107 protein-coding genes and 1 pseudogene (2 of these 108 only partly in view) are annotated in these 112,542 nt (G+C 63.0%); 36 read left to right on the forward strand and 72 right to left on the reverse strand.

Annotation, left to right across the window (positions count from 1 at the left end):
• The 4 genes from AB3X94_RS13515 to AB3X94_RS13530 all read right to left on the reverse strand — a co-directional run.
• Window positions 1-446, reverse strand: partial view of a lytic transglycosylase domain-containing protein gene (locus tag AB3X94_RS13515; RefSeq protein ID WP_368611797.1) — the 5' portion only. It extends 46 nt beyond the left edge of the window; the window shows 446 of its 492 coding nt (coding positions 1-446); the start codon lies at window positions 444-446; its stop codon lies beyond the left edge, outside the window.
• Between the two features lie 23 nt (window positions 447-469).
• Window positions 470-808, reverse strand: a complete 339-nt coding sequence (locus AB3X94_RS13520) for a hypothetical protein (RefSeq protein ID WP_368593535.1) — start codon at window positions 806-808, stop codon at window positions 470-472.
• Window positions 809-812: 4 nt separating this feature from the next.
• Complete coding sequence (locus tag AB3X94_RS13525; RefSeq protein ID WP_026228832.1) at window positions 813-1,187, reverse strand: hypothetical protein; 375 nt, start codon at window positions 1,185-1,187, stop codon at window positions 813-815.
• 208 nt (window positions 1,188-1,395) lie between these two features.
• A complete protein-coding gene (locus AB3X94_RS13530) occupies window positions 1,396-2,010 on the reverse strand; it encodes a TetR/AcrR family transcriptional regulator (protein ID WP_176111285.1) in 615 nt (204 codons plus the stop codon).
• Window positions 2,011-2,094: 84 nt separating this feature from the next.
• Between AB3X94_RS13530 and AB3X94_RS13535 the strand changes: the two genes are divergently transcribed.
• Complete coding sequence (locus tag AB3X94_RS13535; protein ID WP_368611798.1) at window positions 2,095-3,225, forward strand: MBL fold metallo-hydrolase; 1,131 nt, start codon at window positions 2,095-2,097, stop codon at window positions 3,223-3,225.
• An 11-nt stretch (window positions 3,226-3,236) separates the two neighbouring features.
• Here AB3X94_RS13535 and AB3X94_RS13540 read toward each other — a convergent pair whose 3' ends face one another.
• A complete protein-coding gene (locus tag AB3X94_RS13540) occupies window positions 3,237-4,088 on the reverse strand; it encodes a LysR substrate-binding domain-containing protein (RefSeq protein ID WP_176111970.1) in 852 nt (283 codons plus the stop codon).
• A 108-nt stretch (window positions 4,089-4,196) separates the two neighbouring features.
• Here AB3X94_RS13540 and AB3X94_RS13545 point away from each other — a divergent pair.
• Window positions 4,197-5,060 (forward strand): annotated as a pseudogene (locus tag AB3X94_RS13545) (alpha/beta fold hydrolase).
• Window positions 5,061-5,083: 23 nt separating this feature from the next.
• Here the strand turns inward: AB3X94_RS13545 and AB3X94_RS13550 are convergent.
• The 6 genes from AB3X94_RS13550 to AB3X94_RS13575 form a co-directional block, all read right to left on the reverse strand.
• On the reverse strand, window positions 5,084-5,791 hold the full coding sequence (locus tag AB3X94_RS13550) for an ABC transporter ATP-binding protein (RefSeq protein ID WP_368611799.1): 708 nt from the start codon (window positions 5,789-5,791) through the stop codon (window positions 5,084-5,086).
• On the reverse strand, window positions 5,784-6,548 hold the full coding sequence (locus tag AB3X94_RS13555; protein WP_368611800.1) for an ABC transporter ATP-binding protein: 765 nt from the start codon (window positions 6,546-6,548) through the stop codon (window positions 5,784-5,786). The genes AB3X94_RS13550 and AB3X94_RS13555 overlap by 8 nt, the downstream gene beginning before the upstream one ends.
• Window positions 6,545-7,534, reverse strand: a complete 990-nt coding sequence (locus tag AB3X94_RS13560; protein WP_176111969.1) for a branched-chain amino acid ABC transporter permease — start codon at window positions 7,532-7,534, stop codon at window positions 6,545-6,547. The genes AB3X94_RS13555 and AB3X94_RS13560 overlap by 4 nt, the downstream gene beginning before the upstream one ends.
• 20 nt (window positions 7,535-7,554) lie before the next feature.
• On the reverse strand, window positions 7,555-8,415 hold the full coding sequence (locus AB3X94_RS13565; protein WP_176111280.1) for a branched-chain amino acid ABC transporter permease: 861 nt from the start codon (window positions 8,413-8,415) through the stop codon (window positions 7,555-7,557).
• Window positions 8,416-8,511: 96 nt separating this feature from the next.
• A complete protein-coding gene (locus tag AB3X94_RS13570) occupies window positions 8,512-9,687 on the reverse strand; it encodes an ABC transporter substrate-binding protein (RefSeq protein ID WP_368611801.1) in 1,176 nt (391 codons plus the stop codon).
• 707 nt (window positions 9,688-10,394) lie between these two features.
• The gene (locus AB3X94_RS13575; protein WP_368611802.1) at window positions 10,395-11,033 is read right to left on the reverse strand and encodes a hypothetical protein; all 639 of its coding nucleotides are present in this window, start codon (window positions 11,031-11,033) and stop codon (window positions 10,395-10,397) included.
• A gap of 350 nt (window positions 11,034-11,383) precedes the next feature.
• Here AB3X94_RS13575 and AB3X94_RS13580 point away from each other — a divergent pair, with 350 nt between their 5' ends.
• On the forward strand, window positions 11,384-11,761 hold the full coding sequence (locus AB3X94_RS13580; protein WP_176111278.1) for a DUF3022 domain-containing protein: 378 nt from the start codon (window positions 11,384-11,386) through the stop codon (window positions 11,759-11,761).
• Between the two features lie 37 nt (window positions 11,762-11,798).
• On the opposite strand, the gene AB3X94_RS13585 is transcribed toward AB3X94_RS13580, so the two are convergent.
• From AB3X94_RS13585 to AB3X94_RS13620, 8 genes are all read right to left on the reverse strand, one after another.
• Window positions 11,799-12,053 carry a hypothetical protein gene (locus tag AB3X94_RS13585; RefSeq protein WP_217710244.1) on the reverse strand — a complete coding sequence of 85 codons (255 nt, stop codon included), beginning with the start codon at window positions 12,051-12,053 and terminating at the stop codon, window positions 11,799-11,801.
• Window positions 12,054-12,237: 184 nt separating this feature from the next.
• Window positions 12,238-12,504 (reverse strand): hypothetical protein, encoded by a 267-nt coding sequence (locus AB3X94_RS13590; protein WP_176111277.1) that lies wholly within the window; start codon window positions 12,502-12,504, stop codon window positions 12,238-12,240.
• Between the two features lie 305 nt (window positions 12,505-12,809).
• Window positions 12,810-13,553 (reverse strand): acetoacetyl-CoA reductase, encoded by a 744-nt coding sequence (gene phbB, locus AB3X94_RS13595; RefSeq protein ID WP_176111276.1) that lies wholly within the window; start codon window positions 13,551-13,553, stop codon window positions 12,810-12,812.
• A gap of 220 nt (window positions 13,554-13,773) precedes the next feature.
• A complete protein-coding gene (locus AB3X94_RS13600) occupies window positions 13,774-13,929 on the reverse strand; it encodes a hypothetical protein (protein ID WP_176111275.1) in 156 nt (51 codons plus the stop codon).
• Window positions 13,930-14,957: 1,028 nt separating this feature from the next.
• Window positions 14,958-15,797: a phosphatidylinositol-specific phospholipase C gene (locus tag AB3X94_RS13605; protein WP_368611803.1), complete on the reverse strand. Its 840-nt coding sequence runs from the start codon at window positions 15,795-15,797 to the stop codon at window positions 14,958-14,960.
• A 102-nt stretch (window positions 15,798-15,899) separates the two neighbouring features.
• Window positions 15,900-16,751 (reverse strand): carbohydrate ABC transporter permease, encoded by an 852-nt coding sequence (locus tag AB3X94_RS13610; protein WP_176111968.1) that lies wholly within the window; start codon window positions 16,749-16,751, stop codon window positions 15,900-15,902.
• Window positions 16,751-17,620, reverse strand: a complete 870-nt coding sequence (locus tag AB3X94_RS13615) for a carbohydrate ABC transporter permease (RefSeq protein ID WP_176111273.1) — start codon at window positions 17,618-17,620, stop codon at window positions 16,751-16,753. Before AB3X94_RS13615 ends, AB3X94_RS13610 begins: the two co-directional genes overlap by 1 nt.
• A 40-nt stretch (window positions 17,621-17,660) precedes the next feature.
• Complete coding sequence (locus tag AB3X94_RS13620) at window positions 17,661-18,917, reverse strand: ABC transporter substrate-binding protein (RefSeq protein ID WP_368611804.1); 1,257 nt, start codon at window positions 18,915-18,917, stop codon at window positions 17,661-17,663.
• A gap of 558 nt (window positions 18,918-19,475) precedes the next feature.
• Here AB3X94_RS13620 and AB3X94_RS13625 point away from each other — a divergent pair.
• The 4 genes from AB3X94_RS13625 to AB3X94_RS13640 all read left to right on the forward strand — a co-directional run bounded on the left by AB3X94_RS13625 (window position 19,476) and on the right by AB3X94_RS13640 (window position 24,165).
• Window positions 19,476-20,741, forward strand: a complete 1,266-nt coding sequence (locus tag AB3X94_RS13625; RefSeq protein ID WP_176378273.1) for an ABC transporter substrate-binding protein — start codon at window positions 19,476-19,478, stop codon at window positions 20,739-20,741.
• A gap of 78 nt (window positions 20,742-20,819) precedes the next feature.
• A complete protein-coding gene (locus AB3X94_RS13630) occupies window positions 20,820-21,695 on the forward strand; it encodes a branched-chain amino acid ABC transporter permease (RefSeq protein WP_176111270.1) in 876 nt (291 codons plus the stop codon).
• Window positions 21,696-21,718: 23 nt separating this feature from the next.
• Complete coding sequence (locus tag AB3X94_RS13635; RefSeq protein WP_368611805.1) at window positions 21,719-22,645, forward strand: branched-chain amino acid ABC transporter permease; 927 nt, start codon at window positions 21,719-21,721, stop codon at window positions 22,643-22,645.
• On the forward strand, window positions 22,642-24,165 hold the full coding sequence (locus tag AB3X94_RS13640) for an ATP-binding cassette domain-containing protein (RefSeq protein WP_368611806.1): 1,524 nt from the start codon (window positions 22,642-22,644) through the stop codon (window positions 24,163-24,165). Before AB3X94_RS13635 ends, AB3X94_RS13640 begins: the two co-directional genes overlap by 4 nt.
• Before the next feature lie 34 nt (window positions 24,166-24,199).
• Here AB3X94_RS13640 and AB3X94_RS13645 read toward each other — a convergent pair whose 3' ends face one another.
• The 3 genes from AB3X94_RS13645 to AB3X94_RS13655 form a co-directional block, all read right to left on the reverse strand.
• On the reverse strand, window positions 24,200-25,747 hold the full coding sequence (locus AB3X94_RS13645; RefSeq protein WP_368611807.1) for a methyl-accepting chemotaxis protein: 1,548 nt from the start codon (window positions 25,745-25,747) through the stop codon (window positions 24,200-24,202).
• Window positions 25,748-25,808: 61 nt separating this feature from the next.
• Window positions 25,809-27,179 carry a C4-dicarboxylate transporter DctA gene (dctA, locus tag AB3X94_RS13650; protein ID WP_368611808.1) on the reverse strand — a complete coding sequence of 457 codons (1,371 nt, stop codon included), beginning with the start codon at window positions 27,177-27,179 and terminating at the stop codon, window positions 25,809-25,811.
• Window positions 27,180-27,325: 146 nt separating this feature from the next.
• Window positions 27,326-28,492, reverse strand: coding sequence for a mandelate racemase/muconate lactonizing enzyme family protein (locus AB3X94_RS13655; RefSeq protein WP_368611809.1), 1,167 nt, complete (start codon window positions 28,490-28,492; stop codon window positions 27,326-27,328).
• 119 nt (window positions 28,493-28,611) lie between these two features.
• On the opposite strand from AB3X94_RS13655, the gene AB3X94_RS13660 reads away from it, so the two are divergent.
• Both AB3X94_RS13660 and AB3X94_RS13665 read left to right on the forward strand, forming a co-directional pair.
• Entirely contained in the window at window positions 28,612-29,568 is a 957-nt protein-coding gene (locus tag AB3X94_RS13660; protein WP_368611810.1) for a LysR family transcriptional regulator, read from the forward strand.
• A gap of 178 nt (window positions 29,569-29,746) precedes the next feature.
• Complete coding sequence (locus AB3X94_RS13665) at window positions 29,747-31,336, forward strand: methyl-accepting chemotaxis protein (RefSeq protein WP_368611811.1); 1,590 nt, start codon at window positions 29,747-29,749, stop codon at window positions 31,334-31,336.
• Between the two features lie 19 nt (window positions 31,337-31,355).
• Here AB3X94_RS13665 and AB3X94_RS13670 read toward each other — a convergent pair whose 3' ends face one another.
• From AB3X94_RS13670 to AB3X94_RS13680, 3 genes are all read right to left on the reverse strand, one after another.
• A complete protein-coding gene (locus AB3X94_RS13670; protein WP_368611812.1) occupies window positions 31,356-32,201 on the reverse strand; it encodes a GNAT family N-acetyltransferase in 846 nt (281 codons plus the stop codon).
• 33 nt (window positions 32,202-32,234) lie between these two features.
• Window positions 32,235-32,564 (reverse strand): hypothetical protein, encoded by a 330-nt coding sequence (locus AB3X94_RS13675; protein WP_368611813.1) that lies wholly within the window; start codon window positions 32,562-32,564, stop codon window positions 32,235-32,237.
• A 64-nt stretch (window positions 32,565-32,628) separates the two neighbouring features.
• On the reverse strand, window positions 32,629-33,774 hold the full coding sequence (locus AB3X94_RS13680; protein ID WP_368611814.1) for a tryptophan leader peptide: 1,146 nt from the start codon (window positions 33,772-33,774) through the stop codon (window positions 32,629-32,631).
• Window positions 33,775-34,447: 673 nt separating this feature from the next.
• Here AB3X94_RS13680 and AB3X94_RS13685 point away from each other — a divergent pair.
• Window positions 34,448-34,933, forward strand: a complete 486-nt coding sequence (locus AB3X94_RS13685; protein ID WP_176111261.1) for an adenosine-specific kinase — start codon at window positions 34,448-34,450, stop codon at window positions 34,931-34,933.
• A 51-nt stretch (window positions 34,934-34,984) separates the two neighbouring features.
• A complete protein-coding gene (locus AB3X94_RS13690) occupies window positions 34,985-35,887 on the forward strand; it encodes a DUF4922 domain-containing protein (protein WP_176111260.1) in 903 nt (300 codons plus the stop codon).
• Between the two features lie 16 nt (window positions 35,888-35,903).
• Here the strand turns inward: AB3X94_RS13690 and AB3X94_RS13695 are convergent, their stop codons facing one another.
• Complete coding sequence (locus AB3X94_RS13695) at window positions 35,904-37,559, reverse strand: FAD-dependent oxidoreductase (RefSeq protein WP_368611815.1); 1,656 nt, start codon at window positions 37,557-37,559, stop codon at window positions 35,904-35,906.
• Window positions 37,560-37,763: 204 nt separating this feature from the next.
• Between AB3X94_RS13695 and AB3X94_RS13700 the strand changes: the two genes are divergently transcribed.
• Complete coding sequence (locus tag AB3X94_RS13700; RefSeq protein ID WP_368611816.1) at window positions 37,764-38,444, forward strand: DUF4410 domain-containing protein; 681 nt, start codon at window positions 37,764-37,766, stop codon at window positions 38,442-38,444.
• Window positions 38,445-38,537: 93 nt separating this feature from the next.
• Here AB3X94_RS13700 and AB3X94_RS13705 read toward each other — a convergent pair whose 3' ends face one another.
• Complete coding sequence (locus AB3X94_RS13705; RefSeq protein WP_176111257.1) at window positions 38,538-39,761, reverse strand: YeeE/YedE family protein; 1,224 nt, start codon at window positions 39,759-39,761, stop codon at window positions 38,538-38,540.
• Window positions 39,762-40,349: 588 nt separating this feature from the next.
• Between AB3X94_RS13705 and AB3X94_RS13710 the strand changes: the two genes are divergently transcribed.
• The 3 genes from AB3X94_RS13710 to AB3X94_RS13720 all read left to right on the forward strand — a co-directional run bounded on the left by AB3X94_RS13710 (window position 40,350) and on the right by AB3X94_RS13720 (window position 43,598).
• The gene (locus tag AB3X94_RS13710) at window positions 40,350-42,650 is read left to right on the forward strand and encodes a filamentous hemagglutinin N-terminal domain-containing protein (RefSeq protein WP_368611817.1); all 2,301 of its coding nucleotides are present in this window, start codon (window positions 40,350-40,352) and stop codon (window positions 42,648-42,650) included.
• Between the two features lie 215 nt (window positions 42,651-42,865).
• The gene (locus AB3X94_RS13715; RefSeq protein WP_176111255.1) at window positions 42,866-43,021 is read left to right on the forward strand and encodes a hypothetical protein; all 156 of its coding nucleotides are present in this window, start codon (window positions 42,866-42,868) and stop codon (window positions 43,019-43,021) included.
• A 28-nt stretch (window positions 43,022-43,049) separates the two neighbouring features.
• Window positions 43,050-43,598, forward strand: coding sequence for a hypothetical protein (locus AB3X94_RS13720; protein WP_176111254.1), 549 nt, complete (start codon window positions 43,050-43,052; stop codon window positions 43,596-43,598).
• A gap of 17 nt (window positions 43,599-43,615) precedes the next feature.
• Here AB3X94_RS13720 and AB3X94_RS13725 read toward each other — a convergent pair whose 3' ends face one another.
• From AB3X94_RS13725 to AB3X94_RS13735, 3 genes are all read right to left on the reverse strand, one after another.
• Entirely contained in the window at window positions 43,616-45,631 is a 2,016-nt protein-coding gene (locus AB3X94_RS13725) for an acyl CoA:acetate/3-ketoacid CoA transferase (RefSeq protein WP_176111253.1), read from the reverse strand.
• 31 nt (window positions 45,632-45,662) lie between these two features.
• Window positions 45,663-46,130, reverse strand: a complete 468-nt coding sequence (locus tag AB3X94_RS13730) for a CBS domain-containing protein (protein ID WP_176111252.1) — start codon at window positions 46,128-46,130, stop codon at window positions 45,663-45,665.
• Between the two features lie 274 nt (window positions 46,131-46,404).
• Window positions 46,405-47,340 carry a LysR family transcriptional regulator gene (locus AB3X94_RS13735; RefSeq protein ID WP_368611818.1) on the reverse strand — a complete coding sequence of 312 codons (936 nt, stop codon included), beginning with the start codon at window positions 47,338-47,340 and terminating at the stop codon, window positions 46,405-46,407.
• A gap of 168 nt (window positions 47,341-47,508) precedes the next feature.
• Between AB3X94_RS13735 and AB3X94_RS13740 the strand changes: the two genes are divergently transcribed.
• From AB3X94_RS13740 to AB3X94_RS13750, 3 genes are all read left to right on the forward strand, one after another.
• The gene (locus AB3X94_RS13740) at window positions 47,509-49,347 is read left to right on the forward strand and encodes an assimilatory sulfite reductase (NADPH) flavoprotein subunit (RefSeq protein ID WP_368611819.1); all 1,839 of its coding nucleotides are present in this window, start codon (window positions 47,509-47,511) and stop codon (window positions 49,345-49,347) included.
• Window positions 49,348-49,355: 8 nt separating this feature from the next.
• Window positions 49,356-51,089, forward strand: a complete 1,734-nt coding sequence (locus tag AB3X94_RS13745) for an NADPH-dependent assimilatory sulfite reductase hemoprotein subunit (protein WP_368611820.1) — start codon at window positions 49,356-49,358, stop codon at window positions 51,087-51,089.
• Between the two features lie 174 nt (window positions 51,090-51,263).
• Window positions 51,264-51,482: a DUF2945 domain-containing protein gene (locus AB3X94_RS13750; RefSeq protein ID WP_368611821.1), complete on the forward strand. Its 219-nt coding sequence runs from the start codon at window positions 51,264-51,266 to the stop codon at window positions 51,480-51,482.
• Window positions 51,483-51,595: 113 nt separating this feature from the next.
• Here the strand turns inward: AB3X94_RS13750 and AB3X94_RS13755 are convergent, their stop codons facing one another.
• The 8 genes from AB3X94_RS13755 to AB3X94_RS13790 form a co-directional block, all read right to left on the reverse strand.
• Complete coding sequence (locus AB3X94_RS13755) at window positions 51,596-52,495, reverse strand: NAD-dependent epimerase/dehydratase family protein (protein ID WP_368611822.1); 900 nt, start codon at window positions 52,493-52,495, stop codon at window positions 51,596-51,598.
• A 100-nt stretch (window positions 52,496-52,595) separates the two neighbouring features.
• A complete protein-coding gene (locus AB3X94_RS13760; RefSeq protein WP_176111246.1) occupies window positions 52,596-52,952 on the reverse strand; it encodes an STAS/SEC14 domain-containing protein in 357 nt (118 codons plus the stop codon).
• Window positions 52,953-53,121: 169 nt separating this feature from the next.
• Entirely contained in the window at window positions 53,122-54,648 is a 1,527-nt protein-coding gene (locus AB3X94_RS13765; RefSeq protein ID WP_368611823.1) for a glycosyltransferase family 39 protein, read from the reverse strand.
• A 226-nt stretch (window positions 54,649-54,874) separates the two neighbouring features.
• The gene (locus tag AB3X94_RS13770; protein ID WP_368611824.1) at window positions 54,875-54,997 is read right to left on the reverse strand and encodes a hypothetical protein; all 123 of its coding nucleotides are present in this window, start codon (window positions 54,995-54,997) and stop codon (window positions 54,875-54,877) included.
• Window positions 54,998-55,000: 3 nt separating this feature from the next.
• On the reverse strand, window positions 55,001-55,879 hold the full coding sequence (locus tag AB3X94_RS13775) for an ATP-grasp fold amidoligase family protein (protein WP_176111244.1): 879 nt from the start codon (window positions 55,877-55,879) through the stop codon (window positions 55,001-55,003).
• A gap of 444 nt (window positions 55,880-56,323) precedes the next feature.
• The gene (locus AB3X94_RS13780; RefSeq protein ID WP_368611825.1) at window positions 56,324-57,229 is read right to left on the reverse strand and encodes a LysR family transcriptional regulator; all 906 of its coding nucleotides are present in this window, start codon (window positions 57,227-57,229) and stop codon (window positions 56,324-56,326) included.
• Window positions 57,230-57,385: 156 nt separating this feature from the next.
• Complete coding sequence (locus tag AB3X94_RS13785) at window positions 57,386-58,354, reverse strand: alpha/beta hydrolase (protein ID WP_176111241.1); 969 nt, start codon at window positions 58,352-58,354, stop codon at window positions 57,386-57,388.
• A 25-nt stretch (window positions 58,355-58,379) separates the two neighbouring features.
• Window positions 58,380-59,273 (reverse strand): MBL fold metallo-hydrolase, encoded by an 894-nt coding sequence (locus AB3X94_RS13790; RefSeq protein ID WP_176111240.1) that lies wholly within the window; start codon window positions 59,271-59,273, stop codon window positions 58,380-58,382.
• A gap of 309 nt (window positions 59,274-59,582) precedes the next feature.
• Between AB3X94_RS13790 and AB3X94_RS13795 the strand changes: the two genes are divergently transcribed.
• A complete protein-coding gene (locus AB3X94_RS13795; RefSeq protein WP_176111239.1) occupies window positions 59,583-59,771 on the forward strand; it encodes a hypothetical protein in 189 nt (62 codons plus the stop codon).
• 26 nt (window positions 59,772-59,797) lie between these two features.
• Window positions 59,798-60,094, forward strand: a complete 297-nt coding sequence (locus AB3X94_RS13800; protein ID WP_368611826.1) for a hypothetical protein — start codon at window positions 59,798-59,800, stop codon at window positions 60,092-60,094.
• Window positions 60,095-60,109: 15 nt separating this feature from the next.
• On the opposite strand, the gene AB3X94_RS13805 is transcribed toward AB3X94_RS13800, so the two are convergent.
• The gene (locus AB3X94_RS13805; protein ID WP_368611827.1) at window positions 60,110-60,994 is read right to left on the reverse strand and encodes an alpha/beta fold hydrolase; all 885 of its coding nucleotides are present in this window, start codon (window positions 60,992-60,994) and stop codon (window positions 60,110-60,112) included.
• Between the two features lie 104 nt (window positions 60,995-61,098).
• Here AB3X94_RS13805 and AB3X94_RS13810 point away from each other — a divergent pair, with 104 nt between their 5' ends.
• Complete coding sequence (locus AB3X94_RS13810) at window positions 61,099-62,001, forward strand: LysR substrate-binding domain-containing protein (protein WP_368611828.1); 903 nt, start codon at window positions 61,099-61,101, stop codon at window positions 61,999-62,001.
• 110 nt (window positions 62,002-62,111) lie between these two features.
• The gene (locus AB3X94_RS13815; protein ID WP_368611829.1) at window positions 62,112-64,076 is read left to right on the forward strand and encodes an enterotoxin; all 1,965 of its coding nucleotides are present in this window, start codon (window positions 62,112-62,114) and stop codon (window positions 64,074-64,076) included.
• Between the two features lie 19 nt (window positions 64,077-64,095).
• On the opposite strand, the gene AB3X94_RS13820 is transcribed toward AB3X94_RS13815, so the two are convergent.
• The gene (locus AB3X94_RS13820) at window positions 64,096-65,967 is read right to left on the reverse strand and encodes a beta-galactosidase (RefSeq protein WP_368611830.1); all 1,872 of its coding nucleotides are present in this window, start codon (window positions 65,965-65,967) and stop codon (window positions 64,096-64,098) included.
• Between the two features lie 121 nt (window positions 65,968-66,088).
• On the opposite strand from AB3X94_RS13820, the gene AB3X94_RS13825 reads away from it, so the two are divergent.
• A complete protein-coding gene (locus tag AB3X94_RS13825; RefSeq protein WP_368611831.1) occupies window positions 66,089-67,831 on the forward strand; it encodes a tetratricopeptide repeat protein in 1,743 nt (580 codons plus the stop codon).
• A 65-nt stretch (window positions 67,832-67,896) separates the two neighbouring features.
• Here the strand turns inward: AB3X94_RS13825 and AB3X94_RS13830 are convergent, their stop codons facing one another.
• A complete protein-coding gene (locus tag AB3X94_RS13830) occupies window positions 67,897-68,145 on the reverse strand; it encodes a hypothetical protein (RefSeq protein ID WP_018436237.1) in 249 nt (82 codons plus the stop codon).
• Window positions 68,146-68,340: 195 nt separating this feature from the next.
• Here AB3X94_RS13830 and AB3X94_RS13835 point away from each other — a divergent pair, with 195 nt between their 5' ends.
• The gene (locus tag AB3X94_RS13835) at window positions 68,341-68,832 is read left to right on the forward strand and encodes an aminoacyl-tRNA deacylase (RefSeq protein WP_176111233.1); all 492 of its coding nucleotides are present in this window, start codon (window positions 68,341-68,343) and stop codon (window positions 68,830-68,832) included.
• 24 nt (window positions 68,833-68,856) lie between these two features.
• Here the strand turns inward: AB3X94_RS13835 and AB3X94_RS13840 are convergent, their stop codons facing one another.
• From AB3X94_RS13840 to AB3X94_RS13865, 6 genes are all read right to left on the reverse strand, one after another.
• Entirely contained in the window at window positions 68,857-70,101 is a 1,245-nt protein-coding gene (locus AB3X94_RS13840) for a D-amino acid dehydrogenase (protein ID WP_368611832.1), read from the reverse strand.
• A gap of 33 nt (window positions 70,102-70,134) precedes the next feature.
• Complete coding sequence (locus AB3X94_RS13845) at window positions 70,135-70,980, reverse strand: urea carboxylase-associated family protein (RefSeq protein ID WP_368611908.1); 846 nt, start codon at window positions 70,978-70,980, stop codon at window positions 70,135-70,137.
• Between the two features lie 68 nt (window positions 70,981-71,048).
• On the reverse strand, window positions 71,049-71,780 hold the full coding sequence (locus AB3X94_RS13850) for an ABC transporter ATP-binding protein (protein WP_176111231.1): 732 nt from the start codon (window positions 71,778-71,780) through the stop codon (window positions 71,049-71,051).
• Window positions 71,768-73,576, reverse strand: a complete 1,809-nt coding sequence (locus tag AB3X94_RS13855) for an ATP-binding cassette domain-containing protein (protein ID WP_368611833.1) — start codon at window positions 73,574-73,576, stop codon at window positions 71,768-71,770. Before AB3X94_RS13855 ends, AB3X94_RS13850 begins: the two co-directional genes overlap by 13 nt.
• 3 nt (window positions 73,577-73,579) lie before the next feature.
• Entirely contained in the window at window positions 73,580-74,479 is a 900-nt protein-coding gene (locus AB3X94_RS13860) for a branched-chain amino acid ABC transporter permease (protein ID WP_176121982.1), read from the reverse strand.
• Window positions 74,480-74,504: 25 nt separating this feature from the next.
• Window positions 74,505-75,707: a branched-chain amino acid ABC transporter substrate-binding protein gene (locus tag AB3X94_RS13865; protein WP_176111228.1), complete on the reverse strand. Its 1,203-nt coding sequence runs from the start codon at window positions 75,705-75,707 to the stop codon at window positions 74,505-74,507.
• Between the two features lie 299 nt (window positions 75,708-76,006).
• On the opposite strand from AB3X94_RS13865, the gene AB3X94_RS13870 reads away from it, so the two are divergent.
• Together AB3X94_RS13870 and AB3X94_RS13875 are read left to right on the forward strand one after the other, a co-directional pair.
• Window positions 76,007-76,783, forward strand: a complete 777-nt coding sequence (locus AB3X94_RS13870) for an aspartate/glutamate racemase family protein (protein ID WP_176111227.1) — start codon at window positions 76,007-76,009, stop codon at window positions 76,781-76,783.
• 88 nt (window positions 76,784-76,871) lie between these two features.
• The gene (locus AB3X94_RS13875; RefSeq protein WP_176111226.1) at window positions 76,872-77,618 is read left to right on the forward strand and encodes an SDR family NAD(P)-dependent oxidoreductase; all 747 of its coding nucleotides are present in this window, start codon (window positions 76,872-76,874) and stop codon (window positions 77,616-77,618) included.
• A 74-nt stretch (window positions 77,619-77,692) separates the two neighbouring features.
• Here the strand turns inward: AB3X94_RS13875 and AB3X94_RS13880 are convergent, their stop codons facing one another.
• The 5 genes from AB3X94_RS13880 to AB3X94_RS13900 form a co-directional block, all read right to left on the reverse strand.
• On the reverse strand, window positions 77,693-78,034 hold the full coding sequence (locus AB3X94_RS13880) for a hypothetical protein (protein ID WP_176111225.1): 342 nt from the start codon (window positions 78,032-78,034) through the stop codon (window positions 77,693-77,695).
• Between the two features lie 3 nt (window positions 78,035-78,037).
• Window positions 78,038-78,835: an alpha/beta hydrolase gene (locus tag AB3X94_RS13885; RefSeq protein WP_368611834.1), complete on the reverse strand. Its 798-nt coding sequence runs from the start codon at window positions 78,833-78,835 to the stop codon at window positions 78,038-78,040.
• A 73-nt stretch (window positions 78,836-78,908) separates the two neighbouring features.
• Entirely contained in the window at window positions 78,909-80,363 is a 1,455-nt protein-coding gene (locus AB3X94_RS13890) for a DEAD/DEAH box helicase (protein ID WP_368611835.1), read from the reverse strand.
• Between the two features lie 62 nt (window positions 80,364-80,425).
• Complete coding sequence (locus tag AB3X94_RS13895; RefSeq protein WP_176111222.1) at window positions 80,426-80,734, reverse strand: hypothetical protein; 309 nt, start codon at window positions 80,732-80,734, stop codon at window positions 80,426-80,428.
• 102 nt (window positions 80,735-80,836) lie between these two features.
• Entirely contained in the window at window positions 80,837-81,055 is a 219-nt protein-coding gene (locus tag AB3X94_RS13900; RefSeq protein ID WP_368592029.1) for a hypothetical protein, read from the reverse strand.
• A 266-nt stretch (window positions 81,056-81,321) separates the two neighbouring features.
• Here AB3X94_RS13900 and rarD point away from each other — a divergent pair, with 266 nt between their 5' ends.
• On the forward strand, window positions 81,322-82,215 hold the full coding sequence (gene rarD, locus AB3X94_RS13905; RefSeq protein ID WP_176378234.1) for an EamA family transporter RarD: 894 nt from the start codon (window positions 81,322-81,324) through the stop codon (window positions 82,213-82,215).
• 56 nt (window positions 82,216-82,271) lie between these two features.
• On the opposite strand, the gene AB3X94_RS13910 is transcribed toward rarD, so the two are convergent.
• From AB3X94_RS13910 to AB3X94_RS13935, 6 genes are all read right to left on the reverse strand, one after another.
• A complete protein-coding gene (locus AB3X94_RS13910; RefSeq protein ID WP_368611836.1) occupies window positions 82,272-82,982 on the reverse strand; it encodes an ABC transporter ATP-binding protein in 711 nt (236 codons plus the stop codon).
• Window positions 82,979-83,728 carry an ABC transporter ATP-binding protein gene (locus tag AB3X94_RS13915; protein WP_368592027.1) on the reverse strand — a complete coding sequence of 250 codons (750 nt, stop codon included), beginning with the start codon at window positions 83,726-83,728 and terminating at the stop codon, window positions 82,979-82,981. Before AB3X94_RS13915 ends, AB3X94_RS13910 begins: the two co-directional genes overlap by 4 nt.
• A complete protein-coding gene (locus AB3X94_RS13920) occupies window positions 83,725-84,690 on the reverse strand; it encodes a branched-chain amino acid ABC transporter permease (RefSeq protein WP_368611837.1) in 966 nt (321 codons plus the stop codon). Before AB3X94_RS13920 ends, AB3X94_RS13915 begins: the two co-directional genes overlap by 4 nt.
• The gene (locus tag AB3X94_RS13925; protein ID WP_176121990.1) at window positions 84,687-85,556 is read right to left on the reverse strand and encodes a branched-chain amino acid ABC transporter permease; all 870 of its coding nucleotides are present in this window, start codon (window positions 85,554-85,556) and stop codon (window positions 84,687-84,689) included. Before AB3X94_RS13925 ends, AB3X94_RS13920 begins: the two co-directional genes overlap by 4 nt.
• A gap of 98 nt (window positions 85,557-85,654) precedes the next feature.
• Window positions 85,655-86,917: an ABC transporter substrate-binding protein gene (locus tag AB3X94_RS13930; protein ID WP_368611838.1), complete on the reverse strand. Its 1,263-nt coding sequence runs from the start codon at window positions 86,915-86,917 to the stop codon at window positions 85,655-85,657.
• A 265-nt stretch (window positions 86,918-87,182) separates the two neighbouring features.
• Complete coding sequence (locus AB3X94_RS13935) at window positions 87,183-87,506, reverse strand: antibiotic biosynthesis monooxygenase (protein WP_368611839.1); 324 nt, start codon at window positions 87,504-87,506, stop codon at window positions 87,183-87,185.
• A gap of 206 nt (window positions 87,507-87,712) precedes the next feature.
• Between AB3X94_RS13935 and AB3X94_RS13940 the strand changes: the two genes are divergently transcribed.
• Window positions 87,713-88,405: a hypothetical protein gene (locus AB3X94_RS13940; RefSeq protein ID WP_368611840.1), complete on the forward strand. Its 693-nt coding sequence runs from the start codon at window positions 87,713-87,715 to the stop codon at window positions 88,403-88,405.
• 151 nt (window positions 88,406-88,556) lie between these two features.
• Here AB3X94_RS13940 and AB3X94_RS13945 read toward each other — a convergent pair whose 3' ends face one another.
• From AB3X94_RS13945 to AB3X94_RS13975, 7 genes are all read right to left on the reverse strand, one after another.
• Entirely contained in the window at window positions 88,557-89,006 is a 450-nt protein-coding gene (locus AB3X94_RS13945) for an SET domain-containing protein (RefSeq protein ID WP_368611841.1), read from the reverse strand.
• A gap of 232 nt (window positions 89,007-89,238) precedes the next feature.
• Window positions 89,239-90,066 carry an ABC transporter permease gene (locus AB3X94_RS13950; RefSeq protein WP_176111211.1) on the reverse strand — a complete coding sequence of 276 codons (828 nt, stop codon included), beginning with the start codon at window positions 90,064-90,066 and terminating at the stop codon, window positions 89,239-89,241.
• 66 nt (window positions 90,067-90,132) lie between these two features.
• On the reverse strand, window positions 90,133-91,389 hold the full coding sequence (locus AB3X94_RS13955; RefSeq protein WP_176111210.1) for an ABC transporter permease: 1,257 nt from the start codon (window positions 91,387-91,389) through the stop codon (window positions 90,133-90,135).
• Window positions 91,390-91,428: 39 nt separating this feature from the next.
• Window positions 91,429-92,484, reverse strand: a complete 1,056-nt coding sequence (locus tag AB3X94_RS13960) for an ABC transporter substrate-binding protein (RefSeq protein WP_176111209.1) — start codon at window positions 92,482-92,484, stop codon at window positions 91,429-91,431.
• A 2-nt stretch (window positions 92,485-92,486) separates the two neighbouring features.
• Window positions 92,487-93,692 (reverse strand): ABC transporter ATP-binding protein, encoded by a 1,206-nt coding sequence (locus tag AB3X94_RS13965; protein WP_368611842.1) that lies wholly within the window; start codon window positions 93,690-93,692, stop codon window positions 92,487-92,489.
• A 43-nt stretch (window positions 93,693-93,735) separates the two neighbouring features.
• Window positions 93,736-94,887, reverse strand: a complete 1,152-nt coding sequence (locus AB3X94_RS13970; RefSeq protein WP_176111207.1) for an SRPBCC family protein — start codon at window positions 94,885-94,887, stop codon at window positions 93,736-93,738.
• Between the two features lie 124 nt (window positions 94,888-95,011).
• Entirely contained in the window at window positions 95,012-95,935 is a 924-nt protein-coding gene (locus AB3X94_RS13975) for a LysR family transcriptional regulator (protein ID WP_368611843.1), read from the reverse strand.
• Between the two features lie 169 nt (window positions 95,936-96,104).
• On the opposite strand from AB3X94_RS13975, the gene AB3X94_RS13980 reads away from it, so the two are divergent.
• From AB3X94_RS13980 to argE, 4 genes are read left to right on the forward strand one after another with little or no spacing between them, the layout of a single operon-like run.
• On the forward strand, window positions 96,105-97,463 hold the full coding sequence (locus AB3X94_RS13980; RefSeq protein WP_176111205.1) for an NAD(P)/FAD-dependent oxidoreductase: 1,359 nt from the start codon (window positions 96,105-96,107) through the stop codon (window positions 97,461-97,463).
• Window positions 97,463-97,894, forward strand: a complete 432-nt coding sequence (locus AB3X94_RS13985) for a RidA family protein (protein WP_176111204.1) — start codon at window positions 97,463-97,465, stop codon at window positions 97,892-97,894. Before AB3X94_RS13980 ends, AB3X94_RS13985 begins: the two co-directional genes overlap by 1 nt.
• A gap of 9 nt (window positions 97,895-97,903) precedes the next feature.
• Entirely contained in the window at window positions 97,904-98,581 is a 678-nt protein-coding gene (locus AB3X94_RS13990) for a DUF1028 domain-containing protein (RefSeq protein ID WP_176111203.1), read from the forward strand.
• On the forward strand, window positions 98,574-99,731 hold the full coding sequence (gene argE / locus AB3X94_RS13995; protein WP_176111202.1) for an acetylornithine deacetylase: 1,158 nt from the start codon (window positions 98,574-98,576) through the stop codon (window positions 99,729-99,731). Before AB3X94_RS13990 ends, argE begins: the two co-directional genes overlap by 8 nt.
• 12 nt (window positions 99,732-99,743) lie before the next feature.
• Here argE and AB3X94_RS14000 read toward each other — a convergent pair whose 3' ends face one another.
• Complete coding sequence (locus AB3X94_RS14000) at window positions 99,744-101,078, reverse strand: NRAMP family divalent metal transporter (protein WP_368611844.1); 1,335 nt, start codon at window positions 101,076-101,078, stop codon at window positions 99,744-99,746.
• Window positions 101,079-101,385: 307 nt separating this feature from the next.
• Between AB3X94_RS14000 and AB3X94_RS14005 the strand changes: the two genes are divergently transcribed.
• On the forward strand, window positions 101,386-101,610 hold the full coding sequence (locus AB3X94_RS14005; RefSeq protein ID WP_176111200.1) for a hypothetical protein: 225 nt from the start codon (window positions 101,386-101,388) through the stop codon (window positions 101,608-101,610).
• A gap of 19 nt (window positions 101,611-101,629) precedes the next feature.
• Here the strand turns inward: AB3X94_RS14005 and AB3X94_RS14010 are convergent, their stop codons facing one another.
• From AB3X94_RS14010 to AB3X94_RS14025, 4 genes are read right to left on the reverse strand one after another with little or no spacing between them, the layout of a single operon-like run.
• Window positions 101,630-102,616, reverse strand: a complete 987-nt coding sequence (locus AB3X94_RS14010; protein ID WP_176111199.1) for an ABC transporter permease — start codon at window positions 102,614-102,616, stop codon at window positions 101,630-101,632.
• A complete protein-coding gene (locus AB3X94_RS14015; RefSeq protein WP_368611845.1) occupies window positions 102,613-103,593 on the reverse strand; it encodes an ABC transporter permease in 981 nt (326 codons plus the stop codon). The genes AB3X94_RS14010 and AB3X94_RS14015 overlap by 4 nt, the downstream gene beginning before the upstream one ends.
• Complete coding sequence (locus tag AB3X94_RS14020) at window positions 103,590-105,140, reverse strand: sugar ABC transporter ATP-binding protein (protein ID WP_368611846.1); 1,551 nt, start codon at window positions 105,138-105,140, stop codon at window positions 103,590-103,592. Before AB3X94_RS14020 ends, AB3X94_RS14015 begins: the two co-directional genes overlap by 4 nt.
• Before the next feature lie 35 nt (window positions 105,141-105,175).
• Window positions 105,176-106,303, reverse strand: a complete 1,128-nt coding sequence (locus tag AB3X94_RS14025) for a sugar ABC transporter substrate-binding protein (protein WP_013093653.1) — start codon at window positions 106,301-106,303, stop codon at window positions 105,176-105,178.
• A gap of 415 nt (window positions 106,304-106,718) precedes the next feature.
• Here AB3X94_RS14025 and AB3X94_RS14030 point away from each other — a divergent pair, with 415 nt between their 5' ends.
• Complete coding sequence (locus tag AB3X94_RS14030; protein WP_176111196.1) at window positions 106,719-107,447, forward strand: FadR/GntR family transcriptional regulator; 729 nt, start codon at window positions 106,719-106,721, stop codon at window positions 107,445-107,447.
• 31 nt (window positions 107,448-107,478) lie between these two features.
• Here the strand turns inward: AB3X94_RS14030 and AB3X94_RS14035 are convergent, their stop codons facing one another.
• The gene (locus AB3X94_RS14035; RefSeq protein WP_368611847.1) at window positions 107,479-109,125 is read right to left on the reverse strand and encodes an alpha/beta-hydrolase family protein; all 1,647 of its coding nucleotides are present in this window, start codon (window positions 109,123-109,125) and stop codon (window positions 107,479-107,481) included.
• A gap of 309 nt (window positions 109,126-109,434) precedes the next feature.
• On the opposite strand from AB3X94_RS14035, the gene AB3X94_RS14040 reads away from it, so the two are divergent.
• Window positions 109,435-109,824, forward strand: a complete 390-nt coding sequence (locus AB3X94_RS14040) for an NUDIX hydrolase (RefSeq protein ID WP_176111194.1) — start codon at window positions 109,435-109,437, stop codon at window positions 109,822-109,824.
• Window positions 109,825-109,864: 40 nt separating this feature from the next.
• On the forward strand, window positions 109,865-111,130 hold the full coding sequence (locus AB3X94_RS14045) for a DUF2252 family protein (protein ID WP_368611848.1): 1,266 nt from the start codon (window positions 109,865-109,867) through the stop codon (window positions 111,128-111,130).
• Between the two features lie 40 nt (window positions 111,131-111,170).
• Here AB3X94_RS14045 and AB3X94_RS14050 read toward each other — a convergent pair whose 3' ends face one another.
• On the reverse strand, window positions 111,171-112,542 hold the 3' portion of the coding sequence (locus AB3X94_RS14050) for a PAS domain S-box protein (protein WP_368611909.1). 953 nt of this gene lie beyond the right edge of the window; the window shows 1,372 of its 2,325 coding nt (coding positions 954-2,325); its start codon lies beyond the right edge, outside the window; its stop codon occupies window positions 111,171-111,173.

A 112,542-nucleotide genomic window follows, 5' to 3' on the forward strand; every position in this document is an offset into this window, starting at 1 on the left:
ATGCTGCGCGCGTAGCTGTCGCGCTCGCGCGGCGATTCCGAGTGATACGCGCCGATCGCGCGCCATGTGTTGCCGTAGCGCACCATCTTCTGCTTGAGCAGCCAGGCGGCCACGAAGATATTCACGCATGGGTCGGTGAGCGCGCGGTGCGGAATGCCCTGGCTCGCCAGTTCCGGAAAGTGGATCGAATTGATCTGCAATTGGCCCACGTCGATCGACCCGTTGGCATTGCGGTTGATGGCGGTCGCGTCGCCTTTCGATTCGCGCCATGCCACGGCGCGCAGCACGTGCGGATTGACGCCCTGGTAAGCGCCAGCCTTGTCGAAGCAATCATCGGCGCTCGGGGCGGCATGCGCGGACGAACTGCCGAGGACCACCAGCGCCGCCCAGGCGCAGATGGCCCACGATCGCAAAGGGCGGAGGGCGTTGCTCTTGGGCTGATCCATGGGTCGGGGCTCCGGGTCCTGCTTTACTGCGCCAGCGCGGAATCGAGCTGCTGCTCGATATCCTTCAGATAGGCGCGCGATTCATCGGAGACGACGAGGCGCGGCGTCGGCATCGCGCAGTGGCAATCGCGCTTTTGCGTCTTCTTCTTGTTGCGCGACGTCGAGCGCGGCGCGGGGAGGTCGTCATCGTCGCCGGTGGAGGGCGGCAGCATCGCGAGCGTGGGCAGCGGCGGGTAGACCTTGTCCGCGGAGGCCAGGGTGGCAGGGGGGGCGGCGGTTGCGGGCGCGCTGGCGGCGGGCTGGCCCGCCCACGCGGCCGAACTAAGGCATAGCGATGCCGCGGCGAAAGCGATCAGGCGCATCGTGTCAGCTCCCCGCACGTAGCGGCTGGATCGACACGCTGTACGTCTGGTTCGCGCCGGTCGTCAGGTTTTCGAGCGCGGGTTTGAGCCCCTGCTGCGGTACGCCCCGCCAGATCGCCTCGTTGATGTACTTGAAGTCCTGGCCCAGCGCCGTCACGCGGATCACCGTGGGCCGCTTCTGCGCGGCGGCGAGCGCGCCTGCCTTGGCGAGCACCGTAGCCAGTTGCGGATCGCGCGCGCCGAGTGCATCGGCGGGAATGTCGAACTTCATGATGACGTTCGACACCGCAGGTTTCTCGGCTTGAGCCGTAGTGGGCTGCTGCACTTGTGCGCAGCCTGTCATGAACATTACGGCAAGTAAGAGCACAACGCGCGTCACATCGGGTCTCCAAAGTTTCGAGGCGATGTACGCGTTTTCGGCTTCGGAAGCTGAGACTTGATACCTCAGAGCAAACGTTTGCGAAAAAGGAAGAGTTCGCTCTCCCGGTGCTGCTTCGCGGAAGGTCGCTGCGCGCACCGCCGTCTTCCAGCAAAGAACTTCTTACCTCGGCGGGGACGCCAAAGCAAACCCAATCCGGCAAACCGACTCACGCATAACGCGCGAGAAACATATCCACCGCGGCTTCCGCGATCCGCTTCTGCTCGCCGGCATCGAGCGGCACTTGACCCATCGCCACTTGCGGCCAGAAGGCAAAAGCCTTCACGAGCCCCTGCAACTGCAGTGCGGCGAAGACGGGCTCCCCGGTCTTGATGCGGCCGTCCGCGGCAGCCGCCCGGACCCACGCGGTCAGATCCTCCTCGCGCTCCCCCATGCGAGCGACCATATCGCGCGCGCGCTCCGGCGAATGGATGCCAGCCGCGATCGCCACCCGTGCCAGCGACAAGAAAGACTCGTCGTTAAGCAGGCTCAGCTTGCGCTCCAGCAGATCGAGCAACTGCGCGCGCAACGGTCGATCGGCGCGGTAGCAGGGCGCATCGCCATCGTGGGTCGCGTCCCACAGTTGCTGGAGAATCGCCGCGAAAAGTGCTTCCTTGCTCGGGAAATGGTTATAGACCGTGCGCTTCGAGACGCTCGCGCGGGTGGCGATGCGGTCCATGCTGGTTGCGTCGTATCCGGCCGCGAGAAATTCCTCGATCGCGGCGGTGACGATCGCGACGCGCTTTCGGTCAGTCAGACGTTGGGGACGGGCAGGCGATTCCATCCCCTAATTTTACACTGGTCAGTTTACTTTTCTTGAAAATAAACTACACTGCCGGGTGTACATTTTCTCAGAAAGGTCAACTTCATGACGTCGCTTCCCGCCTATGTCCGCCAAATGCTCGGCGTGAACGCCGCGCAACGCAGCCGCGCGAAGTTCGGCCTGTCGCCGCAGCATGACGGCGAGCGCTTTCGCAACGTCAAGCCGCGTCCGGCGCAAAGCCTGCGCAAAACGCTCGGGCTCGCGTGGACGGTGCTGTTCAACAAGCCGCGCGGCACCGTGCCGGCCGACGCGTTGCCCGTCGAAACGCTGACACGCGCGCAACTCGATGCGGCGCCCGATCGCAGCCTGTACCGGCTCGGTCACTCGACGATGCTGCTGAAGTTGCGCGGCAAGTTCTGGCTGACCGATCCCGTATTCGCCGAGCGGGCGTCGCCGTTCCGCAATCTCGGTCCGAAGCGCTTTCATGCGCCGCCGATCTCGCTCGACGATTTGCCGCCGCTGCATGGCGTGATTCTGTCGCACGATCACTACGACCATCTGGACCGCGAGACCGTCCTGATCCTGGCGCAGCGTACCGAGGTGTTCCTGACGCCGCTCGGGGTCGGCGACCGGCTCATCGAATGGGGTATCGACGCGGCGAAGGTCCGGCAGTTCGACTGGTGGCAGGGCACGGTGATCGAGGGCATCGAGTTCACCGCGACGCCGGCGCAGCACTTCTCGGGGCGCAGCCTGTTCGATGGCAACCGCACGTTGTGGGCGTCCTGGGTGATCGTCGATAACGATCTGCGCGTGTTCTTCAGCGGCGACACCGGCTACTTCGATGGTTTCAGCGCGATCGGCGAGCGCCTCGGACCATTCGACGTCACGTTGATCGAGACCGGCGCGTACGACGCGATGTGGCCATACGTCCATATGCAGCCCGAAGAAACCGTGCAGGCGCATATCGACCTGCGCGGCCGCTGGCTCGTGCCGATTCATAACGGCACCTTCGACCTCGCGATGCATCGCTGGCAGGAGCCGTTCGAGAGGGTGACGGGGCTGGCGCTCGCGCGCGGCGTCGCGCTGTCGACACCGCGCATGGGCGAGCGGCTCGATCTGGCTGCGGTGCATCGCGGTGAACGCTGGTGGCGCGGGGTTGCGCAAACCGTCGCTGCGCCGAAGGCTGCGTGGTGGATGTGTGCGTCGTGCCGAGCCGGCGCGGAGGAGTCTTCCTGACGTCTTCCGGGTTAATTCTTCAGGTCGGCGAGAATGTGCTCCGCGAGAAAATCGCACACAGGTCGCTTCGAAGCCGCGCTTCGCGCCAGCACGACTTCGAGCGTGCCGATTTCCGGCAGGCCATTCGCGGCCCCCAGCAGCGAGAAGTGAGCCGGTACCGCGCACTTGGCCAAAGGGGTCACCGCGAGTCCGGCCTCGGCCATCGTCAGCAGACCCAGCAGACTCGGACTCTCATACGACGTTCGATACGTGATGCGCGCACGCTCGAGGCTCCGGATGGCCTTCTCTCGCGCGACGCTGCCGGGCAAAAACACGGCGATGGGCAAGGGCCTTTCGCGCCAGATCTCGGTCGCGCCCGGGGCGGCGGCCCACACCATCGGTTCGTGACGCAGGAACTCGCCGTGCAATCCTTTCACGCGCGTCGCGCAGACGAGATCGACCGTGCCGTCCTTCAACATCGGCTCGAGCGCGACGCTTGGCAGCCCCACCACCTGAATTTCCACCTTCGGATAGGTCGCCGAAAATTTCTTGAGGATCGGCGGGAACAGTGACGTCGCATAGTCGTCCGGCACGCCGATCACCACGCGCCCGGTCACGTCGGGCCGAACCACCGCTGCCCACGCTTCATCGCGCAGCGCGATCATCCGTCGTGCGTAGGTCAACAGCATTTCGCCGTCCTGCGTCGGCACCACGCTGCGAGGCTTGCGCACGAACAGCGCCTTGCCGAGCGCCGTCTCGAGCGTCTTGATCTGCATGCTCACCGCCGATTGCGAGCGATGCACGACCTGCGCCGCGCGACTGATCGTGCCGGCGTCCGCCACCGCGATGATCATCGACAGCACGTCCAGATCGAGCGCTTTCATTTCCGTTGCCATGATGGTTCGTATCAGAAAAGTAGATCGATTCCATCAATATTATGCGATTTTCTTTTGCCAGCACACCATCGATAGTGTCGCCAAAGGAGCCCTTTGATGAATGCACGTACCAGCCCATCGATCCTGGCCTCAGCCTATGGCGCGTCCGCGCCATCGTTCGTGTCCACCGCATCGAGTGTTGCCATACCGTATGTCGAGTCCGGGAGCGGCGAGCCGATGGTGTTCGTGCACGGCTCGCTTTGCGACTATCGCTACTGGGACGCCTAGATGGCTTCGCTGTCTGGCCGGTTTCGCTGCTTCGCGCCGAGCTTGAGCCATTACTGGCCCGAGATCGATGCGTTTGGACACGGCGACTTCAGCTGGGAGGCGCACGTCGAGGAAATGGCCGGATTCATCACGGCGCTCGACTTGGCTCCGGTTCATCTGGTCGGTCACTCGCGGGGCGGGTGCGTGGCTTTCCATCTCGCGCGCGCCTATCCGCGCCTCGTGAAAACGCTGACGCTAGCCGATCCCGGCGGCCCGCTGCAAACCGAACCGCGAGGGCAGCCCGCGTTCATGCCGCCGGCGACCAACGTGTTGCGCGCCCGGGTCGCGGAACTGATCGAACGGGGCGAGTACGACGCCGGCTTGTCGATGTTCGTCGACTCCGTGAGCATGCCGGGGTACTGGAACAAAAGCCCGGAGAGCTTTCGTCGCATGGCGCTCGACAACGCGCTCACGCTGCCGAAGCAGTTGCTCGATCCGCTTCCGGCCTATACGCCGGAAGCCGCGCGCGATATCAAGTGCCGTACGTTGTTGATCGACGGCCAAAGAAGTCCCCGCATGTTCCGCAATACGGTCGATAAGCTCGAACAGTGGATCGAGTTTGCCGAACGCGAAACGATCGACGGTGCGTCGCATGGGATGAATGTCGCGAGACCGGATGCGTTCAACCGGGCGGTCACGACCTTCGTCGCGTAGCCCGGCCACGCATCGCGTGCCGCTCAGTGTTGAGACACGGCCAGCAAGGTATCGATCTTGTGATCCTGGGCCAGCAGCTCGGCCGCCGTGCTCGAATGAATCACCGAGCCGCGCTCCAGCACCACGGCGTTGTGCGTAATGCTCAGCGCCTTGCGCGCGTTCTGCTCGACCAGAATCACCGACAGGCCTTCGTCGCGGATGATCTCCGACAGGATGCGCATCAAGTCCTGCACGATGATCGGCGCGAGGCCTTCGAGCGGTTCGTCGAGCAGCAGCACCCTGGGATTGAGCATCAGCGCGCGGCCAATGGCGAGCATCTGCTGTTCGCCGCCGGAAAGCTGATTGCCCATATTGGCGCGGCGCTCCTCCAGGCGCGGAAACATCCTGTAGATGCGCGCCAGGTCCCAGGGACCGGGCACGGCGATCGCGCTCAGGTTCTCTTCGACCGTCAACGACTTGAAGATATTGCGTTCCTGCGGCACCCAGCCGATGCCGGCCAGCGCGCGCTGGTGCGGCTTGAATCCGGTGACGTCCTTGCCATCGAGCCAGATCCGCCCGCTAAAGCGACGCGTGTGACCGACGATGCTGTTGATCAGCGTGGTTTTACCCGTGCCGTTGCGGCCAAGCAGCGCGAGAGCCTGGCCGTGATCCAAGGCCAGATCGATGCCCGTCAGGATCCTGGCTTCGCCGTAGCCCGCTACGACTCCTTCCAGCTTCAGCAATTCAGACATATTCGCCTCCAACCAGCTCCTCGCCCAGATACACGGCCTTCACGCGAGGATCGCGGGCGATGTCCGCGCATGCGCCCTCGGTAAGCAGACCGCCGCTCACCAGCACAGAGATGCGGTTGGCAAAGCTGAACACGAGGTCCATGTCGTGCTCGATCAGCAGAATGGTCACATCGTCGGGCAATGCGGCGACCGTATTGAGAATCTCGCGGCGTTCGCCGTCGGGAACGCCGGCCACGGGCTCGTCCAGCAGCAGCACGCGCGGCTTTGCCGCCAGCGCCAGCGCGATTTCGAGCAGGCGCTGCTTGCCGTAGGGCAGCACGCGCGTTTCGCGACTCATCACGTCGAGCAACTTGCACTGTTCGAGCAGCGAAGCGACCTCGTCCATGATTTCGCCGCGCTGGCCGAGCGCACGCCAGAAGCGCGCGCCCAGGCCGTCGCGCTCGGAGATCGCGACGGACAGCGATTCGGCCGGCGTCATGTGCTTGAAAAGCTGATTGATCTGGAACGTGCGGACGAGCCCGGCGCGAGCCCGCTTGTGCACGGACAGCGACGTGATGTCGTGGCCTTCGAGCTCGATGCGGCCCGAAGTCGGCGACAGCACGCCCGTCAGCTGATTGATCAGCGTCGTCTTGCCGGCGCCGTTGGGCCCGATCAGCGCCTGGCGAGCGCCTTTCTCGACCGCGATCGACACGTCATTGGTGGCGACGAGGCCGCCGAAGCGCTTGATCAGATTGAATGTTTGCAGTGCGATCGTCATGCTTTGCTCCCGCTGCGACGGAACCACGTCCACGGACGCACGAGCCGCTCGTGACCGACGATCACGATGATCACCAGCAGCAAGCCGATCCAGAACTGCCAGTATTGCGGCGTGATGTCCGCCAGCCGGTCCTGCATGAACCTGAATACGACCGCGCCGATGATGCCGCCATACAGATAACCCGCACCGCCGATCATCAGCATCAGCAGCACGTCGGCCGAGCGGTGGAAGTCGAGCACGTCGAGCGACGCGAAGCCGGTGGTCTGCGCGAGCAGGGCGCCGGCCACGCCCGCGTAGGCCGCGCTCAACGTATAGACGGCAGTTCGGCGCAGGTTGACCGGCACGCCCATGGCCGCCGCGCGAAGCGGATTCTGGCGGATCACCTGCAGCGACATGCCGAACGGCGACTTGACCACCGCGCGCGCGATCACGAACAGCACGAACAGCGTGACGATCGAATAGGTGTAGGCCACCTTGCCGAACAGATCGAACTCGATGTGACCAAAGAGCGGCACCATCGGCACGCCGGTCATGCCGTCGGCCCCGCCGGTGAGCCAGCCGAGCTTGTTGGCCAGTTCGTGCAGGATCGAGGCCACACCTAGCGTCACCATCAGGCGCGTGAGGTCCGAACCGCGCATCACCAGCACGCTGGTGACGAGGCCCGCCAGCGCCGCCACTCCGCACGAGAGCAGCATGCCCAGCAGCGGATCGACATCGAAGTACTTGGCCAGCAATGCAGCCGAATAAGCACCGAGACCGAAAAAGGCCGCATGGCCCAGCGACACGATGCCGGTATAGCCGAGGATCAGGTCCAGCGATACCGCGAACAACGCGAGGATCGCCATCTCGTTGAGCAGCAGGAAGTTATTGAGCGGCGTCACGCAGATGCCCAGCGCCACGATCCAGAAGATGATTTCCACTGGGCGCCAGCGCGACCACTGCCTGCCCATGCTGCGGACTTCGGGCACGATCGTCGATGCACCCATTTCGCTAGAAGTTGCCGACTTCATTTGCCCCCCGCCCTGACGAATAGACCCTGTGGTCGCCACATCAGGGTGATGATCATGACGCCGTAGATGATGAATGCCCCCAGATCGGGGATGTAGTACTTGCCCGCCACGTCCGCGATGCCGAGCAGCAGCGAAGCCAGCAGCGGACCGGTCAGCGAGGTCGTGCCGCCCACCGCGACCACGACCAGGAAATAGATCATGAACTTGAGCGGAAAGATCGGATCGAGGCCGAGCATGTTTGCGCCGAGCGCGCCGCCGAGGCCGGCGAGGCCCGAGCCGAACGCGAAGGTGGTCAGAAACACGAAGTTGATGTTGATGCCGAGGCCGCTCGCCGCGCGCGGATCATCCACCGATGCGCGCAGGCGGCTGCCAAAGCGGGTTTTGGTCAGGATCAGCTGGAGCGCGACGACGAGTACCACGCAGACCAGGATCACGAACAACCGGTAGTAACCGATGCCAATGCCGGCGAACACCGTGCGGCCCTGCAGCCATTGCGGCAGGTTCAGGAACTGCTGGGTCGAGCCCATGAAGTAGTCGACCGTCGCGATGGCCATGAAGGTCAGGCCGATCGTAAACAGCACCTGATTGAGTTCGGACTGCCCGTACACGCGCTTATACAGCGTGCGTTCGAGAATGCCGCCAAGCACCGCGGACGCGACGAACGCAATCGGCAATGCGCACAGGAAAGGGATGCCCAGACGCGACATCGCGAGCACGGTGGCGTAGCCGCCCACCATGGCGAAGGCGCCGTGAGCGAGATTGACGAAGTTCATCAATCCGAGCGTGATGGCCAGACCGCTCGCCAGCACGAACAGAAGCATGCCGTAGGCAATACCGTCGAAGAGAATGGTTAGCATGAGTTTTTACCGCCGAAACGCCGCGCCCCTGGCAGTGCGAGGGGCGCGGCGGGCAAATCGAATCATCCGGATACGGCGTGCCTCGCTTTCGCGAGCTTATTTGATCTTGGCCGGATCCTTGACGGCGTCGACCTTGTCGAACGACACGTTGAACAGCTGGCCATTCACGCGTTCCGTCCGGGTGATGTACACGTTCTGGACCATTTCACGCGTCTGCGGATCGAGTTCCACCGGGCCGCGGGGGCTGTTCCATTTCTGGCCCTTCATGGCTGCCAGCAGCTTGTCGCCGTTGGTGTCGCCCTTGGTGGCTTGCAGCGCCGCGTAGATCAGGTGCATGCCGTCATAGGCGCCGACGCTGTGGAAGTTCGGGCGCATGCCGGGGTTGGCTTTTTCGAAGGCGGCCACGTAGGCGCGGTTCTCGGGATTGTCGAGAGCGGCCGAGTAGTGCATCGATGTCACCGCGCCCAGCGCCGCGTCACCCATGGCGTTCAGGATGTCGTCATCCACCACGTCGCCAGTACCGATCAGTTTGATGCCCTGCTTGCTCAGACCGCGCTCGGCGAACTGCTTCATGAACGCGGCGCCGGCACCCGATGGCACGAAGATGAACAGCGCGTCAGGCTTCAGGTCGGCGACTTTCTGCAGGAACGGCGAAAAGTCCGGATTGGCGACCGGCACGCGCAATTGCTCGACGACGCTGCCCCCTTCCGATTCGAAGACCTTCTTGAAGGAGTTCTGCGCGTCGATGCCGGGACCGTAGTCGGCGACCAGCGTGACCACCTTCTTGATGCCGTTCTTCGGCGCCCAACGCGCGATGCCCAACGTGTTCTGCGGCAGCGTGAAGCCCGAGCGCACGATGTAAGGCGACTGCTCGGTGATCATCGCGGTGGCCGCGTTCATCACGATCATCGGCACCTTCGCCTGGGTCGCGAGCGGCGCGGCGGCGAGCGCCAGCGGCGTGAGCCCGAAGCCGGCCAGCACCGACACGTGATCCTTGACGATCAGCTCCTGTGCGAGGCGCTTGGTGGTATCCGGGACGTTGGTGTCGTCCTTCAGGATGACCTGGATTTTCTTGCCCGCGACCGTGTCGCCGTGCTGGGCCATATACAGCTTGACCGCCGCGTCGACCTGACGACCCGTGGACGCGAACGGTCCGCTCATCGGAACGATGAGCCCGACCTTGACCACATCGTCCGCATGGGCGAGCACGCTCGAACCTGCCAGCACGAGTGCGGCGGCGGCCTTAAGCAAAGTGCGCTTTTTGCTTTGCATTCGATTTCCTTGCTAACGAACCATAAACAACGTTGAAAATCGGACCCCTTGTTCATTGCTGGGCGAGCGCTGTGAGCGGGGTCCGGCGTAACGGTTTGCACACCCGAAGCCGAGGGATTGACTGATCGGTTGGGAGTAGCGCGGTCATGAAATCCGGCGGTGAGCCTGCCAGTGGCTAATGACCGTACTGTGTCTTGTCGTGGGGCGCGGGCACGGGATGGACGTGGCCGTCATTGGATCGGCGCGCGTGCCGCTGGACCGGCGCGCGGGCGGGTCGGGCGGATAATGCGTTGACGTCGATCAGCTTGCATCCGAACATCTTTTGTCCCCTCTACGGAGGCCTCTCAGTGGCCCGCTCGGCTGCGAACCCGTCCGGCCATACCGGCGGTGCAGGTATCTGTTCGCTTCTGCGTGCGCTTTTCGACTCGCCAATGTGGCGGTCGCCCCCGCGCCGCAGAGGCCGTTGTGCGCCGTCTTGCGCGCGTGTGCGATGGTAGCGGATGGCGAAGCTGCGCTGACTGCGTCCGCCGTCGACTTCCCGATCCAACCAATAACGGCATGCGGCTTGAAGTTTTAAGCCTGCCCGCCTGCCGTTCGCACCCAGCACAATAAGCACGCGCACCACGGGTTGAAAGAGCGGGTTAACCACATACGCATTGTTCTGCATGCATCGCGCATTGCCGGGCCCGCCCGCGCGCGGTGATGATCTACATTGCGCGGAGCTTCTTCCCGGCAGGACTCGACGGACGTCGCGAGTGACGCATCCAGGCCTTGCCTGGCCGGGTCTCGCGTCGGGCGCGATAAACAGATTCGATGACCCTGGAAGAAAATCGCAACCCTTGGAAGCGTGCCGACCTCAGTCGACGGCGAATACTGCTACCTGTTGCACCAGCGTGCCTGATTGCTCCTGGAGCGAGCTCGCCGCGGCGGCAGCCTGCTCGACCCTCGATCTTCTGGGTCAGGTTGCCCTTCGCGACCGTCGTCGCAATGTTGACGGCTTCCGCGAGCGGGCGGGTGATGCTGCGTGTGATGACCCAGCCAAAACCGACACTCATGGCAAGGACCGCCGCGCCCAGAGCGGCCAGTATCAAACAGCTCTTCTGCGCGATGTCGGTGATGGCGGCGGGGGCCTTGGTCGTCGAGGAGACCTGAAACTCGTTGATGTCGTCGAGTGTCGCGGTGTAACCGATGTAGATCGGCAGCAGGTCTTTGTTCAGGGATTGGATAGCCTGGGTACGCAGCCCTTCGGCTTGCAACCCGACGATTTTTTCGATGCCGTGATCGTAGTCTGCGCTTTGCTTCACGAGCCGCTCACCCACTTCGGGACGCGCGAGCGATTTCGACAACGTTGCGATCTGTGTCCGGCTGGAAATAGGGGAGTCGTCTGCGCGACGACCAGGCCGCGCAAGCGAGCCAGATGCTTGTTCGGCCTATTCCTTATGTCGGCTTCCGTTTAAAGAACTGAAGTGCGATTTGAACCGGCGATATGTGCGCGGCAGCGTCGTTTTGTCGCTGTATGAAGCTTGCGAATCGCTCCTTACGCTCGTGAATATCTGCTGACCGGTTTCATCGGTACATATTGCAGGATTGCGAGTCAGGCTCCAGTCGAAGCACTGGACAGACTCGACAGCCGGACACGGTTTTTGCTCGCCTACAGGCGGGGGGGCAGGGGCCTCGATCACAAGGAGGACTTTCTATGAAAGACATCGATCTGAATCAGCGCATCGAAGAAATCGAACTGGCTCTTTCCACGCTATTCGAGTCGCCGAAAGCGCCCGCGATCAGCGGTTACGACGACGGCCGCAACTTCCTCATCCAGGCTTCCTGGGTGATCGAGTCACATGGCGACACGACGCTGGATGCGCGGTGCGTGCTGACACTGCACTTTTCGGCTTCGCAGATTCAGCGATACGCGCAGATGGATACCGCACAACGTATCCTCGTGCGCGAACGCCTGTGCCGGATGGTCCGCGATCACCTCCGAGCGGAAGGCAGCGACCTGCCCTTGCAGGGAGAGTGCGCCGAAGATCTGCATGTGGAGGATCGGCTGCTGGATGTCGACGATCAGCGCTGATCGACCGCGGACGACGTACGTCCGCGTCGACGAGTGACTAGCACGCCTCCTCGCTCGGGACCGGGGGATGCAGCGACTCGAGCAGCTTCACCAGCCTTGCCTGCTGCTGCGGAGTCAGCCCTTGAGTAGCGCTCACCTGCTGGACACGCGCGCGCCAGTAGGTCCGGCTGAACAACGAATCCACGCCATCGTGGGACAGGATCCGTTCCAGATGCGAAATCGCATCTCCAGCGGTCAGCGGTGTATAGGGACTCTCCCTGTCCGGGGGCCCTCTCTTGATTGTTGTTTTCATCCACTTCTCTCAGGTGGTGACCGACTGGGTCCGGCCGTGTACGTCGGACTTCAATTGGCCCGTTTGTGCCATCCAACCCTTGCGAGGCGCGCGCGCCCGTCAGCTGCCTGGCGAGCCAGGTGGCGTGACGCGCGCCGGTCCTCGCAGCGACGCGACCCATCGCAAGCGGCACGGCCCTCGGTGTTCAGCAAAGCTCCGCGGCGGCCACCCACGGCATCGTCTCGAACTTCTTGAGAACGGTGTGCAGCGATCCGGAGAACCTGTCGGCAAACGCGATCGTCATGTCTTCGACATCATGTTTGCGGTTGCTCGTAATCCGTACGTCCTCGATGGCATCGGCGACCGGCATCAATACCTGCCACACCGCGGCGACCCTCATGCCGCCGCGCCTCGTACGAACCGTGATCTGATGGCCTGTGGCCTTTTGTTGTCCGGTGATTTCCGGTGTCATTCTTCAGCCCTCTCGATGTATCTGATTTTTTATTGGCGCGGTCGACGCACTTACATTCGCCCGCGCGGTTGATGCCACCACTCATGATGATCCAGATGTCGTAGCAGTCTTGCCCTTCTGCGCTCACGGCGATAGTGATCAATCACCATGAGCATTGCGATGCTGAGGGCCGTGCCCCCAATGATCAGGCCCATCCAGGTCTCACTCATGACACGTTCCTCTCTCATGGAAGCACAAGGGTGTTGCGTGAATGGTTCACGCCGATTCGTCCGGTGTTGCGGCACGTACCGGCGCGGTATGTTGCGTCACTGCATGTGCTGGCCGCCGTTGATCGCGATATTGGAGCCGGTCACGAAGCCGGCATCTTCCGAGCACAGATAGAGCACGAGCGCCGCGACTTCGTCGGGCTTGCCGAGACGTCCCATCGGGATATGCGGCAGGACCTTCGTGTCGAGGATCTCCTGCGGAATCGCGGTGACCATCTTGGTGGCCAGGTAGCCCGGCGAAATCGTGTTTACCGTGACCCCTTTGCGCGCCACTTCCAGCGCCAGTGATTTGGTAAAGCCGTGCATGCCGGCCTTGGCCGCGGCGTAGTTGGTCTGGCCGACCGAGCCTTTCGAGCCGTTGACGGACGAGATATTGACGATGCGCCCCCAGCCTCGTGCGACCATCTCTTCGCACAGCGGCTTGGTCATGTTGAAGACAGAGTCGAGGTTGGTGCGGATGACCGCATCCCAATTCACCTTGTCCATCTTCCTGAGGGTCATGTCCTGGGTGATGCCTGCGTTGTTGATCAGGATGTCGACCGGGCCGACTTCCGCCCGAATCTTGTCCGCGCAACCCTGGCATGAGTCGTAATCGGCCACGTCGACCGGGTAAGCGCGAAAGCTCCGACCCTGAGCTTCCATGTCAGCCAACCATTTGTCCGCACCGGTGTTGCTCGGCGAGTGCGTGACTACCACCGCATACCCTGCGTCGTGTAGTTTCGTACTGATCGCTTCTCCGAGTCCGCCCATGCCGCCCGTTACTACTACGATTCGTTTCGTCATCCTTTCCATCCGTGATCGAAATGTCTGCGAGGATCGTGAATACCCAATGGCCGTCTCGCACAACCCGCCATTGCTTTGCCACAACGCGCGGCCGCCTCCAGCATCACGGGAGGAACGGCTTCGGCATTGATTGAACTGCGCGGGTTTTTATAGACTTGTGGTATTGCGCGAATGGAGCTGGTGCATCAGCTGGCGGCGACATGCCGCGCCGGCGCACTGCTCAAAGATTCCAGGTGCCCCGAACGATGCTCCCCGCCTGCCGGTCCAGGCCGGCGAGTTTCCCTGTTCCTTCAAACGCTTCGGTGGCGGGCGAAAAGAACGTCGACACATTCGTTCGGCAGAATTTCAGCAAATCTTCGGACGAAAGGTCTTTCATTGCTTCTCCTGGATTGAATTTCGAACCCGCCTGCCCCGGAGACCATATCCGCAATCAGTATGCGGAATATCGTCGGTGAGGATTCCGGAGCAAAAGTATTATTAGTAAGACTAAATGAACGCTGCAAAAAACTAGGTGCCGGATCGCACTTCTGATGTCTGTATTCGTCAGTCGAAATACAACATGGTGTTTCTTCATCGAGTCACAGCCGCTTAGTTGGCATGGCCCGCGTCGGTAGGTCGCGCCGCCGATCCGACGCTTCGATCTCTATTGCAATTGTCATCAGATGACATAACAATTCGATTTTAGAGGGTTCATTCTAACTTCAAAATGTTAAATTTTCGGGAAGAAAGACTAGGTAAATACCCTGATACCAAAAGCTCCGCCTTGAAGGGTGGCTGTCGAGCCACGACGCTGTTTGATCGTCCGGACAACGGACTGGAACGGCGACCCCGATGAGTCGGCTCTTCGACTGCTTCGCCGAGCATCCCCGAAATGTCATGGAAATAGCCAGAACGACAGGATCATGCATTGGGATGAATCATTGCATGTTGTGCAAGAAATGACAATTCAACCGACGCTTCCTTGCACCGCTGCTGTCGCCCGGGCGAGTCGCTGCACGAGGTGCCGGTCCGCCGACACAGTACATGAGGGTGCGGCGCGGCACAGATGGCGAATGCGCGTCGGTGGTGGTGAGCGGGACCAGGCGGTGCGAAGGGCAATGCAGGCGCAGATAGAACATCTGTCGCGAGCGAGCGTAAGATGGAAGCGATTGATCGATGAGTTACGAGGAGGCGCGATGAAGGCGGTGTGCCCGCTGCACGGGCCAACGACCATCGTCGGTACGAACGCGTACGGATTTCCGATCTATGCGTGTTGTCGCGACGACGTTCCTTATGTCATGCCGCCAGACGCCTGCACGCGTGAACCGGCGAGGCGCGGACCAGAATCGAGGCCGCCACCGCGGCAGCCTCGAGCAAAGGAATCACGCTGAGATTCGCGGTCAACATCATGCCCACAGCGATGCATTATCGGCTCCAGTTGCAATCGATCAACGCATCAACGAGGCGCCAGTCCCGCCAGTCGCAAAAGTCGAGCAGCATGGTGCCGCATGGTTGCGGACGAGCCGCGAGCCGCTCGGCAAGCTGCTCGTGAATACCGCGATGCTGTGTATCCCCGCACGCCACGACGACCGGCGGCGCCGCCATCCCCGTGCCGCTGCAAAAGTTGATGACCCAACGCTCGTCGCACACACCGGGGGTGCGGTTCAACAGCAAATCGATGGCGCGCCACTTATAAGCGATCGATGTCGGCACCGGCACGCGAAATTCGTCCTGGATGGTGAACGGCGCCGGCACGTCGTCGATATCGAACGTTGCGTTGTCAGGCCAGGCCGTCAGGTCGATGCCGAGCGGCTTTTCACTCGCGAAGCGCCGCAGTAGCACGATGCTCCCGCGTACCGCCTCCAGCAGCGGCAGGTCGGCGGCAAGGTGCCAGTGCACATCGGCGTGTCGTTCGACATACAATTCGAAGGTCGCAGAGAACGCGCGGGCGCAGTCACGCGCGGGCCATTCGTCCTTGACCGACATGACGATGCATTCGCCGGGGTGACGCGCGAGAAACTGAGCGCATGTCCGTACCACATCGTCGAAACTCAGACCCAGCGAGATGCCGCCGTGATGAATCGCAAAGCGATCGCGCTGATGACGGCAGCGGATGTCGAGAACCCGCACCCCATGGTGCAACTGATCGTCGAGCGTGGCATGTTGCGTGCGCGCGAGCCGGTCATCGACCGTGTAGGCGCAGGTGTCATGGCTTCCTGGCAAGGTCAGTGCAGACAGCAAGCGGCTGCCATCGATGGCCGACATCCAGTCAGCGGGCGAAACGTTGGGATGGGTCAGGGCAGGGCGCAAGAAAACCTCTGGGTAAGCAAAGCGTCTGCTGCAACGTCGACGCAGAGTTGGAGCCCGTTACTTCAAGCCGCCCGAAAAGCCCTGCAGCAGATAGCGCTGCACATAGCCCGCGAGCAGAAGCGTCGGCACCGACGAAATCAGCCCTGCGCTCATCAGTTCGCCCCAGTCGATGCCGTTCTCGGTCACATAACCCGCCATCGTGAGCGGCAGGGTGAAATGACTCGGTGACGAGACGAACAACAGCGCCAGCAGAAACTCGTTCCACGCGATGATGAACACGAAGATCGCGGTGGCAACGAGACCCGGCGCGCACAGCGGCACGACGATGAAGACGATGCGCTGCGCGAGGTTCGCGCCGTCGAGCGCCGCGGCCTCCTCGAATTCGATCGGCACGTCGCGCACGAACGGCAGCAACATCCAGATCGCCATCGGCAACGCGTACAGCTGATAGGCGAGTACCAGCCCAAATAGCGAATCGAGCAGATGGAGCCACTTGGCCAGCGAAAACAGGGGTACGGCCACCGTAATCGGCGGCATCAGCTTCAGTGCCAGCACGAGCATCAGGAACAGCAGATCGAGTCGCGCCGGAAACGCCAGTCGCGCGAGCGCATAGGCGGCCGGAAAAGCCAGCGCGAGTGCGAGCAACGTGGCGCCCACTGCGACCCACACGGAGTTCAGCACCGACTGGGCCATGCCGCTTTCCCACACCGCCGCGAAATGCTCGAACGTGGGCGCCGAGGGCCACAGCGCGAGCGGATGGGCGAGGCGTTCCAGCGTCGGCGTGAAGGCCGCGCCAGCCATCCATATGCACGGCAGCAGCAACACCGCCAGCGCTACGACCCGCAACAGACCTCGCACAGCGGCACCGGACGAGCGTCGCGCGAAACCCTGCAAGCGCGCGAGCGGCATCAACGGTCGCGCCTGACTGCCGATTTCCATATGTATCCCGAGACCAGCACCGCGCACGTGAGCAGCATCAATACCGAAGCCGCGCTGGCGGGTCCTACGTTGAAGAAGCGGAAACCCGTGTCGTAGATGTACGTCGACAGCGTCTGCGTGGCATTGCCCGGGCCGCCGCCCGTCAACGCGTACACCTTGTCGAACAGCTTGAAGGTATCGATCGAGCGCAGCAGCATCGCGAGCGCGACGTGCGGTGCAACGAGCGGAAGCGTGATGTAGCGCAGGCACTGCCATTCGTTCGCGCCGTCGGTGCGTGCCGCCTCGGCGATTTCAGGCGGAATCGACTGCAGCCCCGCGAGAATGATCAGGAATGCCATCGGCGTCCATTGCCAGACATCGACCAGCATCAGTGACCACAGCGCGAGGTGCGGATCGGATAGCCAGGGCACCGCTGGTAGATCTATCGCCTTGAGCAGCGCATTCAGAAAGCCTCGGTAGTTGAGCCAGTTGCGCCAGATGGCGGAGCACACCAGCGTCGAGAGCATCATCGGCAGCACCGCAAGCGGCAACGCGATGCGCCGGCCCGCAAACGCGCGGACGAACAGCAGCGCGAGCGCGAGTCCGAACAGGACTTCAGCGAGCGAGGCCACGATCATGAACTGGATCGTATTGACGAAGCTCGTGCCGAACTCGCCGTCCGCAATGACCGATCGATAGTTGGCGAGCCCGATGAACGAGCGATGCCCCGATGCGTAATCGACCGAGAAAAACGAATCGATCAGCACGCGCGCGACCGGATAGAGCGCCAGCACGCCGAGCACAAGCGCGGCTGGGCTCATCAGGACGAGCAGCGGCAGATAACGTCGCAAGCGGCTCATCGACCCGTTCCCACGCTAGCCTGCGCCGTCACTGCCGCTATCACTGTACTGCCGCGTTGGCCTGGCCGATCTTCTGTGCAGCCTGATGCAACGCTGCGTCGGGCGTGGCCTGCCCCGTCAGCGCGAGTTGCAATGCGTCGCCGAGAATCGCCTCGATCTGCTGCCAATCTTTTACGCGAGGCCGCGCACGGCCCGCTTCGAGCGCCTTCAGCTGGTCCGGGTACCAGCGATATTGCTTGACGAGTGCCGGATTGACGAAGACGCTCTTGCGCGTCGGCGGAATGCCGAGCACGGCAAGTTGGGTTTGCGTCGCCGACGAAGTCAGGTAGGCGAGGAAATCCGCCGCCACCTTCGCATGCGCGGCATCTTTCGCAATGCCCATTTGCCAGATGCCCAGCATCGGCGCCGGCCCCTTGACCTGGCCAGGCGGCGGTTGCAGCGCGACCTGGCCGACGACGCGCGACTTCGCCGGATCGTCGAGCGCTGGCAGCCAGGCGGGCCACACTTCGATGGCCTGCGCGGCCGTGCCGCCCTGCAATGCGTCGCGCACTTCACCGGCGCCATACACGTCCACATCCTTCGGTGCCCACTTCTTCAGCGCGAGCAGCATCTTCAGCGCGGCCAGCGCTTCGGGCGAATCGATCGTGACCTTGCCGTTCATGTCGACGACTTCTCCGCCATACGCCCAAAGGATCGGCAGAAAACCGGTGACGACGGGGTTGCCCTTCACGCCACGAAACACGACAGCGGAAACGTCCTTGTCGGCGGTCCCGATGGTCTGTGCGATGTTCAGCACGTCGTCCCAGCTGCGCGGCGGCTGCAGGCCGCGACTCGCGAGCAGATCCTTGCGATAGGCGAACATCTCGACATTGCCGACGATCGGCATCGCATACAAGGTTCCGCTCGACGCGCGTCCGAGGGAGATCGTCGACGTCACCATATCGGCATCCGCGAGCGTGGCGGGCAGCGGCTGAAGCCATCCGTTGGCGATAAATTCGGGCGACCAGGTGTCGTCCATCATCACCAGGTCATAAGCGCGCGTGTTTTCGCGTAACGACAGCTTCAGCTTCTGATACAGGTCGTTATTCGGCAGCTTCAGCAATTCGATATCGACGCCCGGGTGCAGTTTCTTGTAGCCGTCCACCGCCTGCACGAGTCCGCGGCCGTAGATGTCGTCCCGGCCTGCGATCACGAGATCGGCGGCGTGCGCGCCAAGTGCGGCGATGGACAGGGAAGCCGCGACGGAAGCCGCGCGAAGACAGGCGAACAGGGTCGTTCGCTGGATCATTGAAGCCATGGCTCTTGAATTCCTGTTGGGGAAAGGCGTATGCGTACGATGAGTCCAGATCAACCCATCCCGCTTTTTTTTATCGGGCGCGCAGCGTTGCGAAAACAGATGCCAGGTTCGGCAGCGGGAATTGCAGCAACCTATCATGACGTACATATGTCAGCAAGCAGGGTTGCCGCGTAATGTTCGGACCCGCACGCAGGCACGCGTGCCACCCTCGAGCTGATCGTGGCGCGGGTCGACGCGCTGCGCCGCGGGCGGTTGCAAGGCGGCAGGACGTTGGTCCATTGAACCGCCGACACAATGCTTCGGATGACGAATAAGCGAGAGGAAGAAGGCCGCTAATCTCACACTACACAGCGCTAGCTCACCAGGAAAAAACCGCTTCCCGCGGCCCGAGCGGCAAGATTTTTCCGCTCTGCACCATGAAGTCCGTACGGACCCGGTCATCGTTTGTACCGATTGAGCGGCGCAAACCGGGTGAATATTGTTGTGTGCGCATTCTTAAGATGCTGCAATGTGGCGGGCAATTGTTGCTCAACGATCCATTCGAATCGGAGATGCATGATGTCCAGTAACAATGTGTGGCGAAACCTTCATTGCGTCGTCGCGACGGGGATGGTAGCGGCGGGGCTAGGTCTGGCGGCAGGCGCTCATGCGGCGGCCGAGCCGATCAAGATCGGCGTGATCAGCGAAGAATCCTCGGTGGCGGGCGCTTCGATCAGCAAGGCGGCGCAGCTCGCCGCGGACCAGATCAACGCTAGCGGCGGCGTCGATGGCCGTCCCATCCAGATCGTCGCGTACGACGACCATTCATCGGCCTCGGACGGCGTGCGCGCCTTCCAGCGCGCGGCGACCCAGGACAAGGTGGTCGCTGTGATCGGCAGCTACATCAGCGAAGTGGCGCTCGCGATGGAACCGTGGTCCGGGCGCCTGAAGGTGCCCTTCATCACACCCGGCGCGGCTAGCAACGACATCTCGAAGCACGTTCACGACGACTACGACCACTACAAATACACGTTCCACGGCTGGATGACGTCGGCATTCATCGCGCAATCTATCTGCGACTTCTCGCACGACGTTCTGGTCGGCCAGTTCAAGATGAAAACGACCGTCGTCATGAGCGAAGACGCGGCGTGGACCAAGCCGCTCGACGAACGTTACCTCGAATGCCTGCCCAAAGCGGGACTTCAGGTGCTCGATCACATCCGCTTCAATCCTGATACCTCCGACTTCACGCCGATCTTCAACCAGATCGAGGCGAAGCACCCCGATACGATCACCACCGGCATCAGCCACGTGGGCGTGCAGCCGACCGTGCAATGGCACGACCAGCAAGTGCCGATCCCGATGTCGGGCCAAAGCTCGCAGGCCACGACCACCAGCTTCTGGAAGGACACGAACGGCGCGACCGAGGGCGTGATCACGGCCTCGGCCGCCGCGCCGGGCGTGGCGATCACGCCGAAAACGGTCCCCTTCACGGATGAGTACCAGAAGAAGTTCGGCGTCTCTCCGGCGTATTGCGGCTTCACCAGTTACGACCTCGTCTACATCATCGCGGACGCGATCAGGCGCAACAAGGGCTCGACCGATCCGGACCAGATGGTCGACGCGCTCGAAAAAACCGACTACGTGGGCACGATCGGGCGCTGGCAGTTCTATGGTAAGAGCGATCAGTTCACGCACGCGCTGAAGTACGGGCCCGGCTATATCACGGGTATCAACCTGCAATGGCAGAACGGCAAGCAGGTCGCGATCTGGCCCAAGTCGATCGCCAACGGCGCGGTGAAATTCCCGACCTTCATCAAGGTGAAGCAGGCAAGCGCGAACTAGCCGTACGACGATCGCGACTGTCCGGGAAGACCCGGACACCGCACGAATCGACACCCTAACCAACATGAAAGGCCGGGCATGTTGCTACTGCAGATTCTCGTCGACGGCTTTGCAATCAGCTCCCTCTATGCGCTGGGCGCGATCGGCTTCACGTTGATCTTCGGCGTCTCCGGCATCCTGAATCTCGCGCACGGCGGCGTGATGCTGGTCGCGGCGCTGATGGGCTGGATGCTCGCGGGCGAGGCGGGTCTTGGCACCTATCTCGGCACGCTGCTCGGCGTGATCGCGGGTCTCGTGACGGCCTTCGTCACCTACTTGATGGTGGTGCGGCCCATTCAACGCTCGGCTGCGATTCCCGGCGAAGAGAAGGAAATCTTCGTGCTCACCGGCACGCTGCTGTGGGGCATCATGATCCAGCAGGGCATGGCGTGGCTCTTCACCGACAACCCGGTGACGATGCGCCCGCTGATCAGCGGGGTGGCGATGGTGGGCAGCGTGCGCGTGCCGTACAACGAAATCATGATCGCCGTGGTCTGCTGGGCCGTGATCGGCATGCTGTGGCTGTTCGTGAACCGCACGCGTGCAGGCAAAGCGCTGCTCGCGGCTTCGATGAATCCGCGCGGTCTCACGCTGCTCGGCTTCGAACTCTCCCGGATCTATCTTCTCGCGTGGAGCATCTACGGCGTGCTGGCTGGCATTGCGGGCGTGCTGCTCGCTTCGTTCCTTGGCGTGAGCACGAACAATGCGGGGCAGCTCACGGCCAGCGCGTTCTCGATCGTCGTGCTGGGCGGACTCGGCAGTGTGTCGGGCTCGTTGATGGCCGCGTATGTCGTGGGTTATCTGGAGACGGTCACGGCCTATCTGATCGCGCCGACGCTGCGCCCGCTGCCCGCGTTGCTGCTGCTGGTGCTGGTCGTGTATGTACGGCCCCAGGGCTTCCTGGGACGCCGCTAACCGTGCGAATGGAGCGTACCCCTATGTCCGTTCTTCTCCGTTCGCGTGGCGCATGGATCGCCGTTGCGCTCGCCGTGATCGCCGCGACGTTGCCGTGGTGGCTTTCTGGCTACATCCTCGGCGTGCTCACGGTTGCGTTTTACTTCGGCGTGTTCGCGATGTCGTGGGACCTGTTGTTCGGCTTTGCCGGCGAGGTCAACTTCGGGCCGACGTTCCTGATCGGACTCGGCGCCTATTCGGCTGCGATCCTCAACGCCAGATGGGGCCTGCCCATACCCGTTTGCGTGCTCTCGGGCGGCGGCGTCGCGCTAGTGGGCGGCTTGCTCCTCGCGGTGCCCGCGCTGCGGCTGCGCGGTCCTTACTTCGGTCTGGTTACGCTCGTGGCCGTGCTGCTGCTGCAAAACGCCATCGTGATTTTCGCGGGCATAACGGGCGGCGAGATCGGCATGATGGTGCCGGACGTGATGTCGGTCGATGCGAACCATAACTACTGGATCGCGCTCGCGTTCCTGATCGTTTGCGCGATCCTGCTGTTCGGCCTGTCGCGTTCGGCAGTCGGTCTGATCCTGCAGGCGAGCGGCCAGGACGCGACCGGCGCGCAGGCGTTGGGTTTCAATGTCACGCGGCACAAGCTCGTGGCCTTCTGCATCAGCGCCGTTTTCTCGGGCGTGGCCGGCGCGATGCTGGTGTTCTATCAGGGCACGGCTTCCGTGAGCACGGTGGTGGATCTCAGCGTGGGCGTGCAGATCATCATCGCGGCCGTGCTCGGCGGACGCCGGACGATACTCGGCGCGGTGCTCGGCTCAATCTTCCTGATCGTCGCCGGCGAGTTCCTGCGACCGCTCGGGCAGCTCAACACGTTCGTCGTCGCGGCGGTCGCGCTGGCTGCGCTGCTGTTCTTTCCAGACGGTCTGCTCGGCAATCTGCTACGTGCGAGGGAGCGCCAATGAACGACACGCCGCTGCTCTCCGTACGCGGGCTGACCAAGCGCTTTGGCGGTCTCGTCGCAGTCAAGGATATCGGCTTCGAGATCCGACCCGGCGAGATCCTCGGTCTGATTGGACCGAACGGCTCGGGCAAGTCCACGGTCATGAAGCTGATCATGGGCATCGAACGGCCCAATGCGGGGTCGGTCAAGGTGAACGGCGTGGAGATGGCCGGCTGGGCGCCGCACCGCATCGCGCGCGCGGGCGTGGGCATCGTGTTTCAGCATTCGCGGCCGCTGCATCGGCAAACGGTGCTGGAACATATCAAGCTCGCGCTGCTGCCTGATTCGCTCGTCAAGCTCGCTGCCGAACCCCACGTGCACCAGCGCGCGCAGGAAATCGCCGAGCGCGTAGGCCTTGCCGGCGTCATGCATCGGCATCCCGCGACGCTGCCGTTTGCGGATCTGCGCCGCATGGAGATGGCCAAGGCGATTGCGCGCGACCCGCAGGTCGTGCTGGTGGACGAGCCGTTCGCGGGACTGACGGTGGCGGAATCGCACGCGTTTTCCGAGCTGATTCGAGGCTTTCGCGCCGAAGGCCGCGCGGTGCTGCTGGTCGACCACAACGTGAAGAGTCTGTCCGCGCTCGCCGACCGCGTGCTGGCGATGTACCTTGGCGAGCGTGTCGCCGAGGGCACCGCCGAACAGGTTATGCAGAACGAGACGGTGCGCCGCGTCTATCTGGGCGGCAAGCTGGAGCTGCGCCAGCGCACCGGAGCCGCGGGCAATGCGAAGCGCACGATCCTCGAGGTGAGCGGTGTGCGCGTGCTCTACGACAAGGCGTGCGCACTCGACGACGTCAGTCTGCAAGTGCGCGAGGGCGAATTCGTCTCGGTTGTCGGCCTGAACGGCGCGGGCAAGACGACGCTTTTCAACGCGCTCTCGGGCCTCGTGCCGTACAAGGGGACGATCCGCTTCGACGGCCGCGATCTGCGCGGTATCAGCGGTGCCGCGATCTCGCGCGCCGGCCTCGTGCAATGCCCGGAAACGCGCGAGCTATTCGGCGACATGACGGTACGCGAGAATCTCGAACTCGGCGGATATCATCTTGCTGATTCGGCGCGCGCTAAACAGCTGTCGTGGCTGTTCGATCTGTTTCCGATCCTGAAGTCGCGCCAGGGCCAAACCGCGCGTACGCTGTCCGGCGGCGAGCAGCAAATGCTCGCGATCGCGCGCGCGCTAATGACCCAACCGAAGCTGCTGATTCTCGACGAGCCGACACTCGGCCTCGCGCCCGTGATTCTCGAGCAATTGTCGAAAGCGCTGGATTCGCTGCAGAAGTCCACGCCCATCACCGTCTTGCTGGGCGAGCAGAACGTCAGGTTTGCGCTGCCGCATGCCGATCGCGTTTACGTTCTCGAACACGCGCGCATCATCTGGGAGGGCAGCGCTGCGCGCTTCGAGGCGGAGATGGGGCGCGGTTTTCTCGAGGCGGTGCCTGCCAATGACGCCGACACCACGACCTCCGGCGGCTCGCGAACCTAAGGCGTGTCGCGGCACGCGAGCCTATAGCGTGGCATCAGGACAGGGACGCAAAGCGGAATCGGCCAGCCGCCCGGGTCAATAGGCCAGTCTGCTCGGTGAGCGACGCGGCCGCGGCGGCTGCCTGTTCGACCAGCGCGGCATTTTGCTGCGACATCTGATCCATCTGCGTAATCGCGCGATTGACTTCCTCGATGCCATCGCTCTGTTCGGCCGAAGCCGTCGCGATGTCGCTCATGATCGACGTGACGCGACCGACGGCCGTCTGTACTTCGCCCATGGTCTCACCGGCCCGGCCGACGAGGCGCGAACCGTCGGCGACGCGCGCGGTCGACGCGTCGATCAGCTCCTTGATTTCCTTCGCCGCGGTCGCCGAGCGCTGAGCGAGATTGCGTACCTCGCCGGCGACGACGGCAAAGCCGCGTCCTTCCTCTCCGGCGCGCGCGGCCTCGACAGCCGCATTCAACGCGAGGATGTTGGTCTGAAAGGCGATGCCTTCGATCACCCCGATGATCTCGCCCATTCTTTTCGCGCCGTCGTGAATGTCGCGCATCGCGTCGATGACCTGACGGACGACGTCCGCGCCCGCACCGGCCGTCGCCTTCGTCGCGTCGGCCAGCTCGCGCGCTTCACGCGCGTGCGCCGCGTTCTCCGTGACGGCGTTGGTCAGTTGTTCCATACTCGCCGCCGTTTCCTCGATGGACGCCGCCTGCGCCTCGGTGCGCGCCGACAGGTCCGCGTTGCCGGCCGAAATTTGCTGGGTCGCGGACGCGATCGACTCGCTGCCGCGAGCGATCTGTTCGATCATCGTGCCGATGTCCTTCTGCATCTGCCCAACGCTTCTGACGAGGCGACCCATTTCGTCATTACTGTCGAACCGCAGTTGCTGCGACATGTCGCCCTGAGCGAGTCGCTCGACATGGCGCACCGTCATGTCGATCGGGCGCGCGATTGCGCGAAGCAGCGTGAAGCCGCAGGTGACGCAGGTCAGAAGACCGACGGCGATCGCGATTGCGGTAATGGTTGCAAGTGTCTGGTAGCTATGCTGTGCCGTGTCGTAGCGAGCGTTGCCTTGCGCGTTGCGAAACTTGTCCAGCTCCGCGGATTTCTGCGTTAGAGCCGCGGCAAACGGCGGCATAACGACCATCGCGATCTGGTCGGCACCCTCGTGGTCGCCACGGCTCATCGCGTCCATCATCGGCTCGAGTGCGCCATGCAGCATCGCTTCGCGGGCGTCGGCGACAGCCTTCGACAAGGCCGCTTCCGCATCGGAGACGGGCAGTGCGCGGTACTCTTTCCAGGCTTTGTCGGAGACCGCTAGATAGTTGCGCGCCTTATCGATGAGGGCGGCTCTATCCGCCGCCTCCGGGTGCAGCAGCACGCGATCGAGCGTAGTGCGCACTACGGTCAGGTTCAGGTTGGACTTGCCGAGCGCGGTCGCGGCGGCCACGTCGTTGGTATACGCCTGCGCAACCGCATGGTTCGAACCGCGCATGCCGGCGATACCCAGTACGCCAGTCACCGTCAGCAGGAACCCGAGCAGGGTGAGGGTGGCGAGAAGACGGAACTTGATGGTCAGTTTCATGCTGAATTCGGAAGAGTGAGATACCGCTGAGTTAACGGCACACGTTCCGAAAAGTTCAGTTCTATTGATGGTTCGCTGAGCCATCGAGGAGCGCCTCCGCTTCAGTCGGTAATGTCGGCGAGACTGCGGGTTGCGTGGCAGGACTGGGTGTCTGGACGTGAGCCGTGTTGTCGCGATTCAGCACCGCGCGCGCCAGGTTCCTATCGAGTTGGCCCTCCCAGCGAGCGACGACGACGGTCGCAACGCCATTGCCGATCAGGTTCGTGACCGCACGCGCCTCGTTCAGAAAGCGGTCCACGCCGAGCAGCAGCACGAGGCCTTCGACGGGAATCCTGTGCATCGAGGCAAGCGTCGCGGCCAGTGCGACGAATCCCGCCCCGGCCACGCCCGCGGAGCCTTTCGACGTGAGCAGCAGCACGCCGAGCACGAGCAACTGGTCCCAGATACTGAGGTGGACGTTCATCGCCTGGGCGATGAACAACGCCGCCATCGTCAGATAAATCGCCGTTCCGTCGGCATTGAACGTATAGCCGGTGGGCAAGACCATGCCGACCACCGGGCGAGCGCAGCCCATCGCCTCCATCTTGATCAGCATCTGCGGCAACACCGCTTCCGTCGATGCGGTGCCAAGCGTAGTCAGAATCTCGTCCCTGATGTAGCGAAGAAACTTCCATAGCGAAAGCCCGCACATCTTCATGACAAGGCCAAGCACGACGAACACGAAGAACAACGAGGTCAGATACAGACAAAGCATCAACTCGCCGAACGATGCCAACGTGCCGATGCCGTATTTGCCGATCGTGAAGGCCATGCCGCCGAATGCGCCGATCGGAGCAACGTACATGACGATCCGCACCACGCCGAACATGCCTTGAAGGAACATGTCGAGCATGTCGACGAATGGTGCGGTATGGGGTCCGAGCTTCGCCAGCGAGATAGCGAGCAGAACTGAAAAGAAAATGATCGGAAGCATCTCACCCTTGGCGAATGCCCCGACGATGCTATTCGGAACGATGCTCATGAAGAAGTCGAGCATCCCGTGTTGCTGTGCCGCGTGCGTATAGGTCGAAATCGCGGCCGCACCGATCTGCGAGGGATCGATGTTCATGCCGCTGCCGGGTTTGATGACATTGACGACCACCATCCCCGCAATCAGCGCGACCGTCGATGCCAGTTCGAAATAGAGAAGGGCTTTCACGCCTACCCGGCCCGCCTGATGGAGGTCGTTCATGCGCGCGATCCCGACCACGACCGACGCGAAGATGATCGGCGCAAGCAGCATCCGGATCAGCTTGATGAACAGGTCGCCCAGCGGCTTCATCTGCGACGCGAGATCGGGGTAGAAGTGGCCCAGCAGGACACCGGCCACGATCCCGATGAGGACCTGAACGTACAGCTTGGAAAGTGCTCTTCTTACTTTCGATACTGGCATGTCTGTCTCCTGTGCGTGGCGTCTTCAAAGGGAAAATGCGGCCCTCCCACGCGAGCAGCGTGGGAAGGCCGCATTGAGCCGGCTTCGTTCCGTCTTTTTATGAACCATTCAAGCGGGAAGGTTTGTCGTTTTGTTGCGAGCGCGCGTTATTCAGCCAGCTTGCGCATCTCGGCGATCAGGTCGGATTTGCCTTCGAAGCCGATGCCGGGCAGCTCCGGCATCGTGATATATCCGTTCTCGACGCGAACGCCGTCCGGAAAACCGCCGTATGGCTGGAACAGGTCCGGGTACGATTCGTTGCCGCCGAGTCCGAGGCCCGCCGCGATGTTCAGCGACATCTGGTGCCCGCCGTGGGGAATGCAACGGCTTCTCGACCAGCCATGCTGATGCAGCATATCGAGCGTTCGCAGATATTCGACGAGACCGTAGCTCAATGCGCAATCGAATTGCAGCCAATCGCGATCGGGGCGCATACCTCCGTAGCGGATCAGGTTGCGGGCATCCTGCATCGAGAACAGGTTTTCACCGGTCGCCATCGGCTTGTCATAGTAGTTGCGCAGCGTCGCCTGCAACTCGAAGTCGAGCGGGTCGCCCGCCTCCTCGTACCAGAACAGGTCGTACTGCGACAGCGCCTTCGCATAGCTGATCGCGGTATCGAGATCGAAGCGGCCGTTGGCATCGACCGCGAGCTTCTGGCCGTCCTGCAGCACGCTGAGGATCGAGTCGATGCGCCGCAGGTCTTCGTCGAGCGACGCACCGCCGATTTTCTTCTTCACGACCGTGTAGCCCCGGTCGATGTAGCTGCGCATCTCATCCTTGAGCTTCTCGTGGTCCTGGCCCGGATAGTAGTAGCCGCCCGCCGCGTAGACGAAGATCTTGCGGTTGGCCTCGCCATTGCCGTACCGCTCGGCGAGCAACTGGAACAGCGGTTTGCCGGCGATTTTCGCCACCGCGTCCCAGACGGCCATATCGATCGTGCCGATCGCGACGGAGCGCTCACCGTGGCCGCCGGGCTTCTCGTTGATGAACATCGTCGCCCAGATCTTGTGGGGATCGAGGTTGTCGCCGGAGTCGTCGACGAGCGCGGCCGGGTTGGCCTCGAGCAGGCGCGGGATGAAGCGCTCGCGCATCAGTTTGCCCTGACCGTAGCGGCCGTTCGAGTTGAAGCCATAGCCGATCACCGGCTTACCGTCGCGGATCACGTCCGTGACGACCGCGACGAGACTCAAGGTCATTTTGCTGAAGTCGATGTAGGCGTTCCGGATCGGGGAACTGATCGGAACGGTCTTTTCGCGGATTTCAACGATTCTCACGCCACTGTCTCCAGAGATTTGAACGGTTATTGAGCCACCCTGGCTGCAATGTGGTGCATAGCTTAGCCGCGAAAGAGCTTGCTAGAATTCACTTGCGTTCACTACATATTTCACCAAAAGTGAGTACTGCACCCTTATCCGACTTCGAGTTCTTCATTCTTCTTGCGAAACTCAGGAGCATGTCCGGCGCCGCCCGGGCGCTCGATCTCAGTCCGCCAGCGGCGACCAAGCGGCTGGGGATCATCGAGCAGCGGCTCGGCGCCCGTCTGGTCAACCGGACTACGCGCAGCGTCAGCCTGACGCCCGAGGGAGAGACGTATCTGCGCTACGCGTCCCAGATCGTCGGGCAGGTCCGCGAGATGGAGGAGGCCATCTCCGGCGCCCGGCGCGATCCGCATGGGCCGTTGCGCATCAACGCGACGCTGGGTTTCGGCAGGACGACCATCGCGCCGCTCGTCTCCGACTTCGCCAGGCGTTTTCCGAACGTCGAAGTGCAGTTCGAGGTGACGGACCGGCCGGTCGATCTCGTCGAAGGCGCCTTCGACATGGCGATACGGTTCGGCGAGCTGCCGGACAGTCGGCTGAGCGCGAGGCGCATCATGAGCAATCGCCGTTTTCTTTGCGCGTCGCCGAAGTATCTGGAGCGTTTTGGAGCGCCCGAGCGCGTGGAGGACCTGCATCAGCATCGCTGCATCATTCATCGGCAGAACGATGATGCTTATGGCGTGTGGCGCTACATCGTGAACGACCACATCGAGGCGATCAAGGTCAAGGGCGTGCTATCGAGCAACGATGGCGACATTGCGCTTCGGTGGGCGCTCGACGGTCACGGGATTCTGATTCGCTCCGAATGGGATCTGGCCAAGTACGTACAGAGCGGGCGCCTCAAGCTGGTGCTGCCGAATACCGTGCTGCCGTCGGCGGATCTGTTCGTCTACTACCCGAGGCAGCGCAATCAGACGGCGCGGGCGCGAGCCTTCATCGATTTCCTCGTCGATCATTTTCAGGCACCGTTCACGCCGGTCGACACGAGCGCCGAAGCTCCGGAAAGGAAGAAGAGGGGCTCGCGCAAGTGACGTTGATGCCGCCACGCGTCGCCGCGGCAGGTGCATAGCACTTGATGGCACCAAGCTTTCGATTACCCGACCAAGCTACTCAGATAACCTCAATATTTGGAAGGTATTGCCGTTAGAGCGTCCATTGACCGACATTCCGGCGCCTTGAGCAGAGCGCGGTGCCTCGCTAACGACCTTCATGCGCAATAACCAGCCTGTAACACAACGCGAATTCGATTTCCCCGCCTCGGAGATGCTTGTCTCGGCAACCGACCTGAAAGGAAGGATTCAGTACTGCAACCCCGCATTCACTGCGATCTCAGGCTTCACGCGAGAAGAGTTGCTCGGCGCGCCACATAACATCGTCCGGCATCCCGACATGCCGCGCGACGCGTACGCCGACATGTGGGAGACGATCCGCGCGGGTCAGCCCTGGACGGCGCTCGTGAAAAACCGCCGCAAGAATGGCGACCACTACTGGGTATGCGCAAACGTCACGCCGGTGATCGAAAGCGGTCAGACGGTCGGCTATCTGAGCGTTCGCACCAAGCCTTCTCGCAACGAAGTGAGGCTTGCCGAGTCAACCTATGCGCGGATGCGCGAAGGCACGTTGCGCTCGCACAAGTTGCGCCGCGGGAAGCTGGTGCGTACCGGGATAGCCGGCAAGCTGCAGGCACTGACGCACTTGTCCGTCGTGGCGCGCATCGGTATCGGCTATGCGATCGCGCCGCTGGTCTTCCCGCTCGTCGGTGCGGCGCTGTACGGCGGGATGCCGCCGCTGCCGTACTGGAGCGCGACTGGCGTCACCGCGGTGCTGGCCGGCCTGGCCTGGCTGGCGTTGCGAAAGCAATTGGGTGCGCCGCTCGCGGGGCTCTCCAGTTTCGCCACCCGTATGGCTGCCGGTGATCTGACCGCCGAAATGGGCATCTCGAGGAACGGCGATTTCGGCGACGTACTGAGCGCGCTGAACCAACTGAAGGCGAACCTCGGCGCGATCGTGCTGGACGTGCGTGGCCAGATCGGCGGGGTGGTGGACTCCGCTCGTGAAATGTCGAGCGGCAATGAAGATCTGGCGCGCCGCACTGAATCGCAAGCGGCGTCGCTCGAGGAAACCGCTGCGACCATGGAGCAATTCACCACCAGCGTGAAGGCCAATGCAGACGCCGCCGCGTCCGCGCTCGGACTTGCGCGGGAAGCACAGGATGCCGCGGCGCTTGGCGGCGAGATCGTCGGTCAGGTTGAGCGGACCATGTCCGGCATTACGTCGGCGTCTCAGCGTATCGCCGATATCACGGGCGTGATCGATGGCATCGCCTTTCAGACCAACATCATTGCTTTGAACGCGGCGGTCGAAGCCGCCCGTGCCGGCGACGCCGGCCGATCGTTCGCGGTCGTCGCCACCGAAGTGCGCATGCTCGCGCAACGTTGCGCGGAGTCCGCGCGGCAAATCAAGTCCGTGGTGGATCTGACCGTCGCGGAAGTCTCGCAAGGAACGGAACTGATCGACCGCACCGCGTCGCAGATGAAAGTGATCGACGAGACGGTCAGACGCGTACTGACCATCATCGACGATGTGTCAAACGCCAGCGACGAGCAGGCCAAAGGCATCATGCAGGTGAATCAGGCAATCACGCACCTCGACAGCGCGACCCAGCAAAACGCCGCGCTGGTGGAGCAAGCGACGGCCACCGCGCAACGGCTGATCGACTCCGCTCAGGTGCTGGATGAGACCGTGCGCCTTTTCACCATTTCCGGTCAGCGTGAGTCGTCGCTCTCGGCCGCTCGATGATCGGTCTGTTGCTTTGCAGTCAACCTAATTCGAACGTACTCACCCCGAACACGCGTTGCACGGGAATGGCCGGCGCGGCGCGCGAGTACATGCGCGCCGTTTCGAATGCGCTCACCATGCCGTAGCGTTCAGCGAGCGCGACCGCAGCCGCGTTGACTTCCGGGACATCGAGCGCGATGACTTCGCCTGCGGCGCTCGCGACCAGCCCGTCGAATAGATCGTTGGCAATCCGGGCGTCGTCGGCAAAGAGCGGACCGATCTTGTAGCCGCTCCTGCAGCGGCGCAGCACACCGTACCCTCTAATCTGATCGTTGCGCACATCCGCCAAAGCCAGCGCCTGTGATTGCGCGATCCAGTCCGCGAGGAAGCGGGAACGGTTGGTCGAAAAACATGCGCTGTCGTAGGCGAGCAGTTGCGCGAAGGGTACCTCCCGCGCGTTCGTCAGCCTGGGCGTCGACGCGGCTGGCACGACGCCCTGGAAGCGGATGTTGCGATACGCGAGCTGGAAGCCGGATTTCTTATAGTTCTGCTGCTGGGCCACGACACCATCGAGGCCGATCGTCCGATCTCCCAGATAGCGCATCGCGTGCTGCCACGTGCGCAGACCGAAACCCCTGGCGCGAAATGCCGGCTTGACGATGTAGAGGCCAATGAAACCGAAGCGCTCGTCGTAGGCGACTGCCGAGATGCATGCCACCGGCTCGCCGCGCCAGATACCGACGAAAAAGCCATTGGGGTCTGCATTCCAGAAGCATCGCGCGTCGTCGAGGCCCGGATTCCATCCCTCTGCCGCAGCCCATTCGATCGCCAGATCGACCTCGCTGGACGACATGTTGCGCACAACGAAATCGCTATGATCATCCATGCTCAAACGCAGCAACGTGATTGGCTACAACGTCTATGCGGGCGTGAAGACGACAGCGCCATGCCCGGCAACTTGCGCGAAGGTCCGGGCGAAGCGATAGGCCTGTCCTTCGATGACCACCTGGTTGAATCCCGACCGGGTGGTCTCCAGAAGCGCGTGGACCATCGTGTTCGGAATGGCCGCGCAGCTTGTCCAGTCCGCGTCTGGCTCGCCGGGGTCGCCAAGATAGACTTCGCTATTTTCGCCGTGAGAGAGCACGAAAATCAGGCTCTGTCCTTTGTCTAGCGAAAGCTCCAGGTACTCCGAAAGCGTGGATGCCGCCTCGGTCGCTACATCGAGCGGGGCGCGAGAGGAAGAATTCATAAGTGGCCTTTGTGGTCGGGCGTGGCATCCACGGGTTACAAGACATCGCATACCAGCAAGACGATCAATCCGGCAACTGCCCGGGCGCGCCATCCAGAATGCGAAGCTTGTCGTCGATATCGGGAAGCTGATGGCCGGCCGCGCGAAGCTCGTTGACGAGCCGATGCGCGGTTGCACGACACTGCGCCAGCGTCTCGTGCAGTCGCGGTTCGCCCCGCAGACCCGCCACCACCTTTTCCAGTTCGGAGGGGGGCTCGCTCAGCAGCGCGGGCACCACCTCTTCCGGCGGAATCAGCGACCCGTGGCTCAAAAGCTGAGCCGTCCAGTCGCATCCATACAGCAGCGCGCGCCGCTCGGTCCGTTTCGCTTCGTCCTGCTCCAGGGTCGCGAGACTGTGCCGATTCTTGTGAATCGAAGCGCGCCAGGTTGCAAGTATGTCGGCGCGCAACTCCGCAATTGCATTGCCGAGAGACGTGCTCTGTCCGCCAACCACGAGCCGGCGTTCATCGAGCCTGTCGACGTGGTCCCGGTATCGTTCGAGGAAGGGCTGCCAGTTCAACGGCAATTCGGTCGTCTCGGAGAACGAGCGGCTGATCTCATTGAGCTCGCTCCTGACCTCCTCGATGGCCCGCGCATCGGCAAGTCGTGCCTCATAGACCTCGTGAGCGGTCACCATCTGGCGATGAAGCGCGAACAGCGGATTCTTGTGGCGCCGTTGCAGGTGTCGCTCGGCAGCGCCGGGATGAGCGCTCCATCGCCAGTTGGGCAGCGATTTCGCGTCGAACTCGACCGCGTCTACCATCGGCCGGAATACCGCCAGCCCCTCTTCGGTTGCATGGCGGAAACAGTCGGCCAGTTTGAAGTCGTTGCCTTGCACGTGAGTGCCTTCGGTCCCCGCATATGGAGAATCCGGCGCGAGCCGCAGGAAGGCGGTAGCGAGGAAAAACTCCATCGGCAGCTCGACGGACAGTCCCTCCAGGCGGAAGGTGCGCTGTTGAGCGGAAAGGTCTTCGACAGAATGCGCGAGGCGGTTTTCGAGCTCGAGGAGCGCGTCGATCTTGTCGCCGGACGACGGTTGCATCGCGTCGGCGAGCAGGCAAAAAGATTCGCGCACCATTTTTGCCGCGATGGTGCCGTGCTTCTCGGCGAAAAGCCACAGCCAGAGGGCAAGCTGATAGCCCCGCACTCCGTTTCGGGCGAGCGTTTCCACTTCGGGCGTGAAGGTGATCCCGGGCGCGGCCCAGTTCGCAAACGGTGGCGAGTCGCTGACCAGGTACATGTCCAGAAGCTGCTTCAACGACTCATGCGTCCCGCTCGGCCAGCTTCGCGTCTCGTCGTTCTGCTTCTCGGTCTTCCAAAGTTTCCAGGCCATCGTGGACCTCGCAAGAGTGTGCGGGATGCGGCTTGGTGAAGATACTTGCACACTCGGTCGGGGGCGTAAACCGGCGCTTGACCTTGTTGACCCGGACAGGCTACTGCGGCGCGATGGGGGCTTAAAGCGGGTCAAAACGCTATGACGGAGACGCGGGTTCTGGTCGATCAATGCCGCCATAAGTCAGGCTATCTCTGCCTGTTCGACGTAGGTCTTATGCTAGCCGGATACGGCTTTTCGGGCAGCCGCGGCGCGGATCGTGCGCCGCGACGGCGCAGGTTTCCTGGATGCCGGGATCGCTTCAAGATAGACCCGCAACGAGCCACGTGCGGTACGCGACGACCTCCGGAATTCGGGAATTCGTGGCGTCGTTCGCCGGAGGCCCGGTTTTCGTACTAGGCTAGAAGCCGGATCGACGAAGACCGGCTGACGCGCGAACCATCCGCAGTCGGGCTGGCCGGTGTTCGACGTGTTTTCATCGGCGTGTTGCCGCAATGGAGCGAGGTCCACCATGCAATTGTCCGCCGTCAAGGTCGTCAAGCCCGAAGCGACCAACTTCATCCTCGGGCAAAGCCACTTCATCAAATCCGTCGAGGATATTCACGAAGCGATGGTCGGCACGGTGCCAGGCATCAAGTTCGGGCTCGCGTTTTGCGAGGCCTCCGGCAAGCGCCTCGTGCGGCGCTCCGGCACGGACGACAGCCTCGTCGAAATCGCATGCCAGAACGCGACCAACGTCGGCGCGGGCCATAGCTTCTTCGTATTTCTCGGCGACGGCTTTTTCCCCGTCAACGTGCTGAACACGATCAAGGCCGTGCCCGAGGTCTGCCGCATCTTCTGCGCAACGGCGAACCCCGTCGAAGTGCTGATCGCTGAAACGGATCAGGGGCGCGGGATCGTCGGCGTGATCGATGGCTTTCCACCCGTCGGCACCGAAAGCGCGGAAGACGTTCAATGGCGCAAGGATCTTTTGCGCACGATAGGCTACAAACTATAGCCGCTGCGCTTTCACTCGCTTTACACGCGCCGCCCTACCTGCCGACATGCTATGGAACGACAACGACGCCTGATTCCGGGCACGCTGTGGCCCGCCATTCTGCGACAGACCGACCATGCGCTCGGTTGCGGCGCGCTGCGGCCGATCGACACGCAACAGTGCATGATCGACAGCGGCGGCATCCGCTTTCTCGTGCGTCAGGTGTCGAGCCTGACGCACAAGGAACAACAGCGCGAGCAGGCGCACAAGCTGCAGACCGCAAAGCGCCCGCAAGCGGACCCATTTCTTCCTCCAGACCCGGATCTGTTCGTCGCCGACATCTCCGACACGCATCTAGCATTGCTCAACAAGTTCAACGTGATCGATCATCATCTGCTGATCGTCACGCGCGAATTCGAACCGCAGGAAGCGCTGCTCGATCTTGCCGATTTCGAAGCGCTGCTCGCGTGCATGGCCGAATTCGACGGCATCGGCTTTTACAACGCCGGCACGGAGGCGGGTTCGAGCCAGCCGCACAAGCATCTGCAGATCGTGCCGCTGCCGCTCGGGGACGCCGATCCGCCCGTGCCTATCGAGCCCTTGTTGGGTGCGCAGGACCGCGTGCCGGAGCTGCCGTTTTGGCATGCGTTCGCGCGCTTCGACGCGGATGATCTGACGCGCGCGGATGCGCCGAAGCTGGCGCTGTCCCGCTATCGCACGCTGCTCGAAGCGGCGGGTGTCGGCGCGCTCGAAATCGATCGTGTGTGGTGTCATGCGGCGCCCTACAACCTGCTGGTCACACGGCGCTGGATGCTGCTCGTGCCGAGATCGCAAGAGCGTGTCGAAGGCGTGTCGGTCAACGCGCTCGGCTTTGCGGGTTCGCTGTTCGTGCGTGACGCGGCTCAACTGGACGTAATCGAAAGGCTAGGCCCGATGACGGTATTGGAACGCGCCGCGCTGCCTGCGAACACATAGTGACCGAGCGGCGACCTCACGCACCGTCCGACTGCAAGTACCTGTGCGCGAAAGCAATCGCCATGCTGCCTTCGCCGACGGCCGAAGCGACGCGCTTCACAGGGCTCAGCCTCACGTCCCCGCACGCAAACACGCCAGGCACACTCGATTCGAGCAGATAAGGATCGCGGTGATGATACGGCCAGCGTGCGGCCTTGACGACGTCGTCGCCGGTCAGGACATAGCCGCGTACGTCGCGCGCGATTTCGGACGGCAGCCATTCCGTCTGCGCATCGGCTCCGATGAAGACGAACAGGCCGCCGCAGTCGTGCCGGCTTACTGCGTCCGTCGTCGAATCGCGAATGTCGATGGCCGTCAGATGCGTATCGCCATGCGCGCCGACGACTTCCGAGCGCAAGCGCACCGCGACATTCGCTTTGCCCGCAAGCTGTTCGACCAGATAGCGCGACATGCCCTTTTCGAGCGAATCGCCGCGCACGACGAGCGTCACGCTGCGCGCATGATTGGCGAAGAACAACGCCGCCTGGCCGGCCGAATTGCCGCCGCCGATCAGATGGACATCGAGGCCGTGGGTCGCGCTCGCCTCGCTGCGCGCCGCGCCGTAGTAGATCCCCTTGCCGATAAAGCGGTCGAAGCCGTCGATGGCAAGCCGCCGCCACGTGACGCCCGTCGCGAGAATGATGGTTCGAGCGTGTACGGCGTCGCCGCCGTCGAGATGAATCCGCCGCGTCTTTGCATCGATGCGCTCGACCGAGCGCGTCACGAGGATTTCCGCGCCGAGCCGCCGTGCCTGTTGCAGCGCGCGGCTCGCCAGTTCGTCGCCGGAAACGCCATTGGGAAAGCCGAGATAGTTCTCGATGCGCGACGACGTGCCCGCCTGTCCGCCCGGCGCCTCGCGCTCCAGCACCAGCGTGCGCAGACCTTCCGACGCGCCGTACACCGCGGCAGCCAGCCCCGCGGGGCCGCCGCCGATGATCGCCGTGTCGTATCCGTCCAGACGCGGCTGCGTCTGAAGGCCGAGCAGTCCCGCCAGTTCGCGTGTCGCGGGCCGGCTCAGCACCGTGCCGTCGACGAGGCGCAACGCGGGGCACTCGCGTTCCGTTGGACAGGTGCCAGGCCAGCGCGCGGCGAGTTCGGGCGCATCCGGCGCCAGCCAGTCGGCGCTGATCTGATTGCGCGCGAGAAACTGGCGCAGCAGCGTGCACGCATCGTCCCAACGGTTGCCGACGATCGTCACACGCGCTTTCGGCGGCTCGGCGGAAAGGCTTTGCAGCCCGCCGATGCGTTCGCGCGCGAGCGCCCCCATCTTGAACGCCACCTCGGGCGACGCCGCCGCGAGCGCATAGTATTGCGGCGCGTCGACGCGCATCACGCGCGAAGGCTCGGCTGCGCGATAGGCGCCCGGAAACGGCGAACTCAGCGCAAGCGGCACTTCGCCGAAGATCGTGCCGGGCAGACGCCAGCCCAAGGTCCGCTCGATGCCGTCGAACGTCTTGATGACTTCCATCTTGCCCGACAGCACCGCGTATAACGCGCGCTCGCCGCCTTCATGAACCGCGAACTCGCCCGCGCACAGATGCAGGTCCGCGGCCGTGTGCGCGAGGGTTTCCAGTTCGCTGTCGGGGAGGGTGGAGAACAGCGGCACGGCGCGAATGTCGTCGATCGTCAGCATGGCTTTGTTTTCCGTTTGTCGAACTCGCGCCAAGGCATACGTGGACAACGCGCATAGCCACCAACCGCATCGACCCAGTATAGGATTTTCGGATCGCGATGCAGACGATCGAAAGTCCTAAGATGGGTGAAGAGCCAAGATGTGAGTGGCGTATTTCGTCGTTGCCATGCAACCAGTACCAGGCGATCAGCGCGGAGGTGCGCAATGATGTTTCGATGGATGCGAATGGTCGGTCTGGCGACGTATGTGTGTGCCAGCGCGGACGGATGTCTCGCGGCGGATGCGTCGGCAGCGCTCGCGGCTGCTGCCGCGCCGCCGGTTGTCTATGTCGCCGATTTCGATCTCGACGCCGCGAATATCGCCCCTGACAGCGGGCCGGGCCACCGCGCGCGGGGCATCGTGGGCAATCTGGTGCCGGCGGGTCCGTTGCGCCAGCAGCAGGACCCGCAGGCGCGGGCGCGAGAGATCGTCGCGCTGATGGCGCAATCCTTGACGGACGATCTGAAGAAGGCCGGAGTAGACGCGCGCCGCGTCGCGCCGGGTGAGCCGCTGCCTCACGACGGCTGGCAGGTGCGCGGTGTTTTTCTCAGCGTCGACGAGGGTAACCGGCTGCGTCGCGCGATGGTGGGCATGGGCGCGGGCCAAAGCCAGTTTCAGGTCGCGGTTTCCTGCGATAACCTGGCTGCGCCGGAGTTGCCGCCGCTTTATGAAAGTGTTGAAGAGGGCAAGAGCAGGGATATGCCGGGCGCGGTGATCAAGCTCAATCCGTACGTGATCGCCGCGAAGGTCGTTCTGTCCGGTCGCGATGAAAAGATGGCGGTCAGAAACAGCGCGCAGCAGATAGCCGACGAGCTCGCGCGACGGCTTCAGACTGGCTCCAGGTAGAAGACTCGACTTCGTTGCGACGACTTTCGACCGGAACTGCGCGGGCGGAGCAACAGCGCACCCCCCGCCCGATAGGCGGCCGAAGCCGCCTGATCAGCAGCCCGTCTGCTTGATGCGCTCGACCGGGAGGCCGAACAGCGGACGCAGCTTGGTGCCGACCACGTTGCCGAAAAATGCCGCGACGAGCCACAGCCAGCCGTGCAGGCTGCCCGACACGATGCCGCTGAAGTACGCGCCGATATTGCAGCCGTACGCGAGACGCGCGCCGTAGCCGAGAATCAGACCGCCGACGATCGCCGCGATCAGCGAGCGCAGCGGCAGACGCCACACCGGCGCATAGCGGCCGGCCAGCGAAGCGGCGAGCATCGCGCCGATCACGATGCCGATGTCCATCACCGACTTCATGTCGTGGCTGATCGGTGCGGCGAGGGCGGCCGCGTTCGGGCCGGTGCTCCACACCGGCCAGCTCGCGACGTCGACGCCCATTGCGGAAAACGCCTTGGCGCCCCACAGCGCGAACGCCGACGTGATGCCCCACGGACGACCCGACAGCGCGAGCGTTACGAAGTTGAGGATGGCGAGCACGACGCCGCCGGCGAGGAGCGGCCACGGGCCATGCAGCCACGGCGATGCGTTCGGTGCGCGCTCCACCTCGCTGACCAGACGGCCGTGACGGCGCTTCTCGATCAGCACGGTGAGCGCGGCGATCGCCGCGAACACCACGAGGTTCAGCGCGATCCCCGGAACCACGCCGAGCGTTTGCACGAGCGAGATCGGCGGCAGATGCGGCAGCGCGGACCAGAACGGCATGTGCGCCGTGCCGATCACCGAACCGATGATGAACGCGATCAGCGTGACCACCATCCGCGTGCTGCCGCCGCCGACCGTGTACAGCGTGCCGGACGCGCAGCCGCCGCCGAGCTGCATGCCGATGCCGAACATGAACGCGCCGACCACGACCGAGGTGCCGACGGGCGACACTTCGCCGACCACCGGATGCCCGAACAGCGTGCCGGCGGACAGCGCCGGGAAGAACAGCAGCACGCCGACCGCGAGCATCAGCATCTGCGCGCGCAGGCCGGCGCCGCGGCCGTCGGCGATGAACACGCGCCATGCGGACGTGAAGCCGAACGCGGCGTGATAGAGCGTGATGCCGAGCAGCGCGCCGAGGACATACAGCGCGGCCTGCTTCACGCTGACCGTCTGCGCGAGATAGATCGCGCCGAGCACGACCAGCGCGAGCCCGACGGCGAGCGGCTTCGGATTGATGTTGACGACACGGCGAGGCGCGCCGAATGGCGTGGAGAGATCGGACATGATGAGTGGAGCGGACGCGCTTGTCGCGCGAAGGCGGCGCGCCGGTCAAACGGCGGTCGCTGCGCGGGAGGTGCCGCGAATAATCGTTTCGGGAAAGCCCGGGAGTATACCGAAATGTCAGGTTGCGGCCGCTGCCTGCCAAGGTTCGCGCTACTCGACGGCAAGTCGGGGCGCGTGCGGTGTCGCGAGCCGGCAATGCCCGCCGGACGGGGTTTTTGCGGAGATCGACGGTGGTCGGAGGTCCGTCGTTTAATAACCTGTCGTAATAACGGTATTTCAAACTTGCATTGAAATCGTCATCAACGTGGAAGGCGGTGGTAATAAACGGCGTCGCGAAGCCACGGCCTTCAAACCAAGCGGCCGTCGTGCGGCGAGACCGGTGCAAAAGCCTTACACGAAGGCGCAAATCGTTGAGATTGCCTGCAACTGGCGAGGAGGCGAACTGCTAGTCTTCATACGGGGCGCAGCCGTTTCGCGCGAGCGTGGAAGGGGGGATGTATGAGAACTCGAAGGCCACCTCTGCTGTGGCGACGTGCATCGCAACGTCGTCATTCAAGTGGGCGAATTTCATTCGCCATCGTTGTTTCATTGACCGGACTTTTCACGACGGACGTCGCGTGCGCGGCGGGGGCGCTGCCACAGGGCGGCCACTTCGTCGCCGGCTCGGGAAGCATTGCTCAGAACGACGCCGGCATCAGCATCACGCAAGCGGGCTCGCGCGGCATCATCGAATGGAACAGTTTTTCGATCGGATCGCGCCGCACGGTGTCGATCGACAACGGCACCGGCGCGACGCTCAATCGCGTGACGGGTGACGATGTGTCGGCGATCTACGGCACGCTGAAGGGCACCGGCAGCATCTACCTGATCAACCCGCATGGCGTGCTGATCGGGCCTCGCGGCGTGGTGTCGACGGGCGGGCGCTTCGTCGCCTCGACCCTCGACGTCCCCAACGATGTCTTTCTCAACCCGCCCATGATCGGTGGGTCAGCCTATACAGGCAGTTCTACGGCGGATGTCGTCAATCTCGGCAAGATCAGTTCGTCGGGTGGAGACGTGTTCCTGATATCGGCCAGCAAGGTCACGAACGCAGGGACGATCGTTGCGCCGAACGGCAATGCCGAACTCGCCACGGGCCGTCAGGTGCATCTATACGACGGCAACTATCAACAAGTCTTCGTGGACGTGGGAAGCGGCGGCACGGTGACGAACTCGGGCACGGTGCGGGCGGCGATCGTCAACGTGCAGGCGGCCGACGGCAACATTTTCGCGCTCGCGGGTCATTCGGGTGCGCTGCGCGCCACCGGCACCGCGACGCGCGACGGCCACGTATGGCTCGTCGCGAACACGACCGTCAACGGAGTCCTCGTCAACTCCGGCAACGTCGATGCGCGCGGCGCGCAAATCAGCGCGCGCAATGCGGACGGCAGCGGTGGCACGGTCGATATGTCAGGCAAAGACGTCAAGCTCGGCGGCGCCAACGTGCGAGCGAAAACATGGAACATCACAACTGGGAACTTCATCGCGGACGTCCCGACCGCCAACACGCTCGGCGCAAGCCTGAACAACGGCACGACCATCTCCGTGATCGCGAATGGCGGGGACGGCAAGCTCGGTGCGACCGGTGAAGGGGACATCGCGATCGAAGCGAGCGTGCGCTGGCACGGGGCCTCCGCGCTGACGCTCGATGCGGCTCACTCGCTGACGATCGCACCGCGGGCGACCATCGCCAATAGGGGCGCAGGGTCGCTCACGCTGTCCGCCGATACCTATGGATTCGACAACGGCGGCAGCCTGACCAATCTGGGCACGATCGACTGGTCACGCAGCATGGGCGTCGTCAGTGGCTTGTACGACATGAACGGCAGCTACACGCCCGGCACCGTGCGCACCAACGCATTCTGGCACCCTGCGCCGTTCAGTGGGCTCGTCACGCAGTTCACGGCCTATCAGCTCGTCAACTCGATGGCGGACCTGAGCGCCGTGAACAACAACCTGTCCGGCAACTATGCGCTGGGCAGCAGGGGGCTGGAATTCGCGGGTGCGCCGGACTTCGGCGGCATCGGCACCGCGGCGAATCCGTTCACCGGTCAGTTCGACGGCATGGGGCATCTGCCCGCGGACCTGCATCTGTCGACCGCGGCCGATACCGGACTCTTCGGCGTGATCGGCAAGGGCGGCGTCGTGCGCAACTTCACGTTGGCGGACGGCGCCGCGACCTCATCGGGAGGAACGGTCGGCTTGCTGGCCGGCGTCAACTACGGGTCCATGGTGAACGTCGGCGCAACGGGGACCATCAATGTGACAGGCAACACGAGTACAGTGACCGGCGGCCTGGTGGGCGAGAACTTTGGACGTATCGAGCGCTCGTGGGCTGGTGTGACCATCAATGGCGCGGATCAGGTCGGTGGACTCGTCGGCCTGAACGATGGCCGCATCGGTCAGTCTTTCGCGATCGGCCGGGCAACAGCCGGTGCGCAAAGCATAGTCGGCGGACTCGTCGGCACCAACCGTGGCGCGATCGCCCAATCGTATGCAGACGAATTCCTGAGCGGCGGCGCGACTGTCGGAGGGCTTGTCGGCAGCAATGCGGGCTTCATCCGCGAGTCGTATGCCGCGTCCAGGCTCACGGCGGGCGCGAACGCGACGACAGGCGGTATCGCGGGCACGAACAGCGGCCGCATCGCCGCGAACGTGTTCTGGAACCGCGAATCGTCCGGAGCGGCGGCGGGTGTCGGCTCGGGCACGGCGGTGGCCAACTCGAGCGGACTCACCGATCAACAGCTGCTCGAGCCGGCGAGCTTCGGTCCGACGTGGGATTTCAGCGCGAACGGCACGTGGGTCGCGGGCTATCCGGGGCCAGAGTTGCGCTGGCTGGCAGGGCCCTGACATCGAGGGTCCGATAAAGGCACGCATCGGGGGCAGCCATGAGGCCGCGCGAGCCGGCTTGCGTGATGCCGATGCCGGCGTCGTCCTGAGCGACGGTTGCCGAGCCGGCGACGAAGTGGCGGCCCTGAGGCGGGGTCCCCGCCGCGCACGCGACGCTTTCGGTGAGCGCATCGGCTACCATATAACCATGGTCGCAACCTAGAAAGGAGGCTGCCATGACTCAGTCAATGATCGGCCTGGTAGTGGCGTTGGCGGCCCTGCTGGTCATCGCGTTCGTGTTCGCGCGGCGATACAGGCACGCGCATCGACAAGAGACCATGACCCAGTGGCTCGACGCCCATCACATGGGTTGGCTACATCACAGGCACTGATTCCGGAGCCTGGCGGGTAGAGTCCCAGATGACATCCCGGCGATCGAACTCACCCCGATCGGCATTCGGTCGTGCCTGTCACACACGCGCCGCGCTGTTCTGCGCGGCGTTATTCGCGCTCGGGGCCTGCGCGCAGCCGTGGGAGGCGTTCCATGCAGGCGAACCGGAATCGGCCGTCGTCGCCCGATTGGGGCAGCCGCGCGAGGTCTACGAGATGCCCGACGGTTCCCGGCGGCTGATGTGGCCGACGCAGCCCATGGGGGAAGTCACCGTCGCCGCGGACATCGACCCGACCGGCAAGGTTATCCGCGTCCGGCAAGTGCTGCAGCCGAACGAGTTTTACCGCGCGGAGCCTGACAAGTGGACGAAGAATGACGTTCTGATCAACTTCGGCCGCCCGGAGGAAACGACTTACTTTCCGGTGATGAAACGCGAAGTCTGGAGCTATCGCTATCTGGAAGACAACGTGTGGTACCTGCTGTTTAATTTCTATTTCGACGACACTGGCGTGCTGCGCTCAACCCAGAAGAGCCCGGACCCGCTCCACTTGCAGGGTGGCGACAACAAGCCGATGTGATGTCGATTTCAGCTTCGCTAGCGCTCCGACGACTGCTCGCGCAGGAAGGCCTGCGCTTCCGCCTCCGTCTCATAGACATAAGGTGACAGCCCGCGCCGCGTCAGTGCGCCGCCCAGCTTGGCGCGCATGAAAGCGCTGGTAGTAAAGCGCGTCACGCCGAGGTAGTAGCGCTGCACCATATCCTCGACCATTTCGACATACGCGTCTTCCAGCGCGGGGTCCAACACGAAACCCTCGTAGTTCACCACCGCATAAACCTTGTGGTCCAGTGGTTCGCAGACGCGGCATACCTGAGCCCGGATCGCGGCGATGTCGTCGGGACGCTTCACCTCGAGACGCGAGAAGTTGAGAAACATGATGTTCTTGTCGTCGTCGTAGATGAAGCGTGCTTCCAGCGGCAGCCGCAAAACATTCGAGCGCAGGCCCATCGGTTCCGGCAGGAAAATCCGCTCGTCCATCTGCTTCGGCGAACGCAGGATCGGTGCGAAGTCCATCCTGGCCAGAATATCGCGCTCCAGATCGACGCCAGGTGCGATCTCGATGAGTTCCATGCCCTCGGCGCCCAGTTCGAACACGCAACGCTCGGTGATGTAGAGGACCGGTTGTCCCGCTGCCGCCGCATACGGGCCAGAAAACGTGCGATGCTCGACTTCCTCGATGAACTTCCTGGCCGTGCCGTCACGGTGGATGTGCAGCTTGCCGTCGACGACTGAAATCTGGCTTTGGCCCGCCATGAACGTGCCGACAAACACGACCTTCCTGGCATTCTGGCTGATGTTGATGAAGCCTCCGGCACCAGCCAGGCGCGGCCCGAATCTCGACACGTTGAGGTTACCCATCCGATCGGCCTGCGCGAGGCCGAGAAACGCGATGTCGAGCCCGCCGCCGTCATAGAAATCGAACTGGGCGGGCTGATCGATGATCGCCTGCGGATTGGTCGCCGCGCCGAAGTTCAAGCCTCCCGCCGGAATGCCGCCGATCACGCCGGGCTCGGTGGTCAGCGTCAGCAGGTCGAGGATTCTTTCCTCGTTGGCGACGCTGGCGATGCCCTCGGGCATGCCGATTCCGAGATTCACCACGCTGTTCGGCTGGAGTTCCATTGCCGCGCGCCGCGCGACCACCTTGCGCTCACTCATCGGCATCGGCGCCACACTGCTCACCGGCACCCGGATTTCGCCGGCGAACGCCGCGCTGTACGGTGTGGCAAAGGTCTGCTGGTGGTTCTCGGGCGGCGCCAGCACGACGCAATCGACCAGCACGCCGGGGATCTTGACCTGTCGCGGATTGAGCGAGCCGCTTTCGGCGATTCGCTCCACCTGGACGATCACCAGACCGTGGCAGTTGTGCGCGGCCATGGCGATCGCCAGAGCCTCCAGGGTCAGCGCTTCGCGCTCCATCGTCACATTGCCGTCGGGATCGGCGGTGGTGCCGCGCACGATCGCGACGTTGATCGGGAAGGACTTGTAGAACAGATATTCCTCGTTGCCGATCTGCATCAACTCGACCAGGTTCTCGGTGGTGCGTTCGTTCAGTTTGCCGCCACCGAAGCGCGGATCGACGAAGGTACCGAGGCCGACTCGTGAAAGATGGCCGGGTTTTCCGGCTGCAATGTCGCGAAACAGGTGACTGATCACGCCCTGCGGCAGGTTATAGGCTTCGATCTGGTTATCCACCGCAAGCCGCTGTAGCTTCGGCACCAGACCCCAGTGTCCGCCGATGACGCGTTTGACGAGTCCCGGCGTCGCCAGGTGGTTCAGTCCCCGATCCTTGCCGTCTCCCTGGCCGGCCGCATAGACCAGCGTCAGGTCGCGGGGCTTTGGGAGGGTGACTAACGCATCCTCGTCACGGGTCGTACAGAGTTCCTCGATGGCGATAGCGATGTCTTCGGCGAAGCCGATGCCGACGAAGCCGCCTGTCGCGACTGTATCGCCGGCGCGGATCAGGCGCACGGCATCGCGCGCGGACGCCACTTTGCCGGAAGAGCGGGAAAGGATCGCCGGTGAAGGCGTCCCCGCGGTTGATTGCGTGCTCACGTTTCACCTCGTCTGATTCGAGCGCGATTGTCTAGTAGGCGCCGCCGGTATCGATGGTCAGATGGAGCATGTCGTCCTCGAGAACCCGGATGAAATGCTCATCCTCCTGCAGGAGTTCCTCCAGCACGTCACTGTCGGAAAGCACGCCGATGACGCGCCCCGATTCGATAACAGGCAGGTGCCGGATCCGCTTCGTGTGCATCGACGCGAGGCATTGATCGCAGGTATGCTCGGGTGTCACATAAAACACCTGAGTGGTCATGATGTCGCCAACCTTGGTGTTGGCGGCGTTGCGGCCGAGCACGTCGACTTTGCGCGCGTAGTCGCGCTGGGACAGCACGCCAACCAGATTGCTGCTTTGCAGCACCAGCACCGTCGTCACATCCTTGTCGGCCATTAGCTGCAGCGCGCTGAGCACCGTGTCGTCGGGTCCGACCGAAACCACCTCCCGCGGGTTCGCGGACAGAATTTGCCGTGCTGTCTTCCTCTCCTTTTTCATGAGCGCCTCCACACAGAAAGGGGAGCATGTGCGGACTCCGCCTGATCAAAGCGAAATCGGAATACGATCGTTCAGGTCCAGCCAGGTCTGGCGATCTTTTGTCTTCGTCCGAATTGCAGTGTAGGTCGCTTGATCTGCGCCGAACGGAACATTTTCCGTTCGGGCTTATGTGGAAGAAGACGTCACGCTTCTGATAGCGGTCGGCGCCTCTCGATGAACATCTGACCAGATCAGACATTCAGGTTGAACATTTCGGTCGAACCTACAGGCGCCGTCACCGCTGTGACACGGATTCGCCCCGATCCGTCCGCCGCTTGCTACCGCGAACGGTCGGCCGTGAGCCCACCTCGTGGTCCGCGCGCGGTTCGTCATACGCAGTGGCGACGGCCCGCAGCCCCTGCCGGACGCGGTCGATCACGTTGCCTTCCTGTCGTCTCGCGTACACCACGTACGCCGACCATGAGAATTCCGGCGCGCCCGTGACGAGGCGCAGACGGCCGTCCCGCAAAAACGGCTCGGCGGTGCCGATGCGAAAGTAGCCCGATCCGCCAACTGACAGCAGATAAGTCAGCGCCAACGGTCCGAGCGAAATGGAGACAGGTGGACTACCGAGTTCAGGGAAGGCCGCCTGATCGTTTGCCTGAAAGCTCGGCCCCCAGTCGACATATACATACTGGGCGGGATCCATCGCGCCATCTGGCGCGCTCGTCACCATCACCAGCTTTTCTTCGACGAGCAGTTCCGAAACCAGGTCAGGACGTTGCGGAGGGTTGTAAAGAACAGCGATGTCGAGCGATCCTTCATGCACGCGGTCAAGCAAACGCATCGGACTGTCGACCTCCGCGCGCAGGGCGATCTGCGGGCATTCGCGATGCATCCAGATGAGCCAGTCGGCGAGGAGCGGATGCCACAGGCTGAGTTCGCCGCCCAGACTGACACCCTCTTCGCGTCCGGGCGGGAGCGCAACATGCTGACGAGCTTGTTCCCACACCTGCACGAGGGTCGTTGCATGCCGGACGAAGCGTTCCCCAGCCGTCGTCAGACGGGCGCCAGCCTTGTTGCGCACGAACAGCCGGCGTCCCAGCTGTTCCTCCATGGTGCGGATGCGCGCGCTCACCGCCGTCTGCGTCAGGTGCAAACGCTGCGCGGCAGATATGAAGCTACCACTTGCCGAGACTTCGAGAAAGGTGCGAGCTAGCGTGATATCCATCGTTTTATATCAAAATTTTTGCTTTCAATTGCAATGACAATCCATTTGCCTGCGGATAACCGGTGCCGGAAAATTGCGGTTGGTTCATCACCAAGCTGACCTGTCGAGGCCCGCGCGACACGCTCACGCGGACACCCCGGGCAGCGTACGTCTGGAGTCGATAGAGAGATGGCTGTTGCGGAATTTCGGGACCCGGTGCTCACCGAGGCCCAGTGGGAACACATCAAGGCCCTCACGACCTCGCTCGACTCCCGGCAACTCGTCTGGGTCAGCGGATATCTGGCGGGGTTCGATCAAGCCAGCACACTGCGAGCCGAAGCGCGCGCACCGGCTGCTGAAGCCGATCTCGGCGGCACTTCGGCACGCCGGCTCACCGTGCTCTACGGCAGCGAAACCGGCAACAGCGCGGCGCTCGCCCGCACGCTCGCCGAGCAGGCGGCGCAACGCGGTCTCGTCGCATCGCTGCATGACATGGCGAGCTACAAGATTCGCCAGTTGAAGGACGAGCAGGATGTCCTCGTCGTCGTGAGCACCTATGGCGAGGGCGATCCGCCGCAGTCGGCCACCGACTTCTTCGAGTTCATCGAAGGACGCAAGGCGCCGAAGCTCGGCGGCATGCGTTTTGCCGTGCTGGCGTTGGGAGACTCGACCTATGAACACTATTGCGAGGCGGGCAAGCGGCTCGACCGCCGATTCGAGGAGCTCGGCGCCGAGCGCCTCGCGCAGAGGGTCGATTGTGACGTCGATTACGAACAACCGGCGAACGCCTGGATCGAGCAGACCCTTGCGCTTCTGGGCAGCAATTTATCCGCAGGCGGTCAGCCGCCCAGCGCCGAGCCGCGCGCGCCCGCAGGCGCGTTGCCGCAACGGCGGGCCGCCATCGACAGGCAACATCCATTTCACGCCCGCGTCATTGAAAACATTGCGCTGACGGGGCGTGGATCTTCGAAGGAAACCCGGCATATCGAGCTGTCGCTCGAAGGCTCGGGCCTTAGCTTCGAACCGGGCGACGCGTTGGGCGTGGTGCCGACGAATGACCCATCAGTGGTTCGCGCGGTACTGCAGGAACTCGATCTCGATGACTCGCAAGCCGTCGACGTGAAGGGCAACGACACCACACTCGGCGATGCGCTTGGCGCGGGCTTCGAAGTCACTGCGCTCACGCCACGCTTTCTCGAGCATTGGGCACGGCTTTCCGGTGCGGCAGAGCTCGAACGTCTCGTCGACAACGCGCATGCGGGCGAGCGAACCGCCTACATGCGCGGTCACCACATCATCGACGTGCTCCGGCGGTTTCCCGTCAAGGGCATCGACGCGCAGCACTTCCTGGCTGCGCTAAGACCTTTGCAGCCGCGCCTCTATTCGATTGCATCGAGCCTCGCCGCGGCACCCGATGAAGTGCACCTGACCGTTTCGGCGCTGCGCTACGAACTGCACGGCGAACCGCGCGCAGGCGTAGCGTCGGGGCAATTGTCCGAGCGCATCGAGCTCGATGCTCAATTGCCTGTGTACATACACCGGAATTCGAACTTCCGGTTGCCCGGAGGCGACGTGCCGATCATCATGATCGGCGCCGGCACCGGCATTGCGCCGTTTCGCGCCTTCATGCAGGAACGCGAAGCACGCGGGGCCAACGGACGGTCGTGGCTTTTCTTCGGTGAACGCAACTTCCGCACCGACTTTCTCTATCAGACGGAGTGGCAACGGCTGCTGAAAGACAACGCGTTGACGCGGATGGACGTTGCCTTCTCGCGCGACCGGCGCATCAACGGCGAAGGCAAGACCTACGTGCAGCACCGGATGCAGGCGCAGGGCCACGACCTTTTCGCGTGGCTGGAAGAAGGCGCGCACCTGTACGTCTGCGGCGATGCAAGCCGCCTCGCGCCCGATGTCCATCACACGCTGCTCGAGATCATCGGCAGCGAGGGCGCGCTCGATACCGAATGCGCGCAAGCGTACCTTCAACAGCTTCAACGTGACGGGCGCTACCAGCGCGATGTCTACTGAGCGACATGATGAGCAACCCACATACCGAACCGGATCGCAGCCGCGACCTGTCACAGCCCGTCGAACGCTTGAGCGCGGACGAACGTCTGAAGGCCGCGAGCGACCAGTTGCGCGGCACGATAGGCGCAAGCCTTGCCGATCCGCTGACGGGCGCCGTAGCCGATACCGACACGAAGCTGCTGAAATTCCACGGCATCTATCAGCAGGACGACCGCGATTTGCGCGACGAGCGCCGGCGGCAAAAGCTGGAACCGGCGTTTCAATTCATGATTCGCGTGCGGATGCCAGGCGGCGTTTGCGCGCCTGCGCAATGGCTCAAACTCGACGAGCTCGCGCGTGCGAACGGCGGCGAAACACTGCGGCTGACGACGCGGCAAACGGTCCAATTCCATTGGGTGCTCAAGGACGACCTGCGACCCCTCATCCAGGGCCTGCGCGAAGCGCAGCTCGATACGATCTCTGCCTGCGGCGACGATGCCCGCGGCGTGATGTGCTCGATCAATCCGCATCTGTCGTCACTCCATGCCGCTGTCTATGACCTCGCACGCCGCGCCAGCGACCAGGCGATTCCACGCATGCACGCTTATCGCGAGACCTGGTATGGCGAGACACGCATCGAGGGCCCGGAACCCGAGGAGCCGTTCTACGGCAAGACCTACATGCCGCGCAAGTTCAAGATTGGCTTCGCGGTTCCACCCGTCAACGACATCGATGTTTATACACAGGACCTCGGATTTATCGCCATTGCCGAGCATGGCGAACTGAAGGGATTCAACGTCGCGATCGGCGGCGGAATGGGCCGCAGCGATCAATCGGCGGCGACCTATCCGCGCCTCGCCGACGTAATCGGCTTCGTCACGCCGGATCAGGTGCTTGCCACCTGCGAAGCGGTGATGAGCGTTCAGCGCGATTACGGCGACCGCAAGGAACGCGCGCACGCGCGCTTCAAGTACACGATCGACGATCTCGGTCTCGACTGGGTCAAAGCCGAGATCGAGCGGCGGCTGGGCTTCGCACTCGGAAACGCGCACCAGTTTGCCTTTACAACCAACGGCGACGCACTGGGCTGGCAGACGGGCGACGACGGCGCACATCACCTGACGCTGTTCATCGAGAACGGCCGCCTGAGCAACGGGCCGGACCATGCGCTGCTCGATGGTCTGCGTGCAATCGCGCGCGTGCACGTCGGCACGTTTCGCCTGACGCCTAATCAGAACATCGTGATTGCTCAGGTGCCCGACGCGAACCGCGAGCAAATCGAGCGGCTCGCCGAAGAACACGGCCTGCTCGCTCACGTTCGTGACAGCGCGTTGCGCCTGAACTCGATGGCCTGCGTCGCGATGCCGACCTGTGGTCTGGCGATGGCCGAAAGCGAGCGCTACCTCCCGTCTCTCGTGACGAAGATCGAAGCCTTGCTCGAAAAGCACGGGCTGACGGATGTCCCGATCACGATGCGTATGAGCGGGTGCCCGAACGGTTGCTCGCGGCCCTATATCGCAGAGATCGGCCTGTCGGGACGCGCGCCGGGCAAGTACAACCTTTATCTCGGTGGCGGCTTTCACGGGGAAAGACTCAATCGCCTGTATCGCGAGAACGTCGGCGAACAGACGATCCTCGAGTCGCTCGACACGACGCTCGGCCATTTCGCCAGCGAACGCGTCGAGCACGAGCACTTCGGTGACTTCGTCATTCGCGCAGGTTATGTCGATGCCGTGACCTCGGGCCGCGATTTCAACCGTTGATCAAGTGTATTGCACGGTCTGCTTCGACGATGTCGCTTTACTTTCGGTCCATGAAGGAGAATTGGATTTGCGCCGCCGACGCGGGCGTCGGCGGCGCGAGGCAGGCGTTCGGACCCGGCTTCAGGAACGAGGAATGCTGCGATCCTATGGGTTCAACCACTGGAGAGCACAATCATGTCCCATCGACTGAAAACAGGTGATCGCGTCACGTGGAACACTGCGCAAGGCGTGACGACAGGCACGATCGTCCGCAGGATCATCAGGGATACGGAACTGGACGGTCAGGTTGTCAGCGCGTCGAAGGACGACCCCCATTACGAGGTCGAAAGCGAGAAAAGCGGTCAGCATGCGGTGCATCGCGCGGACAGTCTGGAGAAGGTGCACAAGCACTGATCCGCGCCGGATCGAGAAACGACGCGATTGCACCGGGCTGCGTCGTTGCAAGGTAGGCCAGCAAGACTCGCACGGCATGATCGGGCCGGCAGGGTACCGGCCCGCCATGCCTGCTAGGCGATCTTCTTCGCTTCGTCACGCCAGTAGTGTTGCTGTTTCCACCCAAGAAGGCGCTTGAGTTTCTCATTGCTGAGCAGAGTCTCGAACTCGCCGAGTTGCTTTCTGAGCGGCACGCCCGGGTAGTAGCGCCGAAGCAGTTCCGCTGTGGGTACGTCGGACGATACGTCGTCGGCCGCGACGTTCATGACCTGAAAGCCGAGGCCATCCTTTTCGATGGCGAGCCGGCACGCGCTCGCGAGGTCGCGGCCGTCGATATAGCTCCACGCAATCCTCTTGCGCAGTGTCGGGTCTTTGAGCCACTGCGGAAACTTCGCGTAGTCGCTGGGTTCGAGCACATTGCCGATACGTAAGCAGTAAATGTCGGAGCCGGTTCGCGCGTGAAACGCCTTCGCCGTCACTTCGTTGATCACCTTGGACGTCGCGTAGCTGTCCATCGGGTCCACCGGGTATTGCTCGTCGAGCGGGAAGTATTCCGGACTGCGGTCGCGGTGCGCGAACACGATGCCGTAGGTGGTCTCGCTCGATGCCACGATCACCTTGCGGATGCCAAGCTTCGACGCCGCGTCGAGGATGTTGTACGTGCCCATCACGTTGATTCGGTAAACCTCGTTGTCGGGCGTGATCATGATGCGAGGGATCGCCGCGAAATGAACGATCGCGTCAATCGGCTTGGGTTCGAGGTCGTTGGCGAATTCCCCCGCCGCCGTGCTCGATGCCAGCGCATTGAATACCTGGCCCGCATCGGTGATGTCCGTAATCAACGTGCGCGCGGTGCGCGCTGCCATCGGCACGCGATCGACGTTCATCACCTCGTAGCCGTGCTCGATCAGGTCCTGGACGACCCATTTCCCGGCCAGGCCGCTGCCGCCGGTCACAATCACTCGCTTCGTCATGTGCTCCTCTTCTCCTGTTGTCCTTCTTGTTCCGGTGGCGCTGCGTGTCCCTGATGCGGCAGTGCTGGTCTCTGCTCAATGCGTTCGGCTGAGACGACGTTCAGGCGTTGATCCAGGCTCGCGCCTGTTCCAGCTCGTTGACGCGAAACGCCTTCATTTCGGCCTTTGTAAAGAACCGCGCCAAATGCATCGACGCGTGAATCCAGCCCGCGTCGGCCACCACGGCGGCGCGCGTGACTTTGCGGGCGACGGAGACGCCGAGCGTCAGGTCGGTCCACAGCGCCTTCGGTTCGATGCCGCTGAAATGCTCGATGCGTTCGAGCACGCGGGTCTTACCGTTCAGTTCAAGATCGCCACGCATGCGCTCGATGGCTTCGCGCAGTTCGTGGTCGGTGATTTTGCCTTCGACGGTTATTTCGATGACCGGTGAATCGGGTACGGTGTGATACACGATCATGGCAGGACCCCTGGCGAGAGAGACGTTACACGCTCAGGCACAGATGAACCTGGCGTCCGACGGTGTGCTCATGGTACCCCTTTCCACACGCCCGGTTGGGTTGCGAGCGTATTGCCATCGAGATCGACGACGAGCGGCCGGCCGCGGTCCGGCGTGATCGGCGCGTGGTTCACGACTGCGGCACGATCACGAACATTTGGTAGGGACGCGCGGGCAACTCCCGTCCCCACGCGGTCTTGCCCACCTCGAGCGCAACCGGCGCTGCATGGCTTAGCGACGATGCAGTCGCGATGCAGTCCGAGTCGTCGCCACGGCACACGATCAGCGTACCTTGGCGCGCGAAATCGGCGGGTGTGATCCAGGGCGTTGCCGCCGGCCAGTGGAGATCCCAGAAGCGGGCGCGGCCGCCGTCATAGAACACCATCGAAGCGGCCTCATGCGTCGAGCCCGCCACGATCGACAGCGGCCGGCTGGTGCGTTCGTGCCACACCGCCTGCGCGGCCGCCGCGAGTTCCGCGCGTGGCTCGGCCGCGTCGTCGGTATTGCGCCGCGCCCCCGTGTAGCCGACCACTGCCGACACCGCGAGAACCAGCGCCCAGTAAACCCCCATCGCGCGTATCGCGCGCCGCGGCGCGAACTCGACGCGGGCTTGCGCAAGCACGGCAAGCCAGAGCGGCACGATCGCGAACCACTGCGCCATGCCCCAGACCGAGGCCATCTGCGTCTTGCCGGTCACGGACAGCACGCCCACGGCGAACAGCGGCCCCAGCGCGAGCCACCAGAGATCCGGGTGCGACGCGGGCCGAACGACGCTCAGCGCCATCAGCCGCGCAGCCCCGCGGGTGCGCACCATCAACAGCACGAAAACGAAACTGAGCGCGAGATAGCCGATCTGCGCGAGCGTGTAGATGCCAAAGCGCCCGACCGCGGCGAGCAGGGTGCCGCCAGTGCGTTGCGCGGCATACTCGAGCGTCGGGAAATGATTGACCATCATCCAGTGGACGTGCGGGGCCAGCACGGCGACGCCGGCCGCCACCGCGAGCAGCGAATCGACGCTGACGAGGCGCGCACGCCATGCGGGGCGCGCGAGCAATGCCAGCAACAGCCCGAGCAGCAGCACGATCGTGAAGTACTTGCCCAGCACCGCAAGCGCCGCGCACGCCCCGAGACCGAGCGCCGCGCCGCTGCGCGCGAGGCGGCTGCCCGGTTGCGCGTAGCGGACGAAAAAGTAGGCGGTCCACGGCCAGACCGACAACAGGATCGAGTTCGGATTGAATTTGATGGCGAGATTCGAGTAAAGCGGCGATACCGCCATCGCAAGCCCGGCGAAGATCGCGATCTGGCGCGGCACGAAGCGGCCGGCGAGCGCGACGATCCCGGCGAGGCCGACCAGCACGTTCACCGCCGACAGCGCGAAATACGCGAGATCGGTATGCGGGAACACGTTGAACCAGGCCGCTGCGACCCACGACGAAAGCGGCGGGTGCTTTGCGTAACCGGCCTGCCACTCGATGCCCCAGACGTAGGTCTCGACCATGTCGCCCTGGATGTCCAGATTGCCGCGCGCGAGCCAGGCGGCGAGAGTCCAGACGACTGCGTGGAAGGGGAGCAGCCAGCCGAGTGATGCGATGCCTGCGGCGGCAGGTTGGTCGGAGGCCGAGGCGAGCGACGGAGGATTCGAAAGCTGGGTCGACATTGAGCGTGATGGTCCGAGTGCCGCCGTACCGGGCGGCGTTTTTAGCCCGGCATTGTAATATGAGCTTATGGAACAAGTGGGCGAAACTGACAGACCACCCGGCAACCCATGGCGCCGATCGAGTTACAAAGGCTTGAGGGAGGAAGGACGCTCGCGGCGAAAATTGGCCCGTGAAGGGGGCGCGTCCATCGACTAACAGAGCGGCATGCCGCTAATGGGCCTGGCATCAGCCGGCCGCCGGGCGAATGAAGAGGAACGTCGTCACGACCATCAGCTGCCGCGCATCTTCGGTAGCCGGGTGACCGTTGTACCAGCCGGAGATCAGGGGGCGGTTCCGGCTAGCGCACATACATCATGTCAGAAGACGTCCCCATTCATAATCGACACGATCGGGTAGCATGGGACTTACGCCGGCCCCCGGCGTAAAAGTGAGTTCGCCGAAGAACACCCGGTCAGATGGTGAGTACAGGTCGACGCGTACATAATCGAAACCCTCGGACAAAAGCGCCGCCGTATCAAGCAACAACTCCAGATTGTTCGGCCGCGGTGCCGGTCTCGTGCTGCGAACGTAGGGAGCAAACTCGAGGTCGATACGGTTCCATTGTGCGTCGTATGTGTCGCCGCGCGTATTACTTCCGAAACGGTCTGAGATCACGAAGATAAACATCACAGGTCGCCCCGATCCGTTCGCAAAGCAGTGAACCTTGTAGTCGGCTGGAATCATGCCGTGCTCGTCGAGCAGCAGACTCTCGAAGTAAATGCGTGGCTGAATTCCTCGGTAGTGCCGTTCCCGCGCATTTCTGTAGAAATTGGTGGATAGCCATTGGCTGGCGAGAAGCTGGAGATGTTCGAAACTCTGCTGCGACTTGTCCCGGACGATTTCTACAAAGTTGTTTCCATGATTTGCCTTCATGACAAAGGAATTCGGCAACATGTCGAAAACATTCTGCGTAAAGTCCGAGGGTGCGGAGATGATGGGGATAAGGTATTTCTCACCGATCTTTTCTCTGACGTAATCGCGCACGGTCAGTTTGTCGGTCAACGCGCTGTATCGCGAGTCCGGCCGCAAGCAACGTAGCAGGATTTTCTCGTTGTAGGTTGTGGGGTGAAATAGTTTAGGGAAGCGCCCGATACGCTTCCAGTGTAGCAAGCTGAGGAAAACCGCATCGGGAAGAAGCTGTTTCGCGTTGTCTTTCGTCCATTGAACAATGGATTGGGACGGGTAGGTCATTACACGTCTCCCAACAATGACTACGCACGGGTATCAACATTCCTGAAGCTGCGACCGACAGAAGTTCGATGCAGGCAGCAGGGGACATGATCATTCGGCAAGAAGCCAACGTCAAGAGCGGTGCCGCCGCATGTAGTAGCTATTGATATGCAGCAAAGCCGCTCAGTGCAAATAATCAGAAGTAATGGGCCGCTGACCTTGTTTCCTGACCGGATGTGTTCGCAATGAAAGCGTCATGAACGCGCTTGAAGTGGAAGGTACCGTACGCATGTGTATCGTCGCCTTGATCAACGACTACGCGTCGAGCATGCGCGCAACGTCACGCATTGCCGGAAGAAGCGCCGCAAGGCTGACCTGTCCAGCAACGTGATCCTGCAACGCACTGCGGACATCGATTGCGGTCACTACCGCGAAGTACGATTGTCTGCGTGACGACGCGAAGAGTTACGCGGGTTCGCTTGCCCTGAGAAGTTCTATCGCCCATTCGACGAATACGCGCACCTTGGAGGCGAGATGCCGATTGGCCGGATAGGCAACGTGCACAGCGACGTCATCGCCGCGCCAATCGGGAAAGAGGCGCACGAGTGCGCCAGAGCGAAGGTGCGGGGTGACGAGGAACGCATAGGTGGTGAGTACGCCGAGCCCTGCAAGTCCAGCCGCTAGCGCGGCGCTCGAGTCGTTGACGCTTAACCGATGACTGCCGTGGATTTCGAAGAGCTGTTCGTCCCGATGGAGCTGGAAGACGAAGTCTCGCCCCGAGCGCGGCGAATTCATGCGGACGATCGTATGGCCTTGCATGAGGTCCGCGGGCTCGCGCGGTAGGCCGTGGCGCTGAATGTAGGCGGGCGACGCGCACGTCACGAGCGGCAGCGTACCGGCCGAGCGCGCGATCAGTGAGTCGCTGAGTAATGGCCCGAGACGCAGAACACAGTCAAGGTTCTCGGCGATGAGATCAACCGACCGGTTACCGACGCTCAGCTCGACCTGCACATCGGGATAGCGCGCAAAGAAGTCGGGCATGGCCGGGACGACCAATTGGTACGCCAACGAGCCGGGCAGTTCCACCCTGATTTTTCCCTTCGGCGAACGGGTTGCGCTCAGGACGCTGCCATCCAGCGAGCCAACCTCGTCAAGCACGCGAATCGAGCCCTCGTAATAGATCTGGCCTTCCTGCGTCAGCGTGAGTTGACGACTTGTACGGTGCAGCAGCCGCACCCCCAGTTCTTTTTCGAGTTCCTGTATGAGGCGGGTGACGGACGATTTGGGCACATTCATGAGGTCTGCAGCACGCGTAAAGGTGCCTGAATCGACGACACGAACGAAGGTCTGCATCGCGGCCAGCTTATCCATGCATTAGTCCTGTCAGATTGGGATGCATGCGGGTCGCGGGTCGATATGGATATTTGCGTCGTGCGAGGATGCATGCGATGTGCTGCGGCATTCTCGCACGGCGCAGGCGCCGAAAGCGTGTCGTAAGCGTCGGTCGCCCGTACGCTTGCGCCGCCATCAAGCCTCGCTCAGGAAGCTGACCAATGCCTGATATGCGTGCCCCCGGTTCTTCTCGAGCATGAGCATGTGGGTTGCTTCGCCCAGTTCGAGCCAACGCTTGTCCGGCGACCCGCTCAGATGCGCGAAGTAATCCTGCGCAAGCGCGAGCGGCACGTCGACATCCCATTCTCCATGAATCAGCAGGACCGGCACTTCGATGTGGCCCGGGTCATAAAACGCCTTACCTGCTCCCCAGTACTCGCGAATGTCCTGAATCGGCCCGTTCGCGACACGGATCGACTGGTTCTCGCGCAACGCCTCGTCGGGCTCCGTGCGAACCGTATTGTCGAGCCATGCTTCGAAGCCACCATCCGGTATCAGTGTGCTGCGCTTCCACTCGGGGGCGGCATTGACCCAGCGCTCGCGCGCATCGGCCGCGCGCACCACCCGGTAACCACCCAGCGGGCCACCTGGGTCCAGTGGGATGGGCTTGTCGCTGACCCACTGTGGCGCGACGAGCCCGAGCCTGCGAACCTTGTGACCGTTGCGGGCGGTGAACGCGCCACTCACGCTGCCGCCCCAGGACATTCCGATCACATTGATACGCGCGATGCCTGAAGTGCGCAGCACGAAGTTCACGGCGCTCGTGAAGTCGCGCAAGCCGGATTCGGTACGCCCCAGCGGCTCGCTCTGCGCAGCGGCGACACGCATTTGCGGTGGTCGTGTCGATTCACCATAGCCGCGCGCATCCACGGCGTAAACATCGAAGCCTGCGCGAGCGAGGTAGTCCATAAACGAATAACCGCCGATCGGCGTGTCGTAGAGGCTGCCGGATCCGTAGGTGGCGCCGTGCATCAACATCACGGTGCGTGCTTCACCAAAGTCGGTGCGGCCTGCCGGCCGCTTGTTGCGGATGTGAAGCTCGATCTCGGGCGTATCGCTCGGGATCATGAAGTCGCGGGATTCAATCTGTGCTTGGGTTGCCATGATGTTTGCTCTCTGGTGGAGAGGTTCAGCGGGGCAGCCAGACGAAACCGCCGGCCTGCCTTTCGACCACGCCCACGGATGTTCCGGGGAAATGACTGCTGAAGAACAGCGAGTGCCGATCTGCGGCGTGGTTCAGCGCCCAGAGCCGCGAGCGCTCGGCATCGTCGGGAAACTCGCAGAAAGTCGAGTTCCACTCGGGCTTGGCTATCTGAATCGGGTGATGCATGACGTCGCCTGAAAACAGCGCGTGCTGCCCTTCGGAAGTGAAGCCGATCGACAGATGGTCGAAGCTGTGGCCTTTGGTTCGATGGAACGTGAACCCCTCCAGGCCTTCGAGCGTGGGCTGGCTTTGTGCGTCGATCAACAGGGCCTGGCCCGCATCGATAATCGGCTGCACGCTGTCCTCGAATACGCCAGCGCTCGGTGTCTGCACGTGCGCTTCGTCGGCATAGAAACGGTACTCGGCATTCGAGAACACGTAGGTCGCATTGGCGAATGTCGGGCGCCACGCGTCACCTTTGCGCACCGTGTTCCAGCCGACGTGATCGACGTGCAGGTGCGTGATCAGCACGACGTCGACGTCGGCCGGCTGGACGCCGGCTGCCGCAAGGCGCTGCAAGTAAGGCGTATCGAGTTGATCGAACACGGGGTTCAGCGGTCGATGCTTGCCGTTGCCGGCACCCGTGTCGATCAGGACGGTTTTGCCCTCTGTCTGCACGATCCAGCTATGTACGCTCAACGCGAGCGTCTCACCGTCTTGCGAGGCGTTCTCGCGGCCGATCCATGGCGGCGGATCGTTGGCAAGGATCGAGCGATCCCGGTCGGGAAACAGGTAGGCTGAAGGAATCTCGGGAAGAACGAGATCGGTGACCCGTGTCACGGTCGCACTGCCGATCCGATATCGATGAATGGTGTCCACTTTGATTGCACATCCTTTTGGAAGAGGCCGCGGCGATGTGTCGAGGCATGGACGTATAGTCCTGCTTCCCGCCGTCTGGAAGAAGCGGGGCTGGGCGAAAGCATGGTTGCGGAAAAACGAACGTTGTGACGCCTGGACCGGATCGCCGCTGAGGGTGCAACGGCGCTGTCTGACGGACTGCGGCGACAGCTTTTGCCGGCTTTCCGGGTGCCGCGGTCCGGGTTGTCATGAATGACGCGCACCGTACTCAGGAAGGCGACATAACCGCCGGGCTGTTTCGGCCTAGAATTCTCTGAGGAGGTGCCAGTCATGTCAGCTACCAGGCGCAACGATCCAGGCCATCGCGCCTATCAAGCCGCACTGGACAGAACGACCCGCTACCCTTCGGAGCACGTCACGTTGACAGCTAGTTCCAGGAAAAGGCTGCGCCCCAGTGCGCCGCATCGCAAGGTCGGGCGCGGCAAGATCGGCGTCGGCGGCAAGCGCAGCGAAAGGTAGGCGTATTGACGGAACTCCCGGCAATCGTGACGTTCATCGCAGAGGTGTCGTTGCATGCCGCGGTTTCCGCACACGCTCGACAGACGATTGAGACAGCGTTTGCGCAGATCGAAAGCAAGCTCACCGACGGGTGTTCGTACTCGTTGCCGTGCGGCTATACGATCGTCGATCCGTTTCTGCTTGTTCTCTATCGGTGGGGCATACGCATCGGCCTACCGATGGGTGACACGTATCAGGCTTGGACCGCATCGGCGCGGCACGTCCTCGAGCGGCCGGCGGTACAACGTGCACTCCATAGTGAAGGCATTTCGCTCGAGTTTTGACGGCCGCCCCCAGTCTTATCGACAGAACTGCAAGATGGCATCGGCGACGTCCCGCGGCGCTTCGCGCTGCGGAAAGTGGCCGACACCATCGAGAACCTTCCGCTCATATCGCCCAAGGAAGTAGGACTCCCGTCCGCTCGAACTATCGGGATGATTGCAAGTGTCGGCAGCGCCGTGCAGCACCAGCGTTGCGACCGATAGCGCCGGTGCGGGATTCAGACGCGTTTCATCGTCGGCATAGGCGGGGTCTCCGTCGACAAAGCCCCAACGATGTCGATAGGAATGGAGCACGATGTCGGCCCAGTCGTCGCCCACGAATGACTGCGCCGCTTCGGCGAAGTCGGCCGGCGTGTACCAGCCGGCCGGCGCCCAGCTATCCCACATCTGCCGGGCGAAGGCCTCACGCTCGTCCCGAACCACGCGTGCGCCTCGCGGCGTGGCCATAAACCAGTGGTACCAATAATTGCGTGCCTGCTGCAGGGTCAATACCTGGTCCGGGGCATTGGTGCCGTATCCCACCGAGAGCATTACCAGATGTGAGGCCACGCCGTCTCGCAGGCCGCACGCATTAGCGACCGCGCGTGCGCCCCAATCATGTCCGACGAGGACCGGCCGCTCAACTTGCAGCACGTCGACGAAATCCAGAAGATCGCGCCCCAGCGCGGACAACTGGCCGCTGCGAGGCGTGCTCGTATCGAGAAACCGGGTGGGCGCGAAGCCCCGCAGTGCAGGTGCGAGCACGCGGTAACCCGAATCGGCCAGAATGCGCGCGACGCTCTTCCAGCACTGCGGGCTGTCCGGCCAGCCATGCAGCAGCACCGCTGTTCGCGCGCCCTGCGGGTTCCATTCGAGATAGGCAATGTCGAGCCGCTGGGTAGCGGCGTGGCGGTAGGTGTTCATGGTTTTCCTCGTGCAAACAGGGTAGTGCCACGATAGCTCGACGTCTCGTCGCGATTGGTGAATAATCACGACTCATTGGTGATTATTTGTGTTGAATCGTTTCAATGGACATTCTGCCCGCTGCCGACTGTGTTCCGCTCGATACCGTATTGCTCCGCACTTTTCTCGAAGTCGTGGACAGCGGCAGCTTTGCCACGGCCGCCGAGCGTCTGGCGCTGACTCCTTCGGCCGTGAGCGGCCATATCAAGCGCCTGGAACAAATGGTCGGCGTTGATCTGCTGACACGCACGACTCGCCACCTGGCGTTGACGCAGGGCGGCGACACCTTGTATGCGTACGGCCGCAACATTCTCGATCTGGAACGCGAGGTCCGCGCGAAACTGCGCGGCGCGCCGCTGCGTGGGTTACTGCGGGTCGGTGCATCGGAAGATTTTGCCGGCACCTGGCTACCCCAGGTGCTACAGCGTTTTCGACAGCGACATCCCGAGGCGACAATCGACCTCAAAGTCGGCATCACGGCCGATCTGTTGCGCCAGCAGGAGCGCGGTCGTCTGGACCTCGTGTTCGGCAAGCAATGCAGCCGTGTCGGGAAAGGTGGTGAACTGCTGTGGGAAGAACCGCTGGTCTGGGCCTACGCGCAACATGAACCTCTGGATCTCGACCGGCCGCTGCCGCTGGCCGTCTTTCCCGATCCCTGCATCTATCGAGAGTCGGCAATCGCGGCACTCAACAAGGCGGGGCGCGCGTGGCGCCTCGTGTTCGAGAGCAGCAGCATGGCGGGCTGTCTGTCGGCGGCGAGTTCGGGTTTTGCCGTTACCGTCATCGCCGATAGTCAGCGAGTCGAAGGTTTGCGCCTGCTGGGTCGCAAAGAAGGCTTGCCCGCGTTGCCGATTGCACGTTTCTACGCGTTTCCCCGCTCCGACTCGCCCGCGTGCGCGGATTTGATAGCTGCCGCACGCCGGGCAGGCCAGCAAGGTCGCTTCGGTCCACGCTCACTTCGCGCGTGAGCGGTCTGTCGCCCCATGAGAAAATTTCACCCGCGCGCGCCGTGCCTTGAACACGTAGGTCCATTGCCGTTACGCTATTTGCTGCTGCTCTGGCCCGAGACAGGTGCTCCATGCGCGCCAACCATGCTTTGCCTACGCAAACCGGCAGGCCCGTGCTCCAGACGACGGGCCATCTCTCCTCATTCGGCAACGACGCGATTGCATTGCGCTGGACGCACGAGAACGAACGTCTCGCCGGTTTCTCGCTGATCGATTGCGAGCGCAAACGCACGCTGCTCCTCATCGCGCCGTTCACGCTCACGCTCGCTGACGGAACCACCACGGGCCTGGCCGAGATGAAGGTCGTTGCGCCGGTGAGCGACGCGGCGGTCGAGCCCAACCCGCGTGCGTCCCGACTGGGCGAACGAATCGCAGGGCGGCGCGCGAGCATCTCCCTGGTCGATACTCATGGACGCCTAAAGGTGCAATGGAGCGTCGAGCAACGCGACGGGTCACGATATCTGCGCGTCCAACTTGCGATTACGGCGCTTCTTCGGGACGAAGCGATCACCGCCGTGTCATTGCTGCAGACGCGCGCTGCTGGCGCCAAGGCCAGTCCTGAGCGCAAGGGCACGCCGGTCGTTGCGGGCAACTTTTATCTGGGCTTCGAGCATCCGCTTGCGACAAGTCAGGTAGAGGGCGACACCCCTGGCTTTACGCTGCATCGCGCGTTGCCTCTACAGAAAAACAGAACGCTGGTCTACTCGGCTGTGGCAGGTGTAGCCAGTGACGGCCAGATTCGGCGCGACTTCGGCATCTATCTGGAGCGGGAACGCGCCCGCCCGTATCGGCCGTTTCTGCACTACAACAGCTGGGGCGACATCGGCTACCTGACGCCATATTCGCAGGAACAGGCGCTCGAACGCATCGAAACGGTCGGCCACGAGTTGCATGCAGTGCGCGGGGTGCAAATCGATTCGTTTCTGTTCGACGATGGCTGGGACGACCTTGGCGGCGGCTGGCAATTCAGCAATGCATTTCCAGATGGCTTCGTTCCGCTGCGCGACGCTGCCGCGCGATTCCGCGCCGCTCCCGGCATATGGCTTTCGCCGTGGGGCGGCTACGGTACGCCGAAACAGGAACGCGTAGCGCGAGGACGTGCCGCTGGTTATGAGGTCATCGACAATGGTCTCGCGTTGTCGGGTCCGACCTATTACCGGCGCTTTCATGAGGTCGTGATGGACATGCTCGACAAGGGCGGCGTCAATCAATTCAAGTTCGACGGCACGGGCAATGCCGACAGGGTGTTTCCTGGCAGCCTGTTCGACAGCGATTGGGACGCGGCGATTCAACTGATCGAGGACATCCGCGCGGCCAAGCCCGAAACCTTCATCAATCTCACGACAGGTACGCATCCGTCGCCGTTCTGGCTGCGCCATGTCGACTCCATCTGGCGCGGCGGCAGCGACGATGGCCTGGCGGGAAGCGGCACGAACCGCGAGCGCTGGATCACCTACCGCGACACGCAGACGTATTACAACGTCGTCGAGCGCAGTCCGCTCTTTCCACTCAATTCGCTGATGCTGCACGGCATCCTCTATGCGCAATGCAATCCACGCCTCAATACGTCGACGGCAGACGCATTCTCCAACGAAGTGTGGTCGTACTTCGGGACCGGCACGCAATTGCAGGAGCTATACATCACGCCGGCGCTGCTGGGCGAGCACGACTGGGATGAGCTTGCGCGCGCCGCGAGATGGGCGCGCGAAAACGGCGACATCCAGCGCGACAGCCATTGGATTGGCGGCGCGCCGGACGAACAGGCGGCTTACGGTTGGGCAGCGTGGGCGCCGCGCAAGTCGATCGTGACGTTGCGCAATCCTTACAGTCGCACACAACGCTTCATACTCGACCTGCGGCGCCAACTGGAATTGCCGGATGGGGCGGCGGGACGATTCGAAGCGCGCAGCGTTGGGCACGCAAGGGCTTCCGGCATTCCCACTCAACTGGACGCTGATGTACCGCATGCAGTGCAACTCGCGCCGTTCGAAGTGCTCACGCTCGAACTGCTGCCGGTTGCCGCCGCGAAACGGTGAAGGGGAGAAGGCGTGCGCGCTAGTACAGGCGATCGGCCAGTGGAATCGGCCTCGTGGCGATCTGATGAAGGTCGAAGACCAGTACCTCGTTGTTACCTTGCACGAGCCACGGCGCGGGGCAATACAGGCGCTTTTGCGGGCCGATGTTCCAGTAGCGTCCCAAGTTGTGACCATTGACCCAGACGAGACCCTTGGTCCAGTTGCTCATGTCGAGCCAGGTGTCGCCGACTTCGGTCAGCAGCACACTCGCCTTGAAAAAGAGACCGGGTTTGCTCGGGTTCGTGCAGCCTTCGTTGAGGTTGGCGATGAACGTGTCATCCATCGGCAACAGGTGGACGTCCCATTGCTCGAGCAACGAGACTGAGCCGTCTACGTGTTGCATCGTGACCGGTTCGAGCAGACCTTTGCGGTCGGCGAGCGCGGGTCCGAAGTTGACGCGTCCCATGGCCTCGACGAGTATCTCCAGCGGTACGAGACTGTCCGTGCTCGACCCTTGATTCTGCCGCGCCGAAGGCAGGGCAAGCGGCGCGCGATGCATCATGTGGAGCGACTGCGCGTACCTGCGCGGCAGTTGCGCTCTCGATACGCCGCCCGCGTACTGTTCACCAAGAAAAACGGTCGCATAGTCGTGAACGCCGCTGATATCCAGCACACCGCGCGCGTGCTCCGGTAAAAACTTGCGATACAGCACGAAGCCGAACGCCTGACCGTAGTGTTCGAACGACTGCGGTTCGACGCCTTGCTCGTGCGGCAGTGCCGCTGGCAGGTTGTCCCAGATCGACGCGTAGAGCGTTGGCATCAAGGCCCCAACGCCTGCGCAGTCAAGCGTGGCGATGGCATCCGGTATGGCTGGCAACGGTTCGGGCAGATAGCTGGCGATCAGGTCTCGATATTTGAGGTACTTCGGCGTCGCCATGCCTTGCTCGTTGATCGGCGCGCAGTAGTCGTAGCTCGTGATGTCGGGCTGATAGTTGCCCGAATCGTCCACGTTCGCGCCGGCAAAAAAGCTGAAGCTCGTGCCGCCGTGAATCACATACAGGTTGAACGACAGTCGCGCCTGCATGAACGTGGCCAAGCTGCTGGAGAGGTCGTAGTCCACGCCCGCGAAGCCCGCTTCGCCCCAATGCGTGAGCCACCCCGGATACACCTCGCCTGCCATCGCGGGCACCGAGGGGAAATTGCGGCGCACCGTTGCGATTTGCGCTGCGTTGCCGTTGCTCAGCGCGATCGCGCCGCCCGTCACCGTGGTGTGATTGCGTTCGAGTTGCGCGAGACCGTCTTCGGTGTAGAACGGCCCGCTTATGCCTCCTTTGAGCCAAAGCTGCCTGAGCTCTTCGAGGTAAGCCGGATTGCTCGCATACGAACCGAATTCGTTTTCGATCTGGATCATCAGGATCGGACCGCCGTGCTCGCTCATCAATGGCTTGATGCGCGGAACCAGTTCGTCGATATAGCGAGCCACCGCCGCCATGTAGCGAGGATCGGTGGCCGAGTCGGTCCGCAACTGGATGTCCGGCTCGCGCAACAGCCAGGCAGGCAGACCGCCCAGATCCCACTCTGCGCAAACGTAAGGCCCGGGGCGCAACAGCACCCACATCTGCTCGGATCGACATAGGCGAATGAAGGCCTCGATATCGCGATTACCGCTGCGGAAGTCGAACATGCCTCTGTGCGTCTCATGGTAATTCCACATGATGTACAACGCGACGCAGTTCATCCCCATCGCCCTTGCCATGCGGATGCGGTGTTGCCAGTATTCGCGCGGGATGCGGGCTGGATGCATCTCGCCGCTGCGAATCTGGAACGGCAGGCCGTCGAGCAGGAAGTGTTCGCCGTCGGGGCTAAAGGAGAAGGTGTGGCCGCGTTCGAGGTTCACGATGGGCGTCGTCAAGTTGGCGAATGTAGGCTAACTGTATTCGATAGAATGAATACACGCGACGGCATTGCGGCATTCCGGGCGAAGCGATGCGCCGCACAACGCTGTAGCGGTAATTCTGTAGGCCTGACTGGAAATGAGTACGGGCAAGATTTTGTCCGGCATCGCGATGGCCGCGCTGTCCACCGCATGCGCCGCTGCGGGGGCGTCCGGTGCGTGTGTGCCGTCGTTCTCCGAGGTCGCCGTCAAGGACGGACTCGAAGTGCGGACCCGCTGCGCTGTCTCCGCGCCCGCGCTCCCACGCGTCACCGAACGGCTGAACCGCGCGGTGAAGCACGACGGGCTCTCCGCCGAGCAACGTGCCGCGCTGGCGACAGCGGCTAATACGATGCTGCGCGCGATCTTCTCGCAGACAGATCACGACGAAGCCACCAACGAAGCCGCGCTCGCCAACTTCGAACCGATCCTTGAAAGCCTCGCATCGCAGATCAGGACGCGCTCCGATATCGACCTCAGAGCCGAGGCTTCGGAATGGAACGCACGCTATGAAGAGCTGCTGCGCAGGTTGTCGATCACGCACAGCACGGCCCCCACCGAACTGCAGGCCGCCGCCGCCGTGAGGCGTCTCGATCTGGATCGCGCCTCTGCGTTGCTGATGCGGCTCATGGCCGAGGCAACCGGTACCGCCCAGCTAAGCGCCGCGCGCAACTACGAAGCGGCGAGCGTCGAACTGCTTCGCTTCATGCCATGGAACGCGCTGCCGTACCTGGAGCATGCCCATGCGCTGCAACCCGACGATAAGGACATCGCCACCGCATTCGCCGACACGCTGCTCGTGCAGCACGAGCCCGAGCGTGCCGAGCCGGTGTATCGGGCGCTGCTGGTCCAGTATCGGACGCTTGCGCAACAGCGTCCCGCCGCATGGCAGCCGTCCATCGCGCGGACGCTCGGCAAGCTTGGCAGTCTCTATGTGATGCGGCAGCAGCAGAAGGAAGCCGAAGCCGCATGGCTGCACGCGCTCGAAATCTACTGGGCGCTCGCGCGCGTGGACCCTTCGGTCTACGGTCCCGCAGTGGCTAACACCTTCGATAGTCTCGCAACGTTGTACCGCGACACGCAGCGTCTGCAGGATGCGGCAGACGCGTGGCGCGAAGCCCTCGCCCTCGACCGTGCGCTGGCCCGACAGGACCCGGCAAAGTACCGGCCCGCGGTCGCGATGACGCTCAACGACCTCGGCATCCTCTACAGTGCGACACAGCGCACCCATGACGCGGAACTCGCCTATCTCGAAGCGCTCGGCATCCAGCGCGCACTCGAACATGACAATCCCGCCGCCTGGCGTCCGGCGCTTGCGCGCACGCTGAATAACCTCGGGAACTGCTACAGCGCAAGCGAGCGGCTGCCGGAAGCTGAGCGCGCTTACCGGCAAGCTCTGAAGATCCGTCAACAGCTCGCCCGCGAAAATCCCGCGATCTACGAGCCCGACGTGGCGCATACGCTGGGCAATCTGGGCGTGCTGTACCGCCTCGAACGGCAGCCGGCCAAGGCGCTGCAGACTTACCAGGACGCGCTGCAGATCGTCCACGCGCTGTCGCGCGATACGCCGGTTGCGTACCAGCCTGACGAGGCACGGATACTGAACAATCTGGGCGTACTCTACAGCCGCACCGGCAGGCCGCGCGAAGCGGAAGACGCATGGCGCCGAGCGCTGGATCTGTACCGCAGACTCGCCCACGACGATCCGTTGACCTGGCGGCAGGATCAAGCACGCACGTTGCGCAATCTAGGCACGCTGCTCAGCCACACGCAACGTTCGGCGCAAGGCGACGCATTGGAACGCGAGGCCGACGAGCTCATCGATTCAACGCGGGCGCAATAGCTCCCGAGGCAAGCCGCCCGGCCGCAACCGAGACGCACCAGTGGGGAAACGTCGGCTGTCGGCGCTCATCCAAATACGCCCCGGATCACGTCTTTCTCAAATTCGACTGTCCACGCGGTGCCGTGTCCGGTCTGGTACTCCCGTTCCCGCAGTGATGACGTGCGAACGACGGTGACACTGCCCCTCAGCGGGTAGACCTCGTCCACGATATCGGTCGCTCCGGTCTCCTGAAGGACAAAGTCGGACTCGGCGAGATGGTGCCGACGCAAGACGGCGAGAAAATCAGCCCTTTCGTCGGGTGCGATCACTGACATTGGGCGCCTCCTTTGGGCTGAGTCTCGCCGAAAAACCCGTGATCGATCGAGACGTAGCCGGCCCCTCATAAGGTACAAACCGTGCTTTCATTCTAGGCGTTTGCGCCACTTGGCGTGCGGATTGCCGGTGCGTGAACTATTCTGAAAAGATCGCAAGTGTTCATTCCTTTTCAGATATTCGACAGGAGGTGTGCCATGGCGATGTCGCCAACCTTGCAGGAGTGCCTGCGCAGCAAGGGTTCCCGCTACGAAGTCGTGCGTCATCCATACAGCCACTCGAGTATCGAAACGGCTGCGGCGGCGCACATTCCGGGTGACCGCCTTGCCAAGACCGTGCTGCTCGAAGACGAACACGGCTATGTGGCCGCCGTGCTGCCATCGACTTACGCCGTGCAGCTCTCCGAGTTCTGGAGCAAGACCGGGCGCCGGCTTGCTCTCGCCACGGAAGTCGAACTGCGCGAATTGTTCAAGGACTGCGATGCCGGAGCGGTACCGCCGATTTGTATGGCGTATGGCATGAAAACCTACCTGGAGTCGAGTCTGGCAGGCCAGCCCGACGTCTACTTCGAGGCGGGCGATCACGAAGAACTGGTTCATATGGAAGCGGATCAGTTCCTCGCGCTGATGGACGATGCGGAGCGCGCGCATTTCGCACGGCGGATGCGAGGGTTGGGCGGCCGGGCCTGAGGCGGGGCCCGAGTGGTGCCGCCCTCAGTCGCAAAGCAGCCCTACCATCGGAATCGCCGGGGTTCGTCCCGCGATCAGGTCGGCCGTGATTCGAGCCGATCCGTGTGACATCGTCCAGCCGATATGACCGTGGCCGGTGTTTAGATAAAGGTTGCGGTACTTCTTGCGCCCAAAAAACGGCAGGTTCGTTGGCGTCATCGGCCTGAGGCCGGCCCACATTTCGGCGCGATCGTAGTTGGCGCCGGCCGGGTAGAGTTCCTGCGTCACGCTCTTCATGAAGGCAAAATCAGAAGGCTTGTGGCTCGTGTCGTAGCCAGCAAACTCCGCCGTTGCCGTGACCCGGAGCCGATCGCCGAAGCGCGAGATTGCGACCAGGTTGTGCTCGTCCACCGCTGCCACGGCGGGTGGCATGGGCCGCCCATCGATCGGAATCGTCAGCGAGTATCCCTTGATCGGATAGATCGCAAGATCGATGCCGATCTGTCGGGCGAGAACCGGACTATAGGGGCCGAGGGCGAGCACATACGCGTCGCCTTTGACAAGGCCTCGGCTCGTTCTCGTGCCTGCTATGTCCTGCCCGGCGGTTTCGAAGCCGTCGATCGTCGCATCCGTCAGAAGCGTACCGCCACGCGCGACGACCTTTTCCGCAAGGGCGCGGGTGAACTTCGCAGGGTCCCCGGTCTCATCGGTCGGGCAGTGAATGGCGCCCGCTATCCTGTCTTTTGCCGAAGCCAGCGACGGGTCGAGCGCGACCACCTCATCGGGGCTGAGGAGCCTGATGACTTGCCCGTCGGATTCCAGCAGTTTCATATGTTCGATTCCGCGGTCCTGCGCCTCCTGAGTCCGATGGAGATAGAGAATTCCGCGCTCGTTTCGATCGTATTCGATGGCCTCCTCAGCGATTACATCCTGTAGTACTCGCTGCGAATACGCGGCAAGCCGATGCTTGAGCAGGGTATTGCGGCGTGCCTTCTCCGATGTGCATTCCATCAGGAAGCGCCACGACCAGCTGTAGAGCCTCGGATCCGCCGAGAACTTGAAGCGCAACGCCTGATCTTTCAGCACCAGCGATTTGAGCAGAATCATCGGCGCTTTGGGCGAGGACCAGACAAAGGAATGCCCGGGCGCGATCATGCCCGCGTTACCCCAACTGGTTTCCGCGGCGACTAAAGGCTGCCGCTCGACGATCACGACCTCATGGCCATCTTTCTGCAACTGGTACGCGGTCGTCACACCGACCACCCCGCCGCCGAGCACGATAATTTTCATAATGTCCTGAGATACAAGGGGGCTGCGGCAGTCTCACTTCCATTGCGGCTGATTCAGCACCATTCCGTGCTGTCCCTTGTAGGCAGCCACAGCCGGCGGCGTCCAGCCGTACAGCATCTGCGGCGCGAGTTGCCAGACCTCGATGCCGAGCGGCCGGCACACTTCCAGAGGATCGCGCGCGTCGGGCCCCCACATCGGCACTGACAGATCGCCGCCCGGACAGGTCGACAGTGCGCACAGCAAGTCGATCTCCGCGAAGAATTCGAGGTAATCGCCTTTCTTTGCCGGACACGCCTTCATGAAGTATTTGTCGTCGAGATTCAGGCCGGTGCACTGGAACACGTTGAGCACGTCGTGGACGTCGTACTCGGTCAAGCCATACGGGGCGATGGCGCGCGTCAGGTTGGAGTGGCAGTGGAAATGAAAATCCTCGCCGGTCAGCATGCGGTTCACGTACGGATCGCAGCGCGTGCCGAGCAGATCGTGGACGCGGCCGCCGTGCTCGTCGACGCCGTAGCCGGCGAGACTGTCATCGGTGATGGTCACCATCGGACGCAGGAATGGCAGCGTCGACCACAGACGGTCGAACGTGCTCACGTGCGCCTGCTGCAACTGGCGCGTGCGCGACGCCCACATGCGCTCGCGCGGGTTGTGCCGGTTCCATATGTTCAGGTCGGCAACCTGCGGGCCTTCGATCGTGACGATCCGAAACACGTGGCCGGCCGGCACGGTCCACGCTCGCCCCGAACGGATCGGCACGACGATCGATTCGACCAGCGTGCGGGTATCGTGCTGTGAGGCGATGCGCTGATAGAAGGTCTTGTCGACGTCGAGCGCCGAGCCTTTGGTGGACTGATAGGCAGCAGGGTAATTCAGCATCATGCGTTCTCCCTCGAACTCAGGCCTGAGCCTGTATTAGGATTTCCTCGCGCGGCTCGGTTGGCGGGTTACTCTGCCGACATGGCACTGCCGCCCAGATAGGCAGCGCGGACGCGGCTGTCCTGAGCCAGCTCGCGGGCGGACCCCGCGAGCGCAATGCGCCCACTTTCCAGTACGTAAGCCCGATGCGCGATTCGCAGCGCCTGGCGGGCGTTCTGCTCGACCAGAAGTATCGACGTGCCTTCGCGGCAGATGTCGGCGACCATGCCGAAGATCGCGCGGACCAGCTTCGGCGCGAGTCCCATCGACGGTTCGTCCAGCACCACGATACGCGGCCGCAGCATCAGGGCTCGGGCAATCGCCAGCATCTGCTGTTCGCCGCCACTGAGCGTGCCTGCCAGCTGGCTGCGGCGCTCGCCGAGCCGGGGGAAAGTCGCATACAGCTGATCCCTTCGCTGTTGCAATGCGGTACTGTCGCGCCGGATCAGATAGCCGCCGAGATGCAGGTTTTCCTCCACCGTCAGCGCTCCGAAAATGCGCCGCCCCTCCGGCACATGACCCAGGCCCAGCGCCACGATCTGGTGTGCGCGCAATCCCATCAGGCGCTGGCCATCCATCGCAATGTTGCCCGCGCGCGGCCGGATCAATCCGGAAATTGCCCGCAGTGTGGTGGTTTTTCCCGCGCCGTTGCTGCCGAGCAACGCGACGACCTCGCCCTGTGCGACGTCCAGCGAGATGCCGTGCAGCACTTCGACGGTCCCATAGCTGACGCGCAGATCGCGGATTTCTAGGAGTCCCACAGCGATTTCTCCCCGGCGGTATCGTCGCTCGCCTCGTCCTTTTCGGCTGTGCCGAGATAGGCATCGATCACACGCGGGTCCGCCTGGATCGCGGCGGGCGGGCCCTCGGCGATGATGACGCCGTGATCCATCACGATGATCCGGTCCGACACGCCCATCACCAGCATCATGTCGTGCTCGATCAACAGCACCGTCACGCCATGATCCCGGATTCGCCGGATCAGTTCCATCAGCGCGCGTTTCTCTGTGGGGTTCATGCCCGCTGCGGGCTCGTCGAGCAGCAGCAGGCGCGGGCTGCTGGCGAGCGCACGGGCGATCTCCAGTCTGCGTTGGTCGCCGTAGGGCAGATCGGCGGCGCGCTCGCCCGACCTGCCGGCAAGACCGACGAAGGCGAGCCAGCGCAGGCCCTCGGTGGAATGGTCCGCGGCCTCGGCGCGCGCGGACGGCAACGCCAGAAGCTCGGCCGCGAGCGGTGTCCGAAGCCGATGATCCATGCCGGTCAGCACGTTTTCGAAGGCCGTCATGTGGCCGAACAGGCGGATGCCCTGGAAGGTGCGCGCCATGCCTTGATGGACGATGCGATGGGGCGCGCCGCCGGCAAGCCGTTCTCCGCACCAGACGATCTGGCCGCCAGTCGGGCGGATCACGCCGGTCAGGCAGTTGAACACGGTCGTCTTGCCGGCGCCGTTCGGACCGATCAGGCTCACGATCTCGCCGCTCCGCACCACGAAGCTGACACCGCCGACCGCCAGCACGCCGCCGAAGCGGCGCTGCATGTCGCGCACCTCCAGCAGGGTCTCATCGGTGACGGCGTGGCTGGGCGCCGGCGCCCGATCGGCGTCAGCGCCCTTGCGCGCCGGCGCGACGCGGCGCAACGGCGCTGGCCACAAGCCCTGCGGCCTTAGCAGCATCAGGACCACGAGCCCGATCGCGAAAGCGAAGATGCGCCAGAGGTTGAGAAACCGCAGTATTTCCGGCAAGCCGGCGACGATGATGGCGCCGAGGATCACGCCCGGAATGCTGCCGCGGCCGCCGAGCACGACGACGATCAGGATCGTGACCGATTGCAGATACGTGAAGCCGGTCGGATCGATGGTGCCGAAGCGGGCGGCGAACAGGCTGCCGCCCAGCCCGCCGATCAAAGCGCCCATCACATAGGCGAGCAGCTTGACGCGCAGCGTCGGCACGCCGACGGCCTCGGCAGCCGCCTCGTCCTCGCGGATGCTGGTCCAGGCGCGGCCCAGCCGCGACCGGCCGAGCCGGATCGCGAACACGAGCACCACCACGAGGAACGCCATGCCCAGTTCGTAGAGCGCTTGCGGCGAACTGATCTCGAAGCCGAACAGGCTCGGGCTCGCGATGCCGAAGATGCCGTTCGGGCCACCCGTGATGTCGAGATTGGTGGCGACGATACGCGTGATTTCGCCGAACCCCAGCGTGACGATCGCCAGATAGTCGCTGCGCAGGCGCAGGGTGGGGTAGCCGATCACGATGCCCGATACCGCGGTGAACGCCAGACTGAACGGCAGCGTTTCCCAGAACGAGAAGTGCAGCAGGGTTTCCAGCAACGCTGTCGTGTACGCGCCGATCGCGAAGAAGGCCGCGTAGCCCAGATCGAGCAATCCGGCATAACCGACCACGATGTTCAGCCCAAGACCCAGGATCGAATAGGTGACGATGGTCAGGCCGACATCGACGACATAGTTGCTGGCGACTGCGGGCAGCGCGACGGCGGCGGCCAGCAGCGCAGCGCCGACAGGCCTGGCCCAGCGCGCGGAAGCTTGACGGGCGCTCATGAACTACATTCTCTCGACGACGCGTTCACCGAACAGCCCGGTCGGCTTGATCACGAGCACGGCGATCAGCACGCCGAAGACGAACACGTCGGTCCATTGCGAAGAGACATAGCCCGCGCCGAAGGCTTCGAGCAGGCCGATCAGGATGCCGCCCGCCATCGCGCCCGGGATGTTGCCGATGCCGCCGAGGACGGCGGCGGTGAACGCGCGCAGGCCCAGCACGAAGCCCATGAAGAAATTGATCTGCGTGTAGTAAAGCCCTTCCATGACGCCCGCCACGGCGGCCAGCACCGATCCCAGCAGAAAGGTGAGCTGGATCAGGCGTTCGACGTCGATGCCCATCAGACGCGCGGCGTCCTGATCGATGGCCAGCGCGCGCATCGCGGTCCCGAGGAACGTGTGATGAACGAAGAAATACAGCGCCAGCATCAGGGCCAGGCTTGCGACGATGATGCCGATCTGCGCGAAGGTGATCTGCACGCCGTGGAGCTCGAACCCCGCCTGGCTCAGCACATGCGGATAGGTGCGAAAGCCCGCACCGTAGATCAGCAGCACCCCATTTTGCAGCGCCAGCGAGACGCCCAGCGCGGTGATCAGAATCGACAGCCGCGGCGCGCGCAGCAACGGCTGATACGCGAGCCGCTCGATCAGCAGGCCGAGCGCGCCTGTGACCGTCATCGCGGCCGCCAGAGCGATCAGCAGCGCCACGGCGAGCGGCAGATGCGCGGACGCCAGCACCATCAGGCCGGTCCAGCCGATGAACGCGCCGACCATGAACAGGTCGCCATGAGCGAAGTTGATCAGCCGGATGATTCCGTAGACCATCGTGTAGCCGAGGGCGACGAGCGCGTAGAACGAGCCGGTCGTCAGCCCTTCGATCACGAACTGGAAGAAGTCGCTCATGACGGCGCGGGGTGCGCAAGCGCGTCTACTTCATCGCCACCCAATGTCCGCTCGCATCCTGCCTCTGGTAGGGCTCGAACTTGTCGTCGTGCACGACGATGGTGATGTACACGGCTTTGCTGCGGTCTCCCTTCGGATTGAAGTCAATCGTTCCGGTCGCGCCCGGGTAGTTCTGGATCTTGTGCAGAGCAGCGGTGATCGCGGCAGGCTGTGCCGACTTCGCGTCCGCGATGGCTTTCGCCGTGACCCCGACCGCATCGTATTCATAGACCGAGTACGGTCCCGGCCCTTGCCCGTAAGCCTTCGTATAGTCATCGACGTAGGCGTGCGCGCCGCTCAGGAACTGCGCGAGCGGGGCGGTCGTGATGATCATGCCGTCGGCGGCGGGACCGGCCGTCTTCATCAGGGTCGGGTCATTGGTGGCGTCGCCGCCCATGAAGGTCATTTTCAGACCCAGTTGCCGCGCCTCCTTGACGATCAGGCCGGCTTCGGAGAAATAGCCCGTGTAGTAGATCACGTCAGGCTTGAGCGAGGAGACCCGTGTGAGCGTCGGTGAGTAGTCCATCTGACCGGGCGTGATCGAATTGGCGTACACCACATCGACGCCGTCCTTCTTCAGCGCTTGCACGGTGTTCTGGGCGAGGCCTTTGGAATAGGTCGTGTTGTCGTCGATCACCGCCACGTGCTTCGCGTGCAGCACGTCTTTCATGAAGCTTGCCGCGAACGGACCCTGCTGGTCGTCACGGCCGATCGTGCGGAACACGTTGTCATACCCCATCTCGGTCAGCTGCGGATTGGTCGACGCATCCAGCACGTAGGGAATCCCGGCGCGATGAAAGGTGGTCGATTCCGGCAGCGCCGCGCTGGAGCAATAGCCGCCCGCTACCGCGACAACGCCCGCATCGACGAGTTTCTGCGCCGCCTGCACTGCGGTCTGCGCATCGCAGGCGTCGTCCTCGGGCACCAGCTCGATCTGCTTGCCGAGCACGCCGCCGGCCGCGTTGATCTTGGCGGCGGCGAGCTTCGCGCCATTGACGATATCCGTGCCGGCATTGGCACTGCTACCCGACAGCGGAACCGGCACGCCGATTTTGATGGTGGCGCCCTGGCTCAGCGCCGAACCGGGAACCATGCCCGCAAGCAGGGCCACGGCGGCCGCAACGCCCGCGACAGTCGTTCGCCGCGAGCCGCGCTCTGCACCGGACCAGCCAATCGTCTGAGCAAACATGTTAGCGACTCCTTTTGTGAGAGGGATCGGACGATCCGCCACACGGGCATACCGGTGACATCGGAAAGCGGACGGAAATGGGGTGATTGCGAGTGATTCAGTGATTCATACCCACCAGGTCAACAGCGTGACGGCTGGCTTGCACCGGAGCGCGGACACAAAAAGCGCTGCTTTTATGATAGGAGCCGGGGTGCGTTGAGACGGTATAGGGTATTTGCGTATAAACCGTTACACAAAGGCGCCTTCGATCCTCTACCTTTAAGAGGCAGCCGAACGCGACAAGACAGGACGACTCCGAAATGAGTGCGATTGCACAGCATGACGACGTGTACACGAGGCTCGATTTCACGCTGGACGACGGCATCTGCCGTCGCGCCGCGATTGGGCTCGTGGTGCTCGCGACCGATCATACGATTGAGCATGAGTGGCGGGGCTTGATGACGCAGGAGGGCGTGGCGTTCTACGAAAGCCGTGTGTATAACTCGGCGGACATCACGCCTGAACGGCTAGCGGAAATGGAGGACCGTATCGCACCGGCGGTCGCGCTGATCCGTCCGGCCGAGCGTATCGACGTGGTGGCGTTTGGCTGCACGTCCGCGTCGATGGTGATCGGGGAAGACAAGGTGTTCGCGCGGATTCGCGAAGCGCGTGCGGACGCCGCGTGCACCACGCCGATCACCGCGGCGCTGGCGGCGCTTCGTGCGCTAGGCGTCCAGCGTACGGCCTTGCTCACGCCCTATGTGCGTTCGATCAACGAATACATGCGCGACTATATCGAGTCGCGTGGTCACCGCATTTCGCGCATGGCGTCGTTCGAGCATGCGAACGATAACGAAGTGGCGCGGATCGATGCACTGTCGTTGCGAACTGGCGTCGAGCGACTTGCGCTCAATCGTGACGTGGACGCGATTTTCGTATCGTGCACGAGCTTGCGCATCGCCGGGTTGATTCCGGAGCTGGAAGCCGCGATCGGCAAGCCGGTGATCTCGAGCAACTACGCGATGGCGTGGCACGCATTGCGGCTCGCCGGCGTAGCTGACTCCGAGCCTCATCTTGGGCGGCTGTTTGCGCTGTGACGTTGTAGCTTGAACCGCGACGCAGCGGCACGCTGCGTTGCGCGAGCACAGCCCCTTTTGATAGTTCCACAGGACAGGAGGATTTTCCATGCCCGCTCATTCGCCCGATTTGCATGATCGTGTCGCCCTCGTGACCGGCGGATCGCGAGGAATCGGCCGCGCCGTTTCCCTCTCGCTTGCATCGGCTGGCGCAGCGGTGGCGGTCAACTATCGGCAACGCGGGAACGAGGCTGCTCAGATCGTCGGGCAAATCGAAAGTGCGGGAGGCCGTGCAATCGCGGTGCAAGCCGACGTATCGGTCGCGTCCGACGTCAAGGCAATGATCGATGAGGTGGAAAGCCGCCTTGGCGTCGTCGGTGTTCTCGTCAACAACGCGGGCACCGGAACGATCGTCGATATCGATAGGCTCACGGAAGCCGAATTCGATCGAACACTTGCGGTCAATCTGAAATCGGCGTTTCTGTGCACGCAGGCGGTGCTGCCCGGAATGCGCGCACAGCGCTGGGGTCGCATCGTCAACCTGTCGTCGGCCGCTGCCCGCGGCGCTGGGCTGGTGGGTGTGCACTACAACGCCTCGAAAGCTGGCCTCGAAGGGTTGACACGCGGTTATGCGGCGCGGCTGGCCCGCGAAGGCATCACCGTGAACGCCGTGGCCCCGGGACCGATCGACACGGAAATGGCCGCGCCGCTGAAGGCCGCGAACGTCGCGGAACGGCTTCCCGTTGGACGCCTCGGTGAAGTCGACGAGGTCGCCCAGGTCGTGCTGATGGTGGTCGGCAACGGCTTCGTTACCGGCCAGACGATCCCCGTCAATGGCGGCGTGAGCTTCATATGAGCCTCGGGCGGCATCAGCGCGAACGTTTCGCCGATGCTATTCGACACACGCTTCGTCTGACGGTGCTCTGATGTTCACCGCCCCGTCATTTTCCGGAGGATTTTCTGCACGATGCGCTCATGCTGCTCCAGCGCCTCATTGAGCGTACGTGCTCCGTAGCTCCTGTTGTCTTGCGTCTGCATTCCGGCGACGCGCGTGACGAACAGCAAAACCTCCGCGGTTTTCGGATTGGACACACCACGGAAGCGGGTCGTGACCGTCACACCGTAGTCGTCCAGCAGTGTGCGGCGGAAGATCAGTTCGTTTTCCGTCATCCAGCGCGACCACGCGTCGTGGTCGAACACCTCGACTGGCCGGTTCTTCGCATCGAGAACATAGATGCGTGCCGAGCTGGACGGGACCGGTGGCGTCTTCATATTTCAATGCGAAGGCGTGAGCAGGAAGTCCGTCGCCTCCCGCCACCAGGTTTGGTCGACGTGGCCAATCCAGTCGTTATGGTCAGCCGCCTTCACCATCATCAGTTTTCTCGGTGCGGACAGCGAGTTGTAAAGCGCCTCGCCGAAGCGCGCGGGGACGATGCTGTCGCGTTCGGCAACCATGACGAGAATCGGGCGGTCGAACGACGCCAGGTGGGTCGCGCTGTCGTATCGGTCGCGCAGCAGCCACCTCACGGGCAGCCACGGAAAGTGATGAGCGGCGACGTGCTCGAGCCGATCCCATGGCGTGATCAGCATCATGCCCGCGATCCTGTCGCGTTCGCGCGAGCCGGCCGCAGCCGCCACGCCGGCCCCAAGCGATTCGCCGATCAGCACGAGCGGCGCTCCATAGAGGCGATATGCGAGCGCGATGGTTTGTTGCGCATCGTCGACCAGACTCGCTTCGCCTATCGCACCGGTGCGCGGCCCGTAGCCTGGATATTCGGCGAGAATCACGCGCAGCCCGAGCCGGGTGAGCGCTGCGGCATAGAACGAGCGGTGGCCGGCATGCCCGGCATTGCCATGAAAGACGATGACCGTGGCGCGCGCGGAACCGTCCGGCTCTGCCACGAGGCCCCGGTACGCCTCAGGTGTCGGCCAGGCGCGCAGTCCGCCGGAGGTGATCTCCTCGATCGTGGCCTTCTGAGGGAAGTAGAGCAAACGATCCTGCAAGATGGCGACTCCGGCTAACACGATCAGGTACGTGACGGCGAGGCCGATCATCATTCGGGTGAATTTCATCGTCTTGCGCTCGACCCACCGAACTTTTCGATAGCACGCACCCAGTTTAGCGCGCAGTCGCCCCGGCAACGGATCAGGGTTGGCGTTTGCCCCGGCCACTAGCGGGCTTGCCAGCCGGCTTGCGTGAACCCGCAGCGGGCTTGCTGGCGGGTTGGCTGCGTGGCTTTTGCACGCTAGATGAATGACCGCTGGACGAGCGCGCGCCTTTGCCCACGGCCGCAGCGCGCTGCGCCGCAGGTTTGCGTTGGTTTTCGCCACTTTGCCGGCGCGGTTTTTTTCCGGGCGGCTGCATGGCGCCCGGTGCGGCTTGCGGCACCTTGGGCGGCTTGGGCTTTTTGGGCTTTTTGGGCTTCTTGATGATCTGGCCCGTCGCGCTGGTTTGCGGCACGCGGTGTTCGGCTTCGAAACCCGGCTCTTCTTTACGGGGCAGCGTTTGCCGGATCAGCGCTTCAATCGCGGCCAGTTGCGGCGCTTCGTCGGCACACACGAGAGACACCGCCACGCCGCTGGCGCCCGCGCGGCCAGTCCGGCCAATACGGTGCACGTAGTCTTGCGCCACGATCGGCAGATCAACGTTGATCACCAGCGGCAGGTCGTCGATGTCCAGCCCGCGAGCGGCCACATCGGTGGCCACCAGCATTTGTACTTCGCCTGCCTTGAAGCGCTCCAGCGCACGCAGGCGCGCGGGCTGCGGTTTGTCGCCGTGGATGGTGTCGACCGCATAGCCCGCTTCATCCAGCATCGCCGCCAGGTAATCGACGCCATTGCGGGTCTTGACGAACACCAGCGCGTGCTGCCAACGGTTCTCAGCCACAAGGTGCAAGAAGAGGTCGGGCTTGTTCTTTTTATCCACTGGCACCACCCACTGCTTGATCCTGCTGGCGGTGGCATTGGGCGGGCTGACGCTGATATTGACCGGGGCGCGCAGAATGTTCGCCGCCATCGCGCGGATATCATCGGTAAACGTGGCGGAGAACAGCAGGGTCTGGCGCTGAGCGGGCAAGGCGGCAAACACGGCGTTGAGTTCGCGCGCGAAGCCCAGATCCAGCATGCGATCTGCTTCATCCAGCACCAGCGTTTGTACCTGATCGAACTGCACTGCGTTCTGGCGATTGAGATCTAGCAGACGGCCCGGCGTGGCAACGAGCACATCCACGCCTTTGCGCAATTTCATCATCTGCGGGTTGATGCTCACACCGCCGTAGGCGGCCAGAAATCGTAAGTCGAGGCCTTTGCCGTAAGCGATGAAGCTTTGCAGCACCTGTTCAGCCAGTTCACGCGTGGGCACCAGCACCAGAACCCGGGCGCGATTGCTGGACACCGCCGGGCCGCATTGCGCCAGCCGTTGCAATAGCGGCAGCGCAAAGCCCGCGGTTTTGCCCGTGCCAGTCTGTGCCCAAGCCATCACGTCCTTGCCACCGAGCACGGCGGGAATCGCCTTGGCCTGCACCGGCGTAGGAGTCTGGTAATTGAGGCCCTGCACGTTAAGCAGCAAGGGATCGATCAGGCCAAGCGAGGCAAAGGACATTGACGTATTCCGGGCTAAAACCGCAATTCTAGCGGCTGCCCGACGGCCTCAAAGGTATGCCGTCAAAGGTGCGGCAAATCGTCGATGCATTTTTCGACATGATCGCCCGGGACATCCGTGTCGATCCCGGCGGGTCCGTCGGTGTGAGAGACGCATACGATTTTTGGCCCGAGATACCGTGTGCCGCCAAGTGTAAAAAGGGACCAAACGACATCTCCCCGGCGGATCGCGGCGACGACTTCGACCACCTCCACGATCGCAGGGGGGGACAGCCATTCACGCGTCGACGGATCGACGGGAGCCCAACGCACGTGGGTGAACCTGTCGTTCGCCGGGTTGATGCGAACGGCGTCGATAGCAAAGGTTGTCACATTCACCTCCATCGTCCTGACAAAGGGATGTTTGCATTATGCGCCGCTTATTTCGCTGGGGATCAGCGGGATCCAGGAACAGCATGGGCCTGACAGTGACGCCTAAGCGGAGTTCGCGTCGCACCACTGAATCGCCCAACGCTGCGCCGCCTCCATCGCATCCACGTCGGAGGGGTAATCGCCGAGGTCGCCCGAATACTTTACCTCGACGGCATCGCCACTCGCGGACGCGCGCCGGTAGATCTTTGCGCGAGCGTAATAGCGGCCGCCTTCATCGAGAGGTGACGCGTCGATGTGGAACTGCTGGTAGTCGAAATGCATGGCTGTCTCCAAACGATTGCCCTGACCGTCGTCGCGTAGAGCGAGCTGGACCGCGTTGTCGCCGCCAAGGTCGCTCCATCATTCTGCGAAGCCGACATGTACATCGTAGGCAGCAAAAGCAAAGCTCGCTGAACGGCGAGAGCAGGCCCTTTTTCACGACGATGCGCTTAGCGGAGGCTGCACCGCACGGGTAAAATCTGCGCGAAAACCTTTGCCACCGACGCGCCTTCGCACCGACCACGCGCACCGGCCAACTACAACCAACCATGAATCCCGGCATCGTCTACGCCTTTTCCGCCTTCGTCATCTGGGGGCTCTTTCCCGTCTACTTCAAGACGCTCCACCAGATTCCCGCGCTCGAGATGCTCGCGCACCGGATGGCGTGGTCGCTCGTGTTCATCCTCGCGGTGCTCGTCGCGCGACACCACTGGGCGTGGCTGCGGCCCGCGCTGCGCGACAGGCGCCTGATCGGCCGCTTCTCCGCGAGTGCCGCGCTGCTTTCGGCCAACTGGGGCATCTACATCTGGGCCGTCAACGCGGGCCATATCGTCGAGGCGAGCCTCGGCTACTTCATCAATCCGCTGATCAACGTGCTGTTCGGCTTCGTCTTCCTGCATGAGCGGATGCGCTCGCTCCAATGGTGCGCGGTGGCGCTTGCGGCGCTCGGCGTGGCCTGGCTCACCTGGCAGAACGGCGCGCCGCCGTGGATCAGCCTCGCGCTCGCGCTGACGTTCGGCGGCTATGGCCTGTTGCGCAAGACCGCAAAGCTCGGCGCGCTCGAAGGCCTCGCACTCGAAACGGTGCTGCTCTTTCCCGTGGCGATCGTCTATCTGATGGTGATCGGCATGGCCGGCGCGAGCCATTTCACGCATGCGTCGCTCGGGCTGCAACTGCTGCTGGCCGCCGCCGGACCTATCACGGCCGTGCCGCTGCTGCTCTTCGCGGCTGCGGCGCGACGCATCCCGCTCTCGATGCTCGGCTTGATCCAGTACGTGACGCCCACGCTTCAGCTGCTCACTGGCGTGCTGATCTACGGCGAGCCGTTCGGGTCCGTGCGCGCGATCGGCTACGGCGCAATCTGGGCAGCACTCGCGCTCTACTCGTTCGAAGGGTTGCGTGGCACGCTGGCCGCTGCGCGCGAGGCGCGCAGGGCGGCTTGAAAAGGTGAGTGCAGGCGGGTAGCGGCCGAGCTACGTCGAAACGCGGGCGATCCTCTTCAACCTTCGGCACTCGCACCGGTCAACGCGCGAACCCGGCTTTCATCGGCGGCCAGGTCGCGTGAATGGCCGGCATAGACGATACCGCCATCGTCGAGCACGTAAGCATGATCGGCAATCGCGAGCCCCATGTGCGCGTTCTGCTCGACCAGCAGGACCGAAATCCCTTCGTCGCGCATCTGCGACACGACGCGAAACACCTCGCGCACGATCAGAGGCGCCAGCCCCTGAGAGGGTTCATCGAGAATCAGCAGCCGGGGATTGAGCAGCAGCGCGCGGGCAATCGACAGCATCTCCTGTTCGCCACCGGAAAGCTGACGTCCGCGGCTTTCCTTGCGTTCGGCAAGCCGTGGAAACAGCTCGTATATGCGCGCAATCGTCCAGGGACCGGTGCGCGCAAGCGGCACACGGAGATTTTCTTCGACACTGAGATTGGCGAAGATTCTTCGTCCTTCGGGGACATAGCCCACGCCGTTCGCGGCGATCCGGAACGTCGGCCAGCGTGTCGTATCCGCGCCGAAGATCGTCACGCGCCCCCGGCGTGCGGGTGTCAGACCCATCAGGGTCCGCAGCGTCGTGGTCTTGCCCGCGCCGTTGCGGCCAAGCAATGCCGTGATCCGACCTTCCTCGACCGCGAGGCTCACGCCGTGGAGGATGTGGCTCTTGCCGTAGTAGGTATGAAGTTCCTCGGCGGTGAGCGCGATGTTCATGCCACGTCACCCAGATACGCCACCTGCACGACCTCGTTCGCCGCGATTTCCGCCGGCGCGCCCTCGGCGAGCAGCGAGCCCCGGTCGAGCACCGTGATCCGGTCGGCAAGATGGAACACCACGCGCATGTCGTGCTCGATCAGCACGATCGTGAATTTGCCGCCGCTGCGCAGACGGCGAATCAGCTGGGTAATTTCGTAGGTCTCCTCGCCGCCCATGCCTGCGGTGGGTTCGTCGAGCAGCAGCAGGCGAGGGCGCAGCGCCAGCGCCATGGCGATTTCAGCAACGCGCTGGTCGCCGTGCGCGAGCTCGCCGGTCAGCCGGCCACTTTTTGCTGCTAGCCCGGTGAGTTCCAGTGCTTCTTCGACACACTCGCGCACTCGGGTTCTTTCGGCGCGGCCGACCCACGGCCGCAAGCGGAATCCAGCCGCAACCTCCGCGCTGATGAGCACGTTTTCGAACACCGTGAGTGCGGGAAAGATCTCGGTAATCTGGAACGTGCGGGCGATGCCGCACGCGACGCGTCGATACGCCGGGACGGCCGTGATGTCCTGTCCGTCGAACACGATCGTTCCCGTGGTCGGCCGGAAGAAACCGCTGATGAGATTGAAGAAAGTTGTCTTGCCGGCGCCGTTCGGTCCGATGATGGCACGCAGCTCGCCTGCTTCGACCGCGAGCGAGACGTCGCGTACCGCAGCGAGGCTGCCGAAGCTCTTGCTCACGTGCGTGACTTCCAGAACGCTCATGATTCGCTCCTGCGGCGCAGAACGCCGAGCAGACCCCGAGGGAAGAACAGCACGATCGCGATGAACAGCATGCCGACGAACGACATCCAGTTGACGGTGATACTCGACAGGTAGTCCTGCAGCACGACGAATACCGCGGCGCCGAGAAGCGGTCCCCACAGGCTGCGCATGCCGCCCATCACCGCCATCATGACGAAGTCGCCGGACTGGCTGAAATGCAGCCCGCGCGGGTCGGCGAAGTTGTTCAGAAGTGCATAGAGCGCACCGGCGAACCCCATGAAAAAGCAGGAGAGAGTGAAAGCGATCCAGATATGGCGGTCGGCGGGAATGCCGAGAAAGCGCGCGCGCCGTTCGTTTTCGCGGATTGCGATCATCGTGCGCCCGAATGGGGAACGCAGGATGAAGCCCATCAGACCGACCGCCAGCGCGAGGCAAAACAGCACGAAGTAATAGAACGCATCGGCATTCGAGAGGATGTCGATGGTCGTGATGCCAAGGTGAAGCGGCATGCGCGAAAATCCGCGCAGACCGTCGTCGCCGCCTGTCAACGAACTCCATTGGAACGCGATGTAGTAGAAGACCTGTCCGAAGGCGATGGTGACCATCGCGAAATAGACACCGCGCCGCCTCGCGCAGAGCGCACCGAGCAGCGCGCCGGCGACCCCGCCGAGCAGCGTTCCGCACAGAAGAGCGAACGGCGTGCTCGGTGCAACGAATTTCAGCGTGAGGCCTGCGCCATACGCACCCAACCCGAAATACGCAGCGTGACCAAACGACAGCACGCCGGTGAAGCCGAGCAGAAAATTCACCGACATCGCCGCGAGACCCAGCACGAGCACCCGTGTGCCAAGCGCGGTGTAGCCTCCGAGCGGCGGCATCCAGTACGGGGCGAGCAGCAACACGGCCCAGATCGCCGCAAGCGTGAGCAGTCTGCGGTGCCTCGCCTGTCGCGCTGCACTCATGTCAGCATGCCCTCCTCGCCGAGCAGGCCGCGGGGGCGCAGCAGCAGCACGACGGCCATCAGCACGTAGATGATCGCTTCGCTTGCCGCGGGCAGAAACACCGCCGTGATGCCGGAGGCGACGCCGATCAGCAGGCCGCCGAGCAGCGTGCCCGTGAGGCTGCCAACGCCGCCGACGATGATTGCAATGAAGCTCGGCATCAGGAGCCCGGTTCCCATCGTCGGCTCCAGGCCAAGCTGGCCGGCGGCGAGCACTCCGCTCAGACCGGCGAGAAAGGCGCCGACGGCAAAATTGAACGAACGCAGCCTGCCCACGTTGATGCCGAGCGCTGCCACGGTTTCGAGGTCGAGGGTACCAGCGCGGATACGGATGCCGAGTCGGCTATAGCGTAGCAGGACGAAAAGCAGCGCTACCGTCGCCGCCACCGTGACGACCATGAAGAGGCGATAGCCGGTGATGAAGAACAACGTGTTGCTCAAAGGCTGGGACAGCACCGACGGAATGGTCACCGGTTTGCCTTGCGCGCCCCAGATGAAGCGGGTGCCGTCCTCGAAGATGAAGGCAAGGCCGAACGTCAGGAGCAGGCTGTAGAGCGGGTCGCGCCCATAGACTCGCCGGATCAGCACCCGTTCGATGGCGAGGCCGATCAGCGCGATGCACGGCGGCGCGATCAGCAGCGCGCCCCAGAAGCCGACGTAGGGCGTGATCGTATAGGCAACATAGCCGCCAGCAACGAGGAAGCCGCCGTGAGCGAAGTTGATGACGTTGCTCAGGTTGAGAATGAGCGATAACCCGAGCGCCATCAGCACGTAAAACGCGCCGATGATCAGACCGTTGGTGACGTTGAAGAGCAGCAGTTCAGTCATCGCCCACCATTCTTGTTATGGCGCCCGTGGCGCCCGTGCTTCGCTTCCGCTTGCGCAATGAGAACCGCGCCCGGCGATCCCGCCGGGCATTTGCGCTATCAGGAGGGCCACTGCAGCTTGCAGCCCGTTTCACTCTCGGGAGGTGCGGTCTTGTCACCCGCGATCACGCGTTCCACGCGGAACAGGTCTTCCGGGTCGCCGGCCGGCTGGGATAGCGCTTCGCCCACGAACGACGACGTCATCAGCTGGTGATCCCCCTTGCGGTAGTAGCACTTGTTCGGCTGCAACCTGACGTCGTCCGCCAACTCGAAGCCGCCGAGCGCTTCGGCGAGCTTTCTGGCGTCGAGCGTCTTTTCCTTGTTGGCGATGGCGGCCAGGGTATGCACCGATGTATAGCCGAACCAGTGACGCGCGGTGGGAACCTTACCGCCGTTCACCTTGCGGATGTCGGCCACGAACTTCTCGACTCCCGGCACCCCCGGCTGCTTCCAGTACCACTCGAACATCCAGATGCCGACACGCGCGTCCGGCGGCATCGCCTCGAGCGATTCGAGCTCCTGCTGCAGCCCGGCGACGTGAATGCTCTTGCCGATACCGAACTGAGCGATCTGCTTCAGGCAGTTGACCATGTCGGAGCCTTGCGGGAGCACGAGCAGCACGTCGGGATTCGCCGCGCGCGCCTTGATCAGATAGGCGGAGAAGTCGGTCGTGCCGAGCGGGGTGAGCTCGTTGCCGGTCATCGTGCCACCGAGCTTCTGCAGATCGGCGGCCGCGGCCTTCTGCAGCGTGTGGCCGAACGCGTAGTCCGGTGTGATGAAATGCCACTTCTTGCCATACTTGGTGAACAGCAGGTTCGCGACGGCGTTCGCCTCCATGCTGGTCGTGTTGCAAACGCGATAAACGTTCCATTTGCAGTCGACACCCGTGATCGTATCGGTGTGGCCGCCCGAAACGATATGCAGCACCTTCTTCTCATTGCTGACCTGAGAAATGGCCTGGGCGATACCGGAGTTCACGTCGCCGATGAGGAACGTGACCTGATCGCGTTCGATCAGCTTGCGCGCCTTCTGCACGCCGGTGCCGACGTCGTTTGCCGAATCTTCGACCATGAGTTCCACGGGGCGTCCCAGAATGCCGCCTTGGGCATTGATCTGCTGAACGGCAAGCCGTGCGCCCGTCACTTCATTCTGTGCTACCGCAGCATAGACGCCCGTCAGCGGATCGACCATGCCGATTCGCAACGGAGCTTCGCCGCGCGCCTTGATGATGAAGGGCGGCGCCAACTGCAGTGCGGCTGTTGCGGCAGTTGCTTTGAGTATGGTGCGCCGACTGAAAGCGGGGACACGACCTGGTGTTTTCATAGGGTTCTCCCTCACCGTGATGTCGAATCTTTCGAACCGCGGAATGGTGTGTCCGCGCGTGCGAAACGCGCGCTATTCGATCTTGAACGCGTTCAACGGAATCCACAAGACTGCGTTTTCCCGCTGTCGGATGCGCGACCGCGCCTGTACATGGGTTGCCGTATAACTTCTGTCTGGAAGCCAATCGTCTGCGATTCGCAGACGCGATGCGAGCGATAAAGTTGGCGGGCGTGTGCCGCGCAGTCGAAAGACAAGGCGCAGCAAACTAAATTCTCGAGAAGTCGTAGTCTCGTTCAACGAGGCAAATACGGGTTTTGTAGGATTCGTACCATTTTTCCCGGCCGGTCTGTTGTGCTACCAGATGCATTGAATCACGTTTCCAGGCGGCGATGGATTCGAGGCTATCCCAATAGGAAACCGTAATTCCAAGTTCCTCCCGCGCAGACTCGACGCCCAGGAATCCGGGCTGTTTTGCGGCCGCTTCGACCATTGCATCGGCCATGTCTTCGTACCCGTTGTCCCCGGGGGTTCGGATGGACGTGAAGATCACCGCGTAATAGGGAGTGGCTCTGGTGTTCGCTATAGACATTCTTACCTTCCTTCGGTCTTTTGCTATTGATGGTTTTAAGTGCACATTGTCGGCGATCCGTGTCACGTCGTCGAGCCGCGTGTCTGGAACCGGGGCAGCGAGCTATCTTCCGTGCAATATACTTCCGTATAGCCAGGAGACTCACCGTCGAAGCCAGGGCGGATAGCGGTCCCCCGGTAACGAAGTTGCTAATAGGGGGCACTTAAATGCGAAACTGGCTCCTGATTCCAACAAAAGAACAATGGAATAAATGGTCTTTGCCCAGCAAGCTCACTTTTGCGGGGACTTTCGTCGGAGTTCTGAGTCTTCTTTTGACAGGTCTGTTCTTTGTTTTGCCGCTGATCTTTGCGTCCGATCCGACAGAAAAACGGTTGGACGGTGCGTTGCTTGCCGCAATCGAAGATGCCAAATCCATCAGGAGCCAGCTCTCGTCACTCAAACAAATGGGGGAATTGAAATCGAAGGGTAACGATATTGCCGTTCCTTCATCCAAAGACGGCCCAGCGATAGTCGAGTCTTCCGCAATGAAGCAACTGATGGATGACGGCGATTTTTATCAACGATTGTCACCGCTTCTTCGCGAAAGACTGCCGAAGTTCATCCAAATAAGAAATGCTCTGCTGAATGGGCTCGGCCGGGCACAACCAGATATTACGCAGCCCGGGACGCTCCGTCTTTTGGATATCGAGCTCGAAACCGAAACTAATTGTCTCATTCTCGAACGTCAGCTTCGTTCAGGCGAGATGACGAAGGATCTGCACGACGAATTATTTAATGCGGCGCTTGAACTTCAGGTGTTAAGAATGCGTCCTCCAGCACCAGGCGACCGCGGTAACCTCCCTGGCCACACGCCTGGCCCATCGGCAGAGAGCCAGGTAAAAGATCTGCCGGGGCAGTGAATCATGCTGCTTTAACCGCCGACTTAATAGTTATTGCGAGACGCGTCGCTCACGACCGCTGAGGTGCGAACGGCCAAGGAGTGCCGACCGACCGACCAGGGCAACGTCTGAACGTCAGCAATGACCTGACTGTGTCAGGGCGGCGGCAGCACTACGACGACCACCCGTCATTTCCCAGCATGGTTCGACGACATGCCGGTGCACCGCAATGACACGCGTACTGGGCGCGAACCTCGTCGGTGACCGCACCGTCCACTGACAGACCGTAGTTGATGAAAAGCTCCTCCCCGGGGGCGATCGTGGCGAGCGCATGAATGAACACCCGGTCGCCCGTTTCGATGGCCTCGCAGTTGGGGGTGCACGCATGGTTCAGATACCGCGCGCTGTTGCCGCCGCGGCTGCCGTCGATCACGCGTCCATCGGACAGACCGAACACGAACGTGTGGCCCGCGTCGGCTCGCTGACGCGCGGCGGCGCGCCGCCAGCTGGTCACTTCCCCCTTGTACTCGATGACCCGTTCGCCCGCGGCGATCGGCTGCAGCGCGAACAGTCCCATGCCATGCACGGGTGAGCGTCGTGCGGTGATGCGTCGCAATCGCATGTTGTCGTTTCCTTCGCGACCCTCGGTCGTTGCATGTGGTTTAGCGGCGATGCGAAGCATATCGCCACGCACTCACGCGCTCAATATATTTCTTAATAAAACTGCAACTAACTGTCAAGGACCGCCGCGCCAGGAGTTCCGGCTTCGCCGCAAAGAGGCTGGCAACGCCCGACGGTCAGAGGGAGGCCATCAAGTCGCATGTCGACGCCATCGCAGTGGCGCAACAGTCGCCTCAGGCAAACGAGCGGCTGGCCGCCGCCGCGCGCTTGCGCAGCCAGTTCATGCAGGCGAAGAGGGCGATCGCGAACGCCATCAGCAGGGTGGCCACGGCGAGGATCGACGGGTCGATCTGGTCACGGATGCCGCTCCACATCTGCCGCGGCACGGTGCGCTGCTCCGGGCCGCCGATAAACAGAATGACGATCACTTCGTCGAACGATGTCGCGAATGCAAACACACTGCCGGTTGCGACGGCGGGCGCGATCAGCGGCAGCGTGACGCGACGAAACGCGACCCACGGCTGCGCACCCAGACCCGACGCCGCGCGAAGCAGGCTTTGATCGAACGACAGCAGCGAAGCGGTCACGGTAATCACCACGAAGGGCGTACCGAGCGCGGCATGCGCAAGCACGACGCCGGTATACGAATTGACCAGCCCGAGCGGCGAAAAGACCAGATAAAACCCCGCCGCGACGACGACGATCGGCACGATCATCGGCGACACGATGATTGGCATGATGATCGAGCGGTAAGGGAACTGCGCGCGGCTCAGGCCGAGCGCGGCCAGCGTGCCGAGCACCGTCGCGATCAGCGTCGACGCCGCGCCAATGCCGATGCTGTTCGCAAACGCGCGTTGCCAGTCCGGCGAACTCAGCGCCTGCGCGTACCAGCGCAGCGAGAAGCCCTGCATCGGGTACGAGAAGAACGAGCCGGAGTTGAACGACAGCGGCACGATCGCGAGGATCGGCGCGACGAGGAAAAAGAAAATCAGCGCGCAATGCACGCGCAGTGCCGCGCCCGAGATGCGTTCCGAGAGTAGCCGGGTTCGTCCGTCTTTCATCTGAGTCTGCCTGTTGATCAACTATCCGAATGAGCGACAACCAGCTAGCGGCGTTTGCGCGGCGCGTTAGCCGAAGCGCAGGCGGTCGATACCGACCAGCCGGTTGAAGATGAAATAGAACACCGCCGTGAATGCGATCAGATAGCACGACAGCGCACCTGCGAGTCCCCAGTTGAGCTGATCGTTGGTCTGCGACGCGATCAGCTGGCTGATCATTTCGTCGCCGGCGCCGCCTAGCAGGGCGGGGGTGATGTAATAACCGAGCGCGAGCACGAACACGAGAAAACATCCCGCGCCGACACCCGGCAGCGTCTGCGGAATATATACGCGCACGAAGGCCACGGCCGGATGCGCGCCGAGCGATTTCGCCGCGCGCATGTACACGGGCGGCACGCCTTTCATGACCGAAAAGATCGCGAGGATCATGTAGGGCAGCAGGATGTGCGTCATGCCGATCAACACACCCGTGCGATTGAAAATCAGCGGCAGCGGATGGTTGATGATCCCGAAGCGGAGCAACGCGCTATTGATCACGCCACCGGGTTGCAGCAGCACATACCACGCGGTGGTGCGCACCAGCAGCGAGGTCCAGAACGGCACGATCACGAACAGAATCAGCCGGTTGCTCTGGTTCTCAGGCAGTGTCGCGAGCAGATAAGCCACCGGGTAGCCCAGCACCAGGCACAGCAGCGTGACCGTCGCACTGATCGTGACCGTGCGCCCAAAGGCCGCGCGGAAGATGGCGCTGTCCGCCGCGACGGACGTCACCGAACCATCAGGCGCGACTTGCGCGTCGACGGCGTTCAGCAAATAGTCGGGTGTGGGCGAGATCGACGCACGCTTGAGCAGGCGCCAGGTTTCCGGCGCGTTCCAGCGTTCATCCAGATCGATCAGGGCGGGTTTCCATTGCGCCGGCGTCTCCGAACGTGTGGCACGCGCCGTCTTGAACAGCAGGCTGCGGAACTCCGGTTGATAGAAATTCATGCGCCGCGCGATATTGCCGAGCTGGCCGGATTCGCTGGCGTCCTTCAGATCGTGCGCGAGTGCGGCGAAGGCCGGTTCGCCGGGCAAGCCCGCGCCGTCCCATCCGGCCAGCGTTGCGCTCAACTGCGGCATGCCGGTGCGCACTTCCGGGTTTCGCACGCTGCGCGCGAGCAGGCTCGCGATCGGTGCAACGAACGTCACCAGCAGAAAGACGAGCAACGGCAAAGCCAGCAGCAATGCGCGCATCGCGGCCTTGCGGCGCGCGGCCCGGAACGACTCGCGGTTCGCGGCCTGCGGGCCGCGGCCGAAAGGGGCGGTGGATGGCAGCGGCGTGTTCATCGTGCTCGATCTCTCGGGTGACGTTCGTTCGATCCGGCGTTACTGCGTCAGCCAGTTCTGGAACCGCTTGTTGATCGCATCCGCGTTGTCGGCCCAGAACGTCGCGTTGATTTGCAGCGGACGCTTGAAGTTCTCCGGCGCCGTCGGCAGATCGTTCAGACGCGCCTTGTCGATCAGCGGAATGGCATCTTTGCGCGGCGGCGCGTAAGCGATGTACTTCGACAGGTCCGCATAGGCCTGCGGCGTCGAGGATGCGACGATGAACTTCTGCGCCGCGTCGGCATGCTTCGCGCCGTTGACCACGGCCCACCATTCGTAGTCGTACACCTGCGCATCCCAGACGATCTTGAACGGCTTCTTGTCCTTGTGCACGGCGTCGTCGATACGGCCGTTGTACGCCTGGGTCATTACGACCGCGCCGTCGGCGAGCAGCTGCGGCGCCTGCGCACCCGCTTCCCACCAGACGATGCTCGGCTTGATCGTGTCGAGCTTCTTGAACGCGCGGTCGACGCCGGCGGGCGTGGAGAGCGTCTTGTAGACGTCCTTGGGCGCCACGCCATCGGCGATCAACGCCCATTCCATCGCGACCTTCGGCGACTTGCGCATGCCGCGCTTGCCGGGGTACTTGTTCAGGTCGAAGAAATCGTTGATGGTGGTCGGCGCGGTTTTCAGCTTGCTGCTGTCGTATGCATAGACGGTGGACCACACCATCGCGCTGACGGCGCAATCGCTGATCGAGCCCGGCAGGAAGTCGCTGGTGTTGCCGAGTGCCTTCTTGTCGAACTTGGCGATCAGGCCTTCGTCGCAAGCGGTGATCGCGTCGTTGGTTTCGAGGTCGATCAGATCCCAGGTCGGGTTCTTCGACTGCTCCATTGCCTGCAACTTGGCGAGGCCGCCATCGTAGGACTCGGTGGAAAACTGGTTGCCGGTTTTCGCGGTGAACGGTTCGAACCATGCTTTTTTCGCGGCCGCTTCATACGCACCGCCGAAGGTGACGACGGAAATCGTATCGGCCGCGTAAACCGTGGTGGTGGCAAACAGCCCGAGCGCGCATGCCCCGAGGGTGGTCCGGAATGACGAGAACGTGGTCTTCATTTCTAGTTGGCTCCTGCGATAAGTGGCGAGGCGGACGAGGGAACGGCAACGGTGGAATAGTCGGCGCCGCCGGACACGGCGGAAGATTTCGGCGCGGCCGCCATCGCGGGCAGCACCTTGCAGTCGTCGCGTCGCCAGGTCACGGCGGTCTGACGGCCGAGTGCGGGCAGATCGTGGTGCTGTGTGTTCGGCACCTTGACGACCATGCTTTCGCCATGGCCGAGCTTCAGATGTACGCGATGATGATCGCCGCAGTAGACGAGTTCCTCGACCAGTGCGTGCACGACGTTCATGTTCTGCCGTGTCGCTTCCTGCACGGCTTCCGGCGTCGCGGCGATGTGTGCGCGCTCGGGTCGCAGCGCCAGCACCGCCGCGTCGCCTGACGCGAGCCCGGCGCCTGGGCGTCCGCGCACCGTGCTGCCGTCGGCCAGCTGCATCGCGGCCCATTCGCCGCCGTCGGAATTGACGCGACCGGTCAGTCCATTGTTCTCGCCGACGAAATTGGCAACGAATGCGTTTGCCGCGTTTTCATAGAGTTCGGTCGGCGTGGCGGCCTGCTGGATGCGTCCATCGGAAAACACGGCGACGCGGTTCGACATCGTCAGTGCTTCGTTCTGGTCGTGGGTCACATAGACGATCGTCAGCGACAGTTCGCGATGCAGCCGCATGATTTCGTATTGCATGGTTTCGCGCAGGCGCTTGTCGAGCGCGCCGAGCGGCTCATCCATCAGCACCACGCTCGGCTCGAAGACCAGCGCGCGAGCCAGCGCGACACGCTGCTGCTGGCCACCCGACAGTTGCGACGGCCGCCGCCCTGCCAGATGCGATAACTCCACCATGTCGAGCACGCGCGTCACGCGCGTCTTCTGTTCGCTGCGGTTCACCTTGCGCACGGACAGCGGAAACGCGACGTTCTCGGCAATCGTCATGTGCGGGAACAGCGCATAGTTCTGAAACACCATGCCGATATCGCGCCGATGCGGCGGCTTGTCGTCCAGACGCTTGCCGGCAAGGCGGATTTCGCCGCGGGTCGGCGATTCGAATCCCGCCAGCATCATCAGTGTCGTGGTCTTGCCGGAACCGGACGGACCGAGCAGCGAAACGAATTCACCGTGCCCGACGTCGAGATCGAGTCCCTCGACGACGCTATGCACGCCGTCGTATGACTTGCTGACGCCGTCGAACGAGATAAATGGTTGGCTTGACATGGGCATCTCGGCAAAGTGTTGGCGGTCTACGCGGGGCGGCGCATCACCTCGCGCCCACGCGTCCCGCCAGATAGCGGGCGAAGTCGTAATTCGGCCGTTCGAGAGGGCTCAGGTGGCCGGGCTTCGCGAGTGGCGCGTGCACGCCGCGAAACACCGCCTCGACGCCGCGCCGGTCCTCGGCGTTGACTTCGTCGAGCAGCGTCTTGAGCGTCGCCATGTAGTCGGCGGCGCGCGGATCGTCGACGAATTCCGGCGCGAGGCCGCCGCCGAAGCGGATATGCACGCGGCCGACGCCCCGCGGCTGCAGGATCAGATACCAGAAGTAGCCGGGGGTCAGCGTGATCAGGTGGGTCGGGTAGATCGCCAGCAGCGCGGTGGTACGACGCCAGTGCCCTTGCAGGCGCGTGTTGGCGGGATGCGCGTTGCCGATCGGCAGCGATGCTTCCTTGGTGATCCAGTGATAGTTGAACGCCGGCAAACCCGGCGGACATTCCATTTCTTCGAGCTTCGAGTGCGGTCCGACCGTGGCGCGATGCAGCATCGGCAGGTGGTAGCTCTCCATGAAATTTTCCGCGAGGATCTTCCAGTTGGTGTCCCACTCGTGCTCTTCGTGGAAGGTCTCGACGTAGTCGCCCATGCCGTACGGCGCGATCAGCTTCGTCAGCTCGGACAAATGCGATTCCACCGCAGGCGCGCGCGCGTTGAGCGTCACATAGATCCAGCCTTGCCACGTCTCGCAGCGCACGGCAGGCAGCCTGTATTGGTCCTTGCAAAAGCCCGGCTGCTTATCCATCAACGGCGCGCCCGCGAGCGCGCCATCGAGCGTGTAGTTCCATGCGTGATACGGACACACGATCCGGCGCACGTTGCCGCGCCCTTCGAGCAATACCGACATGCGGTGCAGGCAAACATTAGAGAATGCGCGCAACGCGCCGCTCGCATCGCGCAGCACGAACACGGGCTGGTCGTCGATCTGCGCGCTCAGGTAGTCGCCGGTCTGTGCCAGCGCGCTCGCGCGGCCCACGCACAACCACTCGTTGCGAAACACGTCGCGCTGTTCGAGCGCGAGAAACGCCTCCGACGTGTAGACGGCCGGCGGCATCGCGTGTGCATCCTCGAACGGACGCTCGCAGTTCTCGCGCAGCGCGTGAACGATGTCGAGCTCAGTGTCCGTCGACTGAAGAATGGCTGACATAGGGGCCCCCATCAGTGTTTGCATCCGATGTGCACCAATCTAACAATCCAAATTGCTAGGTAAAATATTGTTTTTGCATGCAGTGCATAGTGGATGACTATGCAGTGACACTTCCGTGCTCCTATTAGCCGATGTGCAGACGCCGAATATACGTTTCACAGAATGCCGAAAAGCGCTTCACAACCTCGCGCGGCTTGACGGCGGCCGATAGCGCAATGCCAAGCGTCGTCGCATTGACACTCTCCCTGAAATGTTTAATCACGAAGTCTTCGCCGTCCACAGTCCGGGTCGACTTCAGCGGGAAGTTGAGTATGCTGTAACCCAAGCCGTTGGCGACCATGCCACGCACGACTTCAGGCTGTGACGAGCGGAAAGCCGCGGTAGGGCGGCTGCCGACCGCGTCGAACAGCGCAGAAAAGTACTCGCGGCTATGCGGAAGATCCAGCATCACATAGGGCTCGGGCAGCAGATCGGCCAGCGACACCTGGCGCGCCCGTGCAAGCCTGTGTGTTTTGGGCAGGATGACATACGGTGGCAGCGAAAGCAGCGGGGTAAACGCGATTCCATCGGTGATATCGAGGCTGTAGGTCAGCGCGATATCGAGCGAGCCGTCGTGCAGGCCGCTCAAGAGCGTGTCCTGATGCGCTTCCGTGGTACGGAAGGTGATCGCCGCATAATCCTGCACGAAGCGGCTGATGATGCCGGGCATCAGCGGCGGCGCCAGCGACACCATGCAGCCGAGCGAGATGGAGCCCGACATGCCGCCGTCGATTTCGGTCGCGGTCAGCTGTAATTCTTCGGCGTTCTGAAGCAGATTGCGAGCGTGGCCGAGCAGATCGCGGCCCGGTTGCGTGAGCGACAACCCGCTCGCGTGATGGCGGATGAACAGCTGGACGCCGAACGATTCCTCCAGATCCGCGAGCGATGTCGAGATAGACGGCTGAGAGATATGCAGCCGCTTTGCCGCGGCGGTGAAGGAAAGCGTTTCGGCCGTGACGACAAAATACCTGAGCTGACGCAACGAGTAGCGGATCGAGGTGCCGTCCATCAATTGCTCCGTGTTCGGTCGAACCGATTGTCGCTCGACAATTCCCGATTGCATAGCGAAAAACGATGCAAAGCATTTTTAAAATATAGTTTTGGTTGCCCGCCGCGCGGCGTACATTCTGTCCGACCGAGAGACCCGAATCCAGAGCGCATTTCAGAAGGAGAAGGCCATGGCGGCTGAAAAATTGTCCATCGACACGCTGGTCATAGGCGCGGGTCAGGCTGGCGTGGCGATGAGCGAACATCTGAGCAATCTCGGCGTGCCCCATCTCGTGCTGGAGCGCGACCGCATCGCGGAACGCTGGCGTACTTGCCGCTGGGATTCACTGGTCGCCAATGGTCCCGCCTGGCACGACCGCTTCCCTAATATGGAGTTCGAAGGACTCGATCCCGATGGCTTCGCCGGCAAGGATCAGGTCGCCGATTACTTCGAAGCCTATGCGCGTAACTTCAATGCGCCGATCCGCACCGGCGTCGAAGTCACGAGCGTCGAGCGTCTGAAGGGCCGGGCAGGATTTGCGGTCGCAACGTCCGACGGCACGATCGAAGCCCATCGCGTCGTCGTTGCGACCGGGCCGTTCCAGCGTCCCGTCATTCCCCCCATCGCGCCACAGGACCTCGAGCTCACGCAGCTTCATTCGGCCCACTATCGGAACCCTGAGCAACTGCCCGAAGGCGCGGTGCTCGTGGTGGGCGCGGGGTCGTCCGGCGTGCAGATCGCCGACGAACTGCAACGCGCGGGCCGCAAGGTTTATCTGTCCGTCGGTGCGCATGACCGTCCGCCGCGCGCGTATCGCGGTCGCGATTTCTGCTGGTGGCTGGGTGTGCTCGGCGAATGGGACAAGGAAGTCGCCGTGCCGGGACGCGAGCATGTGACCATCGCTGTCAGCGGCGCGTACGGCGGCCAGACCATCGATTTTCGCCGGCTTGCGCATCGCGGCATGACGCTCGTCGGCACGACGAAATCGTTCGCGAATCGCGTTGTGACCTTCGAACCGGACCTCGCCGTCAATCTGAAGCGTGGCGACGAATATCTGATGTCGCTACTCGACACCGCCGACGACTACATCGAGCGCAACGGCGTCGATCTGCCGGAAGACCCCGACGCACGGCTGATTCCACCGGACCCGGAGTGCGTCACGCATCCGCTGCCGGAGCTGGATCTGCACCAGGCGGGGGTGAGCACGATCATCTGGGCCACCGGCTATGCGGTCGATTTCAGCTGGCTGCACGTGAACGCGTTCGACGATAAAGGCAAGCCGCAGCATCAGCGCGGTGTATCGAAGGAGCCTGGCGTGTATTTCCTCGGCCTGCCGTGGTTGTCGCGGCGCGCGTCGTCGTTTATCTGGGGCGTCTGGCACGACGCAAAGCACATCGCCGATCACATCGTCACGCAGCGCAAATACCTCGCCTATCGCGACGCGTCGCAGCGTCAGCAGGACGCGCGCGGCGCGCATGGCGCGCATGCACCCGATACCGCGTGCGACGCATCGTACGCGCCGAAGACCAAAGAAGTGGGAGTGAACTGATGCCTACGCATACCCGCATCCGCATGTTCAATACGAAGGACACGTACCCGAACCAGTCGCTCGATAACGATCTTTGCCAGGCGGTTCGCGCGGGCAATACGGTCTATGTGCGCGGCCAGGTGGGTACGGATTTCGACGGCAACCTGATCGGTCTCGGCGATCCGCGCGCGCAGGCCGAGCAGGCGATGAAGAACGTCAGGCAGCTTCTGGAGGAAGCCGGCAGCGACCTGTCGCATATCGTCAAGACGACGACTTACATTACCGATCCTCGTTATCGCGAGCCGGTGTATCAGGAAGTGGGCAAGTGGCTGAAGGGCGTGTATCCGATTTCGACGGGGCTTTGCGTCAGCGCGCTCGGCCAGCCGCAATGGCTGATGGAAATCGACGTGATCGCCGTGATTCCGGATAACTGGACGCCCGTGCAGGCTTAAAGGATTCCCATGACATTCTCGATCGTCGGACGTTGTGAGAAGACCGGTCAGCTCGGTATCGCGATCAGTTCGTCGAGCATTGCCGTGGGTGCGAGGTGTCCGTGGGTGCGCGCGGGCGTCGGTGCGGTGGCGACGCAGAACGTGACGCTGCCCGCGCTCGGGCCGCAGATTCTCGATCTGCTGGAAAGCGGGCGTATCGCGCCGGATGCGGCGCTCGAACGGGCGCTAGGCGCGAGCGAATGGAGCGAGTACCGGCAGGTGACGGTGGTCGACAGCGAGGGGCGCACCGCGCTGTTCACCGGCAAGGAAGCACTCGGCGTGCATCACGCCGTCGCGGGAAATCAGTGTGTGGCAGCGGGTAATCTGCTCGCCGGCAAGCCGGTGATCGACGCGATGGTGAAAGCGTTCGAGAGCGCGCAAGGCGCGCTTGCCGATCGTCTGCTGCACGCGATGCATGCTGCCGTCGAAGCCGGCGGAGAAGCCGGGCCCGTGCATTCGGCGGCTTTGAAGATCGTCGATACACACGTCTGGCCGGTCGTCGATCTGCGTGTCGATTGGGCGGATGACGATCCGATCGGCAAACTCGACGCGCTATGGCAAGCGTATCGGCCGCAGATGCGGGACTACATCGCGCGCGCGTTGAATCCCACCGCGGCGCCGAGCTACGGAGTGCCCGGCGATGAGTGAGTTGGCGAGCCGTACGCTGCTCGAACGGCTGATCGGTTTTGCGACTGTCAGCCGCGACTCCAATCTGGAACTGATCGGCTTCGTGCAGCAATACCTCGCGGATCTAGGTGTGGAAAGCGAGCTATTCCATAACGACGATCGCACCAAGGCGAATCTGTTCGCGACCATCGGGCCGCGAGACCGTGGTGGCATCGTGCTGTCCGGGCATACCGATGTGGTGCCCGTCGAGGGTCAGGCGTGGACCGTGGAGCCGTTTCGTCTCACCGAGAAAGAAGGTCGCCTGTACGGACGCGGCACGGCCGACATGAAAGGCTACATCGCGTCCGTGCTGGCGGCAGTGCCCGCATTCCTGAGGCTGAAGCTCGACGTGCCGGTGCATCTCGCGTTTTCGTACGACGAGGAAGTGGGCTGTCTCGGCGTGCGGCCGATGCTGGCCGAACTCGAAAAGCGCGCGCATAAGCCGCGCATGTGTCTGATTGGCGAGCCGACCGAATTGAAACCTGTGCTCGGCCACAAGAGCAAGCTCGCGATGCGCTGCCACGTGAAGGGCGCGGCATGTCATTCCGCTTACGCGCCGCAGGGCGTCAACGCGATCCAATACGCGGCGCGGCTGATCCACCGGCTGGAACAGATCGGCGACGAACTCGCGCAGCCGGAACACCATGACGCGCGTTTCGATCCGCCGTTCTCGACGGTGCAGACCGGTGTCATCAAGGGCGGACGCGCGCTGAATATCGTGCCCGCCGAATGCGAATTCGATTTTGAAGTGCGGGGCGTGCCGGGCTTCGATCCCACCAGGGTGGTGGACAAACTGCAAAGCTACGCGGCAACCGAACTGCTGCCGAAGATGCGCGCGGTGCAGCCCGATACCGATGTCCGTGTGCAGATGCTGAATGCGTATCCTGGACTCGCGACTTCGCCCGATAGCGACGCGGCACGCCTGCTCGCGTCGTTGAGCGGATCGAAAGAATACGCAACGGTCGCCTTTGGCACGGAAGGCGGACTGTTCACGCAGGCGGGCATTCCAACCGTGGTCTGTGGACCCGGCAGCATGGATCAGGGCCACAAGCCGGATGAGTTCATCACGGTCGAACAACTGAACCGGTGCGACGCGATGTTCGCGCGCCTCGCTGAACATCTAGCAGCGTGAAGTGGCCCAGACTCATCGCGACACACGCTCTACCGCATCGAGTACGAAGTGCGCGACCACGACCACGCCTGTGGTCAGGGTCGCGAGCCAGCAGAGCGCGCGTAAAGACCAATGCGCGACGAGTTCGCCGACCGCTTCGCGTTTCGCACTCAGCAGCACGAGAAGCACCAGCACGGGCGTAATCGTCATACCGTTGACGATGGCGCTCCAGTACAGCGCCTTGACAGGATCGACGCGCCATAGGCCGAGCGCGAGACCAAGCAGCGTCCCCAGTCCCGCGAGCGCAACGAGCAAAACGGCAAGGCGCCGATCACGTTGTTTGCCGCGGGGCCAGTCGAACGAACTCGCGACCGCTTGCGCAGCGGAACCGGCAAGCGAAGGTAGTGCAAGCAGCGCCGAGCCGACCAGCGCAAGCCCGAGCAGGGGGCCGGCATAGCCCTTCAGGAGCGGTTCGAGCGCTCGCGAAAGCTCCGTGGGCTCGCCGGGCTGGGTCTGTGCGCCATGCAGCGTCGCCGCAGCCGCAATCATCATGCACGCTGCCGCCACGCTCGATAACGCGGTGCGTATCAAGGTCTGGTTGCGCAATCGGCGAAGCTGCTCTGACGAACTTCGATCGCCGCGCGCGGCGTGCTGTTCGTGCTGCCGATGTTCTTCCTGGGCTTCCTGCTCGGCCTGCGAAAAAAGCAGATACGGACTCATCGTCGTACCGAGCACGGCCATCAGCATGGTCACGAAATCTTCTTTCCACTCGACGTGTGGCACCAGAGAGCGCAGCACGACCGTGTGCCACGGCACATCGACGATCAGCAGCACGCCGACATACGCGAACATCGGCAGCATCAACCATTTGAGCACCTGCGCATAGCGCGCATATGGGATGAACCACTGCAGCGCAATCGACGTGCAACCGCATGCAAGTGTCAGCAGCCAAAGCGGCCCATGCGTGAAGCGTTGGATGACTACGGCCATCGCCATCACATTGACCGCGATGTTCAGCGTGTTCGCAATCACGAAGCGCGCCACGGCGAAATAGAAGAACACCGGCGAATAGTGCGCGCGCATGTTCGCCGTCAGGCCGTGTCCCGTGACGGCCGCGACACGCGCCGAGACCAGTTGCAGCGCAACCATCGACGGATACGACAGTACGCAGGTCCACAGCATGTCGTAGCCGTACCACGCGCCCGCGAGCGAATAGGTGGCGATGCCGCTGGGGTCGTTATCGCAACCGAGACTTGCCAGCCCCGGTCCGAGATCGGCGGCCCATGAGCGCGCAGGCTGCGACGAGGAAGCGGGCGTACTACCTTGTGCGGCGCCGGACGAGCTGCGTCTGTCGGGGGGAGAGTGCATGCGGTTGATCGTCGGTAAACCGGGGATGCTGTAGCGCTCGCACGAAACGTTCCTTCGTCGAATCGAACCGTGGGCTACGCCGACTACTACTCCACGCTCGACGCCCCGATGGTCGCCACCACTGAAGCGCTATCCGGTGCTATATTTTTTGCGTCGTCATTTCTATGACTATTGCTACCGCGCGCCACATGCAGCAGACGACGCCGACGGTAAAACCGGACATGTCGGAGATTCCGCCGTTAATGACACTCGAAGAGAATGCGCATCGCATGACCACTCGCGCCGCAACCGCAGGGGTCGTGGGCTAATGGAAACGAGCGACTACGACGGGTACACGTTGTGGGGGCATGCCATTCTTCAGCAAGAAGGCGAGGGCATCCTGCAACCGGAGCGCTATGCGGCGAGCGGAACCATCACCCGGGGCGGAAAGCTGGTCGAAGCATCGGGCATTCTGGGATTATTCGATAGCGAGGAAGAAGCCCACCATGCAGGCCTCGATTGGGCGCGCGCGTGGGTGGATGCGCATGGATGAGCGTGAGCGTGGCCGTGGCCTACGTTTCCCGCTTGCTGCGTCCATAAAGCAGCAGCATCGCTGCTATCACCACGCCGTAGATGATCTGACGTCCGGCTTCCGGCATCTGCGCGACTGAAAGGATCGACTGCAGCAGCGTAATCAGAATCGCGCCCGCCACGGTGCCGAGGTATGAGCCTCGGCCCCCCAGAATCGACGTGCCGCCGAGCACGACTGCCGCGATCGCCGGCAGCAGGTAGGCATCGCCCATCGACTGCGCTGCCTTCGATGCATAGCCGGCCAGCAATACGCCGCCGAACGCCGCGAACCCGCTGCACACCGCAAATGCGGCCACGGTCACGAGCCGCGTATTGATGCCGGACAGATAGGCGGCGCGCTCCGTATTGCCGATCGCGTACAGCGTGCGCCCGAAGATCGTACGCGACAGCAGGAACACCGTGGCGCCGCCGATCACCACCCACAGCGCAACGGCATTCGGCACGCCCGGCACGAGCCAGCCCGCGGCGAGCCATCGCATCACCTGTGGCGCGGAATCCTGCGGCGACGATCCGCCGGTATAGACGATCATGATGCCCTGCGCGACCGCATTGGTCGCGAGCGTGGCGATCATCGACGGGATGCGCAGCAGCGCGACGAGAATGCCGTTGACGACGCCGATCAGCACGCCGCAACCGATCCCGACCGGAATCGCGAGGATCTGTCCGAATTCGCCGTGTCCCGCTACCGCGCACGCCATCATTGCGCCGACCGTGATCGTCCACGGCAGCGACAAGTCGATGTGGCCGAGCAGGATCACCATCATCAGGCCGGTCGCGATGATGCCGAGGAAAGCGCCGACCTTCAGTTGCAGCAGGATGTACTCCGGCGACGTGAAGCTGCGCGAAAACATTCCGCCGACGAGCAGCAGCGCGACGATGCACGCGAACGCGATCACGATCGGTTTGTCGATTCTGCGCGTGAGCTTCGACACGAACGTGCTGAGGCCGTTTGCCGAGACGTGGCTCATTGAAACCACTCCAGGCGATTGCGTACCCTGAACAGCCCGCATGCGCCGATCGCGACAGCGAGCAGAAGAATCACACCCTGAAATAGCGGCTGCCACAGCGCATCGACGTTGAATACGAACAGCAGGTCACCGATCGAGCGAAACGCGAATGCGCCGAAGATCGCGCCGATCGCGCTGCCCTTGCCGCCGAGCAGCGACACGCCGCCTATCACCACGGCGGCGATCGAAAACAGCGTGTACGAGTTGGCGCTGCCGAGGCTCGCTTCGCCGGTGTCGGTGAAGAAGGTCAGAAACAGGCCGCCGATCGCGGCGAGCAGGCCGGCCAGCGTATAGCTCGCGAACTTTGCGCGGCGGATCGGCATGGCGGACAGAAACGCCGCGGGTTCGGACGAGCCGGTCGCGTACGCCGCGCGCCCGATTGCCGAGCATTTGAAAGGTACCCAGACGAGCAGTGTGGCGGCGAGCAGAATCAGCAGGCTCGCCGGCAGCACGCCGGCGACCTTGCCGGTCAGTGCGTCGGCGAGGTTCTCGTTGATCGAGCCGCCGGGCACGGGTCGCAGCAGCAGCGCCAGTCCGTAGAAGACCGCGCTCGTCGCGATCGTCGTCACGATCGGCTGCAGCCGGCCGAAAATGATGATCACGCCGTTCAGCGCGCCGCACAGCGCGCCCGCCGCGAGCACGCCGACGATGCCGAGCGCGCTGTGCAGCGCGTCGCCGGTGACGATCCACGAGCCGATGCAATTCGTCAGCACCAGCGTCATGCCGATCGACAGGTCGATGCCGGCCGTCAGCACGACGAGTGCTTGTCCCATCGAGACGAGCGCGAGCAGCACCGCCTTGTTCGCTGCGGTCTGAAACACGTTGGCCGACAATGCGGACGGATAGTTGAGCAGGTAGATCGCGAACATCAGCACGAACAGGCCGAACGCGAACACCGCCCCGCGATTCTCCGCATACCAGTAACGCAGCCCGCTCATAGCGCGACTCCCGTGGAAGGCGAAACCTGTCCGACGGGCAGGTCCAGCGCGCTCGCAATCAGGTTCTGCTCGGTGATCGCCGAGCCGACGAGTTCCTTCTTGATCCTGCCTTCGTACAGCACCAGCACGCGGTCACAGCAGCCGATCAGCTCGTCGTAGTCGGTCGAATAGAACACGATCGCCGCGCCTTCGTCGGCGAGGCGTCTGAGCAGCTGATAGAGCTCCTGCTTGGTGCCGACGTCGATGCCGCGCGTCGGGTCGCTGAGCAGTAGAATCCGCGGCTGCCGGACCAGCCACTTCGCGATCACCACCTTCTGCTGGTTGCCGCCCGACAGCGAGCCCACGGGCGCATCGATGCTGAACGTCTTGATCGCGAGCAACTCCATCATCCGGTCGACCAGCGACTGCTGGCGGTCGCGATCGATTACGCCGGCGCTGGACATGCGATCGAGCGCGGCAAACGACAGGTTCTCACGCACCGACATCGGCAGCATCAGGCCTTCGGTCTTACGGTCCTCCGGGATCAGCGCTATGCCGATTCCGTTGGCGCGCGCGGCCCTCGGGCTGCCGATCGACACCGCTTTGCCATCGACCTCGATCGTGCCCGCGCACCCGCGCAACACGCCGAACAGCGCGAGCAGCAGTTCGCGCTGGCCTTGTCCGTCGAGGCCGCCGAGGCCGAGTATTTCACCGGGCTTCAACGAAAAGCTGATGCCTTGCAGCGTGTCGCTCCACGCGAGATCGCGACACGCGAGAACCGGAGCGGCGCTGCGTCCGTTGGCGGGTTTGGCCGGGAACACATGCTGGTACTTGCGGCCGATCATCATTTCGACGACTTCGTTGTCGGTGCGCGTGCCGGCCTCGAAACTCATTACATGACGGCCGTTCCGGTAGACCGTGCATTCGTCAGCGAGCGCCTTCACCTCGTGCATCCGGTGCGAGATGAACAGCAGCGCGAGGCCCTCGTCGCGCAGGCGCTTGAGCACCTCGATCACCCGCGCGACGTCGGCCGCGGTCAGCGCCGACGTGGCTTCGTCGAGGATCAGGATGCGAGGCTCGTGCGCCAGCCCCTTGGCAAGCTCGACCATCTGCTGGCGCGACAGCGGCAGGTCCCGGACCTTTGCAAGCGGATTGATGTCGGCGGCGCCCGCTCGGGCGAGCGCCTCCTCGGCCTGGCGGCGCTGGGCCCGGCGGTCGATCATGCCGAAACGTCGCGGCGGGTTCGAAGCGAAGATATTGTCGGCTACGCTCAAGTCGGGAATGAGCGACAGCTCCTGATACACGCAGACGATGCCGGCCGCGTTCGCCTCGGCCGGCGATGCGAACGCGACCTGCCTGCCATCGTAGTGCATCGTGCCCTCGTCGGGCTGCACGACGCCGGACATCACCTTCAGCAACGTGGACTTGCCCGCGCCGTTCTCGCCGAGGATCGCGTGAATGCGGCCCCTCTTCACCGTGAGCTCGGCGTGATCCAGCGCGACCGCGCCGCCGTAGCTTTTCGACACGCCAGACATCTGAAAGAACGGCTGCGCTGCATCCTGCGGCATGCTTCGTCTCCCGTCACATTCCGGCCATCATCCGATCACTGGTTGCCCTGGGTCTGCTTCATGATCTCCTGCGCGGAGAAATTGATGCCGCAAGTCGGAAACGAGTTGCCGACGAAAAAGTTGTCGGAGTCGTTCGGGAAATAGTTGACGCCCGACTTCAGCTTCGAATCGTCGGTGACGTCTAGCGGCAGCTTGATCGAGACCGGGACCGTCTGGCCGTCCAGCGCGGCGAGCGCCGTCTTGATCGCTACCGCCACCTGCGCGGGACCGGTGCCAGCCGACGTGCACTTCAGGCCCTGGCCCCCATACTGCGCGCAGAACTTGCGAAAGCCGTTCTCCGTCTCGCCGCCGAAGGGCACGAACGGATGCTTCGCATCGATCATCGCGCGCACGACACCCGTGTCGCCGCCTTGCGCCGAGATGCCATCGAAATGACCCTGCACGGCGATCGCGTCGGCGGCGGCCTTTTGCGCGACCCCGTCGTCCCACTTGCCGTAGACCTGGACGACGTTCCACTTCTTGCCGGTGTCGTCCAACGTTTTCATGAAACCATTGTGCCGGTCCGTGTCGACCGACGTGCCCGCCACTCCGCGAACCTCGAGCACCTTGCCGCCGTTCGACAGGTGGTTCGCGAGCCACTTGGCCCACAGCACGCCGAGCCCGTACTGGTCGACGTTGACGTTGATCGCGTCTTCGCTGTCGAGGATGTTGTCGAACGCGATCAGCACGACGCCGGCGTTCTTCGCGCGGCGGATCGCAGGGCCGAACGAGGTGGGGTTCTGCGCGTCCACGATGATCGCGTCATAGCCGGCATCGATGAAGTTGTTGACGGCCGAAATCTGCGCCGGCACGTCCTCGCCGGTCGAGACGACCTTGAACTCCTTGAGCTTCGCGGCGACGGCCGGCTGTGCCGCATAGGCTTTGGCCGTCTTGATCATCTGGATGCGCCAGGTGTTCGCGATATAGCCGTTCACGAGTGCGATCCGGTAGGGCCCGTTCTTCTTCGGATACTTGATGTACTTCGTGTCGCTCTTCCAGGGGACCATGCATGTGGGATCGCTGGACGGCCCGGAAACGATCGTTGCCTGCGCGAAAGCCGCGCTTGCGCATAGCGTGAATGCCGCGGTCGCCGCCGCTCGAAGCACCTGGATTCCTGAAAGCATGTCGTCTCCTTTTTGTTGGATTGAACTTGCCGATTGCCGGCGAACATGGCGGTCATGAATCGCCGCCGAATTCTGTGCGTGAAGCAGGGAATCTTGCGGAATTGTGCTGCAGCGGGGCTGAATCGGACTCGCCGAAGCAGCGGAACGACTTCTTCAAAGGCGTCGCCTCCGAAGCAAAACGAAGGGCCGGCGCGAACTCAGTCACGTCTGACAGTACTGGCATACCAATCCGCGCGCGATAGTGGTTTACCACGGCGTCGCGGGGGGACTCGAACAGTCTGAAACCCCTGCTGAATCGGCTCGAGGCCAACAAAAGCGGCGGCGGGCCCGTGGCGGCCTGATCCGTCAATTGGTGTACCATTTTGTCGAACTCGAACCGATCCTTTGGCCGCTTCGAAGCTTTCGGGAATCCTGAATGGACGAGCTTTCACACACGCCGAACGGCCGCGGTGCCGATGAGGACGCGACCGACCGTTCCTATGTCGGACTCGCGAAGCAGATCTACGATCTGATCGCTGCCGGCGACGTCGGGCCGCGTGCGCGCCTGCCTTCCGAGCGCACGCTGGCCGAACGCTTTGGCGTGAGCCGCACACAGGTGAGGGAGGCGATCATCGCGCTGGAAGTGCAGGGCGTGGTCGAGGTTCGCGTCGGCTCGGGCATCTATGTGGCAGACGCGCCGGACCCGCGCTCCGCCATGTTCAAACTGCCGCGCGGGCTAGGCCCGATCGAGACGCTGCGCGCGCGGGTGGTGATCGAAAGCGGGATCGCCGCGTTAGCCGCTACCGAACGCAAAGATTCAGACCTGGACCGGCTGTTCGCCGCGTTACGCGCGATGCGCGAAAACATGCATGACAAAGCGGCGAACGAGGCCGCTGACCGTGATTTCCATTTGGCAATTGCGCGGGCGACGGGAAACGAAATGCTCCGGCTCGTGGTGACCGCGATGTGGGACAACTCCCGCGCCGACCCGCTGTGGAAAAAGATCGAGGAGCACTTCCACACTCCCGCATTGCGGGCGGCTTCACAGGATGAGCATCAGCGCATCTTCTCGGCGATCATGGCGCGAGACGCGGCCGCTGCGCGCACGGCGATGCAGGCGCATCTGACGCGGGTCATCGGCGAGTTCACCCAGGCGTGGCGTTAGCGCCGCTCCAGGCTGTTCGCCTTGTGCCCGGTCACGGCTCTGTTTCGTCGCCAGCAAGGTTGTCGAGGAAGCGGGCGAGTCGTTCGGTGTCGGCCTTCGTCCAGCCGTCGGGCGGCACCACGCTGGCCCAGCCGCTGACGTAATCCTCCGAAGAGTAGTTGTGACCAAAACCCGGCGGCACGGCGAGCTGATGAATCTGATCGCCCACCGCCTGCACGCCCGAGACGATCGGAAACCAATGCATCGCGCGAGGCATGTCGAAGCCGCGAGGCGGAGCCATCCATTCTGGGGGCCACCAGAACGCTCTGACGCTCCAGAAGACAGCCGGATCGGCCGGATGCTGAAGGTACACGATTCGGGGGGCCGGCCAGTCCGCATTCAATGCCACCTGATGCGGATCGCGATTCAGGAACCGTACGACACGCCCGCCATCGAAGATCGGCTGCCAGAAGGGCGACCCGCGATCGCGCTCGCGGGTGAGTTGCGCATGGATGAGGTTGGTTTGTTTGGCGCCGGCGATCAGCACGCCATCGGTCGCGGCCACCATATTGGCCACCGACGCCGATGCGTCCGCTCCCACGAAAGGCGCTTCCACTCCCGCGGCGCCGAGGCTCTTGCCGAACAGAACGAGCTTCGGCCGCTTTTGCGGTGGGAGCGTCGACCAGCGGGCGCGAACGGCGTTGAAGAGCGTGATACCCGCCTCGTCCGCGAGCCCAGCGTCCACGAAGATGGCGTAGCGGCTAGGCAGGAAAGAGTATTGAATCGCCACGATCGCCGTGTCGCCGCCGTGCAGTTCCTCGAGCGAGGTGGCGGCTTGGGGCACGATCCAGCCCGTGCCGGTGGGTATCCACACGACCAGCACTTTGCGGTCGAACCCGCCCGCGCGCTCGAGCTCGCGGACCGCAATCCGCGCGCGCTGTTCGAGGGAGTCCGCAGAACGCACCCCCACGTAGACTCTCACCGGATCGACCAGCCTCGCATCTGATCCGTGGAACTTCGCAAGTTCTTGCCTGTTTGTCGCCGTTGCCACGAAGTCGCGCCCCATGCGTCCCAAGCTGTCCCATGCGACCAACGACATGCTGCTGCCGGACACCGTGGGCGACGTGGGGGACAGGGTTCCTTCGGTCGTGTTCTCGTTCCTCGGCTCGTGGACGAGATCGGAGCCCGTGGCGAGGGCGGGAAAAAACACTCCGCGACCGAGCGCGATGCCAATCACGATGATGAAGAGCGCCGTTGCTGGCACCGACACGATCGACGGGACGTGGCGCAGGATCACCCGGTTGACTGCGGCGACACCACGGGCCGCGACTCGCCCGATGACCACCAGCAGCACCGCCGCCAACGGCGACACCACGCTCATCAGCACGCCATCCAACCAGCCGATGGTTGTCATCCCCATGAAACTACGTTGCTCGTTCTGCCAGCCGAGCCATAGCTTCGCGCCAGCGAACAGTGCAATGAGCCACGCCGCCGCCAGAACGATTGCTATGCGCCGGCGGCTCTCGCTGCCGGGCACGCGCCCCCATCGCTGCAGCAGCCGATGCACCCCGCAGCCAGCCAATGTGCCTACCCCGTAGCCGATGGCCAGACAAAACGCACCGACGACGGTTTGCGTTACCCACGACCGCGGAATCAGCGTTGGCGTCAGTGACTGCCACCAGAACACGAGCGCGAGCAACGAGCCGCTGAGCGTCGGCGTCCGAAGTGCGCCTCGGAGCCCGGCAGCTATCGGCTCGTGGGAGTTCCGCATGCGTGCTCGCTCAGATTGGCGCAGCTCGCACTTCGTCCCCGCGGGCCATCCGCAAAGGAGTCGAAGACACGAGCCGGCTTGATTTTGACGGTGCTTCGGGCCATGCATCGCATTGTATTTAGCTTTCTCCGAGTCGAACAATCTCGTAGCCTGCCAGTGACTTACCGAATCGGCGCGCACGCTGCTTGCTCGTGGTGCTGCGATCGGCTCCCACGACTGAATGCCCGCAACTCAAAAATGAAAGATCGATCCACAATCCTATGCGTGCGCGACAGCAAGCTGCTCCTGGTCGCTCGCTCGCGCTCGCGCTGGTCGCTGCCCGGTGGCACGATAAAGCGGCTCGAAACCCCGCTGGACGCTGCTCGACGCGAACTGGAGGAAGAAACGAACGTGGTCGAGGTCCACCTGACGTATCTGTTCCAGTTTGGCGGGCTCAACAAGCGGCATCATGTTTTCCTTGCCGAGTTCGCGCGCGACATATCACCTGAGCCCGGCAATGAGATCGCCCAATGCCGATGGTTTACTCCGATCAAGATCGAGACTTTGTCAGCCAGCATACCCACCCGGGAGATTGTCGGCCTGTTCGTTCGGATTGACGATCGCGGCTATGGGCGCGCGGCCCGCTGAAGACAGGTGCGGCACGGTTTTAGCTACGCGGTTGTGGCAGATGGCCGTTGTAGCGAGGAGCACTGTCGTGAAAAAGGCGTTCTCAAAAAATTTTCCGGCTCCCGACCAACGGGCGCCTTTACTGGCAGAGCTTCGCCGGCACAAAATGGCTCGCACGGCATACGACTACGTACGCGGAGGCGCCAGGCGCTTTTATGCGTGGCTCGACAGCCAGCCTCCCGGCGCGTTGCCCGATGGTCCGCCGGTGTGGATTTGTGGCGACTGTCATCTCGGGAATCTCGGCCCGGTCGCGGATGCAGCGGGTCACGTGGCAGTCCAGATCAGGGATCTGGATCAATGCGTGATCGGCAATCCTGTGCACGACCTGCTTCGGCTGGGACTGTCGCTGGCCACCGCCGCGCGCAGCGCGGACTTGCCGGGCGTAATCACCAGCTGCATGGCGGAAGCGCTCATCGACGGCTACCAACAGGCCTTCGACGACACCCGCAGCAACGAGACGAAGCGGGCGCAACGGCCGGCGGTCGTGCAGGTCGCGATGAAAAGGGCACTGCACCAGTCGTGGCGCAAGCTGGGCCGGCAAACGATCGACGGTGCGGCGCCGTACATTCCTCTTGGCAAGCGTTTCTGGCCGCTGTCAGAAGAAGAAGCGCAGGCGGTTCGATCCCTCTTCGCGCCGCAGTCGGACCTGGCGATGGCAGAGGTGCTGGGCGCGGCGACGACAGGCGACGCGAAAATCGAGGTGCTGGACGCGGCGTTCTGGGTCAAGGGGTGCAGTTCTTTGGGGCGCCGCCGCTACGCGGTGTTGCTGGACATCGATGGAGAATGTTCTGCTGGCGGGCCCCCCTGTCTTGTCGACATCAAGGAAGCCGCCACCGCTGCCGCGCCGGCACACGCTGGCGCTCCGATGCCCCGCGACAACGCAAAGCGCGTAGCCGAAGGTGCCCGGCACGTGACTCCCCGGCTCGGCGACCGCATGCGCGCCGCGCGTCTGAACGGAGCGGCGGTCGTGATCCGCCAACTGATGCCGCAGGATCTCAAGTTCGACGCGGACCGGCTCACCGAAGCTGATGCCGTCAAGGCAGCCCATTTCCTTGCGCTCGTGATCGGGCAGGCCCATGCGCAGCAGATGGATGCCTCGACTCGTAAAGCCTGGCTGGGCGATCTGCAGGCAAGTTGGCCCAAATCGATCAAGGCGCCATCGTGGCTGTGGCGCAGCATGGTCGAATTGACCGTCGCAAACGAAGCGGAATATCTGGAGCACTGCCGGCGCTACGCTGTCGACCGGCGGGGCGAACAGGTCAGATAGCGAGAGGCTCCCGACGACGCGCCGGTGAGCGGAAATGCAGTCATTTCCGCTGACGAACGCCGGCCAGCACGCTTGCGAGTTCGTCGATGGTGAACGGTTTGCTCAATGCGGTCCAGCGAAAGGGCATCGATGGCAATTGCGGGTTTGCGTATCCCGACGCAAACACGACATGGAGTGAAGGCGCTCGCGCGGTCGCCTGCTTCGCCAGTTCGATACCGTCGATATCCGGCATCCGCAGGTCCGTGATCAGCACGTCGAAGGGTTCATTTGCCAGCCACTCGAGCGCCTCACGCGGCGACGTCGTGAATTTTCCCGAATGCCCAAGCAAGCCGATCAGTTCGTTGGTCGCTTGAGCCAGGTTCACGTCGTCGTCGACCAGCAGGATACGCAAAGGGGCGACCGGGCCGCCGGGCGCCGCATCGCGCGAAGTTTTGCTACGCACGGGGTCGCCGACATCGAGCACCTGACGGATCTTACGCGCAAGCTGCTCGCGGCTGTACGGCTTGCTGAGCAGGTCGACGCCCGGGTCGAGCCTGCCGCCATGGACGATCGCGTTCTGCGTATACCCCGACGTGAAAAGGACCTTCAGATGCGGCAGCAGCCGCAGACCCTGAGCGACCATGTCCGTGCTGCGGAGCGGACCCGGCATCACGACATCGGAAAAAACCAGATCGATATGGACGCCGCTGCGCAATACGGCGAGCGCTTCCTCCGCGGCGTCGGCTTTCAGGACCCGGTAACCGAGGTCCGAGAGCGTGTCGAGGGCGGTCGATTGCACGTTCCTGTCGTCTTCCACGACGAGGATCGTTTCCGATCCTCCCTTGGGAGCCGGTGTGACGCGTGGCGGCAGTTCGACTGCCGGCCGGTCCGAGCGGGGCAGATACAGTTTGACTGTCGTGCCGTGCCCGACCTCGCTGTAAATCTTGATATGGCCGCCGCTCTGCTTGACGAAGCCGTATGCCATGCTGAGCCCGAGACCCGTTCCTCTTCCCTCCGGTTTCGTCGTAAAGAAAGGATCGAACGCGCGATCCACCACGTCCGGCGGCATGCCTGTGCCGGTGTCGGTGACGGCCAGCAGCACGTACTGGCCAGCCTGGATGTCCGGCACCGAGGCGACGTACTCGTCGTCCAGCATCGCATTGGAGAGCTCCATCGTCAGCTTGCCGCCCTCGGACATCGCGTCCCGTGCGTTGATCGCCAGATTGAGGATCACGTTTTCCAGCTGATGGATATCGACGAGAGTGTTCCACAAGCCGCCGGCGACGACCGTTTCCACGTCGATCGTCTCGTCGAGAGCCCGGCGCAGCAGATCGTCCATGCCGCGAAGCGCGGAGGCCAGGTTGATGACGACCGGCCGTAGCGGCTGCCGCCGTCCGAACGCGAGCAGTTGCGACGCGAGTTTCGAGCCGCGC

The organism is Paraburkholderia sp. BR10923, assembly GCF_040948765.1.
Classification (GTDB): domain Bacteria; phylum Pseudomonadota; class Gammaproteobacteria; order Burkholderiales; family Burkholderiaceae; genus Paraburkholderia; species Paraburkholderia youngii.

What these genes read in the sequence shown, in the direction of transcription:
- AB3X94_RS14005 (WP_176111200.1), top strand. Translation starts at nt 101,386, where the DNA reads ATGGAAACGAGCGACTACGACGGGTACACGTTGTGGGGGCATGCCATT.
- AB3X94_RS13915 (WP_368592027.1), bottom strand. Translation starts at nt 83,728, where the DNA reads ATGAGCGTTCTGGAAGTCACGCACGTGAGCAAGAGCTTCGGCAGCCTC.
- AB3X94_RS13690 (WP_176111260.1), top strand. Translation starts at nt 34,985, where the DNA reads ATGGAACGACAACGACGCCTGATTCCGGGCACGCTGTGGCCCGCCATT.
- AB3X94_RS13805 (WP_368611827.1), bottom strand. Translation starts at nt 60,994, where the DNA reads ATGAACACCTACCGCCACGCCGCTACCCAGCGGCTCGACATTGCCTAT.
- AB3X94_RS13760 (WP_176111246.1), bottom strand. Translation starts at nt 52,952, where the DNA reads ATGATCGTGTATCACACCGTACCCGATTCACCGGTCATCGAAATAACC.
- AB3X94_RS13675 (WP_368611813.1), bottom strand. Translation starts at nt 32,564, where the DNA reads ATGAATTCTTCCTCTCGCGCCCCGCTCGATGTAGCGACCGAGGCGGCA.
- AB3X94_RS13720 (WP_176111254.1), top strand. Translation starts at nt 43,050, where the DNA reads ATGACATCCCGGCGATCGAACTCACCCCGATCGGCATTCGGTCGTGCC.
- AB3X94_RS13965 (WP_368611842.1), bottom strand. Translation starts at nt 93,692, where the DNA reads ATGTCAAGCCAACCATTTATCTCGTTCGACGGCGTCAGCAAGTCATAC.
- AB3X94_RS13755 (WP_368611822.1), bottom strand. Translation starts at nt 52,495, where the DNA reads ATGACGAAGCGAGTGATTGTGACCGGCGGCAGCGGCCTGGCCGGGAAA.
- AB3X94_RS13740 (WP_368611819.1), top strand. Translation starts at nt 47,509, where the DNA reads ATGGCTGTTGCGGAATTTCGGGACCCGGTGCTCACCGAGGCCCAGTGG.
- AB3X94_RS13645 (WP_368611807.1), bottom strand. Translation starts at nt 25,747, where the DNA reads ATGAAACTGACCATCAAGTTCCGTCTTCTCGCCACCCTCACCCTGCTC.
- AB3X94_RS13810 (WP_368611828.1), top strand. Translation starts at nt 61,099, where the DNA reads ATGGACATTCTGCCCGCTGCCGACTGTGTTCCGCTCGATACCGTATTG.
- AB3X94_RS13775 (WP_176111244.1), bottom strand. Translation starts at nt 55,879, where the DNA reads ATGACCTACCCGTCCCAATCCATTGTTCAATGGACGAAAGACAACGCG.
- AB3X94_RS14040 (WP_176111194.1), top strand. Translation starts at nt 109,435, where the DNA reads ATGAAAGATCGATCCACAATCCTATGCGTGCGCGACAGCAAGCTGCTC.
- AB3X94_RS13865 (WP_176111228.1), bottom strand. Translation starts at nt 75,707, where the DNA reads ATGTTTGCTCAGACGATTGGCTGGTCCGGTGCAGAGCGCGGCTCGCGG.
- AB3X94_RS13955 (WP_176111210.1), bottom strand. Translation starts at nt 91,389, where the DNA reads ATGAACACGCCGCTGCCATCCACCGCCCCTTTCGGCCGCGGCCCGCAG.
- AB3X94_RS13875 (WP_176111226.1), top strand. Translation starts at nt 76,872, where the DNA reads ATGCCCGCTCATTCGCCCGATTTGCATGATCGTGTCGCCCTCGTGACC.
- AB3X94_RS13625 (WP_176378273.1), top strand. Translation starts at nt 19,476, where the DNA reads ATGTCCAGTAACAATGTGTGGCGAAACCTTCATTGCGTCGTCGCGACG.
- AB3X94_RS13880 (WP_176111225.1), bottom strand. Translation starts at nt 78,034, where the DNA reads ATGAAGACGCCACCGGTCCCGTCCAGCTCGGCACGCATCTATGTTCTC.
- AB3X94_RS13640 (WP_368611806.1), top strand. Translation starts at nt 22,642, where the DNA reads ATGAACGACACGCCGCTGCTCTCCGTACGCGGGCTGACCAAGCGCTTT.
- AB3X94_RS14020 (WP_368611846.1), bottom strand. Translation starts at nt 105,140, where the DNA reads ATGCCGCAGGATGCAGCGCAGCCGTTCTTTCAGATGTCTGGCGTGTCG.
- AB3X94_RS13580 (WP_176111278.1), top strand. Translation starts at nt 11,384, where the DNA reads ATGAAAGACATCGATCTGAATCAGCGCATCGAAGAAATCGAACTGGCT.
- AB3X94_RS13830 (WP_018436237.1), bottom strand. Translation starts at nt 68,145, where the DNA reads ATGTCAGTGATCGCACCCGACGAAAGGGCTGATTTTCTCGCCGTCTTG.
- AB3X94_RS13745 (WP_368611820.1), top strand. Translation starts at nt 49,356, where the DNA reads ATGAGCAACCCACATACCGAACCGGATCGCAGCCGCGACCTGTCACAG.
- AB3X94_RS13970 (WP_176111207.1), bottom strand. Translation starts at nt 94,887, where the DNA reads ATGTCAGCCATTCTTCAGTCGACGGACACTGAGCTCGACATCGTTCAC.
- AB3X94_RS14025 (WP_013093653.1), bottom strand. Translation starts at nt 106,303, where the DNA reads ATGCTTTCAGGAATCCAGGTGCTTCGAGCGGCGGCGACCGCGGCATTC.
- AB3X94_RS13890 (WP_368611835.1), bottom strand. Translation starts at nt 80,363, where the DNA reads ATGTCCTTTGCCTCGCTTGGCCTGATCGATCCCTTGCTGCTTAACGTG.
- AB3X94_RS13565 (WP_176111280.1), bottom strand. Translation starts at nt 8,415, where the DNA reads ATGCTAACCATTCTCTTCGACGGTATTGCCTACGGCATGCTTCTGTTC.
- AB3X94_RS13975 (WP_368611843.1), bottom strand. Translation starts at nt 95,935, where the DNA reads ATGGACGGCACCTCGATCCGCTACTCGTTGCGTCAGCTCAGGTATTTT.
- AB3X94_RS13520 (WP_368593535.1), bottom strand. Translation starts at nt 808, where the DNA reads ATGCGCCTGATCGCTTTCGCCGCGGCATCGCTATGCCTTAGTTCGGCC.
- AB3X94_RS14045 (WP_368611848.1), top strand. Translation starts at nt 109,865, where the DNA reads ATGGCCGTTGTAGCGAGGAGCACTGTCGTGAAAAAGGCGTTCTCAAAA.
- AB3X94_RS13590 (WP_176111277.1), bottom strand. Translation starts at nt 12,504, where the DNA reads ATGACACCGGAAATCACCGGACAACAAAAGGCCACAGGCCATCAGATC.
- AB3X94_RS13685 (WP_176111261.1), top strand. Translation starts at nt 34,448, where the DNA reads ATGCAATTGTCCGCCGTCAAGGTCGTCAAGCCCGAAGCGACCAACTTC.
- AB3X94_RS13920 (WP_368611837.1), bottom strand. Translation starts at nt 84,690, where the DNA reads ATGAGTGCAGCGCGACAGGCGAGGCACCGCAGACTGCTCACGCTTGCG.
- AB3X94_RS13535 (WP_368611798.1), top strand. Translation starts at nt 2,095, where the DNA reads ATGACGTCGCTTCCCGCCTATGTCCGCCAAATGCTCGGCGTGAACGCC.
- AB3X94_RS13795 (WP_176111239.1), top strand. Translation starts at nt 59,583, where the DNA reads ATGTCAGCTACCAGGCGCAACGATCCAGGCCATCGCGCCTATCAAGCC.
- AB3X94_RS13550 (WP_368611799.1), bottom strand. Translation starts at nt 5,791, where the DNA reads ATGTCTGAATTGCTGAAGCTGGAAGGAGTCGTAGCGGGCTACGGCGAA.
- AB3X94_RS14010 (WP_176111199.1), bottom strand. Translation starts at nt 102,616, where the DNA reads ATGAGCCACGTCTCGGCAAACGGCCTCAGCACGTTCGTGTCGAAGCTC.
- AB3X94_RS13855 (WP_368611833.1), bottom strand. Translation starts at nt 73,576, where the DNA reads ATGAGCGCCCGTCAAGCTTCCGCGCGCTGGGCCAGGCCTGTCGGCGCT.
- AB3X94_RS13980 (WP_176111205.1), top strand. Translation starts at nt 96,105, where the DNA reads ATGGCGGCTGAAAAATTGTCCATCGACACGCTGGTCATAGGCGCGGGT.
- AB3X94_RS13910 (WP_368611836.1), bottom strand. Translation starts at nt 82,982, where the DNA reads ATGAACATCGCGCTCACCGCCGAGGAACTTCATACCTACTACGGCAAG.
- AB3X94_RS13825 (WP_368611831.1), top strand. Translation starts at nt 66,089, where the DNA reads ATGAGTACGGGCAAGATTTTGTCCGGCATCGCGATGGCCGCGCTGTCC.
- AB3X94_RS13835 (WP_176111233.1), top strand. Translation starts at nt 68,341, where the DNA reads ATGGCGATGTCGCCAACCTTGCAGGAGTGCCTGCGCAGCAAGGGTTCC.
- AB3X94_RS13935 (WP_368611839.1), bottom strand. Translation starts at nt 87,506, where the DNA reads ATGTCTATAGCGAACACCAGAGCCACTCCCTATTACGCGGTGATCTTC.
- AB3X94_RS13560 (WP_176111969.1), bottom strand. Translation starts at nt 7,534, where the DNA reads ATGGGTGCATCGACGATCGTGCCCGAAGTCCGCAGCATGGGCAGGCAG.
- AB3X94_RS13585 (WP_217710244.1), bottom strand. Translation starts at nt 12,053, where the DNA reads ATGAAAACAACAATCAAGAGAGGGCCCCCGGACAGGGAGAGTCCCTAT.
- AB3X94_RS13780 (WP_368611825.1), bottom strand. Translation starts at nt 57,229, where the DNA reads ATGGATAAGCTGGCCGCGATGCAGACCTTCGTTCGTGTCGTCGATTCA.
- AB3X94_RS13930 (WP_368611838.1), bottom strand. Translation starts at nt 86,917, where the DNA reads ATGAAAACACCAGGTCGTGTCCCCGCTTTCAGTCGGCGCACCATACTC.
- AB3X94_RS13750 (WP_368611821.1), top strand. Translation starts at nt 51,264, where the DNA reads ATGTCCCATCGACTGAAAACAGGTGATCGCGTCACGTGGAACACTGCG.
- AB3X94_RS13870 (WP_176111227.1), top strand. Translation starts at nt 76,007, where the DNA reads ATGAGTGCGATTGCACAGCATGACGACGTGTACACGAGGCTCGATTTC.
- phbB (WP_176111276.1), bottom strand. Translation starts at nt 13,553, where the DNA reads ATGACGAAACGAATCGTAGTAGTAACGGGCGGCATGGGCGGACTCGGA.
- AB3X94_RS13900 (WP_368592029.1), bottom strand. Translation starts at nt 81,055, where the DNA reads ATGCATTTCGACTACCAGCAGTTCCACATCGACGCGTCACCTCTCGAT.
- AB3X94_RS13705 (WP_176111257.1), bottom strand. Translation starts at nt 39,761, where the DNA reads ATGTCCGATCTCTCCACGCCATTCGGCGCGCCTCGCCGTGTCGTCAAC.
- AB3X94_RS13555 (WP_368611800.1), bottom strand. Translation starts at nt 6,548, where the DNA reads ATGACGATCGCACTGCAAACATTCAATCTGATCAAGCGCTTCGGCGGC.
- dctA (WP_368611808.1), bottom strand. Translation starts at nt 27,179, where the DNA reads ATGCCAGTATCGAAAGTAAGAAGAGCACTTTCCAAGCTGTACGTTCAG.
- AB3X94_RS13960 (WP_176111209.1), bottom strand. Translation starts at nt 92,484, where the DNA reads ATGAAGACCACGTTCTCGTCATTCCGGACCACCCTCGGGGCATGCGCG.
- AB3X94_RS13940 (WP_368611840.1), top strand. Translation starts at nt 87,713, where the DNA reads ATGCGAAACTGGCTCCTGATTCCAACAAAAGAACAATGGAATAAATGG.
- AB3X94_RS13815 (WP_368611829.1), top strand. Translation starts at nt 62,112, where the DNA reads ATGCGCGCCAACCATGCTTTGCCTACGCAAACCGGCAGGCCCGTGCTC.
- AB3X94_RS13530 (WP_176111285.1), bottom strand. Translation starts at nt 2,010, where the DNA reads ATGGAATCGCCTGCCCGTCCCCAACGTCTGACTGACCGAAAGCGCGTC.
- AB3X94_RS13700 (WP_368611816.1), top strand. Translation starts at nt 37,764, where the DNA reads ATGATGTTTCGATGGATGCGAATGGTCGGTCTGGCGACGTATGTGTGT.
- AB3X94_RS13730 (WP_176111252.1), bottom strand. Translation starts at nt 46,130, where the DNA reads ATGAAAAAGGAGAGGAAGACAGCACGGCAAATTCTGTCCGCGAACCCG.
- AB3X94_RS13600 (WP_176111275.1), bottom strand. Translation starts at nt 13,929, where the DNA reads ATGAAAGACCTTTCGTCCGAAGATTTGCTGAAATTCTGCCGAACGAAT.
- rarD (WP_176378234.1), top strand. Translation starts at nt 81,322, where the DNA reads ATGAATCCCGGCATCGTCTACGCCTTTTCCGCCTTCGTCATCTGGGGG.
- AB3X94_RS13610 (WP_176111968.1), bottom strand. Translation starts at nt 16,751, where the DNA reads ATGCCGCTCGCGCGCTTGCAGGGTTTCGCGCGACGCTCGTCCGGTGCC.
- AB3X94_RS14015 (WP_368611845.1), bottom strand. Translation starts at nt 103,593, where the DNA reads ATGAGCGGGCTGCGTTACTGGTATGCGGAGAATCGCGGGGCGGTGTTC.
- AB3X94_RS13635 (WP_368611805.1), top strand. Translation starts at nt 21,719, where the DNA reads ATGTCCGTTCTTCTCCGTTCGCGTGGCGCATGGATCGCCGTTGCGCTC.
- AB3X94_RS13605 (WP_368611803.1), bottom strand. Translation starts at nt 15,797, where the DNA reads ATGTCGGCCATCGATGGCAGCCGCTTGCTGTCTGCACTGACCTTGCCA.
- AB3X94_RS13945 (WP_368611841.1), bottom strand. Translation starts at nt 89,006, where the DNA reads ATGCGATTGCGACGCATCACCGCACGACGCTCACCCGTGCATGGCATG.
- AB3X94_RS13765 (WP_368611823.1), bottom strand. Translation starts at nt 54,648, where the DNA reads ATGTCGACCCAGCTTTCGAATCCTCCGTCGCTCGCCTCGGCCTCCGAC.
- AB3X94_RS13925 (WP_176121990.1), bottom strand. Translation starts at nt 85,556, where the DNA reads ATGACTGAACTGCTGCTCTTCAACGTCACCAACGGTCTGATCATCGGC.
- AB3X94_RS13990 (WP_176111203.1), top strand. Translation starts at nt 97,904, where the DNA reads ATGACATTCTCGATCGTCGGACGTTGTGAGAAGACCGGTCAGCTCGGT.
- AB3X94_RS14030 (WP_176111196.1), top strand. Translation starts at nt 106,719, where the DNA reads ATGGACGAGCTTTCACACACGCCGAACGGCCGCGGTGCCGATGAGGAC.
- AB3X94_RS13950 (WP_176111211.1), bottom strand. Translation starts at nt 90,066, where the DNA reads ATGAAAGACGGACGAACCCGGCTACTCTCGGAACGCATCTCGGGCGCG.
- AB3X94_RS13735 (WP_368611818.1), bottom strand. Translation starts at nt 47,340, where the DNA reads ATGGATATCACGCTAGCTCGCACCTTTCTCGAAGTCTCGGCAAGTGGT.
- AB3X94_RS13985 (WP_176111204.1), top strand. Translation starts at nt 97,463, where the DNA reads ATGCCTACGCATACCCGCATCCGCATGTTCAATACGAAGGACACGTAC.
- AB3X94_RS13840 (WP_368611832.1), bottom strand. Translation starts at nt 70,101, where the DNA reads ATGAAAATTATCGTGCTCGGCGGCGGGGTGGTCGGTGTGACGACCGCG.
- AB3X94_RS13630 (WP_176111270.1), top strand. Translation starts at nt 20,820, where the DNA reads ATGTTGCTACTGCAGATTCTCGTCGACGGCTTTGCAATCAGCTCCCTC.
- AB3X94_RS13695 (WP_368611815.1), bottom strand. Translation starts at nt 37,559, where the DNA reads ATGCTGACGATCGACGACATTCGCGCCGTGCCGCTGTTCTCCACCCTC.
- AB3X94_RS14000 (WP_368611844.1), bottom strand. Translation starts at nt 101,078, where the DNA reads ATGCACTCTCCCCCCGACAGACGCAGCTCGTCCGGCGCCGCACAAGGT.
- AB3X94_RS13860 (WP_176121982.1), bottom strand. Translation starts at nt 74,479, where the DNA reads ATGAGCGACTTCTTCCAGTTCGTGATCGAAGGGCTGACGACCGGCTCG.
- AB3X94_RS13770 (WP_368611824.1), bottom strand. Translation starts at nt 54,997, where the DNA reads ATGTGCGCTAGCCGGAACCGCCCCCTGATCTCCGGCTGGTACAACGGT.
- AB3X94_RS13885 (WP_368611834.1), bottom strand. Translation starts at nt 78,835, where the DNA reads ATGAAATTCACCCGAATGATGATCGGCCTCGCCGTCACGTACCTGATC.
- AB3X94_RS13715 (WP_176111255.1), top strand. Translation starts at nt 42,866, where the DNA reads ATGACTCAGTCAATGATCGGCCTGGTAGTGGCGTTGGCGGCCCTGCTG.
- AB3X94_RS13615 (WP_176111273.1), bottom strand. Translation starts at nt 17,620, where the DNA reads ATGAGCCGCTTGCGACGTTATCTGCCGCTGCTCGTCCTGATGAGCCCA.
- AB3X94_RS13620 (WP_368611804.1), bottom strand. Translation starts at nt 18,917, where the DNA reads ATGGCTTCAATGATCCAGCGAACGACCCTGTTCGCCTGTCTTCGCGCG.
- AB3X94_RS13570 (WP_368611801.1), bottom strand. Translation starts at nt 9,687, where the DNA reads ATGCAAAGCAAAAAGCGCACTTTGCTTAAGGCCGCCGCCGCACTCGTG.
- AB3X94_RS13785 (WP_176111241.1), bottom strand. Translation starts at nt 58,354, where the DNA reads ATGGCAACCCAAGCACAGATTGAATCCCGCGACTTCATGATCCCGAGC.
- AB3X94_RS13845 (WP_368611908.1), bottom strand. Translation starts at nt 70,980, where the DNA reads ATGCTGAATTACCCTGCTGCCTATCAGTCCACCAAAGGCTCGGCGCTC.
- AB3X94_RS13665 (WP_368611811.1), top strand. Translation starts at nt 29,747, where the DNA reads ATGCGCAATAACCAGCCTGTAACACAACGCGAATTCGATTTCCCCGCC.
- argE (WP_176111202.1), top strand. Translation starts at nt 98,574, where the DNA reads ATGAGTGAGTTGGCGAGCCGTACGCTGCTCGAACGGCTGATCGGTTTT.
- AB3X94_RS13670 (WP_368611812.1), bottom strand. Translation starts at nt 32,201, where the DNA reads ATGGATGATCATAGCGATTTCGTTGTGCGCAACATGTCGTCCAGCGAG.
- AB3X94_RS13540 (WP_176111970.1), bottom strand. Translation starts at nt 4,088, where the DNA reads ATGAAAGCGCTCGATCTGGACGTGCTGTCGATGATCATCGCGGTGGCG.